Source organism: Sphingomonas faeni (genome assembly GCF_023195535.1).
In the GTDB taxonomy this organism is placed as follows: domain Bacteria; phylum Pseudomonadota; class Alphaproteobacteria; order Sphingomonadales; family Sphingomonadaceae; genus Sphingomonas; species Sphingomonas faeni_B.
The window spans coordinates 398702-512046 of record NZ_JALPNF010000002.1; the positions used below are offsets into that span (position 1 = coordinate 398702).

Genomic DNA, 113345 nt, shown 5'->3' on the forward strand with positions numbered 1-113345 from the left:
TCGACTTGGACAGCTCGACATCGGCACCCTTGGCACCGTGGTTGAGCCGCTTGTAGTGATTGTGCACCGCCACCGACAGCACGCGCTTGGCGCGCTTCTGGCCAATCACGTAATCGTCGAGGACGTCGCAGATTTCCTGCGGAGTCGGCACGCCGCCGTCCTTCTTGGACACCAATGCCGACTTCGTCTCCTCACGGATGATGTCGTTGCAAAGTTCGACGCACTCGTCGCAGATGAACACGGTTGGACCCGCAATCAGCTTGCGCACCTCATGCTGCGACTTGCCGCAGAACGAGCAATAGAGGGTGCTCTTCGAATCGCCACCGCTCAGCTTCGTCATTCAATCACCTCTCGCGCATGTCGGTGCACGTGCCGTTTCCGGGGCCGCTACCGTAACGCGCCCCGGAGTTCCTTCAATCAAATAAACCCGCTTGGCTTACGATTCGCCTTACGCGGGCCCCGGTTAGGCCGGCTTAGTCGTATCGTCGGCGACGGCGGGACGCTTGTCGAACACCTCGTCGACAAGACCGAAGCTCTTCGCCTCTTCGGCCTCGAGGAACGTGTCGCGGTCCATCTTGCGCTCGATCTCCTCGATCGGCTGGCCGGTGTACTTGGCATACAGCTCGTTCATGCGCTTACGAATCCGCAGGATCTCGCGGGCCTGAATCTCGATGTCGCTGGCCATGCCCTGTGCACCACCCGATGGCTGATGGATCATGATACGCGCGTTGGTCATCGCGACGCGCATACCAGGCTCGCCCGATGCAAGCAGGAAGCTGCCCATCGACGCCGCCTGGCCGACGCAGACCGTGCCGACGCGTGGCCGGATATACTGCATCGTGTCGTGGATCGCCATGCCCGCCGTGACGACGCCGCCCGGCGAGTTGATGTACATGAAGATGTCCTTCTTCGGGTTCTCGGACTCGAGGAAGAGCAGCTGCGCGGTGATCAGCGAGGCCATGCCGTCCTCGACGCCACCGGTCACGAAGATGATGCGTTCGCGCAGGAGGCGCGAGAAGATGTCGAACGAGCGCTCGCCGCGGTTCGACTGCTCGATGACGATGGGAACCAGGCCTGCGTGCGTCTGCTGCAGGCCGAGCCCGGCGCTGGCCAACGGGCTCGCGAAATCGCCGGTCTCGAACGGATTGTGCATGGAAATCTCTCTTATGCCCCAGTGAACCGCTAACATCGGCGGTCCGGAAGGGGAGTTCAAGCCCTTCGCACCTCTCCCACCGGGGAGTGAGAGACGCTGAGCGATCCTCCCCCGCCAGGGGGAGGGGGCGTCGAAGGCGACGGAGGGGGAGGACACGAAACCGCGGTCATCGCCGCCTCCCCCTCCGTCTGGCAAGGGCCAGCCACCTCCCCCTTGCGGGAGAGGATTACAAGAACCGGATGGCGCGGGAGTCAGATGCCCGGGGCTGGGTAGGCCAGGTATGCGAGACGTCGCACTTCGCGGCGGCCTCTTACGACCGTGTCGAGGATCAACCCCGTGAAGACGTTCAGCGCGGCGAAGATGCCGAGGCCGGTGATCAGGATCGCGGTCGGGAAACGCGGGACCTGGTGGATCTCGATATAGGTCAGCACCAGCGGGATGCCGAGGATCAGCGCGAGCGTCCCGAACACGCCGCCGATGATCCCGAAGAACCACAGCGGCCGCTCGATCCGGTAGAGAGTCATGATCGTGCGCAGGATGCGCCAGCCGTCGCCATAGGTGCTGAGCTTCGATTCGGAGCCTTCGGGGCGCGCATAATAGGGCGTCTCGACCTCGCCGATCGGCATCTTGAGTTCCAGCGCGTGGACGCTGATCTCGGTCTCGATCTCGAACCCGGCCGACAGCGACGGGAAGCTCTTCACGAACCGGCGCGAGAACACCCTGTAGCCCGAGAGGATGTCGGTAAAACTCCGCCCGAAGAGGCGGGCGAGCATGCCGGTGAGCAGCGCGTTGCCGAACCGATGCCCGCGGCGATAGGCGAGCTCGATCTGGCTAATGCGCGAGCCGACGACCATGTCGAGCTGCTCGTCGAGGACGCGAGCGACCAGGTGCGGGGCGGAGGCGGCGTCGTAGGTCGCGTCGCCGTCCGCCATCACGTAGATGTCGGCGTCGATGTCGGCGAACATGCGGCGCACGACGGCGCCCTTGCCCTGGATGCGCTCGGTCCGGACGACAGCACCGGCGGCGCGCGCGACCTCGATCGTGCGGTCGGCGCTGTTGTTGTCGTAGACGTAGATGATGGCGCCCGGGAGCGCCTCGCGGAATCCGGCGATCGTCTGCGCGATCGCGGCTTCCTCGTTGTAGCACGGGAGCAGGACGGCGATTCTCGGTTCGGTCATGCCCTGCCCTTGCGGAGTTGAAGATGACATCGGAGGTCGAGCAGCAGGCAAAACGTCAGTCACCGAACCATCCCAAAACGCACTTCCCCGGCGGAGGCCGGGCCCAGTTGGGGAAGGTCCATAACGGAGCTTTGCGCGCCGTTACAGCTACCTTTCCAACTGGGCCCCGGCCTCCGCCGGGGAGGTGGTATTATAAGGTACCGGCCCTACCCAATCCGTCACCCCGGACCCGTTCCGGGGTCCACCGTTCCGCACACTCATCGGCTTGAGAGTGTGCGGAACGGTGGATGCCGGAACGAGCCGGCATGACGGGGGGAAGCGTTATGCTTCGGTCTTGGTCGCAGCCTTCTTGGCAGCTGGCTTCTTCGCGGCCGGCTTCTTCACCGGTGCGTCGGCAGCTTCGGTGCCCTCTGCGTTCTCGGCAGCAACCGGCGACGATTCCGTCACGGCCGTCTCGGCTTCGACAGGGGCCGCCTTCTTCTTGGCAGGCGCCTTCTTGGCGGGCTTGGCGTCTGCCGCGGCGTCCGAAGCAGGCGCCTCGTCCGTCACGGCTTCGTCAGAAGCAGCGGGCTTCTTCTTGGCAGCAGCCTTCTTCTTCGGCTTGTGATTGTCGTGATCATGCGTGTGCGTGCCGCTCGCGAAACCGTCCTCGCTCTCGATCGCAGCCTCAAGCTCCTCACGCGTGGCGTCGCGGTCGGTGATCTCGGCCTTCTCGAACAGGAAGTCGACGACCTTGTCCTCGTACAGCGGCGCACGCAGCTGAGCGGCCGCCATCGGCTCCTGCTGGATATACTGCATGAACTGCTGACGCTGCTCGGCAGGATATTGCTGGGCAGCCTGCGCCATCAGACGCTGCATTTCCTGGTTCGAAACCTCGACGCCGTTCGCCTGGCCGATTTCCGACAGGAGCAGGCCCAGGCGTACGCGACGCTCGGCGATCTTGCGGTAATCGTCACGCTCGCCTTCCATCTCGGCCATTGCGGCCTCGGGGTCGGCCTCGTGCGTGGCTTCGTGCTGGAGCTGCGACCAGATCTGGTTGAACTCGGCCTCGACCATCGACGGGGGAACCTCGAAGTCATGACCCTCGGCGAGCTGGTCGAGCAGCTTGCGCTTCATGTGGGTGCGCGTGAGGCCGTTATGCTCCTGCTCGATCTGGCCCTTGAGCAGGCCCGTGAGCTGCTCGAGGCTCTCGAGACCAAGCGACTTGGCCAGATCCTCGTCGATCTTGCTCTCGCCCGCGGTCTTCACCGACTTGACGGTGATGTCGAACGTCGCCGGCTGACCCGCGAGCGACTTCTCCTGATACTCCTCGGGGAAGGTCACGTTCAGGACCTTGTCGTCGCCGGTCTTCACGCCGACGAGCTGGTCCTCGAAACCAGGGATCAGGCGACCCGCGCCCAGCTCGACGCCCATGTCGGTGCCGGTGCCACCCTCGAACGCGACGCCGTCGGCGGTCTTGCCGACGAAATCGACGGTGACGAGATCACCCATCTTGGCGACGTAATCGTCGGCCGCGTCGTCCCACTTCTTCTGCTGGTCGGCGAACTTCTGGAGCTGCTCGGTGACCGCCTCGTCCGCGACGGGCACGGTCAGGCGCTCGAGCTTCAGACCGTCGATCGCGGGCGCGGGGACCTGGGGCAGGACCTCCATCTCGACCTTGACCACGGCGTCCTTGCCGAGGTCATAGCCGTCTTCGAGCTCGACCGAGGGCTGCATCGCCGGGCGAAGCTGCTTCTCGGCGACGAGCGTCTGGACGCCCTCCTGGATCGCCGCGTTCAGCGCGTCCTGCGTCAGCGCCGGGCCGTGCATCTTGCGGATGAGGTTCGCCGGCACCTTGCCCGGACGGAAGCCCGGCATCTTCATCTGCGGCGCGAGGCGCTTCAGCTCGACATCGACCTTGGCATCGATATCCTTCGCGGTGATGGTGAGCGTAAAGGCGCGCTTGAGGCCCTCGTTCAACGTCTCGACAGTCTGCATGTCCGGCCTTTGTTATAAGAGCATTCGGGATAATTTCGTCAGGCGGTCGCCTCGCCTGCGGGCGGGCTGGTGCGGGCGAAGGGACTCGAACCCCCACATCTTGCGATACTTGGACCTAAACCAAGCGCGTCTACCAGTTCCGCCACGCCCGCACAGGACATCGCCGTAGCGGGCGCGTCTATACCAACGATGCATGCGGGGGCAAGCACATAGGCAACTCCGCCCGGCAACTCCGTCCGACTCCGCGCGTTGGGCATCCAGAAGGAGAGACATCATGGCTACCCAACCCCCGGCAGAATTCCCGACCCCGACGCCCCCGGTCGAGCCGACCGCACCGCCGCCCGAGTTCAACCCGCCCGCACCGGATATCGACATCCCCGCCCCCGGCACGCCGTCGAACGATCCCGCGCCCGTGCAGCCTGAGTTCTGAGCATGGCCGATCCGCATCCCGGCACGAATCCGGACACGCTTCCCGAGGATCGTGACGAGGATACCCGCAGCGACATCGAACAGGCGGTGAAGTCGCGCTCCGACGCGGTCGAGCGCGGTGACGGCGGCGACGAGCCCGAGACGTTCACCGATACTGGCTTGCCCGACGGGGTTGGCGGGTCCGGCGGCGATGTGAAGAACCAGGACGGCGACGCGCAGTAAGTCCGCGTCAGCGACCATACAGGTGGGGGTGGCTAGCTGATACGCAGCCATTCCCGCCGATCAGGATCCGATAATTTCCACCATACCTACCTTCGCCGAGCATCAGAGCCTTTATGTCGCGCTCGGGCTGGCCGTATTGCTGCTGATCGTAGCGCAGCGCATCCCCATCATTCGAACGCTCGTCAATCTGGCAATGACGCTCGTGCTCGTCGGACTTTTGTTCGTTGCGGTCGATCAGCGTCGCCAGTTCGATCCGTATGTCGGCAAGATCGCGCGGTTCCTGAAGATCGAGGACCAGCAGGTGGTCGGCGGTGAGGTCCGCATCCGCATGTCGCCGGACGGACATTTCTGGGCGCGCGCGACGATCGACGGGGTGAGTCGACGCCTGCTGATCGACAGCGGCGCGACGATCACAGCGATTTCGGAGACAACGGCGGATGCTGCGGGAATCGACGCGCGGGTCGGCGTGGTGCCGATCGTGTTGCAGACCGCCAACGGTTCGATCGCGGCCAAGACCGGAAAGATCGCCGCGCTGAAGCTGGGCGCGATCGTCGCGCGCGACTTGCAGGTGGTGGTGTCGCCGGCGTTTGGGGATACCAACGTGCTGGGGATGAACTTCCTGTCGCGGCTGGCGTCGTGGCGCGTGGAGGAGAACACGCTTATTTTGGTGCCGCATCATCCGCAGAAGGTGGATGGCACATAAGCCCCCTCCCCTTCTCCGCTACCATTTTCACTCCAACTCCGCCCCAACTACCGCCACCCCGGCGAAGGCCGGGGCCCAGTTGGAAAGGTCGCAGTAACGGTGCGTCGCCCTCAATCAGCGAAGTCCCCCAACTGGGCCCCGGCCTTCGCCGGGGTGGGGCGTGGTGGAAGCGGGCGAACTAAACTTCCGCTATTTCCCTCGCGAACGCGGGGGCCCAGGAATCAAGCAGCGCTGCGCTCCGTTATCCTGGACTCCCGCTTTCGCGGGAGAACGGAAAGGGGCGGGAGGGAGGTAGCGCGCGGGAGAAACGTTCGAGAGCTTACGAAGCCACCGACTCCCCGAGCGCCCCCTTCAGCACCTCGTTCACCACGGCAGGATTAGCCTTCCCCCCCATAGCCTTCATCGTCTGGCCCACGAAGAACCCGAACAGCTTGTCCTTGCCACCGCGATAATCGGCGACCTTGTCCGCATTCGCCGCCATAACCTCGGCGATCACGGCCTCGATCGCGCCGGTATCGCTGGTCTGCTTCAACCCGCGATCCTCGACCACCTTCGCCGCGCCGTCGCCAGTTTCGAGCATCACCTCGAACACCTGCTTGGCCAAGCTCCCCGACAGCGTGCCGTCCGCGATCAGACCCAGCAATTCCGCCGCCTGCGCCGGCGACACCGGCGAGTTCTCGATGTCCCTGCCCGTCCGGTTCAGCGCGCCGAACAACTCCGACGTCGTCCAGTTCGCCGCCGCCGCCGGCTTCACGCCTGCACCCAACAACGCGTCGAACCACCGTGCTGCCTCGACCTCGGCGGTCAGCACCGTCGCCTGATACGGCGCGATTCCCAACGCTTCGTATCGCGCGCGCTTCGCGTCCGGCAACTCCGGCAGCGAAGCCCGGCACTCGGCCAGAAACGCATCGTCGAGCACCAGCGGCAAAAGATCGGGATCAGGGAAGTAGCGGTAATCATGCGCGTCTTCCTTCGACCGCATCGAGCGCGTCTCGTTGCGGTCGGGATCGTAGAGCCGCGTTTCCTGCTGGATCTTGCCGCCGGCCTCCAGCACCTCGACCTGGCGCTTGGCCTCCTGCTCGACCACCGCCATCACGAAGCGCACCGAGTTGACGTTCTTCGTCTCGGTCCGCGTGCCCAGTTCGTCGCCGGGCTTGCGCACGCTGACGTTGACGTCGGCGCGCATCGAGCCTTCTTCCATATTGCCGTCGCACGACCCGACATAGCGCAGGATCGATCGCAGCTTGCGTAGGTAAGCCCCTGTTTCCGCTGGCGAAGCGAGATCCGGCTTCGACACGATCTCCATCAGCGCGACGCCCGACCGATTGAGATCGACGTACGACTGAGTCGGATGCTGGTCGTGCATCAGCTTGCCCGCATCCTGCTCGACATGGATGCGCTCGACGCCGATCCGCTTGCCCGTCGCGTCGGGGTTCTTCTCGTCGAGGCTGATGTCGATCGCGCCTTCACCCACGATCGGATGATAGAGCTGGCTGATCTGATAGCCCTGCGGCAAATCGGCGTAGAAGTAGTTCTTGCGATCGAACCGCGACCATTTGTTGATCTGCGCCTCGATCGCCATGCCGGTGCGGACCGCCTGGCGGATGCATTCGCGGTTCGGTACCGGCAGCATGCCCGGCATCGCCGCGTCGACGAGGCTCACCTGCGTGTTGGGCTCGGCGCCGAACGCGGTCGCCGCGCCCGAGAAGAGCTTGGCGTTCGACGTCACCTGCGCGTGCACTTCGAGGCCGACCACGACCTCCCACTCGCCGGTGTCGCCCTGGATACGATAATCGCTCATGTTACCACCAAGCCTCTGGTCGCGCGGTAAATCCTGCCCGCTGTTCGATCGCGAGCCCTGCGTTCAGCACGCCTTGTTCGTCGAGCGGCTTGCCGATGATCTGCAAGCCCAGCGGCAGGCCCTGCTTGTCGAGACCGCCCGGCACCGACATCGCCGGCAGACCCGCCAGCGACGACGGCACGGTGAAGACGTCGTTCAGGTACATTGCGATCGGATCGGCCGACTTCTCGCCCAGCGCGAACGCCGCCGAGGGTGCGGTCGGCGTCAGCAGCACGTCGCACATCTCCCAAGCCCGCTCGAAATCGCGCGCGATCAGCGTCCGGACCTTCTGCGCCTGCGTGTAATACGCGTCGTAGAACCCCGCCGACAGCACATAGGTGCCGATCATGATGCGGCGCTTCACCTCGGGGCCGAAGCCGTCGGCGCGGGTCGCGGCGTACATGTCCTGCAACCCGGCACCGGTCGGCAGGTCGCGGATGCCGTAGCGGACGCCGTCATAGCGCGCGAGGTTCGACGACGCTTCGGCCGGCGCGATGATGTAATAGGCCGGCAGCGCGTATTTGGTGTGCGGGAGCGAGACCTCGACGATCGTCGCGCCGGCGTCCTTCATCCAGGCGATGCCCTGCTGCCAAAGCGACTCGATCTCCTCGGGCATCCCGTCGACGCGATACTCCTTGGGAATACCGACGCGCAGGCCGTTGAGATTGCCGGACAAACCCGCTTCCCATTTCGGCACGTCGAGCTGCAGCGAGGTGCCGTCCTTCGCGTCGAACCCGGCCATCGCCTCGAGCAGGATCGCGCAGTCGCGAACGTCGCGCGCCATCGGCCCGGCCTGGTCGAGCGACGAGGCGAACGCGATCGTCCCCCAGCGCGAGCAGCGGCCGTAGGTGGGCTTGATGCCGCTGATGCCGGTGAAGGCGGCGGGCTGGCGGATCGACCCGCCGGTGTCGGTGCCGGTCGCACCGGGGCAGAGCCGTGCGGCGACTGCCGACGACGAACCGCCGGACGAGCCGCCTGGTGCCAGCGAAGCATTACCGCCATCGTTGCGCTTCCACGGTGAGATCACGTTGCCGAACGCCGACGTTTCGTTCGACGAGCCCATCGCGAACTGGTCCATGTTCAGCTTGCCGAGCATCCCCGCGCCTGCGTCCCAGAGGTTCTGCGAGACAGTCGATTCATAGGTCGGCGTGAAGCCTTCGAGGATGTGGCTCGCCGCGGTCGTCGTGACGCCCTTCGTGCAGAACAGGTCCTTCATGCCGATCGGCACGCCGGCCAGCGGCTTGAGCGTTTCGCCGGCTTCGCGCGCGGTATCGGCGGCGGTGGCGGCGGCGATCGCATGCTCAGGCGTCTCGACAAGAAACGCGTTCAACGCCTTGGCCTGGCTCACCTTTACGATGAATGCGTCAGCGACTTCGCGTGCCTTGAAGGAGCCATCGCGGACGCCGTCGCGGATGCCGGCGATCCCGATATCTGTGAGGTCGGTCATTATTCGATCACCTTGGGCACGGCAAAGAATCCGTGTTCGGCCGCCGGGGCATTGGCCAGAACCTGCTCGCGGATGCCGCCGCCGGTCAGCGGGTCGGCGTTGACGACGTCGTCGCGCAGCCGCAGCGTGTTGGGGATGACGGCGGTCATCGGCTCGACGCCGGTCGTGTCGACCTCGCCCAGCATCTCGATCCAACCAAGGATGTTTCCGAGTTCCGGCGCCATGCGGGCGGCGTCCTCGTCGGTGATCGCGATGCGCGCAAGGCTCGCGATCCGCTTCACGGTTGCAGTATCTACGGACATGCCGTGCGGCTAGCACCCGGCGCGGCGAGGGCGCAATATGTTTCCCGCCCGAGATGCAATCCTCCCCCGCCAGGGGGAGGTGGCGCGAAGCGACGGAGGGGGAGGTAAGGGTAACCCTGTTCCATGTCCTCCCCCTCCGTCTGGCAAGTGCCAGCCACCTCCCCCTGGCGGGGGAGGATCGTGAAGGCGCCCGTTGCAACCTTCCCCCGCTTCCGGCACGGGAGCGACACCGCCTGCACGGAAGGTCCCGCTTGGCCCGCAAATTTCTCTATTTCGTTGCCGCGATGATCGTCCTCGCGATCGCCGCATTGCTCGCCTATCGCCTCTACGGGACGGAGTTGATCCGGATCGCGATGGTCCCGCGCGAGACGTTCCAGGCGCAACGCGAGGCCCCGCGCAACATCTACGCGCGCAAGATCATGTGGCTCGCGCGGCCCGATACGCCCGGCAATCCGGCGCTCTGGACGCCCCCCGGTTACGCCCCCGGCAAGCCGAACACCGGCGCGGCGATCTTCTTCATCCACCCGACCTCGTACATCAACCGCGACCACTGGAACGCGCCGATCGACGATCCCGAGACCAACGCGCGGGCGGAACTGTTCCTGCGCGGCCAGGCGAGCGCGTTCAACGAGGCCGGTGACATCTGGGCACCGCGCTATCGCCAGGCGACGTTCGGCGCGTTCCTGACCAGCGAGGCCGACAGCGAACGCGCGCTGGCGCTGGCATATGGCGACGTGTCCGCCGCCTTCGACCGTTTTCTCACCGAAGCCGGCCCGACCCGTCCGATCATCCTCGCCGGCCATAGCCAGGGCGCGCTCCACCTCACCCGCCTGCTCCGCGACCGCATCGCCACCGACGCCAAGCTGAAGGCGCGGATCGTCGCGGCGTACGTCGTCGGCTGGCCCGTCTCGCGCACGACCGACTTGCCGCGCATGGGCCTCGCCGAATGCCGCGCCGCCGACCAGACCGGATGCATCCTGTCCTGGGAGAGTTTCGCCGAGCCCGCCGACCCCGCGCTGATCGTCGACGCCTATGACCAGACCACTGGCTTCGACGGCCGGCCGCGGAAAGCCACGCCGATGGTGTGCACCAACCCGCTAACCGGCACCGCCGACGCGACCGCGCCCGCGACCGCGAACCTCGGCACGCTCGTGCCCTCCGCCGATCTGAAGACCGCAACGATCGCGATCGGCAGCGTGCCCGCGCGCTGCGCCGACCGCGGATTCCTGCTGATCGGCGAAGGTCCCAACCTCGGACCCTACGTGCTGCCCGGCAACAACTATCACGTCTACGACTACAGCCTGTTCTGGGCGAACATCCGCGCCGACGCCAACCGTCGCCTGAAGGCTTTCGCGCGATGATCACGCTCTTCGCGGCGCAGTTCCGCGACGCGCTCCCCAATGGCGGCCGGCTGATCGGCCTCGACGTCGGCACCAAGACGATCGGCACCGCGCTCTGCGATGCAGGCTGGTCGTTCGCGAGCCCCGCAATCCTGATCCGCCGCACCAAATTCCAGAAGGACAAGGCCGCACTCGCCGAACTCATCAAGGTGCAGAACGTGGTTGGCCTGGTCATCGGCCTGCCGATCAACCTCGACGGCAGCGAAAGCCCGCGGTCGCAATCGACGCGCGCGTTCGCGCAGAACCTCAAGGATATGGGGCTGCCGATTTTGCTCCAGGACGAACGCTGGTCGACCGTCGCGGTCACCCGCACGCTGATCGAACAGGACGCCAGCCGCGCCAAACGTGCCGAACTCGTCGACAAGATGGCCGCCGCCTACATCCTCCAGGGCGCGATCGATGCGCTGGTGACGGCACGGATCTGACGCCCCCGTCCACATACTCTACGATCCTCCCCCGCAAGGGGGAGGATCGCGAGCCTTTGAAAGCCTTGCCCCCTGCCCCGGCGGCCACTATCCCGCGGCTTTAATGCGAACTTCAGATCACCGCCCCGCCGCCCTCATCGAAGGCGGCGCCGTCTTCCCGCACCGGCATCTCACCGGCATCGACGGGCTCCAGCCGCACGAGATCGCGTTCCTGCTCGACGAGGCGGAGACGTGGGTCGGCGCGAACCGGACGCATGCGACGCCCGACAAGCGGCTCGCGGGGCTCACCCAGATCAATGCGTTCTTCGAAAACTCGACGCGGACTCTGCTGTCGTTCGAGATCGCGGGCAAGCGGCTCGGCGCGGACGTCGTCAACATGCACGCCGCGCAGTCGAGCGTGAAGAAGGGCGAGACGCTGATCGACACCGCCATGACGCTGAACGCGATGCGCGCGGACGTGATCGTGATCCGGCATATGTCGTCGGGCGCGGTGCGGTTGATCGCGGACAAGGTCGACTGCCCGGTGCTCAACGCGGGCGATGGCCGGCATGAGCACCCCACGCAAGCGCTGCTTGATGCGCTGACGATCCGGCGGCGGAAGGGCTCGATCGCGGGGCAGCGCGTCGTGATCTGCGGCGATCTGCTGCATAGCCGGGTCGCGCGCTCGAACATTCTGGCGCTCACCGCGCTCGCCGCGGAGGTGCGGGTGTGTGCGCCATCAACGCTGATGCCGCCGATGATCGAGCGAATGGGCGTGACCGCGTTTACCGATTTCGACAAGGCGCTGGAGGGCGCCGACGTGGTGATGATGCTCCGGCTCCAGAACGAGCGGATGGACGGCGCCTATGTGCCCTCCACGCGCGAATATCGGCTTCGCTACGGGCTGACGCTCGACCGGCTGGCGAAGGCTGCGCCCGACGCGCTGGTGATGCACCCCGGCCCGATGAACCGCGGCGTCGAGATCGACTCGGCGGTCGCGGATCATGCGCGCTCGGCGATCACCGAACAGGTCGAGATGGGGGTCGCCGTCCGCATGGCCTGCCTCGACGTGCTGACACGAAGAGCGCGCGGCGTGGAGGGCTGGGCATGATCCTTGCGCTCACCAACGCCACGCTCGCCTGCCCCGTCGGCGGCGTGACGAAGGGCAATGTGCTGGTCCGCGATGGCGTGATCGTCGCGACCGGGATCGTCGACATTCCCTCGGATGCCGAGATCGTCGATTGTGCGGGCAAGACCGTCGCGCCGGGGATCGTCGATCTCGGCGTGGCCAAGGTCGACCGTGCTGCGTTCCGCGCCGGCGGGATCGTCCGGATCGGTCTCATGCCCGACCAGTCGCCGGTGCTGGACGACCCCGGCATCGTCCAGCGCGCGGCGCTGATCGGCAAGCCCGACCTCTGGATCCACCCGATCGCCGCTGCCACGCGGGGGCTCGAAGGCCATGACCTTGCCGAGATGGCGATCTGCGTGTCGGCGGGGGCGAAGGCGGTCGGCACGGGCAAACACTGGATCGCCGACAGCGGCGTGATGCGGCGCGTGCTCGCCTATGCGCGCGATCTCGACGTGACGGTGATTGCGCATGCCGAGGACGGTGGACTGACCGCCGGCGCGGTCGCGACCGAAGGCGAGACGGCGACGCGGCTCGGCCTGCCCGCCGCGCCTGCGGTGGCCGAAGCGCTGGCGATCGCGCGCGACCTGATGCTCGCCGAGGATACCGGCGCGCGTATCCATATCCGCCAGGTGACGACCGCCGCCGGCTTCGACCTGATCCGCGCGGCCAAGCGTCGCGGCGTCGCGGTCACTTGCGGGATCACGCCTGCACACCTGCATCTGTCGGAGATCGCGGTCAGCGATTTTCGGTCGTTCGCGCTGCTGTCCCCGCCTTTGCGTGCGGAGGGCGATCGACGGGCGGCTCTGGACGCGATCGCGGACGGGACGATCGACGTGCTGTGTTCGGGACACGAGCCGCGCGGGCCGGAGGAAAAGCGGCTGCCCTTCACCGATTCGAGCAGCGGGATGGCCGGTGCGGAGACGTTGCTGCCGCTCGCCCTGATGCTGGTGCGCGACGAGTTGCTGACGCTCGAACGCCTGTTCGCGCTGCTGGCGCGGAACCCGGCGCGGGTTTTGGGGCTTGATACGGGGACGCTGGAGGTGGGCAAGCCGGCCGACCTGATGCTGTTCGACCAACAGGCGCCGTGGCAGATCGTCGGGGAAGAGTTCCTGGCCGAGGCGGGGAATACGCCGTTCGATGGCTTGCCGGTGCAGGGGCGCGTGTTGCGGTTGTGGAAGGGTGGCCGCGAGGTTCGGTGAGGCGCGGGCGACACCCCACCAACACCACCCCGGCGCAGGCCGGGGCCCAATTGGGGAACGTCGCCAACTGAGCGCTGTCCACCGTTACGCCGACCTTTCCAATTGGGCCCCGGCCTTCGCCGGGGTGGTCGTTGCTCTATCGACGCGCCCCCCTTACCGCGACGCCATCTGCATCCCGGGCTTCCGCAACCACTGCGCCATCGCGTCGCCCGCACCCTGGCGGACGAAGCAGGCGCCGCCCTTGGCGCGGTACTGGCGACACATCGTGTCCGCCGCCGACCGGCTGAATCCGCCGACCGAGAGGCGATAAAAGTCCTCGCCGTTCGCCTTGAACGTCATGCCGTTCGGCGAATGCCCGGCGAGCATCGCAAACCGGCGCGAGGCGCGCTCCCAGGCGTCCCTGGCCACGCCCGCGCTCTCGAACGCGCCGAGCTGGACATACCAGCGGCCCGTTGCCGATACCTTCGCCTCAAACGCCGCGGTCGCCGTGCCGCGTCCGGTCGACGCGATGTTGGAAGCAACCTTGATCGGACCATTTTCCGGGCGGAGCATTATCGTCGGCAGCGCCTGGACGACCTCCTGCCGCGGTCCGAACGACACCTTCGAGAACCCAGCAGCCGGCGCCGAGGCGACCTCGACCGGTACGGCGTCGGTCTGCGGAGCGACCGGCTCCACCGCCGCCAAGGCTTGCTCGGGAACACCCGTCGCCACTGATGCCGGAGCGTTCAGCGCCAGCGCGACCGGCTGGCCGGCGTCCGCCACCGCCCGCACGCCGAGCAGACTCGCCACCTGGTCCGACGCGGTCGCCGGCTGTGCGAACAGTGCCCATTGCGCGAGCCGTGCGTCGACATCGGCCGGCGCCATGTCCGCCGCGGCGACCACGCGCGCCTCCTGCCAGCGGCCCGCCAGCGCGAAACTGAGCGCCAGATTCTGCCGGACCTTCGCATTCGTGTCGGGCGACCGCGCGACCTCGGTCAGCAGCGCGATCCCGCCCGCCGTATCCCCCGCCAGCGACAGGGCCAGCCCGCGATCGGGCGCCGGGATGATCGCCGCATGCGCCGCCAGCGTCTGCCGGGCCGCTTGCCAATCGCCTGTCGCGACCTGCGCCAGCGCAAGGTTCAGCGCCGCCTTGCCGTTGGTCGGCGAAAGCTGGATCGTATCGGCGAACGCGCGCGAGGCCGAGGTGAAACGGCCGCCCTGCAGATAGCTCTGGCCGAGCAGCATGCGGTATTCCGCTGACTGCGGCATCAGCGCGACCGCACCCTCCGCATAGCCGATCGCCACCGGTCCCTCGTGCCGGGCGAGCGCGGTCTGCGCCTTGCCGGCGTTGGTCGCCGCGCCCTTGGCCGCCAACGCGCCGCTGCGGTCGCTTGCCGACGCTACGCCGCCGCCGGTGGCCGCACAGCCGACCATCGTACCACCGAGCAGGAGGGCGGAGATGCCGCCGAGGAGAAGTGCGCGCGTGTTCATCGGGAGAATCCCTGTTTCAACGTTTTGACGTAGTCGGCGGCAGCTGCGCGACGAGCGCATCCACCTCCGGTACCGTGTGCAGAAAGGCGTCGAGCGCCTGCGTGACGAGCTGTTGCGACGAACGGCCGGTGACGGCACTCGCCAGCCGCAACCGGAGATGCCGGTCGGTATCGAGACGGAGCGTGAAGGCGGCTTTTGCACCCCCGGTTTTGGACAATGTCTCGCGCCCGATCCGCGCCACGGTCGCCTTCGATACGGGCGCGACCGGCCGTTCGATCTCGACCTTCAGCGCTTCCCGCTCGACCAGCACCTGGGGCTGCGGACCGCCCATGTCGTTCCAGCCGAGATCGTCGAGCGCGTCTGCTGGCGGGGCGTCGAGATCCTGCTGGCGCATCGCCGGGCGGGCCGTGCCTTTGCGGGCCAGCAGCGAGGACGTGAGCGAGGGGAGTGGTCCGGGCCGTGCCATGGCGTCAGCCGATGACCCGGCGGCCGAAGCCGCCAGCGGCGGGACGCTGCCCGACCGCGGTCGGCACGCTGAACACGGTACGGCGGAAATTCTTCTCGAGCCGGTCGCAGACATAGGTCCACAGCGCTTCGATCTCGGCGGCCGATTTGCTTCTGGGGTCGAGTTCCATGACCGTTCGGCCGTCGATCATCGAGACGGCGAAGTCGGTACGCTGGTGGACGATGACCGGGGCGACCGTGCCGTGCTGCGACAGCGCCAGCGTCGCGTCGGCGGTGATCCGCGCTTTCGGCGTTGCCGCGTTGACGACGAAGATCAGCGGCTTGCCGGCGCGCGCGCACATGTCGACGGTGGCGCCTACCGCACGCAGATCGTGCGGGCTGGGCCTCGTCGGGACGACGATCAGCTCGGCGACCTGGATCACGCTCTGGATCGCCATGGTTATCGCGGGCGGGGTATCGATCATCGCCAGCTTGAAGCCCTGCTGGCGGAGGATCTCGAGATCGGCGGCGAGGCGCGACACCGTGGTTTGCGCGAAGGCCGGCTCCTCGGCGGCGCGTTCGTTCCACCAGTCGGACAGCGAGCCCTGCGGGTCGATGTCGATCAACACTACCGGACCATGGCCGGCACGCTCCGCCTGGACGGCGAGATGACCCGTCAAGGTCGTCTTCCCCGATCCTCCCTTCTGCGATGCGAACGCTAAGACGCGCATAATCGGCTGATCCCCAGTAATCGCAGCCGGCATGGCATGCGCGGGTCAAGAAGCGGTTAACGGCGCTTCATAATGAGTTTGAATCGAGCGAAATCGGTTGGAAAGCACTCGCGTGCCCTTTGCCTTGCGCCACGAACGGCGGCATGGTGGCGACGAGACGATATGGGGTAGAGCGATGACGGTTGGGCGTAAGCTTCTGGTGGGTGCGATCGCGCTGAGCGGCCTGCTCGCCGCCATCCCCGCTTATGCCGATGTGAAGGCCGGCGTCGACGCCTGGGCCAAGGGCGATTACGCGCGCGCCGTCGGCGAGTGGCGACCACTCGCGATCGCCGGCGATGCCGATGCGCAGTTCAACCTCGCCCAGGCGTACAAGCTGGGCCGCGGCGTGCCGCTCGATCCCGGCCTTGCCGAAAGCTGGTTCCGCAAGGCGGCGCTCCAGGGGCACCTTCAGGCCGGCGACAATTACGGACTCGCGCTGTTCCAGGCCGGGAAGAAGACCGACGCGCTGCCCTGGCTCGAAAAATCGGTCGCGCGCGGCGAACCGCGGACCCAGCTGGTGCTGGGGACGATGCTGTTCAACGGCGACGGCATCGCGCGTGATTTCCCCCGCGCCTATGCACTGATGACGCGCGCGTCTGCGTCCGGGCTCCAATCTGCCTCGCAGACGCTGGCGCAGATGGACCAGTATATCTCGCCCGCCGACCGCGAGAAGGGCACCGCGCTGGCGCAGCAATATGCATTGCAGGCGACGCCCGCAGTGCCGTCGCGCTCGACCGTCGGACAGGCCGGTGAGCGCGTGGCCGGGCGGCCGGCCCCCCAGACCGGCGGGCGGGTCGACGTGCCGGCGTCGCGTGTGGCCGAGATGCCGCGGCCCACGCGCCTGCCGCCGAGTTCGCTCCCGGCGCGCGTCGACGCGCCGACCCGTGAACCGGCGCCGAGGCCGACGATGCCTAAACCAGCGCCGGCAAAGGCTGTTGCAGCAAAGGCTGCTCCCAAGCCCGTGCCCGTGAAGGCGACCGGGAACTGGCGTGTGCAACTGGGTGCATTCCGCGATCAGGGCAATGCCGAGACGCAGTGGAGCAAGGTTCGCGGCAGGCTGCGCGGTGCGCAGCCCTTTTATACCAAGGCGGGCAGCGTGACGCGGCTCCAGGCCGGCGGCTTCGCGTCGAAGGCCGAGGCGACGCGCGCCTGCTCGGCGGCCGGCGTGCCCTGCGTGATCGTCGCCCCCTGACCAGACAGACTCAAACGCGACGATACGCATGAAGAGGATGTGCGAATGTTTTTCCTGACCCTGATGCTGGTGTCCGCATCGCCGAACTGCACCGAGATCAAGCAGCAATGTCGGGCGTGCCCGACCGGTGGCAGCGCCAAGGGATGCTCGACGGTCGGCATCGCCTGCCAGCCGACGCGCCGAATCTGCGAACCCGCCCCGCCTGCGAAAACGGCAACGCGCCCGGACCGCGGCAGCGACAAGAAGACCCGCTGAAACGGCGCGTCCGGCCTTGTCGCGCCAGCACGATGGCGCGGCAGGGATCGAAACACCCGGACCGGTCGTTTCGTTTCGACATCGACCGGGAGCTAGATGAATGATTTCGAAGACCTTGGCGCTGGCACTTGCCGGCGCAACGCTGTTGGCCGCGTGTTCCGGCAATCAGCCTGCGACGACCAATACCGATATGATGACCGAAAACGGCGTATCGTTGCGCAATCTTGCCGAAACCGACGTGGCCGTGCCCAAACCCGCGCAACTGACCGTCAAGGGGCGGCTGATCCCGACCCCGTCCGACCCGACCTCGCGCCATTTCCTGTTGCGCGAACGGAAAGCCGTCGGCGGCACTATCATCGCGATCCTGCGCCAGGAGCATGCGGGCAAGGTCGCCTATGCGCGGACCGAGACCGATTGCGCCAACCGCCTGTTCCATGTGCTGGGCGTCGGCCCCAACCGCGCGCTGGTAGAGACCAACATCGCGCATGACGGCCCGCTGCGGCCGATCAAGGGTTTGCCGCTGCGCGAGGAACTGGCGACATATGTCTGCGAAGCGAGCGGCACGCCGATGGCGAAGGGCTAACACACCCCTTTTTAATCCTCCCCCGCCAGGGGGAGGTGGCTGGCACTTGCCAGACGGAGGGGGAGGCAAGGGAAACCAGCGATCTGTATCCTCCCCCTCCGTCGCCTACGGCGCCACCTCCCCCTGGCGGGGGAGGATCGTAAGGGGCAGCTAGTCGCGAATCCAATGACGCCGCGCGATACCCTGCGCATAGAGCAGCGCCGTCAGATCCCCATGATCGATCCGCGCTTCCGCGGCGGCCGCGACGATCGGTTTGGCGTGATACGCGACACCCAGCCCCGCCGCTTCGATCATCGCCAGATCGTTCGCACCGTCGCCGACCGCGAGTGAGTCCTCGACCGTAATTCGCCGCTCGGCAATGGCTGCGCGCAACGTCGTCAGCTTGGTGTGCGAGCCCACGATCGGCTTGGTTACCGTCCCCGTCAGCACGCCGCGCTCGATCTCCAGCACATTGGCGATCGCGCGGTCGAAGCCGATCGCTTTCGCCACCGGCTCGGCAAACCGCGTGAACCCGCCCGACACCAGCACCGCCAGCGCCCCCCGCGCGCGCATCGTCCGGACCAGCGCCTTGGCACCCGGCATGATCGTCACCCGCTCGGCGAGGCAGCGTTCAATGTCGCTTTCTGCCAGCCCCTTGAGTAGCGCCACGCGGGCGTCGAGCGCCGCTTCGAAATCCAGTTCGCCGCGCATCGCACGTTCGGTGATCTCTGCGATCTGCGGCTTGATCCCGGCGTAGTCGGCGAGTTCGTCGATGCATTCGACGGTGATCATCGTCGAGTCCATGTCGGCGACGATCAACGTCTTTGTGCGCGACAGGCTCGACTGCACGACCACGTCAGCCCCAGAAAAAGCGCTCTCAAGTGCGCCGCGAGCTGCATCCGGCGCCATCCCGAAGATCAGGTCCGCCGCGTCACCTTCATCGATCCAGCCGCTCGCGCCCGGTGCGCAGCCGGCGTCGCGCAGGCGGTCCATCGCGGTCGAAATATCGCCTGCGGTCAGCGTGCCCGAGGCTATAAGCGTTGCCGTGAACATAGAAACTCTCCCGAAGGTCGCGCTCATCGCAGGGCCGACCGCGAGCGGCAAGTCCGCGCTCGCGCTCGCCATCGCCGCCACGCACGACGGCGTCGTCATCAACGCCGATTCCGCGCAGGTCTATGCCGACCTCCGCATCCTCACCGCGCGGCCTTCGCCCGAAGAGGAGGCCAGCGCCCCGCACCGGCTGTTCGGTCATGTCGACGCCGCCGACGCGACCTATTCCGCCGCACGTTGGGCCGCCGAGGCGACGCAGGCGATCCGCGACACGCTGGCCGAGGGCAAGCTGCCGATCCTGGTCGGCGGCACCGGACTCTACATCCGCACCTTGCTCGACGGTATCGCGCCTGTCCCCGCAATCGACCCGGCCCTTCGCGAGCAAGTCCGTGCCCTCCCTGTCGCCGAAGCGCACGCAGCGCTCGCGCAACTCGACCCGCAAGCCGCGGCCAAGCTCAACGCCGCCGACACCACCCGCGTCGCCCGCGCGCTCGAAGTCGTCCGCGGCACCGGCCGCACGCTCGCCGACTGGCAGACCGAGAAGGTCGGCGGGATCGGCGATACGATCGACGTCCGCGCACTGATCCTGATTCCCGACCGCGACTGGCTCAACGCGCGGATCGACCAGCGTTTCGCCGAGATGGCCGACACCAGCTGCGACGAGATCACCGCGCTCCTCGCCCGAACCGACATCCCTTGGGACGCCCCGATCCGCCGCGCGATCGGCGTTCCCGAGATCGCCGCGCTCGTCCGCGGCGAGACATCAAAACCCGGCGCCATCGCCGCCGGATCGCTCGCCACGCGGCGCTATGCCAAGCGCCAATATACCTGGCTTCGACACCAGCCGCCGCCCAATTGGACCCGCACCGAAGCCCTCGATCTCACAACGCGCCTGCAGCAATTTGAAACTATATTGCTGAAATGATGTTTGACACGCATCTTTTATATCGGTAGCCGGCCCCTCCACTAGACGCTAAAGGCAGCGTTCTCGCAAAGGATGATGTGAAATGACCGAGAAGAGTGGAGCCGATATCCTGATCGAGGCGCTGTGCGATCTCGGCGTGGAGGTCGTCTTCGGCTATCCGGGTGGTGCCGTGCTGCCGATCTACGACGCGTTGTTTCGCTCGGGTCGGATCAAGCACATTCTGGTGCGCCACGAGCAGGCCGCGACGCATGCCGCGGAAGGGTATGCGCGCTCGACCGGCAAGCCCGGCGTGGTGCTCGTCACCTCGGGCCCCGGCGCGACCAATGCCGTGACCGGGATCACCGACGCGCTGATGGATTCGATCCCGATGGTCGTGATCACCGGCCAGGTGCCGACCGCGCTGATCGGCACCGACGCGTTCCAGGAGGCCGATACGGTCGGCATCACGCGCCATTGCTCGAAGCACAACTACCTCGTGAAGGACCCCGCCAAGCTCGGCGACGTGATCCACGAGGCGTTCCACATCGCCACTTCGGGTCGTCCGGGGCCGGTGGTCGTCGACATTCCCAAGGATGTGCAGGTCGCGACCGCCCGGTACAAGAAGCCGGGGCCGATCCAGCACAAGACCTATCGCCCGCAGGTGAAGGCCGACCAGTCGCAGATCGAGCAGCTGGTGGACATGCTCGCCGCGGCCGAACGTCCGATCCTGTACACCGGCGGTGGCATCATCAACTCGGGTCCGGCCGCGAGCCAGTTGCTGTGCGAACTCGTCCGCATCACCGGCGCGCCGGTGACGTCGACGTTGATGGGCCTTGGCGCCTATCCCGCATCTGGGCCGCAGTGGCTCGGCATGCTCGGGATGCACGGCACCTACGAGGCGAACATGGCGATGAACCAGGCCGACCTCGTCGTCGCGCTCGGCTCGCGCTTCGACGACCGCGTGACCGGGCGGCTGGACGCGTTCAGCCCGAATTCGCGTAAAGTGCATATCGATATCGATCGCTCGTCGGTGAACAAGACGGTGCGCGTCGATCTCGGGATCATCGCGGATGTCGGCCATGCGCTCGAGGACATGGTCCGGATCTGGAAGAGCCGCCAGCATCCCAAGCCCGACACGACCGATTGGCAGCGTCGGATCGCCGGCTGGCGCGCAGTGAAGTGTCTCGATTTTCCCGAGAACGACCCGAACGAGATCATGCCGCAGCGTGCGATCCGGGCGCTGTTCGACGCGACGCAGGCACGGTCGCCGATCATCACGACCGAGGTCGGCCAGCACCAGATGTGGGCGGCGCAGCATTTCGGGTTCGAGAAGCCGAACAAGTGGCTGACCAGCGGTGGTCTCGGCACGATGGGCTACGGTCTGCCCGCCGCGATCGGCGCGCAGCTCGGCAACCCGAATGCGCTGGTGATCGACATCGCCGGCGAGGCGTCGATCCAGATGAACATCCAAGAGCTGGCGACCGCAACGCAATACCGGTTGCCGGTGAAGATCTTCATCCTCAACAACCAGTATATGGGCATGGTCCGCCAGTGGCAGGAGCTCACCTATGAGAGCCGCTACGCCGAGAGCTATTCGGATTCGCTGCCCGATTTCGTCAAGCTCGGCGAGGCCTATGGCTGGAAGGGTATCCTGATCGAGACGCGCGACCAGCTCGACAGCGGGATCGCCGAGATGCTTGCGTATGACGGTCCGGTGATCGTCGATTGCCGCGTGTCGCAGCTGACGAATTGCTTCCCGATGATCCCGTCGGGCGCCGCGCATACCGACATGATCCTGCAGGCGAACGAAGTGTCCGGCACGATGGACGACGAAGCGAAGGCGCTGGTCTGATGCATATTTCCCAGGAAAAGGCCGAGCGGCACACGCTCGCCGTCATCGTCGACAACGAACCGGGCATCCTCGCCCGGATCGCCGGCCTGTTCACCGCGCGCGGCTATAATATCGAGAGCCTGACGGTGAGCGAGATCACCGCCGACAAGTCGGTCAGCCGGATCACGATCGTCACCAGCGCGTCGCCGGCGACGATGGAGCAGATCATCGCCCAGCTCGACCGGCTCGTGCCGGTGCACAAGGTCACCGACCTGACGGCCCAGGGCGCGCACGTCGAACGCGAGCTCGCGCTGGTGAAGGTCCGCGGCACCGGCGACCACCGGATCGAGGCTTTGCGCCTCGCCGACGTCTACCGCGCCCGCGTGGTCGATGCGACGACGTCGAGCTTCGTGTTCGAGGTCACCGGCGGCATCGACAAGATCGACAAGTTCGTCGAACTCATGGGCGAAGTCGGTCTGATCGAAGTCGCCCGAACCGGCATAGTCGCGATCGCCCGAGGCAAAGAGCCGGCCTGAGTTTCGCTACCCGAATTCATCAACACTCATTTCGATCTCACCCCGCCCCCCTACCGTCACCCCAGCGAAAGCTGGGGTCTCCCCCGGCTCCTGTCCCGCAAGAGCCGCATGAGATACCAGCTTTCGCTGGCATGACGGGATTTGCCGCTGGCGTGGCGGATCTGCGGGCATCGACGCTTCAAGACCCAATTCTTCCTGAAAGGACCATTCCAATGCGTGTCTATTACGATCGCGACGCCGACCTGAACCTCATCACCGACAAGAAGATCGCGATCGTCGGCTACGGCTCGCAGGGCCACGCGCACGCGCAGAACCTCCGCGATTCGGGCGTCAAGGACGTCGCGATCGCGCTCCGCGAAGGCTCGGCCACCGCCAAGAAGGCGATCGAGGCGGGCTTTGCGGTCAAGTCGAACAAGGACGCCGCCGCCTGGGCCGACATCGTCATGATCCTCGCGCCCGACGAGCATCAGGCGGCGATCTACGCGAGCGACCTGCACGACAACCTCAAGCAGGGCGCGACGATTGCTTTTGCACACGGCCTCAACGTGCATTTCGGCCTGATCGAGCCGCGCGCCGATCTCGACGTCATCATGATCGCGCCCAAGGGCCCCGGCCACACCGTGCGCAGCGAATATGTCCGCGGCGGCGGCGTCCCCTGCCTGATCGCGATCGACCAGGACAAGTCGGGCAACGCGCACGACATCGCGCTCGCCTATGCCAGCGGCGTCGGCGGCGGTCGCTCGGGCATCATCGAGACCAACTTCCGCGAGGAATGCGAGACCGACCTGTTCGGCGAGCAGGCAGTGCTGTGCGGCGGCATCACCCACCTGATCCAGGCCGGGTTCGAGACGCTGGTCGAGGCCGGCTACGCGCCTGAAATGGCGTATTTTGAGTGCCTCCACGAGACCAAGCTGATCGTCGATCTGCTCTATGAGGGCGGCATCGCCAACATGCGCTATTCGATCTCTAACACCGCCGAATATGGCGACATCACGACGGGTCCGCGGATCATCACGTCGGAGACCAAGGCCGAGATGAAGCGCGTGCTTGCGGATATCCAGTCGGGCCGCTTCGTCAAGAACTTCATCCTCGACAACCGCGCGGGTCAGCCCGAGTTGAAGGCCGCGCGCAAGCAGGCGCTGGCGCATCCGATCGAGAAGATCGGGTCGGAACTGCGCGGCATGATGCCTTGGATCGGGAAGAATGCGCTCGTTGATAAGGCGAAAAACTGACGCGAGCGCGCGATAGCGCGTGAGCGCAGCCGGCACGACGGAGCCTGCCCATAGGGCACGGCTTCGCCGGGTCCGACGGGCTGGCGTGGGGAACGCGTTTCGGTTGCCCCCACACCCCCACTCCACCCCGGCGGAGGCCGGGGCCCAATTGGGGGACGTCGCCAACTGAGGACGGCGCCCCGTTACTAAAGCCTTTCCAATTGGGCCCCGGCCTTCGCCGGGGTGGTATTGTGAGGCGGGGGCCGGTTTCCCCTTCCTTGTTCCCCCGCGAAGGCGGGGGGCCAGGGTCTCAGGCGGTGATCGGGGTTTAGCTGGGCCCCCGCGTCCGCGGGGGGAACGAGAGCTCGCCGTGCACTCTACCGCGAGCGCGAGTGCGCGCGACCCCACCGACCCAATTCCGAAACACAGCGTTGGCATAACGCCGTTTGACGCGCACCCTCCCCTCGGCCAGCATCGCGCGATCAACAGGAGACCCCGCATGCGCCTAGTCCTAGCCACCATCCTCGCCCTTACCGCAGCCCCCATCATGGCGCAGACCGCCGCGATCCCCGGCGCCCCCGTCAAGGCGCGTGTCACCGCCGGCACCTACGCGGTCGATCCCAACCACACCCAGGTTACGTGGCAGGTCAACCACATGGGCTTCTCGATGCTCGAAGGGCAGCTCGGCGCGTCGGGCGGCAGCATCACGATCGATCCCGCCAAGCCGAACGCGACCAAGGTCGAAGTGAATTTCGCGATCGACCAGCTCTCGGTCACCGCCGCGCCGTTCGCCGGCCATCTGAAATCGAAGGATTTCTTCGACGCCGCGACCTACTCGACCGCCAAGTTCGTCTCGACCAAGGTCGTCGCGACCGGCGACAAGGCGACGATCACCGGCGACCTCACGCTCAAGGGCGTCACCAAGCCCGTCGTGCTGCAGGCGACGTTCGTCGGCGCGGGCGCGAACCCGATGAACAAGAAGCTCAACTTCGGCTTCCGCGCGACGACCTCGATCAAGCGCAGCGACTTCAACATCGGCGCCTATGCTCCGGTCGTGTCGGACAAGGTCGACCTGACGATCAACGCGGCGTTCTCCGCGCAATAATATACCAAAATTCCTATCGCGCTGGACACGGGACGTGTCCGCGCGATAGGACGCCATCAATGACGTATGGCCGCCTCCTGCTGCTTCGACTTACGCGCCCTTAGGCGCGCCGATCGTTTGCGCGGTGGCCATGCCCCGCGCCTCGCGCCTAAGGGATGACCCGAACGCTCCCGACGATACGAGAGACACGAGCCATGCTGCGCGACCCATCGACCAAATACCGACCCTTCCCGCAAATCGACCTGCCCGACCGCCAATGGCCGTCGAAGACCATCGTCAAGCCGCCCCGCTGGCTGTCGACCGATCTGCGCGACGGCAACCAGGCGCTGATCGACCCGATGGATGCGGAGAAGAAGACGCGCTTCTTCGACCTGCTCTGCAAGGTCGGGCTGAAGGAGATCGAAGTCGGTTTCCCGAGCGCGGGCGCGACCGAGTTCGACTTCATCTCCGGCCTCGTGAAGACCGGCCGCATCCCCGACGACGTATCGATCCAGGTCCTCACCCAGTCCCGTCGCGACCTGATCGAGACGAGCTTCGCCAGCCTGGTCGGCGCGAAGACCGCGATCGTGCATCTCTACAATGCGGTTTCACCCGCCTGGCGCAAGATCGTGTTCGGGATGGACCGTGCGCAGGTGAAGCAGATCGCGATCGACGGCGCCAAGGTGCTGCGCGACGAAGCCGCCAAGCAGCCTGACGTCCGCTGGCAGTTCGAATACAGCCCCGAGACCTTCTCGACCGCCGAACTCGATTTCTCCTTGGAGGTCTGCGAGGCGGTGATGGACGTCCTCATGCCGACGCCCGAGAACCCGATCATCTTCAACCTGCCCGCCACCGTCGAGTGCGCGACGCCGAACATCTATGCCGACCAGATCGAATGGTTCGGGCGGCATATCCGCAACCGCGACGCGGTGGCGATCTCGCTGCACACGCATAACGACCGCGGCACCGGCGTCGCGGCGGCGGAGCTCGGCATGATGGCAGGTGCGGACCGGGTCGAGGGCTGCCTGCTCGGCAATGGCGAGCGCACCGGCAATTGCGATCTCGTGACCGTCGCGCTCAACATGTACACGCAGGGCGTCGATCCGAAGCTCGATTTGTCGGACATCGACGGCGTCGTGAACACGGTCAATTACTGCACCAACATCCCCGTCCACCCCCGCACGCCCTATGCCGGCGACCTCGTCTTCACCGCCTTCTCGGGGAGCCATCAGGACGCGATCAAGAAGGGGTTCGCGGCGCAGGAGGCGAAGAACGACACGCTGTGGGAAGTCCCCTACCTCCCGATCGACCCCGCCGATCTCGGCCGGAGCTACGAGGCAGTGATCCGCGTCAATTCGCAGTCGGGCAAGGGCGGCGTCGCCTGGGTGATCGAGCAGGACAAGGGGCTGAAGCTGCCCAAGCGGTTGCAGGCGGACTTCAGCCGTCACGTCCAGGCCTATGCCGACGAGACCAGCCGAGAGTTGAACGCCGCGGACATCTGGAGCCTGTTCGAGCGGACATACATGCCACAGGCGGACGACCGCGTGGAGTTGCGCGATTACGAGGAGAGCGGTGCGTCGGGGCAACGCGTGTTCATCGGCCGCGTTGCGATCGATGGCGAAGAGCGGTCGATCTCCGGGCGCGGCAACGGGCTGATCTCGGGCGTGATCTCGGCAATTGCGGAGTCGACCGGGCCCACGCTCGACGTGGTGGACTATAACGAACACGCGATCGGCCACGGTGCGGACGCGCAGGCGGCGGCCTATGTCGAATGCCGGACCGCCGAGGGCAAGACGGTGTTCGGCGTCGGCATGGACACCGACATCGCGACGGCTTCGGTCCGCGCGGTCCTGAGCGCCGCCAACCGCGCCTGACCTCGCCAAGGACGGCCACCGGCTGAACCGGTGGCCGCTCCCTCTTACGCCAGCTTCGCCAGCAACGCCTGCGCCGCCTTTGCCGACGACGCCGGGTTCTGGCCGGTGATCAGAAGACCGTCCTCGACGACGTGCACGCCCCAGTCGGCGGTCTTCGAATAGTTGCCGCCCTGCTGCCCGAGCATGTCCTCGACGAGGAACGGCACGATGTCGCTAAGCCCGACCGCGGCCTCCTCGCTGTTGGTGAAGCCGGTGACCGTCTTGCCCTTGACGAGCGGCGTGCCGTCGGCGGCCTTCACGTCGCGCAGCACGCCGGGCGCATGGCAGACCAGCGCGACCGGCTTGCCCGCACCGATCGTGTCCTGGATCAACGCGATCGAGGACGGATCGTTGGCGAGATCCCAGAGCGGCCCGTGCCCGCCCGGATAGAACACCGCGTCGTAATCGGCGATCCGCATATCGGACAGCTTGCGCGTATCGGCGAGTGCGGCGGTCGCCTCGGCATCCGCCTCGAACCGGCGCGTCGCGTCGGTCTGCGCGTCGGGCTTGGCACTGCTCGGATCGAGCGGCGGCTGGCCGCCCGCCGGCGATGCGAGCGTGATGTCCACGCCGGCATCCTTGAACACATAATAGGGCGCGGCGAGTTCCTCGAGCCAGAAGCCGGTCTTGCGGCCGGTATCGCCGAGATCGGCATGCGAGGTGAGGACGACGAGAATTTTCAACTTTGGTCTCCGGATCGGGGATTATGGGGAGAGAACGATCCGGCTCTAGTATCGGTACCTTACGCCTGTGAAACGAATTGCGCCCGATCGTGGGACTATCGCCCCGAGCGGGACCGGCACTCATACGGCGGCATGCCCCGCCATGTTCTACCGCGAAGGCGGGAGCTCAGCCTGGATCCCCGCCTTCGCGGGGAAACAAATCTTCCCAAACGCTGGATCGATCTCCCGCTAGATCGGGCGCTCCCGCACGATCCGGCAACCGATCGCGGCGTCCGGGTAGACGTCGGTCTTCATCGTCTCGATCTCGACCCGCCTCACCCGCTCATCGCTCAGGCACAGCGCAGCGATCGCCTCGCACAGCGTCTCCTGCAACTTGAACGGGCGCTCCGCCACCATCGCCAGGATTCCCGCACGGACGAAGTCGTAATCGAGCACCTCCTCGATCGCATCCTCACCGAGCGGCGCTGGGTACACGACCGTCATCTCGACCGAGACGACTACCCGCTGTGGCGCCACCTCGTGCGGATGGATCCCGAGCCGCATCATGACCTCGAGCCCGTCGAGGATCGTCGTGAATTCAGCCATTGCGTCCCTCAAACATCACGTCGCCATCGCGCGCCAAAAACCGCTGCCCGCAATCGACGAACACATTCTGCCCCGTCACGCCCTTCGCGGTCAGCAGCCACGCGACCGCGTCCGCAACCGCCTCCGCGCCGACCGGTCGCCGGAGCAAATTGTCGCTCGCCACCGCCGCGAACTCCGCTTCGGTCTGATCACCGCTCGGCAAGGTCAGCCCCGGCGACACCCCGTTTACCGCGATCCGCGGCCCGAGCGCCTGCGCTAACATCGTCGTTGCCCCCTCCAGCGCGATCTTGCCGCAGCTGTACGAGAAGAAGTCGGGGTTGAGGTTGGCCACCTTCTGGTCGAGCACGTTGATCACCGCACCGTCCGCGACATCGTCCTGCGACGCGAGCGCCGAGGCCAACAGCACCGGGGCGCCGCAATTGATCGCACCAAGCTCGGCGAACAGCACCGGATCGACGCTGGGCGGCCGGTCGAACTCGAAGCGCGACGCACAGTTCACCAGCCCGTCGATCGACCCGCCGATCGCAGTCCGCGCCGCCGCGAACAGGTCGCCGATCGCGCCGAGATCGCTCAGGTCGCCTGACACCGCCGCGGCATGCCCGCCGCCTGCAACGATCTCCGCCACCAACGCTCCCGCCTCGTCTAGAGAGTGGCCCTGGTGCACGACCACCGCATGGCCGTCTTCTGCCAGCCGCCGCACGATCGCCGCCCCCAGCCGCTTCGCGCCGCCCGTGACCAGCACCGTCCGCATCAGGCGCGCTGTCCCATCAAGGCCAGCACTTCCTTGCGGCTGCGTTCGTCATCGCGGAACACGCCCATCATCCGGCTCGTCACCATCGTCACGCCCGGCGTGCGCACGCCGCGCGCTGTCATGCAGGCATGGCTCGCCTCGATCACCACCGCGACGCCCTGCGGCTTGAGGTTTTCCCAGATGCAGTCGGCCACCTCGGCGGTCAGTCGCTCCTGCACCTGCAAGCGCCGCGCGAACCCGTGGAGCACGCGCGCGAGCTTGGAAATGCCGACGACGTGGTTGCGCGGCAGGTATGCGATGTGCGCCTTGCCGATGATCGGCGCCATGTGATGTTCGCAATGCGACTGGAACGGGATGTCCTTGAGCAACACGATCTCGTCATAGCCGCCAACTTCCTCGAACACGCGATCGAGATGTTTCGCCGGATCGTCGCCATAGCCCGCGCAATATTCCTTCCACGCACGTGCAACACGCCGCGGCGTATCGAGCAGCCCCTCGCGGGTCGGATCGTCGCCTGCCCAGCGGATCAGCGTACGGATCGCCGACACTACGTCTTCGGGCACATTCAGCTTGCCATCGGGACCTACCCCATCCTCTGCAACCGACTGCCCCGCGGGACCATCCAGTTCATCCCGCATCGCAACACCCTTTGTCAGCATACCCAAACATCAGAACATGGGTCCTCTTTTGCAACTGTTTCATTTCGGCCACCTGCCATAAATCCCCGTTTTCCGGGCACGAAAAAGCGTTGACGATTGATTTTTTTAATCGTTACCTCGCCATACCTGAAAAACTAAATCGTGAATCGGCAAAGACCGGCACGATCGGGGAGAGGACTGCCATGGCTAAGTTCGAATTGCTCGCCGCTTCGGCGATGATACTCCTGTCGATTGCGCCGGCAATGGCGCAGACAGCCACCACAACATCGGCTGAAAACACCGCACCTACCAATGGGCCCGACCAGGAGGCCCCATCGACGCAAACCCCGCCGATGCCAACCCCGCCGACGCAGACCGCCCCGGTCGATACGCCGTCCAGCGCCTATGCAACGCAGGATATCGTGATTACCGCGCAACGCCAATCGCAGCGTCTGCAAGATGTTCCGATTGCTGTGAGCGCTTTTACCGCTGACACGATTTCCAAGCAGCAGATCGTCAATCCGAGCGCGCTCCAGCAGACGCTGCCGAACGTTACCTTCACCAAGACCAATTTCACCACGTCGAGCTTCACGATCCGCGGCATCGGCGATCTGTGCGTCGGCGCCACCTGCGACCAGGCGACCGCGATCCACGTCAACGACATGCCGTTGGTCACGACCCGGCTGTTCGAAAGCGAGTTCTTCGATCTCGAACGGATCGAGGTATTGCGCGGACCACAGGGCACGTTGTTCGGCCGCAACGCGACCTCGGGCGTGGTCAACTTCATCACCGCCAAACCCGATTTGTCCGGCATCCACGCCGCCGCCGAGGCCGAATACGGCAATTACGACTCGAAGCGCGTTCGGGCGATGGTCAACCTGCCTTTTACCGATACGCTCGGCATCCGCGTCGCAGGGACCTATCTCAACCGCGACGGGTATACCAAGAATACCTATGACGGCTCGAAGATCGACGGGCGCGATCTGTATTCGGTCCGCGGCACGCTGTCGTGGGAGCCGACCAGCGCCACGCGGGTCGACCTGATCGGCTATTATTTCCGCGAGAAGGACAACCGCAGCCGTATCCAGAAGCAGCTCTGCCACCGCGATCCGACCGGCATCCTCGGTTGCCTGCCAGATCGGCTTGCCAACGAGACGCCGAACGGCAATGCGACGCTGGCGGCGACGGTCGCCTCGACGCAGTATTTCGGGATTGCCGGCACGCAGCTCGGCCACCCCGAGATTGCCGCGATCGGCCTACAGAATCTCTACGCCGCCGACACTTATGCCGGCGTGGTCAATCCGCGCGATGTCCGCACCGTCCGGATCGATTCCAACCCGACCTATTTCGCCGAGGAAGAGCAATATACCGCCAAGATCTTCCATGATTTCGGCCCGGTCTCGTTCAACTTCACCGGCGGGTTCGCGCGCAACACCGTCGACAGCACGACCGACTTCAACCTTGCGGTCGAGAACCCCCTCGCCACAAATGTCGGGCTCAACACGCTCAACGCGATCGGCCGCCCCGGCGTCGTGATCCCGCTACCGGGTGGCGCGCTGGTCAACACAGGCTATCTCAACGGCGTACGCTCGGTGCTGATCCCCAACGGACCTGCCGGCGGCGTCTGCCAGTCGGGCGCCGACACCAACGGCGTCGGCGTGTTCGGCGGCAACGGCATCGGCTGTTACGCGCAGAGCCTCGACGTCGATCGCTCGCGCCAGGTGAACCGGCAATATTCCGCAGAAGCTCATATCGACAGCTCGTTCGACGGCATGTTCAACTTCCTGCTTGGCGGCATCTATGTCGACTCGCGCAGCCAGAACACCGACTATTTCGTCAACGCGTTCGGGCTCGATTACGCCTCGGGCGTGCTCGGCGCGGCAAGCTCGGCGGCGATCCCAGGCGTGAACGGCAACGCGTTCCTCGCGACACCATTTTATCGCAACGACAGCGACGATTTCCGCCTGAAATCCTACGGGATCTTCGGCGAGACGTATTTCGAGTTCAACCAGAAGCTGAAACTGACGCTCGGTCTGCGCTACAATAACGACAAGAAGGAGGTGAAGGCGCGTAACATCACGCTGAACGTGCTCACGCCGATCGGCGCCTCCAACATCACGCAGGGGCTGAACTACGCGACGACCGACTTCGATTCGACGCGCGCCGGCGTGCAGGAATATGCGCTCGATCGGGTCAGCTTCTCGCGGCTGACCGGCCGCGCGGTGATCGACTACCGTATCACGCCGGACAACCTGATCTACGCGTCCTATTCGCGCGGCTATAAGTCGGGCGGGATCAACCCGCCGCTGCCGGCGACCTTCTCGGTGCCGACGACCTTCGCTCCGGAGAAGATCGACTCGTTCGAGATCGGGTCGAAGAACACCTTCGGCAATGGCGCGTTGCGGCTGAACGTCACCGGCTTCTACTACAAGTACAAGCAGTTGCAGCTTAGCCGGATCGTCGCGCGGACCGCGGTCAACGACAATGTCGATGCCAATGTCTACGGCGTCGAGGCGGAGGCGATCCTCAGTCCGATCCCCGCATTCGTGGTGAACATGAACGCGAGCTACCTTCGCAGCGAAGTCTCGGCGGACAAGTTCCTGGTCAATCCGCGCGATCCGTCAGGCGGTCGCTCGGACGCGGTGATCATCAAGGATCTGCAAAGCGCTGCCAATTGCGCGGTCGTGCCGACCACCGCGGGCAACGTCGTCGGGTCGAACACCTATGTCGCAGCGGTCAACTCCGGGCTCGGGCTGCGTGCGCCAGTGGCGATCCCGTCGACCAACACCACCGGCGCGTACAGCCTGTGCTCGGTGCTGGCGTCGACCGCCGCCAATCCGTCCGCGCCGCTCCGCGCGTTGTTCGGCGTGTCGACCGGGGCACTGCCGTTCAGCGTCGTCGACGGCGTCGCCGTCAACATCCGCGGCGGCAAGTTGCCGCAGGCGCCGACCTATAAATTCTCGGCCGGCGCGCAGTACACGATCGATTTCGGCAGCGGCATGTCGTTGGTGCCGCGGGTGGATCTGAACTATACCGGTGGCTTCTCGGCTTCGATCTTCAACCAGTTGGTCGATCGGGTGCAGGGCTATGAAGTGATCAACGCGCAGGTGCAGCTGAACGGCGCCAAAGACCGCTGGTTCCTGCGCGGCTTCGTACAGAACCTGACCAACAACGATTCGATCACCGGTCAGGCGGTCGGCGACCAGTCGTCGGGGCTGTTCACGAACATCTTCACGATCGACCCGCGTCGGTACGGGATCGCAGCGGGGTTCAAGTTCTGAAAGGGCGTGCAGACTATCGCGCGATCCTGCCCTAGGCGGCGCGCGCGGAGATAGCGTGGTTCGCTAGCGGGGTTAGCGTCGTTCGCTGCACGATGAGATCCCAGCTTTCGCTGGGATGACGGGCGGGGTTTGGTGTGCTGGACAGTCACTCTCCCCCGTCAGCCCGTCACCCCATCATTCCGTCACCCCAGCGAAAGCTGGGGTCTCCCGCTTGGGAAGAGCCGTTCGCCACGCGGCAGATAGCAGCCTACCCCAGCCGCTCCGCATGCCACGCGACATGATCGGCCATGAAGGTCGAGATAAAATTGTAGCTGTGGTCGTACCCCGGCTGCATCCGCAGCGTCAGGTCGATCCCCGCCGCCTCGCACGCCGCCGCCAGCAACTCCGGCTTCAACTGCTCGATCAGGAAGCCATCCGCATCGCCCTGATCGACCAGAATCTCCGCCACCCGCGCGCCATCCTCGATCAGCGCACACGCATCGTACGCCCGCCACGCCGTCCGGTCAGATCCGAGATACCCGCCAAGCGCCTTCTCGCCCCACGCACAGCGTAGCGGCGACACGATCGGTGCGAACGCCGACACGCTCCTGAACCGATCGGGATTACGCAACCCGATCGTCAGCGCGCCATGGCCCCCCATCGAGTGTCCGAAGATCCCCTGCCGCGTCATGTCCGCCATCGGAAACTGCGCTGCGATCAGCGCGGGCAGCTCGTCCTCGACATAGGACCGCATCCGGAAGTTCTTCGCCCAGGGCTCCTCGGTCGCATCGACGTAGAACCCCGCGCCCTTGCCGAAGTCGTACGCGTCGTCATCCGGCACGTCATCGCCCCGCGGCGACGTATCCGGCGCAACCAGGATCACGCCGAGCTCAGCACACGCGCGCCGATACTCGCCCTTGTCCATCACGTTGGCGTGCGTGCACGTCAGCCCGGCCAGGAACCACAGCACCGGCAACCGCGCGCCTTCGTCATGCGGCGGCACATAGACCGCGAAGGTCATGTCGGTGCCGGTCGCGGTCGAGGCGTGGCGGTACACGCCCTGAATGCCGCCATACGCCTTGCTGGTGGAAACGGTCTCCATCACGCGACCCGGTGCAGCGCGCAGATCTTGTTCCCCGACGGATCGCGCAGATACGCAAGGTACAGCTTCCGCCCCCCGGTCGCTTCCCGGACGCCCGGGGGATCCTCACAAGCCGTCCCGCCGTGCGCCAGCCCCGCAGCATGCCAAGCATCGGCAGCCTGCGTCGAGGCGGCCGCGAACCCCATCGTGCTGCCGTTGCCGTGGCTCGCCGGCTGCCCGTCGATCGGCTTGGTCAGCAGGAAGCGCCCGCCGTCGTGCGCATAGACCACCCGCCCCCAGTCATCGACGACGCCCTCGGGTACGCCGAGCGCGCCCAGCGCCGCGTCGTAGAACGCCTTGGACGCCGCGATATCGTCGGCGCCGAGCATGATGTGCGTGAACATAAGCGCGCCCCTCAGTAGATCACGACGGAGCGGATGCTCTCGCCCGCGTGCATCAGGTCGAAGCCCTTGTTGATCTCGTCGAGCGTCAGGCGATGCGTGATCATCGGGTCGATCTCGATCATCCCGTTCATGTACCAGTCGACGATCTTCGGCGTATCGGTCCGCCCGCGCGCGCCGCCGAACGCGGTGCCGCGCCAGTTGCGCCCGGTGACGAGCTGGAACGGTCGCGTCGAGATCTCCTTGCCCGCCTCGGCCACGCCGATCACGATCGAGGTGCCCCAGCCGCGATGGCACGCCTCGAGCGCCTGCCGCATCACGGTCGTGTTGCCGGTCGCGTCGAACGTATAGTCCGCGCCGCCGTCGGTCAGCGCGACGATGTGCTGGACGATATCGCCGACATCCTTCGGGTTGGCGAAGTGCGTCATGCCAAAGCGCCGTCCCCATTCCTCACGGTCCGGATTGATATCGACACCGACGATCATCCCCGCGCCCGCAAGCCGCGCGCCCTGGATGACGTTGAGCCCGATCCCGCCAAGCCCGAACACGACGACCGTATCGCCCGGCTGGACCTTCGCCGTGTGCACCACCGCGCCAACCCCGGTCGTCACGCCGCAGCCGACGTAGCACGAGGTATCGAACGGCGCGTCGGTACGGATCTTGGCTACCGCGATCTCCGGCAACACCGTGAAGTTCGAGAAGGTCGAACAGCCCATGTAATGGAAGATCGGCTCGCCCTTGTAGCTGAACCGCGTCGTCCCGTCGGGCATCAGCCCTTTCCCTTGCGTCGCGCGGATCGCGGTGCAGAGGTTGGTCTTGCCGCTGAGGCACGACTTACACTGGCGGCACTCGGGGGTGTAGAGCGGGATGACGTGATCGCCGACCGCGACGCTGGTCACGCCCGCACCGATCTCGCGGACGATGCCGGCGCCCTCATGGCCCAGCACGCTCGGAAACAACCCTTCCGAATCAAGCCCGTCGAGCGTGTATGCGTCGGTATGACAGATGCCCGTCGCCATGATTTCGACGAGGACTTCGCCGAATTTCGGTCCTTCGAGGTCGAGTTCGACGATCTCGAGCGGTTTTTTTGCCTCGAAGGCAACGGCGGCGCGGGTCTTCATCGGTCGGTCTCCTTGATTGCCGCCCTGATGCCCCCCGAGCCCCGCCTCCGCAACCCGCAGCGGATGCAACCAATGCCGCGTTCCCGCGCTTGATCCTTGCTTATCAAGGAGATGCGACGATGAAGGATCCGAAGAAAGGCGACGAGGTCACCTGGAAATCGCACGGCGGCGAGGCGCACGGCACGGTCGAGAAAAAGCAGACCACCGACACGAAGATCAAGGGCCACGCCGTCAAGGCGTCCAAGGAGGAGCCGCAGTTCATCGTAAGGAGTGACAAGGGCGGCAAGGCAGCGCACAAGGCGGACGCGCTCACCAAGGCGTGACCACGCGCGCAGTGCCTAACGCACGCGCGCAACAGGAAGGAATGCTTATGGCTACAGCTCCCAAGACCGGCGGCATCCACGCCCCCGTCCAGCCCTCTCCCGAGCTCGGCGAGATCGTCGGCAACGACAAGCTGCCGCGCAGCGAAGTGATCAGCAAGGTGTGGGTCTACATCAAGGCCAACAACCTCCAGAACCCCGAGAACAAGCGCGAGATTCTGGCTGACGAGAAGCTGAAGAAGGTCTTCGGGCGTGACAAGTGCACGATGTTCGAGATGAACAAGTACATCTCGCAGCACGTCAAGGCCTAACCGCCGGCACTGCACGGCAAGCGGCGACGGGACATCGTGAACGGTACCCGTCGCCCTTGATCGTCTCGGATCGGCCGTTCGATGGTACGTGTTTTTCTCTCTTATCGGCCCGGCGTCATGCTGACCGAGCGGACGCAAACGCCGTTCTTGCAAAGTCTCTCCCGAGCTTGATCGTCCTACCCGACCGGCGTAATGCGCCAGCGGATGCCCCCGTAGCTCAGCCGGATAGAGCGACGGTTTCCTAAACCGTAGGCCGCGTGTTCAAATCTCGCCGGGGGCACCATCTCGCACGCCTGTCCACGACCGGCGCGGCGCCTGACTCTACCGGTTCAGGTTCCCCGGCGTCAGTTCAGCTTCTTTGGCGGCGCGACCGGCAATACCAGGGGTGCGACGGGTATTCCGTCCTCGATCAACGCCTTGGCCTCGGCGAGGCTGGCTTGACCATGGATCGTGGCGTGATCTTCCTCGCCGAAGTGCATGGCACGCGCGCGATCGGCAAATGCCGTACCGACCCATTCGGACGATTTCAACGCCTCCGCCTGTCTGGTCGCAAGTGCTTTCATAATCGACTTGACGGCGGCAGGGGTCGGCGAATCGGGCTTGCGATTGCCCTTGCTTGGGATCGCAGGTGCCATCACCGCTTTGATGACGGCGGCATCGTCGCAGATCGGGCACGTGATCTGACCGGACTTACGTTGTTCCTCGTAAGCGCCGCTCGACGCGAACCACGCCTCGAAGACGTGGCCGCCGCTGCATTTCAGATCGAACACGATCACCGCGCGGTCACCGCCGCATCGTCCGAGCCAGCACCATTATCGCACAATCGTGACCGGCGGGATCGCGCGACGATGCTTCAGCACCGGGATACGCGATCGGACCGCATCGATGCGGGCGGGATCGATCTCCGCGAAGCCAAGCCCCGCTGTCTCGCCCAAGTCCAGGATCACCTCGCCCCAGGGATCGACGACCAGCGAGTGACCATAAGTGGACCGGCCATCGGCATGCACCCCGGTCTGTGCCGCCGCGACGACATAGGCGCCAGCCTCGATCGCACGAGCGCGCAACAGGACCTGCCAGTGCGCGCTGCCGGTCGGTTGCGTGAACGCGGCAGGGACGGATAAGATCGTGGCGCCCGCGTCGCTGAGCGCCCGGTACAAGTCGGCGAAGCGCAGATCGTAGCAGATCGACGGGCCGAGCATGCCCGCGGGCGTGTCCACCACCACCGCCATCTCGCCACCGACATAGGCGGCAGACTCGCGCCAGCTCTCGCCAGTCGGCAGGTCGACGTCGAACAGGTGCAGCTTGTCGTACCGCGCCCGGATCGCACCTGCAGCGTCGATCACGAAGCCGCGATTGGCGTATTTGCCATCGGGCCGGCGCACCGCAAGCGATCCGAGATGAACCCAGATGCCCGCGTCGGCCGCCGCCGTGCGCACCGCAGCAAGCACCGGATCCTCGTCTTCGGCGACGATCGATCTGGCCCCGCGGGCCCGGTCGCGATCGATTAGACCCGACATCTCGGGCGTGAACAGCATCGCGGCGCCCTCGCGCCCCGCTGTCCGGATCGCATCGACCAGCGTGGCGGCATTGACCGCGGGATCGATCCCGCTGGTCATCTGGAGGACGCCGATCCGCGGCATCAGGCGAGCAGCGGGTCGAGGCCACCCTTCGCGTCGAGTGCCGCCAGATCGTCCGACCCGCCGATATGCTTACCGTCGATAAAAACCTGCGGCATGGTCATCCGACCACCCGACCGCTCGACCATCTCGGCCTTTTTCGGACCGCCCATGGTGACGTCGAACGTCTCCGGCTCGACGCCCTTGGACGCCAGGAGCTTCATCGCCCGCGAGCAATACGGGCAGAACTGCTTGATGTAGATTTCAACTTTAGCCATTGCGACGAAGTGTGGTCTTGCTCCCGCATTGTCAATCGGTTGGCGGCGATCCGTGACCTGCCGTCGGTTGCACTCGCTCAGCCGGCATCACGCGTCCTCATGGCCGGAAAGCACGCGCGCCCAGCACAGGATCGTGACGGATCTGGCGCCCGCGCGCAGCAGAACCCGCGTGCACGCGTCGGCGGTCGCGCCGCTCGTATAGATGTCGTCGACCAGTACGACCGCCCGTCCCCGCACGCGATCGGGCGCTTCGATCGCAAATGCGCCCGCGACCGCCTTGGCGCGTTGCCGGCCACCGAGGCCGCGCAGGATCATGGTGCGGCGCGACCGCGTTAACACGTCGCGATCGTGCGGAACCGCACCTAGGCGCACGAGTGCGTCCGCGATCAACCCCGCCTGATTGAAGCCCCGCGACCATAGCCGCCAGCGGTGCAGCGGGACCGCCACCAGCAGTTCGGTTTCGGCCGGCAGCAAGCGACGCATCCGCAACGCCATCGTTTCGGCAAAGGCGATCCGCCCGCCATATTTCAGGCGTAGCGCCAGTGCGCGCGCAACCGGGCCATACGCGACCGCGGCACGCACCCCCGCATGGCGTGGCGGATCGCGCAGGCAGTCTGCACAGCACGCGCCGTCGCCCCGGTCGAACGCGAACGGGACGTTGCAGGCGGCGCACCAGGGCGGCCCGAGAAAGCGCAAACTGCTCCAGCATGGTGCGCAGAACCGGTGATCCTCCGCGACCGGCAGGCCGCAACCCGCGCAGCGCGGTGGCAACGCGAAATCGACGACATGGCGAAGCGCGGCCGGCAGTTTCAAACAGAGCCCCTCGTCACCGCGACGCGTTTTTAGCGTCTGGTGGGTCGCGCCACTTGTCGCGGATGCCGGTGCACGGCACAAGCGCACCGTGTCAGACCAAGCCCCCGAGATTTTCGACCGCGTCGCGCGCCGCTACCGCCGGGATCGCGCCGCACCGGTTTTTGCCGAGCATGATTTCCTGCGCGCGACGATGCTCGACGGCATCGCCGAGCGGCTCGATGCGGTAACGCGGTCGTTCAGCGACGTTCTCGATCTGGGATGTTTCGATGCGGCCTTTCCCGCGCCGCCCGGTGCACGGGTCGCGCGGTGCGATCCGGGCTATGCGTTCGCCGCCGCCGCCGCCGGTGTGCAGGCGGACGAGGACCGCCTGCCGTTCGCGGATGCGTCGTTCGATCTGGTCGTCAGCGCCGGCGTGCTCGACCAGGTCGACGATCTGCCCGGCGCGCTGTCGCTGATCCGCCGGGTGTTGCGTCCGGACGGACTGTTCCTCGGTGCGTTCGTCGGCGCAGGGAGCCTGCCCGCCCTGCGGTCGGCGCTGCGGACCGCCGAAGTCGATCGTCCGGCGGCGCGGCTGCATCCGCAGGTCGACGTGCGCTCGGCCGGCGACCTGCTGATGCGCGCGGGCTTTGCCCTGCCGGTCGCGGATGTCGAGACGCTCGACGTCGGCTACCGCGATCTCGGGCGATTGCTGGGCGATCTGCGAGGGATGGCTGCGAGCAACATGCTCAAGCAGCGCCAGCCCATGTCGCGCGGGATCTTCGGGCGGACGCTGGGCGCCTTCGCATCGGCGGCCGACGATCGCGGCCGGACGCATGAAAAATTCCAGATCGTCTTCCTGACCGGCTGGTCGCCAGATCCTTCGCAGCCCAAGCCGGCGCGACGCGGCAGCGCGACCGCATCGATGACCGACGCGCTTAAAATCAAGCCGTAACTAGCTGATCATTCCTTCGCCCTCGGCATCGCGCGCGAGGATGCGTCCCATCGCGTCGAACAGCGAATCCATCGCCACGGGTTTGAAGATCACGTCGTCCGCGCCTGCGACCATGCAGCGCTGGCGCAGATCGGGCGCGATATCGGCCGTCACGACGATGATCGGCACGCGCCCCTTGGCATCGTTGCGCGCGCGAATGTGCTTGATCGCGGTCACCCCGTCCATGCCGGGCATCCGCAGATCGACCAGGATGATCGCGAAATCCTGTTCTTCGATGATTTCCAGGCCCCGTTCGGCACTTTCCGCCTCGACCATCGTCACACCGGCGACATCCAGCATGTCCTTGACGACGCGCCGATTCATCCGGTCGTCCTCGATGAAGAGGACGTTCACCATCGCCTCGTCGAGAGCAGGACTGGCGAGGGAAATGCGGCGGACATAATCGTGCATCTACGCTCTATGCAGCGTCCGACACAAGGACAGGATGTACGGCTTTTCGGGGCGTCGGTTCGCCGTAGATCGCGCGGATCAACGCGGCTCCGCTGACCGGCTTCGCAATAACCCTGGTGACGCCCGTCGCGAGCAATTCGTCCTCTTCCTGCCGTGCCGAAACCGGCCATAACAGGCTCGTTTCTGCAGGGGGCGCCCCGGAACATGCCAGCCGTGCCGCGTCGGCGAGGCGTCGGAGATCGGCCAGCGGATCACGGCCCAGCCGGACCGTGGCGTCGTCGATCAAAACGTGCGCGACCATGCCATCACCTAGACGCGTAACGGCCTCGTCGATCGATCCGGCAAAGGCGATCATCCCGGTATGCGGCGCGAGCAGGGCCTTGAACATGCTGCGCGTGATCGGATTGCGATCGACGACCAGCGTCACCACGCCGTCATTCTCGACCGGAGCCGCAGCCTGGGCGGCGCGGGCCGCGCGAACGAAGGGCAGCGCCAGGGTGAAGGTCGTGCCCTGCCCCTCGACGCTGGCGACCGATACATCGCCGCCCATCGCCCGAGCGAGGTTGCGGCAGATCGCCAACCCCAGCCCGGTCCCGCCGAATTGACGGGTCGTCCCGGCATCGGCTTGCGCGAAGGACTCGAAAATCTGTTCCAGCTTGTCGGCGGGGATGCCGATCCCGGAATCGGTCACCGCGATCTCCAACCGACCGTTGCCCCCGACATCGACCGCAAGCACGACTCGGCCCCGCTTGGTGAACTTCAGCGCGTTGGACAGCAGGTTGAAGACGATCTGCCGAATACGCGCGGCGTCGCCGACGATCATTGCGGGGCAACCCTTGAGATCGACCTCGAACGACAAACCCTTGCTGCGAGCCTGCTCGTCCCACATCCGCGTCGCATCCATCACCGTCGCGCAGAGATCGAACGGCACGGCCTCGATCGTCAGGTTGCCGGTTTCCATCTTCGCGACATCGAGAATATCGTCGACCAAGGCGCGCATGGTCAGCCCGGCACCATGGACGACATCCAGCCGATCGCGCAGCAGCGGCGACAATCCGCCATCGGCGAGCATCACCTGGGTCATGCCGAGGATGCCGTTCAGCGGCGTGCGAATCTCATGGCTGGTCGTCGCGAGGAATTCGGTCTTGGCGGCCAATGCCTTGCCGAGCGCGCTGTTGGTGATCGCCAGGTCCGCGTTCACGGCCCGTACCTTGTTGCGGCTGCGTCGGATCGTGAACAGACCGATCGCCAGCAACGCGATGACGATCGCGACGGCCACCGCCACCCCGAGAAAGACATAGCGCTGGGTCTGTACCCGCGCTCGCTCGAACGCGATGCCCCGACGCAGTTCGTCAGCCCGTAGCTGGCTGATCTTGAGTTCCTGGTTCGCGAAGTCGAACCGCGCGGCCATCAGCGCCGACTTGGTACTGGTCGCAACCTTCGTCGCGTCGTCGTCGATCCGCTTCAGCGCTTGCAGGTGGACGAGCGCCGACTTGGGATCATTCGCCGCAACAAACACGTCGTAGGCCGTCTCGTGAAGATCCTTGGGCGATATACTCGTTCCCTTGGGCCCCAGGTCCGCCAACGCCTTGGTGATGAGGGTCACGGCCCGCGGAATTTGTCGGCGTTGCAACGCCAGCTGCGCCGAAATCGCAATGATGCCCGCCCTCAACCCGGACGTTTCACGGTCCGCCGTCAGCAAAAGGCCTTCCCGAATTGACTGCTCCGCCTCCGTCATATTTCCCGACGACAATTGCAGCAAGGCAAGGTTTGCATAGATCTGCGCCACCAGAGGAGCACTTTTAAGCTCCTTGGCTAAGGACAAAGCTATTTTGAATTCGGCAAGAGCCTGCGTATACTGCTTGAGCTCACCGAACGCCGTCGCACGATTATTGTATACGGACACGGAAAGGCTTGGGTCCGTCCGATATATTTCGATGGCCTGATCATAGTATTTGAGCGCCGTATTCTGATCCATCGCCTCGGTATACAACCACGCGATGAAGATCAGCGCCATGGCCTGTCCTCGATTATCCCCCATTTTACGATAGCGCGCAAAAGCCGTCTGATAGTCGGTCAACGCCGCGCCGGCACGTCCCTGGGCGCTTTCGGCCCCACCACGCGATAGCAAGATGTCCGCGTACAGCTTGGATTGCGGGGCCTGCGCGGCGGCCTTGGCCAACGCCCCGCCGATCAGTAATCGCGCTTTCTCGGGGTTGCCGATGCGGAGATAGGCTTCTCCTTGCAGCCACTGGGCGGTGGCCGTCGAAATATCGCGGGTGCCGGGATCGCGAATCGATGCAGCGATAGCCTCTGCGGACGCCGCCTTCGACCGGGCCTCCTCCGAATCGATCAACATCGCGGCTTTCGCATCGGCTATAGTCCGATCGAACCGCCCTTCCGCGGACGATTTCGCGGTCTGTGCAACGCTGGGCTGGTTAACGCCAAGGCCGAGAAGCAGGACATTGGCGGCCATTCCGATCCAGAAGGCCACCCGCCGGCTCAACCGCGCTTCCACACGGTCGCAAGCCGATTGAACGGCGCACGCACGTCCGCAGCGATAGCGAGGTGCTTTTCGTCTGTGAGAAAGGGGATCAGCGCGTCGAGATTGATCGGGCGGCTGATCAGGAACCCCTGGATCATGTCGCACCCCATGACCGACAGCAACGCCATGGCCGCCGGCGTCTCGACGCCTTCGGCAACCACTTCCATTTCGAGTGCATGGGCAAGGTCGATCGTCGAGCGCACGATCAACGGGTCGCGGTTCGAACTGGTGAGTTGCGTGACGAACAGCTTGTCGATCTTCAGTTCGCGCGCCGGCAACTGCTTGAGATAGGCCAGCGACGACAAGCCAGCGCCATAATCGTCGATCGCGATCACGATGCCGATGTCGGCAAAGATCTTGAGGTTTGCGATCGCGCTTTCGGGATCGCGGATGACCGAGGTCTCGGTGATCTCGAACCCTAGCCGTGCGCCGCTGGCTTCGATCAGCGCGCAGACCGTTCGGACGAACCGGGCATCGGCCAGCAGAACGCCCGCAATATTGATAAATATCCGCAGGTCGTGGCCATTGGCAGCAAGTGTCTTCTGGTCGCGAATGGAACGGCGAATGGTCCACAGGGTGAGCGCGACGATATCACGTGATTCCTCCGCGATCGGAATGAAATCGCTCGGCAATACCAAGCCTCTTATGGGATGGTTCCAGCGCACGAGCGCCTCGACGCTGGTGATCTCCTGCCGCCTGAGATGCACCTTCGGCTGATACTGAAGAAAAAGCTGATCGGTATTGATCGCGATCGTCAGGTCGCTCGCCAATTGCGCCCGATCGACGGACTCGGCGCCCGCGCTCACGTCGCGTGCTACGGCGACCCGCTCGCTGCGCGCATCTGCCAAGGCGCGCTCGGCTTCCTCGATCAGCTGAACCTCATCGCGCGCGCCGATCGTTGGCCCGGCCGACGCGCCGAACTGAACGTGCACCCTATGCGATTCGCCATCGAGATCGAACGGCAGGTCCAGCGCGGTCTCGAGTGCAGTGATCGCCATGTCCAGCGCCAGCCGCGCCTCGCTCTCGAATGCGATTTCGACCATGTCGCGGCCCGCAATGACAATCCGCGCGTCGGGCAACACCGCACTGATGCGGGCCGCTACGTCGACGATCAGCGTGTCGACACGGGGCCGCCCGAGGTGCCGGCGGAGCACACCGAAATTCTCGATCTCCGCCAGGATCAGGAATTGCCAACCGATCGGTCGTTGAAAATGCCCGGGAACCCCGCCGCCGCCAACCTGTGAAATGGGGCTGAGCGAGCCAAGCGGGACGTCCGCTTGAACGCGGTTAGCGAAGTGCGACTGCGGAAACTCCCTCATACCTCCCGGATATCCGACACGCATAAACATTGTCTTAAGTAGAGCCGGCCGAGTGCTTCAGAAATCATGGTTAACAATTTACAAAAATCATTGTTTAACGTTTCGTTATCCATTATGCCGAATTCGCACCCGGTCGGGTGTCAATAAGGGAGCATAAAACATGCTGAATCTCATCATTTCGCTGATCTACAGCGGCATTCGCCCCTGGTGAATGCCATGTCGGCTCGGTTAACGCTGTTCGTCCGTATGCGGCGAACACGTGGACCGAGCCGACACTTCATGTCGGATGAATAGCGCGGCACACCGAATCGCACGTTGCTTGCGGACCGGAGCCGAGACCCTGATTGGGCAGTAACACTGCTGTAACATTAGCGCGGAGCGTTCGATCATCAGGCTCGCAGCCGATGTCGGACTCGCGATACCGCCCTCGGCATACCGCGTACGAAACGGTATCCGCGTCCAGAAAATGCAGATGTGAGCGCGCGTCAGGCGCAACTCCGCCTTGCTCGGACCGAGCACCGAGCGAAGCGGTGGCGTTTGCAAAGACAGTGTGATTTGACGGGATGCCGGAGACCGGCTCGGTCGTCAGCCTCTACGGGGAGAGAGCGAGCCCCCTCCCCCTGGTCATTTGCGACTTAGTTCATCAGCTCCACCGCCATCGCGGTCGCTTCGCCGCCGCCGATGCAGAGCGAGGCAAGCCCGCGCTTCTGGCCGGTGGTTTCCAGCGCCGACAGCAATGTCGCGAGGATGCGCGCGCCGCTTGCGCCGATCGGATGGCCGAGCGCGCACGCGCCGCCGTGAATGTTCACCTTGTCATGCGGCAGGCCAAGGTCGCGCATCGCGATCATCGCGACTACGGCAAACGCTTCGTTGACCTCGAACAGGTCGATGTCCGACGCGGACCAGCCAGCCTTCTCCATCGCTTTCCGCATCGCGAACACCGGCGCGGTCGTGAATAACGCCGGTGCGTGGGCATGCGCGGCATGCGCCACGACGCGCGCGATCGGCTTGTGCCCAAGCCGTTCCGCGACGCTCATACGCGTCATCACCAGCGCGGCGGCACCGTCGGAGATCGACGAGGCGTTGGCGGCGGTGATCGTACCGTCCTTCGAGAAGGCAGGCTTCAGCGTCGGAATCTTGGCGACATCACCCTTGGCTGGCTGTTCGTCGAGCGAGACGGTCGTGGTGCCCTTGCGGCCTGCAATATCGACGGAGACGATCTCGCGGTCGAACGCGCCGGACTTCTGCGCGCGCTGGGCGCGGTGAAGCGACTCGATCGCGTAGTCGTCCATCTGCGCGCGCGTGAACTGGTATTCGTGCGCAGTGTCCTCGGCGAAATTGCCCATCAGCTTGCCGGGTTCGTACGCATCCTCGAGCCCGTCGAGATACATATGATCGTACATCCGGTCATGGCCGATCCGCGCGCCGCCACGGTGGCTCTTCGAGAGGTACGGCGCATTGGTCATGCTCTCCATGCCGCCCGCGACGAGCAGGTCGACCGACCCGGCCGCCAGCGCATCCGCGGCGAGGATCGCCGCCTGCATGCCCGATCCGCACATCTTGTTGACGGTCGTCGCCTCGACATGATCGCCGAGCCCCGCGTTGATCGCGGCCTGTCGCGCAGGCGCCTGGCCAAGCCCGGCGGGGAGCACGCAGCCCAAGTAGATCCGCTCGATCTCGGCAGCCGATACGCCCGACCGCTCTACCGCACCGCGCACCGCGTCGGCGCCAAGCTGCGTCGCTGTCGCGCCGGAGAGCGCGCCTTGGAACGAACCCATCGGCGTGCGCGCGTAGGACAGGATGACGATGGGATCTCGATCGACGGCCACTTCAGCTCTCCATGTATTTTTCTGCCCCGTATCTGGGGTTGATGTGCGGCAATACAAAGCACGGGCGGACGCGCCTAGACCCGTCTGCATGGAAACCCTCATCACGACGCTCAAATGGTGTGCCGCCGCGTCGGGGGTGATCGCCGCGTTCATGGTATCGCTCGATTTCGGGCGGCGCGTGACGGGGTGGGGGTTCGTGCTGTTCGTCGGCTCGTCGGTCGCGTGGCTGAGCGGTGCGGCCTTGACCGGGGACTGGGCGCTGGGCACGCAGAACATCGTGTTGTTCGGGATCAACCTCCTCGGCGTGTATCGCTACCTGGTGCGGAAAACGGGTGTCTGAGGCGGCATTCTGGGCGGCGTCGCTGGGCGTGCTAGGCGCGATCATCGGCAGCTTCGTTGCGGCGCTGGTGACGCGCTGGCCCGAGGGGCGATCCGTCACACAGGGGCGCTCGGCCTGCGATGCGTGCGGGAGAACGTTACGCGCGATCGACCTGGTGCCGCTGCTCAGTGCACTTGTCCTTCGGGGACGCTGTCGCTCGTGCCGCACACCGATCAGCCCCGTCCACTGGCGGATCGAACTGGCCGGGCTGGCGATCGGCGTCGCGGCGGGGCTCGTCGTGCCGGGACCCATCGGGATCGCAGGCGCGGTCTTCGGCTGGCTGCTGCTGGCGCTCGCCAGTCTCGATCTCGTCGCGTTCTGGCTGCCCGATCGGTTGACCCTGCTGCTTGCCGCGACCGGATTGGCGAGTGCGGCGTTGGGCATCGATCCGCCGCTATCCGAGCGATTGATCGGTGGCATCGCCGGGTTCGGTACGTTGTGGCTGGTCGCGTTCGGCTATCGACGCATACGTGGACGCGACGGCATGGGCGGCGGCGATCCGAAGCTGTTCGGCGCAATCGGGTTGTGGCTCGGATGGCAGATGTTGCCCGCCGTCCTGTTGATCGCGAGCATGATCGGGCTCGGCGTCGTGCTCTCCGCGCATCTCAAGGGACGCAGCATGGCGGCGGACACCGCGCTTCCGTTCGGCGCGTTGCTGGCGATCGCGGGTTATCCCGCGTGGCTGTTCATGATAGGCCTGACGCCATGATATCGCTCGCTCTTATGCTCGCGTTGCAAGCCGCGACGCCTGCGCCAACTGCAAACCCAGGTCCGGGCCCGCTCGGCGCGATCGGCAAGCAGAAGCTTCCCGCCAAGGGGTGCGCCGCGTATCTGTGGAGCATGGACGCCGGCCGCCAACTCGTTGCGATGGCTACCGCCGACCCCGCTCAGATCCGCCTCGCGATCGACGGCAAGACGACCGACTATGCGATGGCGACCCAGTCACCCGCGATCGGCTTCGGCTTCGGCGGCGTCACGCAGTATCGCGGCGGCGACGTGACCGCGACGCTCGACATGGCGGTCGCCGTCCGCGCCGACATTTCCGCGGGCGCGACAGTCACGTCCGCGACGCTACGGATCGACCGCCCCGGACGTGATACCGTCGTCATGCCGGTCGGTGGCCTAATCGGCTGTGTCTGATCTGAATTCTGGTGAAACCAAGCCGTCCTCCGTGCGTTACGGTGACGAAGATGGGGGTGAATCGTACACGATTGCCGTCCGTAAAGGGGATCGTGTGACAGCTTCGAACAGCCGGCATCATTGGCTCGCTCTTGCGTTGGTAGCGTCGACAACGGGGTTTGCGGGTATCGGTTCCGCGCAGCTTGCCAAGCCGGGCACCGCCCCGGCCAAGGGTCCCGACGCGCCCAAGCCGAGCGATCAGCCGCAGTCCACCGACCCGCGCTCCGACGCGCCGATCGTTCCCGATGCCGAATTCGACAGCGCGCTGCCGCCGCTCAGCGGTGACCTGAATGCGCCGTTGGAAGCGATGGCGCCGCTGCCTGCTCCGTCAACCCAGGCACCTGCAACGCCCGCAACCGCGACGTCCCCCGCGACCACGATTGCGGGCGACGTCCTGCCGCCGACCGGTCCCAGCGATCCGCAACTCGCTCAACCGCTGACACCGCTGTCGAGCTTCGACACGACCCCGCTCCAGACTGCCGCGGATATCAAGGACAAGGACGCGCCTGAAATCCGCTACGAGACCGCGACCAAGGGTCTCGACAAGGCCGGCGACGGGCTCGAAGGCGAATACAAGGCGCTGTCCGCGCTCGCCGAAGGCAAGGGCAAGGCGGCGAACGCAACGCAGGTTGCGGCGCGCGCCCGCGAGGACGAGGCGCTCGCGGTGCGGTTGCTGAAGTCGCTCGGCTATTACGACGCCACCGCGATCTCGACGATCGAGACGATCCCCGATGCCGACACGACCAAGCCCGCGCGGCTGAAGGCGACTGTCAGCGCGCAGCCCGGCCGGCTCTATTCGCTGTCGTCGATTACCGTGAAGGCGGATCCGACGACGCCCCCGGATCTGGTCCGCACGCAATTGCCGCTCAAGGTCGGCGACCCGATCGAAGCGGCGCGCATCCAGGGCGCCGAGGCGAACGTCAGCCTGACGCTGCCGCAGCAGGGCTATCCGTTCGTCAAGGTCGGCGAGCGCGACATCCTGCTCGACGACCAGACCCCGACCGGTGCGTACACCTTACCCGTCGACACGGGTCCACGCTCATCGTTCGGACAGTTGCGGACCGAAGGCGATCCGGTCTTCAATCTCGAGCATCTGAGCCTGTTCCCGCGGTTCAAGGCGGGCGAACTCTACGACAACCGCATGACCGACGACCTGCGCGATGCGCTGGTGGCGACGTCGCAGTTCTCGACCGTGTCGGTGGAGCCGGTCCGCACCGGCACGATCAATCCCGACGGGACCGAACAGGTCGACCTGCTGGTCCGTCAGAGCGAGGGCAAGCCGCGCTCGCTCGGCGGCAATGTCGGTTTCTCGACCGGACAGGGCTTCCGCGCCGAAGGCACGTGGCAGCACCGCAACCTGTTCCCGTACGAGGGCGCGCTGATCGGATCGGTCATAGCGGGTACGCAGGAACAGGGCGTGTCGGGCACGTTCCGCCGCGCCAACGCCGGTAAGCGCGACAGGACGTTCAGCCTGACCGCCGGCGCGAACCATTCGAATTACGACGCCTATGACGCGTTCACGACCAGCGTCGGCGTCCGCTGGAGCTACGATTCCACACCGATCTGGCAGAAGCCGCTGACCTATTATTACGGCGGCGAACTCGTCGGCACGAACGAAAGCGTCTACGACTTCGCGCAAGGCAGGGACGTCCGCCGCACCTACGGCATCGTCGCGCTGCCGGGCCAGGTTCGGTTCGATCGCTCGGACAATCTGCTCAACCCGACCAAGGGCTATCGCCTGACGCTCAACCTCAGCCCCGAAACATCGGTGCAGGGGTCGGTGAAGCCGTACATCCGGACGATGATCGAGGGGACGTTCTATTACCCCGTCTCCAGCAGCATCGTGATTGCCGGACGTGCCAAGGCCGGCTCGATACAGGGCGTCGGCCGCGACGACCTGGCGCCATCGCGGCGTTATTATGGTGGCGGCGGCGGATCGGTACGCGGCTATGGCTATCAGCGGCTCGGGCCGTTCGATCCCAACGGCAACCCGGTCGGTGGCCGCTCGCTCAACGAATTCGCGCTCGAAGCCCGCTACCGGTTCGGCGATTTCGGCATCGTGCCGTTCATCGACGCCGGCAACAGCTACGAGAGCAGCACGCCGAACATGTCGTCGCTACGCTACGGCGCCGGCATCGGCGGGCGTTTCTACACCAGCTTCGGCCCGATGCGGTTCGACGTCGCGACCCCGCTGAACCCCCGCGAGGGTGACGGCAAGATCGCCCTCTACATCTCGATCGGGCAGGCATTCTAATGGCCGAAAACGGCACTCCACACGTCGAGACGACGCACGAAACGATCGTCGTCGAACGACGCCCGCTGTGGCAGTGCATCCTGAAGTGGCTCGCGATCCTGGTCGTGAGCCTGCTCGCGCTCGTGCTGATCGTGCTGTTCGGGATCAACACTGATCCGGGCCGGCGGCTCGTCGCGGACCAGATCGGCGGCTACACCACTGCGTCGGGGCTGAACATCAAGGTCGGCCGGATCGACGGTTCGATCTACGGCGCAATGACGCTCAGCGACGTGCGCGTGTCGGACCCCGAGGGCGTGTTCCTGACGAGCCCGAAGCTTGCCGTCGACTGGCGTCCGTTCGCATTCGCCAGCAATCATGTCGACGTGCGCTCGCTGACGACGCCGCTCGTCACTTTGCAGCGCCGCCCGGTGCTGAACGCGACGCCGACCGATCCGAACGCGCCGCTGCTCCCTGATCTCGATATCGACGTGAACCGGCTGGTGATCGATCGCTTCCTGATCGCCAAGCCGGTGACCGGCCAGACGCATATCGTGAAGATCGACGGCGCGGTGCATATCGCCGACAAGCGCGCGCAGTTGACGACCAACGCGACCGCGTTGACCGGCCCCGGCATCGCTGGCGGCGACCGCCTCGTCCTGAAGCTTGATGCCGTGCCAGAGCAGAACAAGCTCGACGTCAATGTAAAGCTGACCGCACCGGTCCGCGGCCTCGTATCGACGATGGGGTCGTTCAAGGCGCCATTGACCGCGACCGTGGATGGCCGCGGTAGCTGGGCTTCGTGGCAGGGTCGCGCGGTTGCGACGCTCGGCGGCGGGCAGTTGGCGAACCTCGGGCTGACCGCCAAGAACGGCCACATCGAAGTGCGCGGTTCGACGCGTCCCGGCCTGTACCTCGAAGGTCCGGTCGAGCGCCTCACCGCGCCGCAGCTCGACGTCGCGATCGACACCACGCTGAACGACCGCAAGGCCGACACGCGGATGACTCTGAAGTCGGACGCGCTCGCGGTCGATGCCGGCGGTCTGATCGATCTCGCCAACAGCCGGTTCGGCAATTTCGCGGTGAACGCGAAGCTGCTGACGCCCGGCGCGATCCTGCCGAACCTGCGCGGTCGCGACGTTACGGCGCGCGTCGTGCTCGACGGTGCGTTCGCGACGCCGACGGTCGACTACAAGGTCCGCGCGGCGACGATCGCGTTCGGCGACATGGGGGTGGAGAACCTCTACGCCGAAGGTCTCGCGCGCGTGAACTCGGACCGCATCTTGGTGCCGGTGAAGGCACGCGCACGTCGCGTGACCGGCCTGAACGCGGCAGTTGGCGGGCTCGCGACCAACGTCGCGATCGACGGCGATTTCGCGATCTCCGGCGTCAACGTCCTCTCCGACAATCTCAAGATCCGCTCTGACAAGATCGACGCGACCGCGGTGGTCGTCGCGAACATGTCCACAGGCCGCTACACGGGTGCGCTGAAGGGGCGGGTCAACAACTACCGCGTCGACGGGATCGGCATCGTCAACCTGACGACCGACGCGAAGCTGGTGCCCGGCCCGAATGGCGGTTTCGGCATCACCGGCCGCGTCGTCGCGCAGACGTCGCAAATCTTCAACGAAGGCGCGCGCAGCTTCCTCGGCGGCAACGCGATCGTCCGTTCGGACATCGGCTACAGCCCCGAAGGGATCGTCACCTTCCGCAATCTCCGGATGAACGCGCCACAATTCCGTGTCACGCGCGGCGAAGGGCGGTTCGACCCCGCCACCGGCACGGTGCTGGTCAACGCGGATGCGTATTCCACCGTCTATGGCCCGTTGTCTGCCCGCGTGACAGGTAGCGCGACGGCGCCGGTTGTGGTCCTTCGGGCGCCACGTCCGGGCGTCGGCGTCGGACTCGTCAACCTCAACGCGCGGATCGTCGGCCGCGGCGGCGCCTATGCCGTCACCGCGAGCGGCGGCACCAACTACGGTCCATTCACCGCCGACGTGCTGGTTACGCCGGGCACGCAGCTCGCGGTCGACGTGCGCCGCGTGGTGTTCGCCGGGATCACCGGTCGCGGCCGGATCGTGCAGACCGCCCCGGGCCCATTCGCGGGCGCGCTCCAGTTCGCCGGGCAGGGTCTGACGGGCAATGTCCGCCTCGCCAACCAGGGCGGATATCAGCGCGCCGACGTCGCCGCGCGCGCCAACGGTGCCAAGATCCCTGGCATGGTCGACTTCACCATCGGTCGCGCGATCGTCAACGCCACCGCGGTCATGACGCCGACACCACAGATCGTCGCCGACGCGCAGATCGCCGACATGCGCTATGGCGCGATCGTCCTCTCGGCGGCGCGCGCAAAGGTCAATTACGTCGGCGGCAACGGCACCGCGCAGGCTTTGCTGACGGGCTCGAACGGCGTGCCCTTCCGCCTCGCGGTCAACGCCAAGCTCAGCCCCAACAACTACCTCGTCGCGGCCCAGGGGCAGGCCAACGGCATCGACTTCCGCACCGTGAACCCGGCACGCATCCAGGCGGTGAAGGGCGAATATCGCCTGTCGCCGACCCGGATCGACTTCGGTGGCGCAGGCGGCGGTTCGGCGCGTCTCGCCGGCAGCTATGGCCGCGGCACGAACGCGCAGGTCCGGCTCGATCGCCTCGACCTGTCGACGCTGTCCGCACTCGTCCCGAACCTCGGCATCGGCGGCAAGGCGACCGGCAGCCTCGACTTCTCGCAGGCGAACTCGGCCGCGTTGCCGACCGCGGACGCTCGCGTGACCGTCAGCAACTTCACGCGGTCCGGCCTTGCCGCCGTCTCCGACCCGGTCGACATCGTATTCGCGGGGACACTCGGCGGCGACGGCGCGACCGGTCGTGCGCTGGTCCGTCGCGGGACGTCGGTGATCGGCCGGATGGTCGCCAACCTGCGGCCGTTGCCGGCCGGTAATGGCTCGTGGAGCACGCGCCTGATGGCCGCGCCGCTGTCGGGGGGCATTCGCTATAATGGCCCGTCCGCGGTGCTGTTCAGCTTTGCCGCGATCCCGAACCAGCAGCTGTCGGGGCCGATCGCGGTCGCCGCCGATTTCTCGGGGCGTCTCCAGGCGCCGCAGCTCAACGGCGTCGTCCGCGCTGACAATCTGACCTACGACAACGAGACCTATGGCACGCGCCTGTCGCAGATGCGGATCGCCGGTCGGTTCTCGAACACCGACCTGCAATTGACCCAGCTCAACGCGAAGGCCGGCGACGGTACCGTGCAGGCGCAGGGCAAGATCGGCTTTGCGGCGGACAGCGGCTTCCCGATCGACATCCGTGCGACGTTGAACAATGCACAGCTCGCCAAGAGCGATGCGATCAGTGCCACTACGACCGGCACGGTCCGCCTCACGCACGATCGCAACGGCGGACTGATCCAGGGCGATCTCCAGATCCCCGAGGCGCGCTATCAGATCATCCGCCAGGGCCAGGCCGAAGTCCCCGAACTGACCGGGGTACGGCGCAAGGGCGATGTGCGTACGCCGGTGTCGACCGATCGGTCGGAGGTGCCGAATGCCGGCTCGTTTAAGCTCGACCTCCGCGTCCGTGCGCCGAACCAGCTGTTCGTGTCGGGCATGGGCCTCGAATCCGAATGGGAGATGGACATGCGGATCGGCGGCACCTCCGCCGCGCCGATCGTGACCGGTGGTCTGGATATCGTCCGCGGAACCTATTCGTTCTCGGGCAAGCGGTTCGAGGTCACCAAGGGCCAGATCCGCTTCCGTGGCGGCGCGCTGACCGATCCGGATATCAACATCCAGGCGTCCACCACCACCAGCGACATCACCGTCATCATCAACGTGACGGGTACCGGCCAGCGTCCGCAGATCGCGTTCACCTCGACGCCGACGCTGCCGCAGGATGAAGTGCTCAGCCGCCTGTTGTTCGGATCCAGCCCGGCCAATCTGTCGGCGACCGAGGCGATCCAGCTGGCGTCGGCGCTGAACTCGCTGCGCGGGTCGGGCGGCGGCGGTCTCAATCCGCTCGGCAAGCTGCGCTCGGCGACCGGGTTCGACCGGTTGCGCGTGCTCGGCGCCGACGAGGCGACCGGCCGCGGCACCAGCCTCGCGGCGGGCAAGTACATCACGAAGAACGTTTATGTGGAGATCGTGACCGACGCGAAGGGCTTCACCTCGACGCAACTCGAGATCGCGCTGACGAGGGCGCTCAGCCTGTTGTCGGCCGCGGGATCGAGCGGCGGGCAGAGCGCCAGCGTCAAATACACGAAGGACTATTGAGTAAAGATCGCAACAGGATAGGTTCGGTTATGAAACCTACGGCGTAACGCCGGGGCACGAGGATGCAGCATGACCGAACATGTCGACGTGATCGTGGTGGGTGCCGGCATTTCCGGGATCGGCACCGGCTACCACCTTCAGACGCGCTGCCCCGACCGGACCTACATGATCCTCGAGGGGCGGCAGTCGATGGGCGGGACGTGGGACCTGTTCCGCTATCCCGGCATCCGCTCCGACTCGGACATGCACACGCTCGGGTTCGTCTTCCACCCCTGGACGGCGGCCAAGTCGATCGCCGACGGCCCCTCGATCCGCGCCTATGTCGAGGAAACGGCGCACGCGTACGGCATCGACCGGAAGATCCGCTACGGTCATCACGTCAAGTCCGCAGCGTGGTCGACCGAGGACGCGCGCTGGACGGTCGAGGCTACGGGACCCGACGGGCCGGTCACGCTGACCTGCAACTTCCTCTCGATGTGCGCGGGCTATTATAATTACGCCAAGGCCTATTCGCCCGATTTCGAGGGCGCGGAGAGCTTTGCCGGGCAGATCGTCCACCCGCAATTCTGGCCCGAGGACCTCGACTATAGCGGCAAGCGGGTCGTCGTGATCGGCAGCGGCGCGACCGCCGTGACGCTGGTGCCGACGATGGCGCAGACCGCCGCGCACGTGACGATGCTCCAGCGCTCGCCGACGTACATCGTCGCGCGACCCGGCGAGGACAGCGTCGCCAACTGGCTACGCGGCAAGCTGCCCGCCAAGGCGGCCTACGGCATCACGCGGTGGAAGAACGTGCTGATGGGGATGTTCTTCTACCGGATGGCGCGGAAGAAGCCGGCGGTCGTCAAGGAGCGGATGATCGGCATGGTCCGCGATCAGCTCGGCCCCGACTATGACGTCGCGACGCATTTCACGCCGCGCTACAATCCGTGGGACCAGCGCGTCTGCCTGGTGCCCGACGGCGACCTGTTCACCGCGATCAACGCCGGCACCGCCTCGATCGTCACCGACACGATCGCCCGCATCACGCCCGACGGTATCCATCTCGATTCGGGGAAGGACCTGCTCGCCGACGTGATCGTCACCGCCACCGGGCTCGAACTGCAATTGATGAGCGGGGTCGCGTTCAGCCTCGACGGCAAGCCTATCGAGCTTGCCGGGCGGCTCCAGTACAAGGGGATGATGTTCGACGGCGTGCCGAACCTGTCCTCGACCTTCGGCTACACCAACGCGTCGTGGACGCTGAAGGCCGACCTGACCGCGGTGTACGTCTGCCGCCTGCTCAATACGATGAAGAAGCGCGGCCTGCGCCAGGCGACCCCGCACAACGACGACCCGACCATGAAGAACGAAGCGTTTCTCGACTTCAGCTCAGGCTATGTCCAGCGTGCCGCCGCGGCGCTGCCGACGCAGGGAGAGCGCAAACCCTGGAAGCTCAACCAGAACTACGCGCTGGACCTGATGGCCCTGAAGCTCGGCTCGGTCGACGACGCGATGCAGTTCTCGAACCCCGCCAAGGCGAGATCCAGGGTGCCCGCGTAATCGAGCGAAACGGCGTCAGGGCAGCGTTTCGCCCGCTTCGACGCCCCACAGGCCGCTGATCGCGACGAACCCCGCCTGCCCTTTCACGTCCATCCGGCACCAGCCATTGGCGCACTGGCTCAAACGCCCCACGACACCCGGTGCCGCGCGCCAAACCAGCCTGCTCGACGCGCTGGGCTTCTCGCGCAACTCGGCGGGGGTGGGTCCGCGTACGATCGCCGTCCGCGTACCGCTCAGCAGGTTTGCCTGCATCCAGCCCTCCGTCCCATCGGGGTCGGCGATCTTGCGCCATTGCTTGAAAATCGCAACGACCTTGATCGGCAGATCCTGACGCTGGTACAGCCAGCTCGCTGGATACGTCCGCGCAGGCCCGGTTCGCATGCGCGCGCGCGTTGCCGAGATCGACGCGTAATAGGGCACGCTCCGCTTCGCATCCGCAGCGATCGCAGGGTCCGGCACCAGCGCCACGATAACGAAAGCGGAAAGCGCGGCGGCGAAAATGCGCATGGTCATGTCCTAACTGGCGAAACGACGTCCTATCGCGACGAACCGCTTTGCTCAACCGAAGTTGACGGCTCCACGTTGACGCGCGAGAGCGCCTTCGCCAAGCCATCCGCATGATCGACACACGCCGCTGTCCGAACCCGAAGGTCGTCGTCACCCGCGAACTGGCGGACACGCTGATGGACCGGATGGAGGCGCTGTTCGATACGCATAACAATCGCGCCGATGCCAAGCTGACACGCGACCAGCTCGCCGCCGCGATGGCGGACTGCGACGTGCTGGTCCCGACCGTGACCGACGACATCGACGCTGCCCTGATTGCCGGCGCTGGCGACCGCCTGAAGCTGATCGCGAACTATGGCGCGGGCGTGAACCATATCGACCTTAAGGCGGCGCGTGCCCGCGGCATCATCGTCACCAACACACCGGGGGTCCTCACCGAGGACACCGCCGACATGACGATGGCGCTGATCCTGTCGGTCCCTCGCCGCCTGGCCGAGGGCGAGAAGCTGGTGCGGTCGGGCCAGTGGAACGGCTGGAGCCCGGGCGGGATGCTCGGCCACCGGATCGGCGGCAAGGCGCTCGGAATCGTCGGGATGGGACGGATCGGCCAGGCGGTCGCGCTGAGGGCACGCGCGTTCGGGTTGACGATCCATTATCACAATCGCACCCGCCTCCCCGCGGTCCGCGAGGCGCAACTGGCGGCGACGTGGCACGAGTCGCTCGACGAGATGCTCGGCGCGGTCGACGTCGTGACGATCCACACGCCGCTCAATCCCGACAGCCGGGACCTGCTCGATGCGCGGCGGATCGCGCTGATGCAGCCGCACGTCTACCTGATCAATGCGGCACGCGGCGGGATCGTCGACGAGGCGGCCTTGGTCGAGGCGCTGGAGAACGGGCGGCTCGCCGGCGCTGGGCTCGATGTCTGGGCGCACGAGCCGGCGATCGATCCCCGCCTGCTCGCGCTGCCCAACGTCGTGATGCTGCCGCACATGGGCTCGGCGACGCTCGAAGGCCGGATGGCGTCGGGCGAACGCGTGATCCAGAATATCCGGATGTGGGCCGACGGCCACCGCCCCCCGGATCAGGTGCTCGACGGCTGGCTGTAACGCCCGAAAACAATCTGGATCAATTGCTAGGAACCGATCCCGCGGTGCGGCATTTGTTGGATACCCCCGGAGAGACAGGAGTATCCCCATGAAGAAGTTCGCCGTTTCCGCCCTGCTGATCGCATCCGCCGTGTCGATGAGCGCCTGCTCGACGCTCAAGGGCGCAGGCATCGGTGCCGCCGGTGGCGCAGGCGTCGCGGCAGCCACTGGCGGTAGCGTCGAAAAGGGTGCTGCCGTCGGTGGTGCGGGTGGCGCAGTGGTCGGCACCGTCGCCGACTGATCCAGCACTTGGTGGGACATGCGGGACTATCGCCCCTGTCCCACCAAACTACGGCATCCGACAGTTTCACGAGCCGCTAATCCTCCCCCGCCAGGGGGAGGTGGCACCGAAGGTGACGGAGGGGGAGGACGCGGAACGGAGATTTCCCGCTCCTCCCCTTCCGTCTGGCAAGAGCCAGCCACCTCCCCCTGCGGGGGACGACAAATCCAACGCTCCTAGACCGCGCGCATCCAGTGCGTCCGCGTTACCGTCCCGGTCATCACCTTCGACCCGAACGCCTTGATGATCTTGGCCGCATCGGCACTGTTCATCAGCACGACCCGCGTTCCACCCGACGGAAGCGTCTCGATCGCACTGATGGTCGCACCGTGCTTCTTGCACATCGCAACAACCTGAGGCTGCTCGACGCTAACGTTCACCGCGCGCGAGATCGGTACGACGGTCTCGGCAACCTGCTTTTCGACGGCCTGCTTATCGAGGGCCGGCTTGTCTGCGCCGGTCGTCACGAAGCCAACGCCTCGATTGCGATGTAAGGATAGATGGTCATGCGGCATTCCCGGCTCGGAGCGGGAGCGCAAAGCATCTCTCAGTCGCAACCTGCCCGTACGAAGCGTCGCGATGGGTCGAGTATGCGCGCAATGCCCGGAAACGGCAATGGCCGCGCTACGTCCGCACCTTCAGCAGGGCCAGTCCGAAGCCGATGAAGATCCCCCCCGTCACCCGGTCGAACGCCCGCCGCAGCGCTGGCCGTGTCAGGTATCTGGCGAGGGTCCGCCCACCCGCCGCATAGATGCCGTACCAGATGCTCTCGACCACCGCGAAGGTCGCGACGAGGATCGCGAACTGCGGTGCCTGCGGCGATGCGCGATCGACGAATTGCGGGAGAAAGGCCGCGGCGAATAACAGCAGCTTGGGGTTGCTGATACCGATGACGAACCCGCCGCGGAACAGCCGGCGGGCGGAAACCGTCACCGGCAACGCGTCCGCGCCGACGTCGATCGGAGACCCTGCACCGCGCCATGCCTTGATGCCGAGAAATATGAGGTACGCGACACCCGCATAGCGCAACGCATCGAACACGCGGGGCCATGCCGCCAGCAACGCCGAAACACCCGCCGCCGACGCCGCCAGCACGAGCACCAGCGCGGTCAGGCACCCCGCCATCGCCGCGATGCTGCGGCGCATACCGAACGTCACGCTGCGCGTCATGACGTGCAGCATGTTCGGCCCTGGCGTCCCGCACAGCAGGACTATCGCAACCACGAACAGCCACCATGCGTGTAGCGTCATATTTGCCCCTTGCCCTTTCGATAGACCGTCTCGGAACGACTAGCGTAACGCTGGTCGTTCCGGCACCCCGCCGAGAGACGGTATCCGGGCATAGCGCGTCATCCCGAACCAGATCGAACGCTCCAGACCAAACCCGTTACCCCAGCGAAAGCTGGGGTCTCGTCATGAGACTCCGTTCGCCTGTCACGAGGGAGACCCCAGCTTTCGCTGGGGTGACGGAATTTTTAATGGATTGGCGACTCATCACAGGCATGATGCAGCCCGACACCTCAAGCAAGTGCACGGGAGATGGCCCCGCGAAGCCGCTGCGCCTCAATCGCCCGTCAAAATCCGATCGACCAACTGCCCGACACTCGGCACGAACCCGTTGGAATAGAACGGGTCCTTCTTGAAATTATACGCCGCATGGCCCGCGAACATCAAATTCTGGTCGATGTCGCCGCCGTGCGCGATGTCCTGCAGCGTCTTCTGGATGCAGAAGCTGCGCGGGTCGGCCAGCCGCCCGGTCGAGTTCGTCTCGGTATCCGCCCAGCTGGAGAACGAGCATTGCGACAGGCAGCCCATGCAGTCCGCCTGGTCCTTGCGGATCATGCCCTTCTCGGTCGGGCTGACGAACACCAGCGTGTTGTCCGGCGTCTTGAGCGCATCGGTATAGCCCTCGCCGAACCACTGGCGCGCGCGTAGCAGGTCGTTGCGCGTGACCCAGAAGTTCTTGCCCTTCACGCCGACGTCGAGCTGGAAGACGTGATCGCCGGCCTCCTGCGTCGAGAACGCGACCTGACGCTCGGACCGCGCCTCGAGCGAGCGCAGGAACGGGTTGCGCACCGCCGACGAATAGAACCCGGTCGGCGAGAACTTGTGCAGCAGCACGTCGCCGGGCTCGATCTGGGTCAGCGCGTCTTTCCACCCCTGCGGGATCGGGCTCTCGCGCGTCAGCAGCGGGCGGGTGCCGAACTGGAACGCGATCGTGCCGAGTTCCGGATTGTCGATCCAGTCGTTCCAATCGCGTAGATACCAGACGCCGCCCGCCATCACGATCGGCACGTCGTCGCTGATGCCGCCCTCACGCATCACGTCGCGGAGTTCCTTCACGCGCGGATACGGGTCCTGCGGCTTCAGCGGATCCTCAGCGTTCGACAGGCCGTTATGCCCGCCTGCGAGCCAGGGATCCTCGTACACGACCGCGGCAAGCCATTCGGCCGCCTTCGAATAGGCGCGCTTCCACAACGCACGAAACGCGCGCCCCGAACTGACGATCGGCAGATAGCTGACGCCGTAGGACGCGGTGATCTCGCTGAGCTTGTACGGCATCCCCGCACCGCAGGTGACGCCCGCGACCTTGCCGCGCGTCCGCTCCAGCACGCCGTGCAGTATCCGCTGCGCGCCGCCCATTTCCCACAGCACGTTGATGTTGATCGCGCCCTTGCCGTCGGCGATCTCGTACGCACGCTCGACCTGCTGGACCGCGCCCTCGATCGCATATTCGACCAGCTCCTCGTGGCGCGCGCGGCGCGTCAGCGCCTGATAGACCTGCGGAATGATCTTGCCATCGGGATCGTAGCTGTCGGCGTTGACCGCCGAGACGGTACCGATGCCACCCGCGGCGGCCCAGGCGCCGGCCGAGGCGTGGTTGGTCGCCGCGACGCCCTTGCCGCCTTCCACCAGAGGCCAGACTTCCCGACCGTTATAGACGATAGGCTTCAGGCCCTTGAACACGACGTCACCTCTCCCGGAAAATACGGCCTACTAGAGCGCACGGACGCATCGTGCGAGCAAAATTGCGACCTACGACAGCGCACCGGGCCGCTGCAACGCGGCTTCGTACAGATCGCGGTAGCGGGCGATCATCACGCCCTCGTCATACTCGGCGCGCGCCTTGGCCTGGTTCGCCGCCCCGACCGAGGCGCGGAGCGCAGGATCGGACACCAGAGCCTGCAACGCATCGCGCAACCGGACTTCGTTGGCGATGTCGGTCACGAACGGCAAATTCTCGGGCGCCACCATCCGCTTCAGGTCGCCGACCGGATAGCTCGCGATCGGCAGCCCTGCCGCCATCGCCTCGACCACCGAGATCGGAAACTGCTCGCTCCGCGACGACAGCGCGAGCATGTCGAAATGGCCGATATACCGGTACGGCCGATCGAGAAATCCGGGCAGCACCAGCTTGTCTGCCATCCCCATCGCCGCGGCGGCCTGCAGGATATTGGCGCGCTCCGGCCCCTCGCCGACGATCACCAGCCGCACCCGGCCCGACACGCCGCCGACCGCCCGCACCAGCGCGGTCAGGTCCTTCACCTCGCGCAGTCCCGCCAGCGCGCCGATCACGACTTCCTTGGCGTTGCGCGTGAAACCGGGGATCGCCTTGGGCTCGGGCTTCTGCGCGTAATAGGCGGTGCCGATGCCGTTGACGATCCGGTGGACGCGCTCGCGTGGCTGTTTCCAGGTGTTCAGCGCGATCCCCTCGAGCACCTCGGACGGCACGGCCAACGCATGCGCCGCGCCCAGCGCGAGCCGCCGATAGATGTTGCGCTCGATCTTGAGCCCGCCGGCCTCGTCGGCGTTGAACCCGTCCTCGTGATGGACGAGCGGCGGGGCGCCCTTCGCGAACGCACGGCGCGCCATCGCCCCGTCGATCGCACCCCAATTATACGTCAGCACCAAGTCGAACCGCCGCATATACTGCGCGATCGCCTCATAGCGCTTGACCGAGGGCTTGCCGGTCAGCGGCGGCGGAGTCTGCGCGATCTCGTAGCGGATACCCTTCGCGATCGAATCCCGCGCGCTGGTCTGCTCGGGCATCCCCGATACGATGGTATGCTTCGCGCGATCCCCGAACGCGTTCATCAACCGAACCGCCCGCGCCTCCTTGCCGCCGAGGTCGAACGAGGAATGGAGATGCAGGATGTTCACGGGTGCGGCCATGCTGAGGCGATGCCCCATCTGGACCCTGGGTTTCAAGCACCAGATAGGGACGGCGTGCTGATCAGATGGCACGACCGATCATCCGGTACGGAGCAGGTTGCAGGCATTCCGCCCTCCCGGCCCTGATAGCTTCCCGGCCATCCCCCGCAACACGGACGCGCCGCAACCGGAGGGAGACGTCAATTCAGCAACCGGGGGAACCATGAAACACGCCAGAATTGCAGCAAGCCTCATCGCTTGCGCTGCCGCACCCGCTATCGCACAGTCTGCGCCAGCAACCGTTGCCAGCGGCCCGTCCCCGACGACAACCTTATCGGGAACGCCTGCTGCGGTCGCACCGACTGGGCCGACCGAGTTTCTGGTAGGTCCTGTCGAACTTATCCAAGACGTCAACGGCACGCCTGTTCGGTTGATGATCAGCGACTATTTTCAGGTTGTCAGCCAGGGCGACGGCCTACATCTGTTATCCAGACTCGATATCGATCTGTCTGATCTGCAACAGAAGTTTCCGTCGATCATCGGCGCCTTACCGCTGCCTAACGACAATTGCGGGAGCTACAAGCCGGACAATTTGATCGTCTCGTTGCCGAACCGTGAGCTACGTGCCGAAGGGGATCACGCCACGATGGCGATTGCCGGCAAGGTCGACATCTGGAGTTGCTTTGAAAATCCGGTGCCCAATACCGCGATAGTTTGGAAGACCAGGCGTGTGATGGGTATCAACGTCCCGTATCCGACGTTGAAAACCTGGCCTGGAAACCCGTTTAAGAACAAGACCGCGTCCCAGCCATTTGAGGCGACATTACCAATCTACTTCCGGAAAATAAGCGATACGTCACTCGGAATCGTTACCGGAACGCCGAGCGTCAAGCTCAAGGGCCAGTATGTTTTCATTACGAACGGTATCCTCAGCCTCGCGAAAATCGACATTAACGAGGAGGCAAGAAAGGCGCTGAGCAAAGCTATCGCGCCTAACGATCTAATAAAGTCCATTCCGGAGGAGTTTCTGGCGATGAACCCGACGATCGTGGATGCTACATTTTACGCCAAGGATGGCCTGCTGTTCGCGAGGGTCAATGCGAGCGCGGTAATTCCGCCGGCAAAGATCACCGAATGGATAACGCTTATGATGACAAAACCAACGCCCGCTCCGCTGCCCTGACCAGTGCGGGAGCCGTATCATACGGCTCCCGCCGCTGCTTCAGTAGCTCAGGCAAACACGCTCTTCGCGATATGCGTGATCCGGCATGCCAGATCCGCCTCGCCGCTCGCCACGACGTAGAAGTCGCCCGCATCCGCGATGCCGGTCGTGAAGACGACGTTGTCGAGGTACATCCGGTCCTTCAACGGCTCGGTCAGTTCGGGGTTCGGTTCGAGCAGCGCGGTATGCTGCGTCGCGACCGTGATCGACGGATCGTCCTTGTCGAGGATCGACCAATAGGTGCGGTAGATGCCGACGATTCCCGACGGCTCGACGCCATGCCACAACGTCAGCCAGCCGCGATCGGTCAGGATCGGCGGTGCACCGCCGCCCATCCGCGCGGTCGCGACGGTGGCGGCATGCGGGCGGATGCCGGGCTTGTCGTGCGGTTTCCAGTGGAGCGCGTCGGGCGAGCGCGACAGGTTGATCGAGGGTCCGCTGCGCCATTCGCTGCCGGGCGGGTACGCGAAATACAGGTCGCCGAGCGGCCGCGTCTGCGCCCAATACTGCCCGTCGATCAGCCCCTCGAAGATCAGCATGTCCTTGTTCTGGTGATCCAACACGATCCCTTCGAGCTGCCAGTCGAGCGCGTCGGCGGACGAATACAGCGTCGTCGAATGCCGCTCCGGGCTGACCGAACAGGTGGTCATCAGATAGCGGTCGCCAACCTTCGAGATCCGCGCATCCTCGACGCCGTAGCATTGATACGAGGTGCGCGGCGCGATCGCCTTGTCGTAATGCACCGCCACCACCGAACGGCCCTCGGCATCCAGTTCGACCGGCAACAGCCACGACAACGACGTCAGCGCCATCACCTTCCACCCGCCGCCGGGGATCAGGAATTTCCGCGGGTCCTTGGTATCCACTTGCTGCAAAGGCCACGCGTCGAGCACATACGCGTCGTCCTCCCAGCGGATCGCGTGGACGTTGCCGTCCCTGATCGGCTTTTTCAGCGCCTCCGCCACCCGCACCATCAACAGCAGATTGCCGTTCGCCAACCGCGTCATCCCCGGATTGAACGCGCCGAGCACATAGGTCTCGGCGTCCACCTTGCCTGCCAGCGGCGAGCGCGACAGGTCGATGTCGGCGGGGGTGAAGACGAGCTGGTCGAACACGCTATTCTCCTTTGATTTACGTCCGGCGACGTCGCCCTACCTACTCCGTCATCCCGACGAAAGTCAGGACCCAGAGCCATGAAGGACGGCGCCCCGTTACTCTGGGTCCTGACTTTCGTCAGGATGACGGGCCGGCGTATCGTGATCAGGAGCGCTTACTCCCCCTCAAGCGCCCGCGGGACGATCACGATCTGCTGGATCACGGTGCGCGTCGGCTGCGTCAACACGAACTCCACCCCGACCGCGATGTCTTCCGCCCGCAGCATCTGCTCCGCCTCGATCATCTGGCGCTGCTTGTCGTCGGGCACGTCGGGATATTGCATGTTCGAGCCGACCTTGCCCGGCTCGACCAGCGACACCTTGACCCCCTTCGGCCCCACTTCGCGCCGCAACGCCTCCGAAAACCCGGCGATGCCCGACTTGATCCCGGCATATACCGTCGAGCTAGGCCCGAGGATATGCGCGCTCAGCGACCCGATGATGACGATGTCGCTGATCGGCGTCATCCGGTGCGCAGCATGGTGCGCGCTGAGCAGGTACGCGGTGAAGTCGACCGCGATCGCATAGCGGAGCTCGTCCTCGCTCATCTGCATCAGGCCGCCCGCCGCGACCGCCGCGTTGATGACGGTGATGTCGAAGCCGCCGAGATATGCTTCGCCTGCATCGAAGAACGCGCGGACCTTGTCGGGATCGGCGAGCTCGGTGATCATCCCGTCGCCCTCGCCGACCTCGCGGATGCGGGCGAGCGCGTCCGCCAGATAACGTGCGTCGCGCCCGCAGATGAAGACCTTCGCCCCCTCCGCCGCCAGCAGCACCGCGATCGCCCGCCCGATCCCGGTGGTCCCCCCGGTGATGATCGCGCGGCGGCCCTTCAGCGGGCGAACGGTCGTGTGTGCGTCGGAGAGATCGGTCATCAAGTATCCCGGTTTATCAGCAGATTATCGGCCAGCGGTACGCGGCCCCGCCCTCCCCTAAGCGCGGATCGCCGCCCCCTCAAGCGCACGCGCGAGCAACCGGTCGATCGGCGCCTGCACGATCGTCTCGGTCAGCGTCGGCGCGTGGCCGACCCCCGGCACCGTCACCAGTTCGACCCGGTCGAGCGACGCCGCCATCCGTTCCGCGGTGGCCGCCGACAACAGGTCGGACCGCCCCCCGCGCACGATCAGCGTCGGCACGTCGCGAAGCGATCCCAGCGCCTGCCACATGTCCGGCCCCGCCTCGTTGCCGGGCACGCGGAACGGCTCCGCAATCTTCACGTCGTAATCGAGCACGATCCGCCCCGAACTGTTGAGCCGGTACAGCCGCTTGGCCATCGCCAGCCAGTCCTCGATCGCGAAGTCGGGATAGACGTCGTCGTTATTCTCGGCGACGCACCGCGCGGCGTGCATCCAGGTCGGGAACACGCTGGCCTTGCCGACATAGCCGCGGATCCGCGACAGGCCCTGCGCGTCGATCTCCGGCCCGACATCGTTCAGCAACGCGCCGAGCATCCGTCCCTGCGACGGCCCCGCCATCAACCCCGCCATCAACATCGTGACGATGCCCCCGAGCGACGTGCCGAATGCGATGTACCGATCGATCGCCTGCTCGGTCAGCAGCGCCTCGACGTCTTCGACATAGGTCGTCGGGACATAGGAGGTCGGATCCTTGGCGTAGGCGCTCTCGCCCCGCCCGCGAAAGTCGATCGCGATCACCCGCCAGCGCCCCGCGAGCCGCGCCGCCAGCGCATCGAAATCGCGCGCGTTGCGGGTCAGTCCGGGCATGCAGAGGATCGGCGGCTGCCCTTCCGCCCCGCCCGGATAGTCGCGCGCATGCAATTTGAGGCCGTCGCCGGACGACCAATAGAGGTTTTCGTAAGCGGCCATGGTTGCGTCCTTCGGGTAGCGGCCACCATATCGCCGCATGCCTATCGACCCGCAAGCCTATCGCCCCGAAGCTGCACTCTTGACGCTCGGGGACGCGTTCTTCGATCCGGTCGCGCCGGCCGACTTCCCCGAGACGCGGCTGAGATTCCGCAACGATCGCGCCGCCGCGCAGGTCGGGCTCGATACGCTTGCCAACGAGGAATGGCTCCGGCATTTCGGGCGGTTCGCGCCGTTGCCGGACACGCTCCCCCAGCCCTTCGCGCTGCGCTATCACGGCCACCAGTTCCGCACCTACAATCCCGATCTCGGCGACGGCCGCGGCTTTACCTTCGCGCAGATGCGCGACGACCGGAACCGCCTGATGGACCTCGGCACCAAGGGCTCGGGCCAGACGCCGTGGAGCCGCGCCGGCGATGGTCGCCTGACGCTCAAAGGCGGTGTCCGCGAAATCCTCGCGACCGAGATGCTGGAGGCGCTCAACGTCCCCACCTCGCGCACGCTGTCGCTGATCGAGACCGGCGAGCAATTGCAGCGCGGCGACGAACCCAGCCCGACCCGCTCCGCCGTCCTCGTCCGCCTCAACCACAGCCATGTCCGCATCGGCAGCTTCCAGCGCCTCGCCTACGACCGCGACGAAGCCGGCCTTCGCAAACTCGTCGGCTACACGCTGCGCAACCTGTACGACGAGGACAGCGACGACCCGGCCCGCCTGCTCGACCTCGTCGTCGGCCGCACCGCGCGTCTCGCGGCACGCTACATGGCGGCGGGCTTCGTCCACGGCGTGCTCAATTCGGACAACATCAACGTCACCGGCGAGAGCTTCGACTACGGCCCCTGGCGCTTTGCCCCGACCTGGGACCCTACCCTCACCGCCGCCTATTTCGACCACCAGGGGCTCTACGCGTTCGGCCGCCAGCCCGAGGCGATCCACTGGGACGTGATGCAGCTCGCGGTCGCACTCCGTCAGATCGCCGAGAGCGAGCCGCTTGTCGCCGCGCTCGACCAGTTCGGCCCGCGCTATCAACCCGAAGTCACGCAGGCGATTCTCTGGCGCCTCGGCGTCCGCCCATGCGATCCCGACAGCGACCGCGACCTCGTCCAGGCCACCGAACGCGCACTCCGCACCTCGGGCGTCGGCATCGACCGCTTCTTCTTCGACGCGTTCGGCGGGAACCTGCCCGAAACCTACGCCGAACCCTGGACCGAAGTCCGCGCCGCCCTAGCGTCCTACGGACCCCGAAAAGACCGCTCGCACGCCTATTGGTCGGGCGAACCGTGCAGCATGCTGATCGACGAAGTGGAGGCAATCTGGGCGCCGATCGCCGAACACGACGACTGGACGCTGTTGAACGACAAGGTCGCCGCGATCCGCAACATGGGAGACGCGCTTGCCGAATAATTGGAATCATTCCTGATTTGAGGCAAGAGCAGCGCCATGTCCGACGAGATCATCTCCCACGAACCCGCCACCGGCGCGGTCCTCTGGCGCCATCCGGTCGGCGACGTCGATGCGGAAGTCGCCTGCGCCCGCGCCGGCTGGTCGAGTTGGGCATCGAAACCACTCGCCTTCCGGATCGAGACGATGCGACGCTTCGCCAACATCGTCCGCCAGCGCAATGACGCGTTCACCGACCTGATCGCACGCGAGACCGGCAAGCCGATCTGGGAAGCGCGCGGCGAGGTCGAGACGGTCATCGCCAAGGTCGACATCTCGGTCAGCGCCTATGCGGATCGCACCGCGCAGCGCCGCCTCGAAGCGACGATGGGCTCGCGCATCGCCGTCCGCCACAAGCCGCACGGCGTGCTTGCGGTGCTCGGGCCCTACAACTTCCCCGCACACCTTCCCAACGGGCACATCGTCCCCGCCTTGATCGCCGGCAACGCGGTCGTCTTCAAGCCATCGGAAAAGACTCCCGCGGTCGGCGCGTTCCTGGTCGAATGCTTTCGCGCCGCGGGTGTGCCGGCCGAGTGCATTCGGCTCGTCATCGGCGGCCCGAACGAAGGCAAGGCCCTTGCCGCGCATCCCGATATCGACGGCCTGTTGTTCACCGGCTCCGCCAGCACCGGCCTGGCCCTCAACCGCGCGTTCGCCGACAAGCCCGAAAAGATCCTCGCGCTCGAGATGGGCGGCAACAACCCGATCGTCGTCTGGGACACGCCCGACCTGCACACCGCGGCGGTGCTTATCATCCAGTCCGCCTTCACCACCGCGGGCCAGCGCTGTACCGCCGCGCGACGCCTGATCGTCGACACCAGGCTCTACGATCCGCTGATCGCCACGCTCGACAAGATGGTCGGCCGGATCATCGTCGGCGAACCGCACGCGAACCCCGCGCCGTTCATGGGACCGGTAATCGACAACGAAGCCGCGGAACACCTGACCGAGAGCTTCCTCGAACTACTGACCCTCGGCGGTCGTCCGATCCGCCATCTCGAGCGCCCGGTCGCGGACCTGCCGTTCCTCAAGCCCGCGTTGATCGACGTCACCGATATTGCCAATCGCCCCGATGTCGAGCTGTTCGGCCCGCTGCTGCAGATCGTCAGCGTCGACGATTTCGACGCCGCGATCGCCGAGGCGAATGCCACCCGCTACGGCCTGTCCGCCTCGCTGATCAGCCAGACGCCCGCGCTGTACGACCGCTTCTGGGCGAACATCCGGGCGGGCATCGTCAACTGGAACAAGCCGACCAACGGCGCCTCGTCGGGGGCGCCGTTCGGCGGCATCGGCTGGTCGGGCAACCACCGGCCGAGCGCCTATTACGCCGCGGATTACTGTGCCTACCCGGTCGTCAGCAGCGAATCCGAAAGCGCGCGTGCGAGCATCGGCATCGGTCTAAGCGACGGCTGAGCGCCTCCAATCTGATCCTCCCCCGCCAGGGGGAGGTGGCTGGCACTTGCCAGACGGAGGGGGAGGTAAGCGACGACCTATGCTCCGTGTCCTCCCCCTCCGTCGCTGCGCGCCACCTCCCCCTGGCAGGGAAGGATCGCTCGGTTTGGACGGCTGCGCGCCGCAGCCTGCCCCCCGCAAAAGCAATCCTACCCCCCGCCAAAGCATCATTCGGTTGCGGCGCAGCGCGTTGCCGCCCATCTTTCATTCCATGGCAAGCCTCCTAGACCCTACCGCCCGCGGGCGCGTCATCCTCGTCGGGGCTGGCCCGGGCGATCCCGGTCTCCTCACCGTCCGCGCGTTGGAGGCGCTGAAGACCGCCGACATCGTCGTGCATGACGGACTGATCGACCCGCGCGTGCTCGACATCGCGCCGCCGTCGGCGCAGCGCATCTCGGTCGCTAAACAGCGTGCCCGCCACACGCTGCCGCAGGAGGCGATCAACGCGCTGATCATCGCACATGTGAAGACCGGCGCGATCGTGATCCGTCTGAAGGGCGGCGACCCGTTCGTATTCGGTCGCGGCGGCGAGGAAGTCGAGGCAGTCCGCGCCGCCGGGCTCCCTGTAGAAGTAATCCCCGGCGTCTCGGCCGCGCTCGGTTGTGCCGCGGAGGCGATGCTCCCGCTCACCCATCGCGATCATTCGAGCGCAGTCAGCTTCGTCGCGGGCCAGTGCAAGGGGCTCAGCGAGCAGAACTGGGCCGGGCTCGCCGGACAGGGCCGTACGCTGGTGATCTACATGGGCATCGCCTCCGCGACCGACATTGCCGACAAGTTGATGGCGGACGGCGTCGCGCCCGACATGCCGGTGGCGGTGCTGGAACGTGGCACGCTGGAAGGCAGCCGCGCGATCCGCACCTTGCTCGCCGATCTCGGATCGATGGTGACACGCGAGGCGGTAGAGAGCCCCGCGATCATCGTCGTCGGCGAAGTCGTCGAACTGTCGGACGCCGAAGACAAACTGGCCCGCTGGGCCCGCGTAGCAGAGGACGCCGCCGCATGAAGCTGTTGACCGGAAACGACCTTCCCACCGGCGACGTCGTCTGGTGGACCGGCAACGGCTGGTCGCGCCACGTCGAGGATGCGGTCGACGTCGGCGTGTCGGGTGAATCCATCCTTCAGGCCGAAGAAGGCGCCCGCCGCGTCAACGTCCCCTACCTGATCGAGGCGACCCAGACCGACGAAGGCCCCCGCCCCGCCCACATCAAGGACCGCATCCGCGCGCTCGGCCCGACGATGCGACCCGACCTGACCCTCAAACCCGCCGACCCGAACGCCGGCAGTTGGGTAATCTGATATGTATAAATACGACGAATACGACCAGGCGATCGTCGACCAGCGTGTCGACGAATTCCGCGATCAGGTCCGCCGCCGCCTGTCGGGCGAACTCACCGAGGACCAGTTCAAGCCGCTGCGGCTGATGAACGGGCTGTACCTCCAGCTGCACGCATACATGCTGCGCGTCGCGGTGCCGTACGGGACGCTCGACGGGCGCCAGATGCGGAAGCTCGGCCACATCGCGCGCAAATACGATCGTGGTTACGGCCACTTTACCACGCGCCAGAACATCCAGTTCAACTGGATCCAGCTCGACCAGACCCCGGACATCCTCCAGGAGCTGGCGACGGTCGAGATGCACGCCATCCAGACCAGCGGCAACTGCATCCGCAACATCAGCTCCGACCAGTTCGCCGGCGCCGCCGCGGACGAGGTCGCCGACCCGCGCCCCTGGGCCGAGCTGATCCGCCAATGGTCGACGTTCCACCCGGAATTCACCTACCTCCCGCGCAAATTCAAGATCTGCGTGATCGCAGCGGACGAGGATCGTGCGGCGATGCGGCTGCACGATATCGGTATCGGTCTTCACGTCCGCGACGGCGAACTCGGCGCGAAGATCTTCGTCGGCGGCGGCATGGGCCGCACGCCGATGATCAGCCATGAGATTCGCGATTTCGTCCCCGCCGACGATCTGATGAGCTATCTCGAGGCGTGCCTGCGCGTCTACAATCGCTACGGTCGCCGCGACAATATCTACAAGGCGCGGATCAAGATCCTGCTGCACGAGATCGGCCCCGACGAATATCGCCGCCAGGTCGAGGAGGAATTCGCCGCGGTGAAGGGCCTTGGCCTCGATCCTCCGCGCGCCGAGTTGGAGCGTATCACCAGCCACTTCGGCGCGCCGGAGTTCGACGCGAACGCTTCGACCGATATCGACCGCAGCGATCCCGACTTCGCGGTCTGGCTCGACCAGAACGTGAAGGCGCACAAGCAGCCGGGCTATGCGATCGTCAACATCAGCCTCAAGCCGATCGGCGGCATCCCCGGCGACGCGTCGGCGGACCAGATCGATGTGATGGCCGATCTCGGCACGCGCTACAGCTTCGACGAACTGCGCGTCACGCATGCACAGAACATCGTCCTGCCACACGTCCGGATCGCCGATCTGCACGCGGTGTGGTCGGCGCTGAACGAGGCGGGTCTGGCCGAGGCCAATCTCGACCTGATCAGCGACATCATCGCCTGCCCCGGTCTCGATTATTGCAGCCTCGCCAATGCGCGCTCGATCCCGCTCGCACAGAAGATCGCGACCCGCTTCGGCAGCCTCGATCGCCAGCGCGACCTGGGCGAGTTGAAGCTCAAGATCAGCGGCTGCATCAACGCGTGCGGGCACCACCATGCCGGCCACATCGGCATCCTCGGCGTCGACAAGAAGGGCACCGAGAATTACCAGCTCTCGCTCGGCGGCTCCGGCGCGGAGGACGTCAGCCTCGCCAAGATCACCGGGCCCGGCTTCTCGGAGGACGGCGTGGTCGACGCGATCGAGCGCGTCACCGATCGCTATCTGCAGGTCCGCGACCCCGGCGAGCGCTTCCTCGACACCTACCGCCGCGTCGGCTTCGAGACGTTCAAGGAGGCGATCTATGGATAACCCGATCGTCACCCCAGCGCCTTTGTCAGTCACCCCAGCCCCCCCATCCGTCACCCCAGCGAAAGCTGGGGTATCCCGGTGGAGCACGCCCGGCCCGAACCACGAGATCCCAGCTTTCGCTGGGATGACGAGGATGCTCGCTGGCATGACGGGCGCATTGCGTGGATCGGGAGAGAAAGCATGAGCGACACCCTACTCCGCTTCCGCGACGACGAGCCGCATGACGAGCCCGCGGTGACGCTCGATTCGTTCATCGGTCAGAGCAACGCGGCGGCCGTTCGCCTCGAGGCGGGCGACGATGCGCGCGCGCTGTTGCCGCAGATCGACCAGCTCGCGCTGATCGAGGTTAGCTTTCCCGGCTACCGCGACGGCCGTGGCTATTCCTCCGCGCGAATCCTCCGCGAGGCGGGCTACACCGGCGAACTGCGCGCGCAGGGCGACGTGCTCGTCGACCAGATTCCGCTGATGCGGCGCTGTGGGTTCGACAGCTTTGCGCCCCAGGCGCCGATCGACATCGACGTGCTGCGTGCAAGCCTGGAGCGCTACGACACGCCCTACCAGAAGGCGGCGGACGGCGCTGTGCCGGTGTGGAAGCTGCGCCATGGGTGAGCCCGCGCGCAAGCTCGACATGATCGACGTCACGCCGGCGTTCACGCGCGTCGACGCGCAAGCCATGCAGGATCGCTTCGAGAGTGTGTCGGCGCAGGACATGCTCCGCGAGTTGCTGGTCGGCGAGTTGCGCGGGCGGATCGCTTCGGTGTCGTCGTTTGGCGCAGAGTCGGCCGTGTTGCTGCATATGGTGGCGCAGGTCGATGTCGACGTGCCGGTGATCTTCACCAACACGCAGAAGATGTTCGGCGAGACTCTGGCGTACCGCGACGAGCTTTCGGAGAAGCTGGGGCTGACCGACCTGCGCGTGTTCCGTCCCGATCCGCGCCTGCTTGCGCTCAAGGACAAGACGGGCCTGCGATGGTCCTACGATCCTGATGGCTGCTGCGATCTTCGCAAGGTCGAGCCGCTACGTCGCGCGCTTGCGCCGTTCGATGCGTGGATTTCGGGGCGTAAGGGGTTCCAGTCGGGTACCCGCACGGCACTTCCGCGCTTCGAGGAGGACGAGGGCCGGTTGAAGATCAATCCGCTGGCAGACTGGAACAAGGCTAAGCTCGACGCCTATTTCGCGGAGCATGAACTGCCGCGGCATCCGTTGGAAGCGCAGGGGTATCTGTCGATCGGTTGCGCGCCGTGCACGACCAAGGTCGCACCGGGCGAAGACCCGCGCGCGGGGCGCTGGCGGAGTTTCGACAAGGTGGAATGCGGCATCCACGCGCCGACCGACTACGACCCGATGATTTGACGTCCCGGTCCCTCGCCCCTTCGGGGAGAGGGAGGGAGGAGCCACTTGGCGACGGAAGGGAGAGGGGCGTTGGGATGCAACGTTCCGAGCCTCACGCCCCTCTCCCTTCCCACGGCCGAGTAGCCGCGGGCCCCTTCCCTCTCCCCGCAGGGGAGAGGGACCTGGTAAGGTCAATACTCAGCGAGATCCGAGAACTTCGTGATCGTTGGGTCGAACTTCATCCGGACCTTGCCGGTCGCGCCGTGGCGCTGCTTGGCGATGATCAGCTCGGCCAGGCCGTACACCCGCTCCATCTCCGCCGCCCACGACGCATGGTCCTCGAAGATCTTCGAGCTGTCGCCTTCCGCCGGCCGCTTGGGCTCCTTCGACGCGACGTAATAATCCTCGCGGTACACGAACCAGACCATGTCCGCGTCCTGCTCGATCGACCCCGACTCACGAAGATCCGACAGCATCGGCGTCTTGTCCTCGCGTGATTCCACGGCACGCGACAGCTGCGACAGCGCCAGCACCGGCACGTTGAGATCCTTCGCCAACGTCTTCAACCCGCGCGAAATCTCGGAGATTTCCTGGACGCGGTTGCCGTCCTTGCTCTTGCCGGAGCCCGACAGCAGCTGGAGGTAGTCGACGACGACGAGCCCGATCTCGTTATTGTGCCGACGCTGCAACCGGCGCACGCGCGTGTGCAGCGCGCCGATCGAGAGGCCGCCGGTGTCGTCTATGAACAGGGGCAAATTCTCCAGCTCGGCGGCGGCGGCGGCGAGCTGCGCGAACTCGGTGCGGCTGATCTTACCCATGCGGAGCGATTCCGACGAGATCTGCGACTGCTCGGCGAGAATACGCGTCGCCAGCTGATCCGCGGACATTTCCAGCGAGAAGAACGCGACCTTCGCGCCGACCGAGTCTTTCGGTGCGATGCCGTCGGCCATGTCGCGCATCCAGCGCCGCGCTGCGTTGAACGCGATGTTGGTGGCGAGCGAGGTCTTGCCCATGCCCGGACGGCCGGCGAGGATCATGAGATCGCTGTGATGCATGCCGCCGATCTTCGCGTTGATCGAATCGATGCCGGTGGTGACGCCCGACAGATTGCCACCCGAGTTCAGCGCGCGCTCGGCCATCTTGACCGCTGCGGTCGTCGCCTGCGCAAACGACTTCACCGTGTTCTCGGAGCCGCCATCCGCCGCGACCTTGAACAGCTCTTCCTCGGCGAGCTCGATCTGAGCGCGCGGATTGACTTCTTCCGAGGTGTCCATCGCACGATCGACCAGCGTCCGTCCGACCGACACGAGCGCGCGGAGCATCGCGAGGTCATAGATCTGCTGGGCAAACTGGCGCGCACCGATCAGCCCCGCGCCGCTACCCGTCAGCCCCGCCAGATACGCCGGCCCGCCCAGCTCGCGCATGCCCTCGTCCGCATCGAACATCGGCCGCAGCGTCACCGGCGTCACCAGCATGTCGTTGCCACGCAGAGTCTTGATCGCCGCGAAGATCCGCCCGTGGACGGGTTCGAAGAAATGCCCCGGCTCCAGCTTGTCGACGAGATCGTCCGCGAGCCGGTTGTCGATCATCATCGCGCCGAGCATCGCGGCCTCGGCCTCGACGTTGCGGGGAAGCTGCTGCGGCTCGGCCACGGCGGTAACGGGGAATGCGAGAGTTGCCATCCCCCGCACCTACGCGATGGACGGGTCCTCGTCCAAGCTATCGCGCCGGAATGCTGGGGATAAGTGACAGGTCGAACCTGCCCCGCTATCGAACCGGGATGGCCGACCCGCGGATCATCGATGTGCAACTCGACGAAACCAGTCTCGGCTGGCGTTCGCCCGATGTCGAGCAGGAGCGCCGGATCGCGATCTTCGACCTGATCGAGGGCAATCACTTCGCCCCGCAACGCGCCTACCCGGACGGCTATGCCGGCCCGTACAAGATCAAGCTCCAGTCGGAGGAAGGGCGCCTCGGCATCCATATCCACCGCGAGGACGACACGCATCTCGAGACGCTGGTGCTCGCGCTGGGCCGCTTTCGCCGGCCGATCCGCGATTACTTCGCGATCTGCGACAGCTATTACCAGGCGATCCGGCAATCTTCGCCCGCGCAGATCGAGACGGTCGACATGGCGCGGCGCGGCGTCCACAACGAAGCGGCCGAGCTGCTCAAGGAGCGGCTCGACGGCAAGATCGAGGTCGATTTCGACACCGCGCGTCGGCTGTTCACGCTGATCTGCGTTCTCCACATCCGCAACTAGAAGACACATGGCTTACGGACTTTTGAAATTCGCTGGCGCGCTGGCGGCGGCCGGATTCGTCGGTATCTGCGGCTGGACCGCGGCGACCGGCTGGCATCCCGACGTGAAGCAGTATCCGTTGCAAGGCATCGACCTTGCCGAAAACCCCGGCCCGGTCGAATGGGGCACGGTGCGCGCGAGCGGCGCCGACTTCGCCTATATCGTCGCGACGTCGGGCACCGACCGGCGCGATCCGAGCTTCGAAGCGAACTGGGCGGCGCTGCCCGATGCGGGGCTCCGGCGCGGGGCGGTCCATGTCTATTCGCTGTGCCAGCGCGCCGACGAGCAGGCCAACGCGTTCAACACCTTCGTACCCCGCGTCGCCGATTCGTTGCCGACCGCGCTGGATATCGCCTTTCACGACGACTGCACCGCGCGACCGGATCGCGCGACTCTGATTGCCGACGTGTCGCAGTTCGTGACGATGGTCGAGACGCACACCGCGCAACCGGTGATGCTGCGGATCAGCAAGGACGTGGATTCGAAATACGCCCTCTCCGGTGCGGTGCCGCGACCGTTATGGGCGGTGTCGAACGTGATCAAACCCGACTATACCGCGCGGCCGTGGCGGATGTGGCGGGTCAGCGATTTTAGGCGCATCGACGGGATCGAAGGACCCGTGAACTGGGACGTGGTAGCATCATGACTGAACACGCCATCACACTCGTAGCGGCAGCGCGCGACGCAGCCCGCAACGCGCATGCCCCCTATTCGCGATTCGCGGTGGGCGCCGCGGTGCTGCTCGACGACGGCAGCGTCATCACCGGCGCGAATTTCGAGAATGCGAGCTACGGCCTCTCGCTGTGCGCCGAGACGGTAGCCATCGCCACCGCGAGCGCGGCGGGGCGCTTGCGCGATATCGTCGCGATCGGCGTGATCGGCGGCGCGATGGACGCCGAGGGACGTGCGACCGGTACATCGCCGGTCAGCCCGTGCGGCCGCTGTCGGCAGGTCATCAACGAAGCCGCGCAAATGGGAGGCCGCGACCTGCTTGTCCACTGTGGCGCGGCGGAGGGCGATGCGATCCGAACCTATGCGGTATCGGAACTGCTGCCCGACGCGTTCGGCCCGGCCGATCTGGGTATCCGCTGATCCCGCATCAGTAATTCCACTGGAGCTGCGTGCGGATCAGGTTGCCCTCCGCCCTGCCCTCGCGCCGTTCGTCCGCCTCGCGCCGCTCCATCCGCGCATAGGCGATCGTCAGCTCGAGCGGCGGAGTCGGCTGGAACTCGATCCCGAGCTCGAACTCGTCGGTCTCCAGCCGCGGCGCGTTGGGCAGCGCCTTCCACCCACCACGGTAATATTGCCAGCGCGCATAGGGCATGAACGGGCCGAGCGGTGACGTCCGCACGCGGCCCATCGTCTGGAAATATCCGCCATTCAGGCGCTTGGTTGCGATCGACTGCGTTACAGGATCATATTCGGGGCCGCGTCCCCAATTCCATTCTGCCTGGAAACCGATCGGCTGCGGGTACAGGATCGCGTGAACGCCGAACCGTTCGTCGGCAAAGGACGCGGCGCTGACGCCACCGCTGCGAAGTTCCGGCTGTATCCGATTGCGGATTGCCGCCGCGCCTGTCTCGATCACCTGCCCGGCAAAAGCGTCGCCGAGCCCGTCCAGCGCGAACGGCCACGTCGCCATCGCCACGGTCATCACACCGTCATTGGTCTCGGCGCGGCTGATCCCCTGCCCGTTATAGACGCCAAGCCCGAACGCACCGTAATTGCCGAACAGCTTCTGACCGTCCTCTTCGAGGCGGTCCCAAATCCGCTGCACCTGCGGCGGCGTATAATAGGCCACCACACCGAGATCGCGTTCGCCCGGCACGGCGCTGTTGATCCCGTCGCTGCGATCGAGCGTCAGCCGGTTCGACGAGGATTGCATGTTCTCCCAGCCGAACGGCACCTTCGACTGGCCAAAGCGCAGGCGGAACCGTCGGTCGGTATCGAGAAACGCGTCGACATAGGCATCGCGAAGCTGCGCAAAGGACTCGCGCCGCTCGCCGACCGACTGATTATTGACGTTGACCGCAAAATCCGGCTGGAAATAGAATGATACGCGGTCGTTCAGGTCGCCCTGCAGAACCAGCCGGACACGACGGAGCGAGAAGTTGTTATTGTCGCCGATGGCGCCGTCGTGAACCGAGCGTAACCGCGATCGGCCATCCGGCGCGGTGCGATCGCCAGACAGGATCTCGTTGAAGCGCATCTGCGTATAGCCGCGCAGGGCTATGCGGTCGTACCACGCTCGCTCGGGCTTCGGTTGCGCTTCGGCCAGTTGGGTCGTCGGAACCGGCTGCGGTGCCGGGGGGATGCTGGGCGGCGTCGGGGCAGCGACCTGCGTTTGCGCCGGGGCGATCGGCGCAGGCGGCGATGGGCTGGCACTCGATGCGCTGGCACGCGATGCGACCGGTGCGTTCGCGGCCTTGAGTTCGGCGATCGTCGCCTTGAGTTCATCGATCTGCCGTTGCAGATCCTGCACGGTCTGTGCCGACGCCGCCGCGGGCAGACCGAGCGATCCGGCCAGTGCAACCAGCAGATAGGGGCGGAGTCGTGAGCCTGCCCGCCGGCCCGCGATCCGCCCGCCGCCGGCGCCGCTGGCACGGAACACAGCAGGCCGCATATCGTGCAATGTCCGTGTGATAGGCTTCATGACGCCCCCATGACGGCTCGCTCGGGTCACGGCAACGCGAAATTCCTCCGCCTTGCCGTGCCGCTACCTATTGCCCGGACACGCCATCCGCGCGAAAGCCCCTGCCGAAGAGGGAGTTGCTATGTCCGTGATGTCCGACCGCTGGATCCGCGAGCGCGCGCTGGGCGATGCGATGATCGAACCGTTCCACGAAGCGCAGCGCCGCGATGGCTGCATCTCGTACGGGCTATCGTCCTATGGCTACGACGCCCGCGTTGCCGACGAGTTCAAGATCTTCACCAATGTCGACAGCGCGATCGTCGATCCGAAGGACTTTGCCGCCAACAGCTTCGTCGATCGCAAGACCGACGTCTGCATTATCCCGCCCAACAGCTTCGCCCTCGCCCGCACCGTCGAGTATTTCCGGGTCCCGCGCGACGTGCTGGTCATCTGCCTCGGCAAGTCGACCTATGCGCGCTGCGGAATCATCGTCAACGTGACCCCGCTGGAGCCGGAATGGGAGGGGCATGTGACGCTGGAATTCTCGAACACCACACCGCTCCCGGCCAAGATCTATGCGAACGAAGGCGCCTGTCAGTTCCTGTTCCTCAAGGGGAACGAACCGTGCGAAGTGAGCTACGCGGACCGCGCGGGCAAATATATGGGGCAGCGCGGGGTCACGTTGCCGCGGCTGTAAGGTCGGGACCGACCGGAAGAGGCGATGCCATCCGGCTCCGGACGCGGTGGCTAGATCGTCCTGACATTGAGTTGGCCGGCCTTCCCGCGGTTTGGCGCGCACAATAAAGACGCCTTATGCCTATTATCCCGATGCGTGACCGGGCCTGACGCTTAGATCGCGGCGATCCGGCGGCCGTCGCGAATGACATGCGACCAGCCCGCTGCCAACAAACCATGTCGGTCCCGAGAGTCCGCAAGGCCGCTGACTTCTCGCACCTCGCGGACCCGGGCCCTGGACTGACGGGAGAGCGGCTGGCCGCTATCCCGTCGGATCTGGTTAGCGAGTCGCGATCTGCTGGGTCTGGCGGGCGAGCGCACGGCTCGCGAGATCGTGTGACGACACCACTGCGCCCGACGGCAGGTCCATCGCGACCGCCGGCCGTTCCAGAACCGCGGAATACAAGGCGCGAGCGTCCGAGTCGCGACCGGTGCGATGATAGACCGAAGCCAAGTTGAGCATCAGTTCTGGACGCTGTGGAAAGATCTTCCGTTCGGCGACGATGCGCTGTTCCGCCGTGGACAGATCGCCTGCCGCGATCGCCTTATAGCCGGTGCGATCCAAGGTTGCGGACGGTGCAGCAAACGCAGGCGTTGCCACGCCCAGGGTTGCGAGAACGAACAGGACGGTCTTGCGCATCGCTCATCTCCACTGACCTTCGCCGATCGGAAGGTTTCATTTTTGTGACAACGGTGTGTCACTTCGATGACTGTCATACAAGTACATTGATCAAGTTCGCTTCGACGCGCCGACGCGTTTTCCGACAGCCCCGCGCAACAAAAAAAGGGCGGCCCCGGAGGACCGCCCTTTGGACGTTCGATACTGTATGCAGTCGACTTAGAAGTCGTTGCGATACTGCTCGTTGCCGATGAAACCAAGCTTGGTGACCGCGGACCGCTTGATCACGGCCAACGTGCGATCGACCACTTCGTAGCGAGCCTGCGGATCAGGCTGGAAGTGGAGTTCCGGCTCGGGCGTCATGCCTGCCGACTGATCCAGATACTGGCGCAGCGTGACTTCGTCGACCGGCGAACCATTCCACGCGATGACACCTGCAGGATCGATCGAGATCTTGTTCTTCTCAGGATCGACCGGGTTCTGCGGCTGGTTCGGGCTGTTGACCGGAAGGTCGACCTTTACCGCGTGCGTCTGGATCGGGATCGTGATGATGAACATGATGAGGAGAACGAGCAGGACGTCGATCAACGGCGTCATGTTCATTTCCATCATCGGCGAGCCATCTTCTTTGCCGCCGCTCATTGCCATTCTATACTACTCCTAAATTCGTCCGAGCGATCATCAACGTTCGGTGCTGACGCCGGGTGGCGGCTCGGAGATGAACCCGACACGGGCGAACCCGGCGCGCTGCATCGTATAGATCGTGCCGCCGATGCACTTGTACGGCGTGTTCACGTCGCCCCGGATATGCGCCTCGGGCAATTCAAGACCAGCGGCATTTACGCCACCCTGACGATCGATCTCGGCCTTCAGCTTGACCACGGCGCGATCCAAAAGCTCGGTCGAGGTGACGGGCGACAGACCCCAATACACAGCACAGCTGCCATCGGCGTTGGTCGTTACCGACAGCGAGACATTCTCGGGCTTCGTCTGCGTGGGATCGAAGCGAACCTCAGGCAGCTTCAGCTGCACCGCCTGGACCGCAACGGTCGTCGTCACCAGGAAGATGATCAGGAGCACGAGCATGACGTCGACCAGCGGCGTCGTATTGATGTCCGATATCGAACTCTCGGTGGAATCGCCACCAACACTCATCGCCATGTGCGAACTATCCTATCCATTTAATCGCCGCCGGAACGGCCGGCGGCAATGAAGCGGGGCCGCTGCGAACAGCAGCCCCACCTTTTCGCGTCTTAGTTGGCGCGCGGCACGCCACCGGTCTGGCCGGCGGTCGTGGTCGTCGTAACCGGCTTGGCCGAAACTGGCTTGGCGGCCGTTGCGATCGACGGACGCACGGCGCCGTTCGAAGCGAGGAAGCCCAGCACGTCGTTCGAGAAGGCCGACAGGTCCTCTGCGATCGACTTGTTGCGACGCTGCAGCCAGTTGTACGACAGCACGGCGGGAACCGCGACGACCAGACCCAGTGCGGTCATAATCAGTGCTTCGCCGACCGGCCCTGCGACCTTGTCGATCGATGCCTGGCCCGATGCGCCGATCTTCACGAGCGCGCGGTAGATGCCGATAACCGTACCGAACAGACCGATGAACGGCGAAACCGAACCGACCGTCGCGAGGAAGGCGAGACCGCCACCCAGCTTCGAGTTGATCGCGGCTTCCGAACGCGCCAGCGAACCGTGCAGCCAGTCATGTGCCTCGACCGGATCGGTCAGCTTCGAATGCTGCTCCTGAGCGGCCAGGCCGTCGTCGACGATCTGCTTGTAGGCCGAGTTCTTCTCGAGCTTGGCCGACCCTTCGCGCAGGGAGTTCGACGACCAGAAGGCCTCACGAACGCGCTTGCCCTGACCGATGATCTTCTGCTGCTCGAACAGCTTCGAGAACAGGATGTAGAACGACACGACCGACATCAGCACGAGGATGCCGAACACGGTCTGCGAGATCAGGCCGCCTTCGCGGAGTGCGGCTTGCAGGCCGTACGGGTTGGCGTCGGCAGCGGCGGTCCCGGCCGCGGCAAGGATGGTGGTGATCATGATCGGTTTAGTCCTCTGACTGAATTTTATCTGGTGCGGTTAGGGTAGGTGGGATCAATCCTCTGGAAGGACCCACCGAACGTTCAGCTGGTAAGACGACGCCATCGGGTTGCCGTTCTCGTCCTTGGCCGGGGTGAAACGCACCCTCGCCTTGGAAATACGGCACGTCGCGTCATCGAGCGTCGTGTTGCCGCTGCCCGTCGTCACCGTACAGCCGGTCACCCGACCGTCCGTACCGATCGTGAGCTTCGCCGAAACGCGACCCTGTGCACCCTCGCGCTGTGCCGACGGCGGATAATTGTCCGCGCCGAAATACTGGCCGGGGTTGCCCTTCAGACCAGCGGCCTGTGACACCCTCGGCGCTGGTGCCGGTGCTGGCGGTGCCGGCGGCGCGGGAGGCGCTGGCGGAGCCGTCGGCTGGCTGAGCGGGATGATGTTCGACGTCTGCAAGGCAGGCGCCGGCTGCGGTGTGACGATCACTGGCGGCGGCGTGACGACCGTGGTCGGCGGCGGCGGCAGGTTCGGCTGCTCGGGTGGCGGCGGCGGGGGCTCGTCGGGCGGAGGCGGCGGCGGGGGCGGCTCCACGTCGAACGTATTAAGCTTTTCTTGGGCCTTTTTCACGTACTGGTACGCGAGGCCGGTGACGAAAGCATAGCCCAAGGCCGCATGAATCAGCGCGACGATAACGATCGCGACGATTTTGCCTCCGGACATCTTCTGGTCAACATAGGCCATTCAGCAACGACACTCCCTTAATCTGCCTGCTCCGTACGCACATGCCCGCACTGGGTACGTGACACATGCGTCTGCCGTTGGCCGGAATAACCACGGGGCAGTCGCTAAGTCCTATCGCCACGTCATGCGACACGCAAACGCTTTGTCGGACGCAATAAACGTACAACCGCGGCATGGCAGAATTATTTCTGTATCGTTCAGCTCGGGTGGCGTAGCCTGAAGGCATGAATCTTTCCTTTCCCGTTACGGCTTCGGCCCTGTCCATCGCGCTGGTCGCTATGCCCGTGAGCGCCGTTCAAGCGCCCGCAAATCCGCCGGTTTCCCTCGGCATTGCAGCGGATTCGCGTGATGCGGCGCAACAGGGGGGCGGCGGGATCGGCTATGCCGACATCGCCGATCTGGTGCTGTCCGCGCCGGTGATCGCCGATGCGACGGTGCGGTCGACCACGAAGATCAAGCCCGCCGAAGCCCCGAACCTCGCACCCGGTTTTGTCCGACTATATGTCGAGGTCGACGTCACGGCGCTGATCCGGGGAGCGGACGGACTTCCGCCGCGAATCGGCTATCTGCTCGACGTCGCCCCCGATTCGGCGGGCCGCGTGCCGAAATTCAAGAAGGCGCGGGTGCTGATCTTCGCGCGGCCGGTGCCGGGCGCCGTCAACCAGGTCCAGCTCATAGCGCCCGACGCGCAGCTCGGCTGGACGCCGATAGCCGACGCGCGCGCGCGGAAGATCGCCAAGGATGCTCTGGCTGGCGATGCACCGCCGGTGATCACCGGGATCGGCAACGCATTCCACGTCGCGGGCGCGCTGCCCGGCGAAGGCGAGACGCAGATTTTCCTGACCACCGCGGACCAGCGGCCGGTGTCGCTGTCGGTTCTGCGGCGACCGGGCGAGCAGCCACGCTGGGCCGTCGCGCTGAGCGAGATCGTCGACGAGTCGGCCGCGCCGCCTGCGCCCGACACGTTGCTCTGGTACCGGATGGCCTGCGCACTGCCGCCGACGCTGCCCGAGCGGAGTACCGGGTCGCTGGAAGCCGCCGACGCGACTATCGCGCGCGAGGATTATGCCTATGTGCTGGCCGCGCTCGGGCCGTGCGGGCGGACGCGAAAGACCTGACGCATGCCCGTACGCGTCTTACGGGGAAGGCGCGCGCTGGTGAATTTCGATCAGTTGCCCCGTGGTCGATCGCGCGCTTTCTAGAAACGCGACCGCCGCATCGACGTCGACCGGATCGGCCCCATCCGCCGACACGACTGCATTCACCCGAGTCGCAGGCGCCGATTCCACCGCGAGCGGGCCGATCGCGGCCCGCGCCTGCGCCATCGCCAGGCCGTCCAGCATCGCTGGGATCACCGCCACCAGCGAATCGCCAACCGCGCCTCGCACCAACGCGGCGATATCCGCGCCCGGTTCGAGCATCAGTCGCACGGCGTCAGCGGCGGTGGCGGACGAGGGTCACGCCGATCGCTTCGTCCGCCTCGGCGATCGCCAGCTTCACGATCTTCACTTTCACGCGCAGCACCCTCGCATCCTGCAGGAACAGCGTCTCGCAGATATGATCCGCCACGCCCTCGATCAGCGTGAAATGCACGCCCGGCGGCAGCGCGGTGGTCGCCGCGTTCTTCAGGTCGAGGTAATTCTTCGACGCCGACAACGGCGTATCGGGGTCGAACCGCTTGGGGCACACCATGTCGACGGTCAGCGAGATCCGCAGCGGCTGCGGCAGGTGCGTCTCCTCCGAATAGATGCCGGTCAGGACCTGCACTTCGAGATCGTGGACTTCGAGTTGAAGACTGTCTTCCATCGTCGCGCCTCTAGCAGACGCGCGGCGAGATGAAAGTCGGGTCTTCGAAGTGATACGCGCTGGCCAGCAACTCACGCGATCCTCCCCCGCCAGGGGGAGGTGTCGCCGAAGGTGACGGAGGGGGCGGACACGGAACAGGCGTGATCGCTTACCTCCCCCTCCGTCTGGCAAGTGCCAGCCACCTCCCCCTGGCGGGGGAGGATCGTGGTGGTCCGCCCTCGATCACTCGGAGTAGCGCCTCGACAACACCCCCCCACCCCCGCCGGTTATCCTTGCGTTCAGCCGCACCGAAGTTAAAGCGCGCTGCCCCCACCGCCCGCGCGCCGTCGCTCGGCACGTCCGGGGGCAGGAGATGCCGTGATAACTCTCGTCCCCCTCGACAGCATCGATCCGGCCATGGTCGAGTCGCTGCTCGATCGCGCGTTCGGGCCGGACCGGTTTCGCCGCACCGCCTACACGATCCGCGGCGCGGGCGAGGCGATCGCCGCCCTCAGCTTCGCGGCGCTCGAGGACGGTGCCCTGGTCGGCTCGATCCAATGCTGGCCGATCGCGCTGATCCAGGACGGGGGCGAAACGCCGCTCGTCATGCTCGGCCCGGTCGCGGTCGAGCCGACCCATCAGGGCGACGGGATCGGCCGCCGCTTGATGACGCACGCGCTCGACGCAGCAGCCGCACACAGCCTCGACGGCGCGCTGATGCTGATCGGCGATCCCGATTATTACGGCCGCTTCTTCGGCTTCGCCGCCGATCGCACCGCGCAGTGGAGCGCACCGGGTCCAGTCGAGCGTCACCGCCTGCTCGCACGCGGCGACGCGGTCCCGAACACACCCGGCATGCTCGGTGCGCGCGTACCGGTTACGATACCGGTCACCGCATCCGCATAAGCCGCCGCTTTACCTGGCCCCCCTGCCCGCCTAGTCCGCCGCCATGCCCATGGATCCCATCCCCGATATCGCCTCCTTAAGTCTCGCCGAGATCGCCAAGCTCGTCGAGGAAGCCAAGCTCCCGCCGGTCGAGAAATGGAACCCGACGCATTGCGGTGACAGCGAGATGCGGATCGCGCGCGACGGCACTTGGTATCACCAGGGTTCGCCGATCGGACGCCCGGCGATGGTCCGGCTGTTCTCGACGATCCTGCGTCGCGAGGCCGATGGCAGCCACGTCCTCGTCACCCCCGTCGAAAAGCTCGATATCGAGGTCGAGGACGCGCCCTTCATCGCGGTCGAGATGAAGGCGGAGGGCTCCGGTCGCGACTCGAAACTCGCGTTCCGACTCAACACCGGCGATCTCGTCACCGCGGGTCCCGAGCATCCATTGCGCTTCGTCGAGGATACCGACGGCCCGCGTCCGTATCTCGTCGTGCGCGGCGGGATGGAGGCGCTGGTCGCGCGCTCGGTCTATTACGACCTCGCCGAGCGGGCGATCGCCGATGATGCGGAGACACCGGGCATCTGGAGCGACGGGGCGTTCTTCCCGCTGGAGCCCGCCGCGCTGGAACCCAACGCATGAGTTTGACGGAACGGCTGACCGCGGCGCTGGCGAAGGGCGCCGGCTCGCACATGATCCTGCTCACCGGCGACCAGCATGACGGCGACCTCACCGCCGCCGACACGCTGCTCCCCGCGGCGGTGCTGATCGCGGTCACCGACCGCGCCGATCCCGGCGTGATCCTGACCCAGCGTACCGACACGATGAGCCGCCACCCCGGCCAGATCGCGTTCCCCGGCGGTCGGATCGATCCCGGCGAGGACGTCGTCACCGCCGCGCTCCGTGAAGCCGAGGAGGAGATCGCCCTCCCCCGCGACCGGGTGCAGGTGATCGGCGAGGCCGACAGCTACCGCACCGTCACCGGCTTCCAGGTGACGCCCGTCATCGGCATCATACCGCCCGACCTGGTGTTCACGCCGAGCGAAGCCGAAGTCGCCAGCGTCTTCGAGGTACCGCTCGCGTTCCTGCTGGACGAGGCGAACCACGTCGAGGCGACGCTCGAATGGCAGGGCCATGACCGGCATTATTACGAGATAATGTGGAACGAGCGCCGCATCTGGGGCGCGACCGCAGCGATGATCGTCAACCTCGCCCGCCGCCTGAGGTGGTCTTGATACTCCCGGCCGCGCCGTGGCGCGATCGTGACGGTCTCGAAGCACTGACCAAGGTTCTCGGGACAACCGAGGGCGAGTCCCGCTTCGTCGGCGGCGCGGTCCGCGACACGCTGCTCGGGATCGACGTCGCCGATGTCGATATCGCCACGCGCCTGCCCCCGCAGGAGGTGATCGAGCGTCTCCAGGACGCGCGGATCAAGGCGGTCCCGACCGGCCTCGCGCACGGCACGATCACCGCGGTCACGCCCGCGGGTCCGGTCGAAGTAACGACGCTGCGTCGCGACGTCTCGACCGACGGCCGCCACGCGATCATCGCCTATACCGACGACTGGCGCGAGGATGCCGCGCGGCGCGACTTCACGATGAACGCGCTCTACGCCGATCCGGCGACAGGCGAGATCTTCGATTATTTCGGGGGCCTCGACGACCTGGCGGCGCGGCGCGTGCGCTTCATCGGCGACCCGTTGCAGCGGATCGCCGAGGATCACCTGCGCATCCTCCGCTTCTTCCGCTTCCACGCACGCTTCGGCACGGCGATCGACGAGGCCGGGCTGGAAGCCTGTACCACCCGCGCGAACGATCTGATGGCGCTCTCCCGCGAACGTGTCGCGAGCGAAGTGCTGAAACTGCTGCTCGCCGCCAACGCGGTACCGGTGGTGGCCTTGATGGTCGAGCGCGGCATTTTCCGCGCGGTCCTGCCCGAGATCGACGCGGCGGGTGCGGAGCGTCTCGCTCTCCTCGCCGGGCGCGAGACGGCAGCGGGTATCGCACCCGACCCGATCCGCCGCCTCGCCATGACGATCGCCCCCGCTGCGGCCGAAGCGGTCGGCGCGCGCCTGAAGCTGTCGAACACCGACCGCAAACGCCTGATCGCCGCCACCGCCGGGCCCGGCACCGAAGGCCCGCAGGCGCTTGCCTACCGCGTCGGCATGACCGTCGCGATCGACCGGTTGCTGATCGCCGGCGAAGACGTTTCCCCGATCAAGGACTGGACGCCCCCCACCTTCCCGTTCTCCGGCGGCGCCTTGGTGGAACGCGGTCTGCGCAAGGGCCCGGACGTCGCGGCGATGCTGCGACAGGTCGAAACGCAGTGGATCGCGGAAGGCTTTCCGGATGCGGAACGCGTCGGAGTGATCGCAGACGAAATGGTGGCCGACGCGCTGAATCGCTGAGCTTCGAAGTGCCGAACTGCCAGAGGTTGAGATTACTAAACTACCACTACCGAACTGCTGGCGCGGTTAAAATCGGCGAGCCATGCTTCCCCGAGCAGTGCTTCCCCGAGCGGTGATTCCCAATGTCGACGCCACCCGCCCCCAGTCCGTCACCCCAGCGGAAGCTGGGGTATCCCCGTTGGTGAACGCCGAGCCCCACCCGATGAGATCCCAGCTTTCGCTGGGATGACGCTAGTTGTTGGGATGACGGCAGCTGTTGCGGCGACGGCGGCAGCTGTTGCGGCGACGGTGGCCGGTAGCTGTTAGGGCGACGGTGGGCGATGCGGCGACGGTGGCTGACGGGACAACGCTGACTGCTGGGACGACGGTAGCTGCTGCCGCGACAGCGGTTACCCCGATGAAGTCGGCTGTTGCATTACAGCGCTCAACCCGGAGCGAACGGCGACACGTCCCCACCCGCGCCGATCATCGCATACGCCGCCCCCGCCTCCAGCGGCTTGGCATAGAAATACCCCTGCCCGAAGGTGCATCCGAGCGCCGCCAGCGTCTGCGCCAGTTCGTTGGTCTCGATCCCCTCGGCGGTCGTCTTCATCCCCAACGCCTGCGCCAGGCTCAAAATCGCGCGGACGATCGACACCTTGTCGCGATCCGCCAACATTCCCGTCACAAAACTACGGTCGATCTTCAGCACGTCGATCGGCAATCTCTGGAGATACGCCAGGTTCGAATAGCCGGTCCCGAAATCATCCATCGCCAGCGTCGTGCCGAGCGCCTTGAGCGCATGCATCGTCCCTGCGATCCGGTCCGGGTCGGATACGATCGCGCTTTCGGTCAGCTCCAGCGTGAACCGGTCGCCGGTGAGCCCGGTCGAGTCGAGCGCAGCGCTCAGGACCGGCGCGATGTCGTCCCGCTGCAATTGGATGGCCGATAGATTTACCGCGACCTTGACGCCGCAGTGCGCGCCATGACGCGCGTCCCACCCGGCCAATGTCTGCGCCGCCTCTTCGATCGCCCAACGTCCCAGCGGGACGATCAATCCCGATTCTTCGGCGACCGGGATGAAATTGGTCGGACAGTGCACCTGACCCTGCAGATCGGTCCAGCGTGCCAACGCTTCGAACGAGACGATCCGGCCGGTCGCAAGGTCGCAGATCGGCTGATATGCAAGCCGCAGTTCGCGGTTTTCGATGGCCCGTCGCAGCGCGGTTTCCATGCTGAACTGCGCCCGCGCGATCGCGAAATCCTGCGGCAGGTAACTCTCGGCACGGCCGCTGACTTTCGCGCGCTTCACGGCGAACTGCGCGTGACGGATCAGCTCGGCGACATCGCTCGCTTCGTCCGCGCCGTACGCGATCCCGACCGAGCATTCGACGCTGATCTCGTAGTCGGTCAGCCGAAACGGCGTGGTCAGCGTACGTTGGATCCGCTGTGCCAGCGCATACGCCTCCTCCCGATCGCTATCGATTCCCATCAGGATACCGAACTGGTCGCCACCGATCCGCGCCAGCGTATCGCGCGCGCGCAGTGCGCCCTTGATCCGCCGCGCCACCGTGATCAGCAGCTCGTCCCCCGCCAGCGAACCCAGGCACGAGTTCAGCCTACCGAACCGATCGATATCGATCGCGAGGACGGCGTTGGCGTTGCGATCCTCCCCCTCGATCAGGTCTTCGAACCCTTCGCGGTTGGGCAGACCGGTCAGGCTGTCGGTGGTCATCTCGCGACGCAGGCTGCGCTCGGTCTGGATCTGCGACGTCTGGTCGACGAAACTGATCGTGCAGCGATCACGAAGCGCGACGAACGAGCGGGCGATCGTCACACGGTAATAACGACAATCGATCGTATCCCCGAGCACCCATTCGAAGTCCGATCGGATCAACTGGGATTCGAGAAAGGCAATGATCCGCGGGCCGAGATCGGCGATCATCGGCGATCGTTCCGCTACGACACCCAGTCCGGCCAGCCGGTACGCACGGTTCATCGCGAACAGATCGAACTGGCCACCGGTCAGCACCAGATGCGCCGCGGGAATCGGGATGAGTTCCAACGCACGTGCGACCAGATCGGTCGCAACAATGTTCTGCGCTATCGCTTCCGGGGCCATCGATGCCATGGGCACCGTCTAGCCGAGCTTCGTTAAGACGTCCTGAAGGAACCGAAAAGGCCGGTTATTTGTCAGTTCTAGCCAATTTTTCGGTTTTACAGCAGCATAGTCGGATCGGCTAGGCAAACCGATTGTCGCGAGGGAAGCCCGTCGGCGGCATTCTTCCCGCGGCACCCCGCGCCGCGCGCCAAGGTCCCAGGTCCGATTCGGTTCGCGTGCGTCCCGTACCGCCGCCCATCGCCCAGCTCAGCCCGTCGGCGAAGACGAACGTGATCGCGTCCGCCAGTCCGCCATCGCGGTAGCGCTGGAGTTGCAGCCCCTGCCCGCGCGTCATCTCGACCAGTTCGGCGAGCGGGAACACCAGCATCTTGCGATTATCGCCGATCGCCGCGACGTAATCGTCGTTCGGGCCGATCGGCCGGACGATCTTCAACTGCGCGCCCGGTCGCGGCGTCATCACCGTCTTGCCCTTGCGAGTCTCCGCAATCACGTCCGCGCTGCTCACCGAGAAGCCACGCCCATCGGTCGCGACGATCAGCAGTTTCGGATGCCTGCTCGCGGGTAGCAACGCGACGATCCCGACGCTGCCGTCGAGGTCGATCATCGCCCGCACCGGCTCGCCAAAGCCACGCCCGCCCGGCAGCTTGTCCGCCGCCAGCGTGTAGAACCGCCCGTTCTCCGCCGCGAGCAACAGCTTGTCCGTCGTCTGCGCGTGGAACGCGAACGCCGGGCCGTCGCCTTCCTTGAACTTCAGCGCCTCGGGGCTCGCCAGGTCGTTATGGCCGCGCATCGCCCGGATCCAGCCGCGCTGCGACAGGATCACGGTGATCGGCTCGCGCTCGATCATCGCCTCAAGCGGGATGTCGCGCGTCGGCGCAGCTTCCTCGATCGTCGTCCGCCGCCTGCCGAGCACCGTCTCCAGGCCGTAGCGATCGCGGATCTTCGCCATGTCGCGCTTCATCCGCGCGCGCTGCTTCTTCGGATCGGCCAGCAACGCAGCGAGCGACGCCTGCTCCTTGTCGAGCTTGTCGCGCTCGGTCTTGATCTCGAACTCTTCCAGCCGCCGCAAGCTGCGCAGCCGCATGTTGAGGATCGCCTCGGCCTGACGATCGGTCAGCGCGAACTCATCGATCATGACCTTCTTGGGCTCGTCCTCGGTCCGGATGATCTCGATCACGCGGTCAAGATTGAGGTACGCGATCAGATACCCATCGAGCAGTTCGACCCGGTCGGCGATCTTCGCCATCCGGTGCTCGGTCCGCCGGCGCAACACGACGAACTGGTGATCGACCCACGCCGCCAGCGCCTCGCGCAAGCTCATCACGCGCGGCGTGCGATCCTTGTCGAGGACGTTGAGATTGAGGCTGATCCGCGTCTCGAGGTCGGTCAGCCGGAACAGCCCGTCCATCAGGATCTGCGGATCGACCGTGCGGCTGCGCGGCTCGAGCACGATGCGGATTTCGGTATCCGATTCGTCGCGCACGTCGGCGAGGATCGGCAGGCGCTTGGCGTTGATCAGATCGGCGATCTGCTCGATCAGCTTGCCCTTCTGCACGCCGTACGGGATCTCCGTGACGATCAACTGCCAGCCGCCGCCCTTCTCGCGCTCGGTCTCCCAGCGCGCCCGGACACGGAACCCGCCGCGTCCGGTCGCATAGGATTCGCGGATCACAGCCGGCGGATCGACCACCAGCCCGCCGGTCGGGAAATCCGGCCCCTTCACATGCTCAAGGATCGCCGCATCGTCTGCGTCGGGCGTGTCGATCAGCACGATCGCCGCCTCAAGCAGTTCGGCGGCATTGTGCGGCGGGATGCTCGTTGCCATCCCGACCGCGATTCCGCTCGCGCCATTCGCCAGCAGGTTCGGGAACAGCCCCGGGAACAGCTCGGGCTCGTGATCTTCGCCATTGTACGTCGGGCGATACGCGACCGCGTCCTCGTCGAGCCCGTCCATCAGGTCGATCGCGACCTGAGTCAGCCGCGCCTCGGTATACCGGTAGGCAGCCGCGTTATCGCCGTCGATATTGCCGAAATTACCCTGCCCGTCGACTAGCGGATACCGCATCGCGAACGACTGCGCCAAGCGGACCATTGCGTCGTACACCGACTGATCGCCATGCGGATGGTATTTGCCGATCACGTCGCCGACGACCCGCGCGCACTTCTTGTAGCCCTGCGCCGGGTCCAGCTTCAGCAGGCGCATCGCCCAGAGAAGGCGCCGATGCACCGGCTTCATCCCGTCACGCACATCGGGCAGCGACCGCGCGGTGATCGTCGACAGCGCGTAAACGAGATACCGCTCGGACAACGCGCTATCGAAGGGGGCGTCGACGATGGAGTCGAAGGGATCTTTGAAGTCGCTGCTGGCCATTGCCGACAGCGGTAGCAGGTGGAAACGCAACGATCAAAGCATGAACGTACCGCGCGCCTGGTCCGCATGCGGAAGGCCAGATGCCCGCATGACGCGGCGGACCGAGCCCGCTACACCAACCCCATGATCCGCTTCGCAATTCTCGCGCTCGTCGCCGTTACCGTTCCGGCGACCGGGCAAAATCCTGCTCCAGCCACCCCCAAGCTGCTGACCTGGCCCGACCTGACACAGCGCCCGAAGCCGACTCCTGACGCGACCGTCGACTATGGTGCCGACGCCATGCAGAAAATCGACGTCTGGATTCCGCAGGGCAAGGGTCCGTTCCCGGTCGTGCTGATGGTGCATGGCGGTTGCTGGACGACCAGCATCGCCGACCGCAGCCTGATGAACTGGATCGCCGACGATCTGCGCAAGGACGGCGTCGCGGTCTGGAACATCGATTATCGCGGCGTCGATCTGGCCGGCGGCGGCTATCCCGGGACGTTCGCGGATGCGGGGAGCGCCGCCGACCGCCTCGCGGTGGACGCCCGCAGGTTCAACCTCGACACCCGGCACCTCGTCGCCGTCGGCCATTCCGCAGGCGGCCATCTCGCGCTCTGGCTCGCCGCTCGCCGGAAGCTGCCCGCGACGAGTGCGCTTCACACCAAGCATCCGCTCCGTATCCGCCACGTCATCAGCCTCGGCGGGCTCCCCGATCTCGACGCCACCGCCGCCGACGCGACCAACGGGTGCGGCACGGAGGTCGTCGCCAAACTCGTCGGCGCCGCCACGCCGCAGCATCCCGACATCTATGCCGACACCTCGGTCCCGCGCCTCCTCCCGCTCGGCGCGAAGCAGGATCTCGTCAACGGTCGCGAGGACCGCATCATTCCGTTCCACATGGCGACCGACTATGTTGCAAAGGCCGAGGCGGCGGGCGACCGCGCCATGCTCCATATCGTGCCCGCCACCGGTCATGTCGAACTCATCGCCCCGGACACCGCTGCCTGGGCGGAAACCAAGCGCCTCATCACGACAGCCCTGAAGTGAACCCGATGACCCTAGACCAAGCCCGCGCGCTCGACGCCACCGACCCGCTCGCCGCCTATCGCGACAAATTCGCGCTCCCCGAAGGCGTGATCTACCTCGACGGAAACTCGCTCGGCGCGCTCCCCAGAGCGACGCCCGCAGCACTCGCCGACGTCGCCACCCGCCAATGGGGCGATCGCCTGATCCGCAGCTGGAACGAAGGCTGGATCGAAGCCCCCCAGCGGATCGGCGCCAAGATCGCGCCGCTGATCGGTGCCGCCGCCGACGAAGTGATCATCGGCGACACCACCTCGACGCATCTTTTCAAGGCACTCGTCGCCGCGCTTCGCAGCAACCCCCAACGCCACACGGTGCTCAGCGAAGCGGGCAATTTCCCGACTGACTTGCACATAGCGGAGGGCGCCGTCGCCTGCGTCCCCGGTGCACGCCTGAAAGTGGTCGCCCGCGCAGACCTGGCCGCCGCACTCGACGAAGACACCGCGGTGCTCCTGCTTACCCATGTCCACTACAAGACCAGCGACCGCTTCGACATGGCCGCCTGGACCGCCCGCGCGCACGCCGCCGGCGCGCTCATGCTCTGGGACCTCAGCCACAGCGTCGGCGCGGTCCCGATCGACCTCGGCGGCGCCGACGCCGACCTCGCCGTCGGCTGCACGTACAAATACCTGAACGGCGGCCCCGGCGCGCCCGCCTTCCTCTACGTCGCCAAGCGATGGCAGGATGCGCTCGCCAGCCCCCTGTCCGGCTGGATGGGCCACGCCGCGCCGTTCGCGTTCGAGGACGCCTATCGCCCCGCCCCCGGCATGAAGCGCTGGCTCGCCGGCACCCCGGCGATGCTCTCGACCGCCGCGCTCGAAACCGCGCTCGACCTCTGGGTCGACCTCGACCAGCACGCCGTCGCCACCAAGAGCGCAGCACTCTTCGACATCCTCGCCGCCGCCGGCGACGCACTGGGCCTCGACTGTGTCAGCCCGCGCGACCCGGCGCAGCGCGGCAGCCACATCAGCTTCCGCCACCCCCAGGCCCATGCGATCACCCAGGCCCTGATAGCCCGCGGGGTCATCGGCGACTTCCGCGATCCCGACATCCTCCGCCTGGGCCTGACGCCGCTGTACCTCAGTCACGTCGACGTCTGGCGCGCCGGCGAGATCCTCCGCGAGACCCTGGAGACCCAGGCATGGCAAAATCCGCAATTCGCACAGCGCCTTGCGGTGACGTGACGGCACGAAGGGACATGTCCGCTAACGCCCACTTGTGGACATCCGCATGGTCAAATACGCTATCAGAAGCTTAACAAGGGAGCGTCGACCAATGAGCCGCAGATTGCTGGGATTGGGCAACGCCGCGTTGACTGTGTTCGGAATTTTTACCGCACTTAACTGGGGTAGCAGCATCGCCTATGTCGCCGGGACGTGGTTCGGCTCTCATTAACGTTTCAGCTGCCAGCGTCCGCTTTCCTCCCCAACCCGGACATTCCCAAAATCCGATCGTTTGGGAAACCCGGCTGCGATGAAACCGTTACCGTGCGAGCCTTTTCCACCCGAGCCAGATCCCGCTTATCGACGTGGCGATGCCTGCGATCGAGAACAGCCAGATCAGCATGTCCCAAGCTGGACGATGCAGGGCGAGAGCGCGATCCGGCGATGAACGCGGTAGAGCCAGCGCCGGGCGATCTTGCCGAGCGCCGGCGGTCCGAGGGTGTTAGAAGCTGACACGAAGCGAGACGTCGATCGAGCGGGGACGGCCAAGCACCCATTGCTGGTTGGTATACGTACTGAGCGCGTAGTCCCGGTCGAACAGGTTGTAGCCGTGGACAGCGACCGCGACGCGCGGCGTCACCGCATAGGAGAGCGTGGCATCGACCGTGGTATAGCTGGGGATGCGGAAGCTGTTGGCGTTGTCCGAATAGCGACGCCCGACGTAGCGCAGCCCGGCGCGCGCCTGAAGCGCGCGCGTCGCGTTCCAGCGCAGCCAGAGATTGGCGAGCGTCTCGGGCACGTCCGGCGGGGTATTGCCGTTGAAGCTCGTGCCGCCTGAGACGAAGTCGTCGAAGGTCGCGTCGAGGATGCTGCCGTTCGCATCGATCCCAACGCCGTGAGGTAGATCGAGCGACACCGCGGCCTCGACACCCTTGGCCGATCGCTGTCCCACCTGCTCGACCGGGCTCGTCGGGGTCAGCTGCGCCAGCAAGCGCTTCTTGACGATGCGGTAGGCGGCCAGCGTCGCGGTACCGTGCCCGTCGAGGAACACCGCCTTGGCACCGACTTCGACCTGGTCGCCCACCGCGTTGCTGAACTGCACCTGCCCCGTCGAATAGGTGGTCAGCGTCCCGAGCGGGTCCACGCCGGTGGCATATTGCGCATAGAGCGAAACCGTCGGAACCGGCTGATAGACGCTCCCGATCCGCCAGGTCATATTGTGCAGCCGCTTGTCGAGCGCGAAGGTTTCCGTGCTGGCGCCGCCCGGATAGACGATCGACCAACGGCGTATCCTGTCGCGTTCGTAGCGCACGCCGCCGACGATCGAGACGTGCGCGCCGAGCTTCAGCCGGTCCTCGGCAAAGACCGCATATTCGTCGGTGCGCGTGCGATAGCGCGGTGCGATCCCCTGCGTGTCGCTGATTAAACCGGGATCGAACGCGAAAGGATCGACCTCCGAAACCTGCGGGTCCGAACCGAAGTTGTGAGAGTAGGTGAGTTTGATGAGGTTGACGTCGAAGCCCATAACAAGGTCGTTGCTGACGCCATCGGCGATGCGCGTCCGGAGCGTCACGCTGCCCTGATCGCCCCATTGCGTCTGGTCGTGGACGATCCCGGTCATGTCGGTGCGCAGGACGCGGCCGGGCGTCCCGGCGTTGGTGCTGCCGTTGGGGCAGACCCCGCCCGCGGCGATCCAGCAATAGCTTTCGAGATTGAGCCAGTAGCGTTTGGACGTGAGGCGATAGGCCTGGTTGCTGACGGTCAGTGCATCGCTCGGCGTCCAGTCGACCTGCAGGCTGGTGCGGTTGTCGCGGTAGCGGATAAAGCCGTCGCGCGTGTTGTAGTTGCGTTCCCGGATGCGGTCGTCGAGCCGAGCGTCGATCAGCGGCGTGCCGAAATAGCGCATCGGCTTCTGGTCGCCATAATCGTCCCGCGCGGTGACGACGAGCGTGTCGGTCGGTGCCCATCGAAGCGTGCCCGACACGGCATGGCTGCGCGACTGGCCGCGATCGACATAGCCGTCCGATCGGCGATAGCTGCCATCGATGCGGTACGAGAGGCGCTCCGTGATCGGCCCCCCTGCGCCGGCTGCCACATGGAAGCTGTCCTGCGAGCCATAGCCGATCTCGCCTTCAATCTGGGTCCGTTGCGTATCGGGTTTGCGCATCAGGACATTCACCGCGCCGCCCAGCGCGCCCTGGCCGTAGAGCACGGAGGCCGGGCCGCTCAGGATGTCGATACGCTCGACCATCCACGGATCGGTGGGAAAGGTGATCGTCCCGGCAGCCGGGAACAGCCTTATGCCGTCGATGAGCTGGAGCACGGATCCCTGACCGCTGAAGCCCCGCGCGGCGAGCGCGGTGCCGCCGTTGCCGGGGTTGCCGGCGTTGCTGATGCCGGGTGCGCGGCTCGTCGCGTCGATCACCGACAGGTCGCCGCGCGCGCGGATCGTGGCGCCGTCGATGACCGAGATGGTCGCGGGAGTCTCAAGCGGCGTGAGACCCAGGCGGCTGCCGGTCGCGTTCGGCGTGGTGAGCGTGTCCTGGGCATGCTGGCCGACAACCAGAATGTCCTCGTTGTCGGAAGTAGGCGCGGACTGAGCGTTGAGCGGTACTGCGAACACAGGCGACAGCAAAGCCCCCGCAAACGCGAGGCGAGACGATAGGAACGGCATTACGGTAATCCCCGGGGCGTCGAGCGAACCCGGCAGGGACCTTCCGCGAACGGCCGACATCCGCGCCAGCCGGACGCCATCGCGACCGGCACGCATGCCCGTGCGGCCCCCACCGCACACGTCGTCGCTCGACGGAGTACCGTGCCTCGGCCACCCCCTGGGCCAGGCAAGAGCGACCAGACGCCGGCAGGTCTCCTGGCTCACGGGTCATCACATGATGCACGGCCTTCCCAGGCCCTCGTGACGTAACGTCTGGCCCAGTGGCTGCCCCTTCCTATGAAGGAAGAAGCGATATGCATCGCGCTCGCCGCTTACAGTTGCAGGGACAGCCTCGGATTCAGGCGGCGAACCACCCTCACCGCGTTCCCTATTAAGCCCCTCTCGGGACACCGACGCGATCATGCCGACCTGCTTCAAAAGCAGATCAGCGGCGCCGATGTATCCCGATCAATGCCTCTGGGCAATCGCCATGCCCCAAAGCCACGACCTGACAATTTCGCCGCGGTTTTAAAGGGACGGCGAGATTGTAGCCACCAGACAAGCTCATCGAACCAATGCTCGCTCGTCGTACCTTTCGCGTGCGGGTCGAACCCGTGGCCACCGCGCTCGTACCGGTGCAGTTCGGCCGCAGCTCCTGCCTGTCGCCGTGCAGTGCAGATCAGCACGGCCAGATGGCGTTTCGTCAGACGATGCCGGACGGCGTGCACACGGGACGGCTATCGCTGGCGGCGCGGCGTGTCGCTTGGACATTCCGCCTTGGTATCTGGCCGGTATTTGCCGGCAGAGCGAACAGCCCTGCCCCGGCGCAACCAGTGAAGAAGGCCGGTCGCGAACAGCAGCGTCGGCACGAAGCCCAACAGGACCGCGAGGATTCGCGTCGCCATTCCGCCGACTGTCCCGTCGTGCAGCGTGCGTATCCAGCTCACCAGGAAGGTCCCGGTGCCGGCGCGCCGAACATCGTGCACCGCCAGCACCCGGCCCAAAGGCTGATCGACGAAGACGTAACTGCCGGGGAAGCGTGGGTGAGGATCGCCGTCCACCTGAAGTCGCACCCTGATCGGCGCATCCCGCGCGCTGGGCACATCCACGAAGACGATCCGGCCGTCAGGCAATGCCCGGTGCGCTATCCCGAACGCGCGAACGATCGTGATCCGGCCCGCTCCATCATCGACCGACTTCGGCGCGGGTATCGCCGCAGGTCGGAACAGGGCTTGCGTAGCGGCAGGCAGGGCCAGCAACACGCCGGTCGCGACGAGCACGAACAGCAGCACCATGCTCCACAGGCCGGACAGCTTGTGGAGGTCCCGCAGGCGACGGATCGGTGCGGCGTCGCGCTTGAAGGCGAGCGCCTTGCGCCAGCGTCCGCGCGGCCACCAGGCCACCACGCCACTGATCAACAGCAGCAGCATCGGCACCCCGGACCAGCCCACCACCTGACCGCCGATATCCCCGGCAAGGAGGGCCATATGAAGTTGGTAGAGCCAGCTCATGAGATAGCCGCCCCACGGTTCGGCACGAACGATGCGCGTGCCATCGGCCGAGAACCAGACCATCATCCGGTCGCCGTGGTGGCCGGGCGCCGGATAATAGCGCGCCGGGATCGCACCGCCCTCGCCCGTTACTTCAAGCGTCCACTTGCCGCCTGTGTCGTGCCAGCGTGCCCGCCCGGTCGTCAGCGCGCGATCCCAGACGCGTGCGTTCAGATCGGGCGCAGGATCGTCGCGACCGGCCTGGATCGCAGGATGAAGCGCCGTGTCGATGCCGGTGTAGAAGACGAGTGCCGAGCCTGTGAGGCCCAGCACCACGAACAACATTCCGACGCTCAACCCCAGCCAGAGATGGACGCGCCGCATGAGAATGCGCGCGCGCGATGCCGCTGATCGCCGATGCCCGGTCATCGTCAGAACCGCGTCGCAAGCGCGACCTCGAACGATCGCGGCGCGCCGATATAGACGTTGGTGGTCGGATAGCCGGAATATTCGCCGTAGAAAGCATCGGTCAGGTTGCGGCCCCGCAGCGTCACGGTTGCCTGTGGTGCGACCGGGAACGATAGGCTTGCATCGAGCACGGTATGCCCTGCGACCCCGATGGTGTTGGCGGTGTCGGTGTAGAAGGCGCTCGCGTGGCGGAGGAAGCCGCCCAGCGTCACCGTGCCGGCGATCGTATAGAGCGCCGAGCCGTTGACCGTGGTCGAGGGGATGTTGATCGGACGGTTGCCGCGCCGGTCGACGCGCACGCCGCTCACCAGCTCCGAGAGTTGGTCATATTGCGCGTCGGTATAGGAGACGCCACCCGACAGGCGCAGCGCCTTCACCGGCGCGACGACCGCCGACAGTTCGACACCCTGCGACGACTGGCGGCCGCCCTGTACGGCCAACGCCGAGTTGTTCGGGTCGCGGGTCAGGATGTCATTCTGCGCGATGCGATAGGCAGCGGCGGTCACGCTTGCCCGTCCGCCCCAGCCGCTTGCCTTGAACCCGGCCTCGTAGGCGCGGCCCTTGGTCAGCCGGAACCGGCTGTTCGCGATCGAGGCAAGCAGGGTCGACGACACCGGCGATACCGCGGTCGTATATTGCGCGTAGAGGGTCAGACCGCCGCCTGCGTCCCAGGTCGTGCCCGCTCGCCACGATATGGGGTCGAAGGTCGGACTGTTGCGATCGACCGCGCCGCCCACATTCTGGATCGTCGTCCGGTCCAGCTCCATGTGATCCCAGCGTACCCCGCCGACCAGCAGCCATTTCGGCGTCAGGTTCAGCGCGTCTTCGGCGAACACCGAGGTCTGCTTCAGTTTGGAATCGAAGGTGACGTTGCCGGCGGTGAAGATCGCCGTCCCCGTGGGCAGGGGTAGGATCGCCGGGTTGCGCACGTCCACCGCCGGCAGGGCCGATACGGGCGCCGTCTGACGCAAGCTGACGAAATCGGTGTCGTTATGCTCGACGCCCAGGCTGAAGCGGTTGCGCCGGCCCGCGATGACGCTGTCGTTGCCGACGACCCCGCGCGCGTTCCAGAACTGGTGATCGTGGCGGAAATCCTGATAGGTCTGGCGGAAGCTGCCGTTCGGAAACGCCGGTGTGGGCGCAACGAAGGCCTGGCTGTCCGCCAGCAGGAACGCGCGTTTCGCGGTATAGCCGGTCAGATCGAGCGCGAACGTCCAACCGCTGCCGATCGACCAATCCAGCCGCGAGCGCACCGTCGTCTCGTCGGCGCCGGAATAGGCCCCCTGCGGATTGTAATTGTGACGTCGCAGCGCGCGATCGGCGACCAGGCCGTTCGCGCTCGTCACCGCGTCGGTCGGGCGCAGCGCATATTGGCCGGGGATCAGCGGCAGTCCCTGATAGGTCGCGTCGTAGCGATCCTCGAAATGATCGACCGCGACCAGCAGCGACAGGCGGTCGCTCGGCTTCCATAGCGCGCTCGCGGTCAGTCCGGCCGAGAAGGTGTCGTTGTTGTCGACATCGTAGAGGCTGTCCGAGCGCTGGTAGCTGGCGTCGGCGCGTACCGCGATCGTCGACGACACCGGCAGGTTGACCCCGCCGGCCGCGAACACCGTGTCGAAACTGCCGACCGACAGGAGCGTGTCGAGATGCCGTTCGCCCAGGACCGGCTTGCGCGTCACCTTGTTGATGACGCCGGCCAATGCCCCCTCGCCGTAGAGGACGGACGCCGGTCCCTTCAGGACTTCGATCCGGTCATAGTGCCAGTTGTTGCTGTCACGCTGGACGACGGTCGAAGCGGACACCCGCACCCCGTCCTGAAGGATCGACACGGTATTGCCGGCGAAGCCGCGCATCGAGACGACCGCCGGGTTGCCGGGAACGTTGCCGGCAACGGCGCCCACCACGTCGTTGAACGTCTCGCGCGCGGTGCGCAGCCCGCGGACCTGGAGATCGTCCTGCGTCAGCACCTCGATGCTCGCCGGCGTCTCGCGGATCGTCAGGCCGAGACGACTGCCGGCTTGTACCTGATCGTTCAGCTTGAGCGGGTCGCGCTGGCCGGTGACGATGATCGTCGCGTCGATGCGTTCGTCAGAATTGGTGTCGCGCGTCTGTGCGCCAGCCGGAACGGCCAGCAGCAGGCACGGCACCGCGGCGCCAGCCAGCAAATATGTTCGGATCATGAGATTACCTTCGACCGGCCCTGCGCGCGATGCGTGCAGGGTCGCACTTCATGGACGCGCTGCCTGATGCAGCGCGAAATGACAGGTCAGAGGTAGGTCGGGGGCGCCCGCAAGGGTGGTCGCAGGAACGCCGGTTGAGAGTGCCCCGGCGGAACGGCTATCGTCAGGCCGATGGCCATGACGAACGCGATCAGCGCGGCAAGCTGGATCGGGTCTATCGGGCCCAGGACGGCGGCTGACAATCCGGTGAAGGCGCAGGGCATCTCCGCCTTGCCGTGGTCGTTCGACTTGCCGTGGCCGGCCGTGTCGTCGTGCATCCCCGGCATGTCCATCGTCCCCGGCATGTCTATCGTCCCCGGCATGTCCATCGCCATCGCCCCGGAGGTGGTGCCCGAGCAGAGAGTGATGGCAAATCGGCCGTGATCCGTCGCGATCATGTAGCCGGTCGGTACCAGCAGCTTCATCAGCAGAGTCGCAGCGCAAAGCAACACAGCGAGATGGCGTTGCGCGAAAAGATGCCGGACGGTGTGCACAGGGAGCCGACTACCCCCGCTGGCGGGGAGTGTCACTCGGACATTCCGTCTCGCCTGTTTCCCGTTTCAGCATCGTCTTCGAGACAGGCCGCAGCGTCGTGCCATGCCAGCTATCGCGATCCGCCTTCGCGGCAATGGCCGAAACGCCGCCAGTCCGCTAACCTCTCCCATACCGCAGCATGGGCGGCGTCTTCGGCAATGTGCAAGCTGGTGGCGTGACGGGCGGTTGGGGTTTATCGGTGCGGCATGACGCATCCCTTCTACGCCATCCACACGCACGGCTTGGTCCGGGTCGCCGCCGCTACGCCGCGAGCGTCGGTGGGCGATACCGGCGCGAATGCCGAGGCCACGATCGCGTTGGCGCGCGAGGCGGACGCGAAGGGCGCCGACCTCGTCGTGTTCCCCGAACTGAACCTCACCTCCTACGCGATCGACGACCTGCATCTCCAGACCGCGCAGCAGCGCGCGACGCTGGCGGCGATCGCGACGGTAGTAGAGGCGAGCGCGACCTTGCGGCCGGTGCTGCTGGTCGGCGCCGCGTTGGTGCGCAACGGGCGGCTGTATAACTGCGCGCTGGCGATCGCGCGCGGGCGCGTGCTGGGCGTGGTGCCCAAGACATTCCTGCCCAACTACCGCGAATTCTACGAGAAGCGCTGGTTCGCGAGCGGCGCCGGCCTGACCGGGCTGACGATCGACCTCGACGGTGCCGAGGTACCGTTCGGGACCGACCTGATCTTCGGTGCGCGCGACCTGCCCGGCTTCGTGTTCCATGCCGAGATCTGCGAGGATTACTGGGCCCCTACCCCGCCCTCGACCGCGGGCGCGCTCGCGGGTGCGCTGATCTGCTGCAACCTGTCGGCGTCGAACATCGTCATCGGCAAGGCACGCGAGCGGGCGATGCTGGCGGCGTCGCAATCGGCGCGCGCGGCGTGTGCCTATATCTATTCCGCCGCGGGGCCGGGCGAAAGCACGACCGAAGTCGCCTGGGACGGCCAGGGCCTGATCCACGAACTCGGCGAGCAGATCGCGGAGTCGGAGCGGTTCTCGACCGAGCCGGAACTGGTGATCGCCGACATAGATTGCGAACGCATCACGCAGGAACGCCTGCGCAACGGCACGTTCAACGACGCCGCTGTATTCGCCGGCAACCCCGAAACGCGCTTCCGACGGATCGGATTCGATCATGCGGTGGTGCTTGAAGCTGAGATCAACCTCGAAGCCAACGATCCTCCCCCGCCAGGGGGAGGTGGCAGGCGCAGCCTGACGGAGGGGGAGGAGAGCGCAACCGCTGTTCCGTGTCCTCCCCCTCCGTCGCCTTCGGCGCCACCTCCCCCTGGCGGGGGAGGATCGGACAGTCTGCAACGTGCCATTCGCCGTTTCCCGTTCGTGCCAAACGATCCCGCACGCCGCGACGACGATTGCTACGAGGCGTTCAACATCCAGGTGGAGGCGCTATCGAAGCGGCTGGTCTCCGCACATGCCGAGACGATCGTCATCGGCGTCTCCGGCGGGCTCGACTCGACCCACGCGCTAATCGTCGCGGCCAAGGCGATGGACCGGCTCGGCCGCCCGCGGACAAACATTCTCGGCTTCACGATGCCCGGCTTCGCCACCGGCGACGGCACCAAGGCAAACGCCTGGGCGCTCATGCGCGCGCTCGGCATCACCGCCGAAGAGATCGACATCAAGCCCGCCGCCCGCCGCATGCTGGAGGATATCGGCCACCCGTTCAGCGAAGGCGAACCGGTCTACGACATCACCTTCGAGAACGTGCAGGCAGGGCTGCGCACCGATTACCTGTTCCGCCTCGCCAACCAGCGGCGCGGGATCGTGCTCGGCACCGGGGATCTCAGCGAGATGGCGCTCGGCTGGTGCACGTACGGCGTCGGCGACCAGATGAGCCATTACGCCGTCAACAGCGGCGTGCCCAAGACGCTGATCCAGTTCCTGATCCGCTGGTGCATCCGCACCGACCAATATGACGCGGCGACCGATGCGATCCTGTCGACGATCCTCGCGCAGGAAATTTCGCCCGAGCTCGTGCCGGCAGGCGCGGATGGCGCGTTGCAGAGCACCGAGTCGATGATCGGGCCGTATGCGCTCAACGACTTCTTCGCGCATTACGTGATCCGCCACGGCCTTGCCCCCTCGAAGATCGCGTTTCTAGCGTGGCACGCATGGCGCGATGCGAGCGTCGGCGCGTGGCCGGAGGACCTGCCGGAGGATGCACGCGTCGCCTACGACCTGCCGACGATCCGGAAATGGCTGGAAAAATTCCTGTTCCGGTTCTTCACGACCAGCCAGTTCAAGCGGTCGGCGATGCCCAATGGGCCGAAGGTCTCGGCGGGCGGCGCGCTGTCGCCGCGCGGCGATTGGCGGGCGCCCTCGGACGGGATCGCGACGGCGTGGATCGAAGAATTGCGCTCAAGCGTTCCATAGGGTTAGCTACGCTACCTTGCATAAACCGCCTGCGCGGCGCATTATGAAAATCCTATGACAGTGGCTCCACCGGATGGATCGCGCGATCGCCGGATCGAGATCCCATCTAACCTTTGGCTGATACACCCGGCAGGCCGTGCGCTTTTGCCGTTCGCGTTGGCGCGTGGAATTTCTGCGAATGCGGTGTCGGTCATGGGGCTCTGTCTCGGTGGGGCTGCTGCGCTTGCCTATACCCAGTGGGGCAATTGGGCGCTGGCGCTGGTCGGCTTGGTGCTGTCGATCGGCTGGCTGATCGCCGACGGACTCGACGGCATGGTCGCGCGCGCGACCAAGACCGCCAGCCCGCTCGGCCGGATGCTCGACGGGCTGTGCGATCACGGCGTGTTCGCGCTGATCTACGTCTCGCTCGCGCTGACGATCGATACGCCCGAAGCCTGGATCCTCGCCTTGGCCGCCGGTGGCGCGCACGCGGTGCAGTCGAACATGTACGAGGGCGAGCGCTCGCGCTTCCATCGCCGGATCAAGGGCGTCGCGCTCGATGCGCCCCCCGTACCCACCGGCAACGCACTCGTCCGCTTCTACGACGGGGTCGCGAGCAGCATCGATCGGATCGCCATGCCGTTCGAACGGACGCTAGGCCAGGCCAGCGATCCGGTCGCACTCGGTGCGCTGTACGGGGCTCGCGCCGTCGCGCCTTTGCGCTTCATGGCCTTGCTTACCGCGAATGTCCGGGTATGGGCGATCTTCGTCGCCTGCTTCGCGGGCAACCCACGCATCTTCTGGTGGTTCGAGATCGTCCCTCTGACGCTCGTGGCCATCGTCGGGCTCGTCTGGCACCGTCGTGTCGAGCGGGCTTTCGTTCGTAATACTTCTGCAACGCGACCAAAGACCGCGTCGCGCATGCATCTTTCGTAAGGAACAGGGTCAGTAATGAATAGCATTCGGATCGCCGTGGTCGGCATCGGCAACTGCGCGAGCTCGCTCGTGCAAGGCCTCGAGCATTACCGTGAGGGCGCCAACGACCAGGTCGGCCTGATGCATTTCGACATGGGTGGCTATAAGCCGAGCGACATCAAGGTCGTCGCGGCCTGGGACGTCGATCGTCGCAAGGTCGGCAAGGACGTCGCCGAGGCGATCTTCGCCAAGCCGAACTGCACCGCAGTGTTCGCACCGAACGTAAGCAACACCGGCACGATCGTGAAGATGGGCAAGAAGCTGGACGGCGTCGCCGACCACATGGCCGACTTCAAGGACGACCGTACGTTCCTGGTCTCCGACGCCGCCGAGCCGACCCGTGAAGAGGTCATCGCCGAGCTGAAGGCATCGGGCGCCGACGTGCTGATGAACTACCTGCCGGTTGGTTCGCAGGAAGCCACCGAATTCTACGCCGAGTGCGCGATCGAAGCGGGCGTGGCGTTCGTCAACAACATCCCCGTGTTCATCGCGTCGAACCCGGTCTGGGCGAAGAAGTTCGAAGACGCCGGCGTCGCGATCATCGGCGACGACATCAAGGCACAGCTCGGCGCGACGATCGTCCACCGCGTGCTGACCGACCTGTTCGCCAAGCGCGGCGTGAAGCTGGATCGCACCTACCAGCTCAACACCGGCGGCAACACCGACTTCCTCAACATGTCGAACCATCGCCGTCTCGAGTCGAAGAAGATCTCGAAGACCGAAGCCGTCCAGTCTGTCGCGGCCGAGCGGATGGACGACGACAACGTCCATATCGGACCGTCGGACTATGTCCCCTGGCAGAACGACAACAAGGTCTGCTTCCTGCGGATGGAAGGCCAGCTGTTCGGCGGCGTGCCGATGAACATCGAGCTGCGTCTCTCGGTCGAGGACAGCCCCAACTCGGCAGGCGTCGCGATCGACATGATCCGTTGCGCCAAGATCGCCAAGGATCGCGGCATCGCCGGCGTGATCGACCCCGCCTCGGCCTATTTCTGCAAGCACCCGCGCACGCAGATGACCGACGATCTCGCGCAGATCGAAGTCGAGCGGTTCATCAAGGCCGCCTGAGATGATCGAGACGCCCCGGATTCAAACGGCGATCATCCTCGCCGCCGGGGAAGGCAGCCGCCTTCGCACCTCCGCCCCGTACAAGCCGCTATGCGCGGTGGCGGGGCGGCCGTTGATCGCCCACGCGCTCGAAGGTCTGGCGGAAGCCGGTTTCGCGCGGGCGATCGTGACGGTCAGCTATGGGCGTGAGGCGATCGAAGCGTATTTAGCGAGCCGGCGCTGGCCCCTTAAGGTCGAGACAGTGCTCGCCGACCACCGCGAGCCCAACGGCGTCTCGGTACTGGCTGCGCGTGATGCGCTGGCCGGCAGCGAAGCGGTGCTGGCGATGTGCGACCACCTCGTCAGCCCAGACCTCTACGCCCGCATGGCGAAAGCCGGCGCTGGCGGTGGTCTCCGCCTCGGCATCGACCGGCGCCTCGGCCATGACTGGGTCGACCCCGAGGACGTCACCTGCGTCGCGACCGAAGGCGACCGCATCGTCGCGATCGGCAAGGGCCTCGAACCCCACGACTGCTACGACACCGGCGTCTTCGCGATCGGCCCCGCGCTGTCGGACGCGCTGGCAACCCTAGCAAGCCCGTCTTTGACCGAAGGCGTCCGCCTGCTGGCCGCGCAAGGCCTCGCCCGGACCGTCGATTGCAGCGACATCGACTGGATCGACGTCGACGACGCCCCCGCGCTCGCCAAGGCCGAAGCGTGGATGGCGACCAAAGCGGACGCAGTCGCCGCCTGACCCAGTCGAGTTCGCGTTCGAGAACTCCCTGTTACCAACTACACTTCTGTTCCTTGTTCCCTCGCGAACGCGGGGGCCCAGGAGCCACAGGCACCGCCCTATATTTAGCTGGGCCCCCGCGTCCGCGGGGGAACGGCTAGGCGGCGCTCTGTGTCTCGGTCCAACCGACCCCTCCCCAACACCACCCCGGCGAAGGCCGGGGCCCAATTGGGGGACGGCTATAACGCAGCGCAGTCCAACATCACTGCGACCTTGCCAATTGGGCCCCGGCCTTCGCCGGGGTGGAAAAGACGGGTAGGCTACTTCGCCCGACGAACCGTCAGAATCTTAACCGGCGCGGCAATCATCTGCCCCTTCATCACCCGGACCCCAGCAGTAGCCGAAATCGGCGCAGCAAGGATGCGTTTCACCACGTCCATCCCCTCGACGACATGCCCGAACGCCGCATACCCAGCGGTATCCCCACTTCCCGTCGGGTTCGCATCCAACGACAGCACCGGCCCGACGGTAATGAAGAAATCCGCCGTCGCCGTCCCCGGCGCCAACCGCGCCAGCGAGATCGTCCCATCGACATGCGACAGCCCGGTCTTGCTGGTCGGCTCATGCGCGACGGGCTTCAAGATACGCTTCGGATCGTTCTGCGGCCCGCCCTGGATCAGCCCGGTCCCCTGCCCCAGGTTCATCGCGCGGTAGAACGTCACGCCATCAAGCCGCTTCTGGTCGACATAACGCAGGAAGTTTGCGGTCGTCAGCGGCGCGCGATCCTTCTCCAGCGCCAGCGTGATCGGCCCCTCGTTGGTCGTCATCACGATCGAGATGGTCGCCGCCGGCACCGCCTCGGCCGGAACAGGCGTGGCTGGTGCGGCCGGAGCGACGGTTTGCGCCGAGCCGGAAACAGCACAGAGAAGGACGAGCGAAGCGCCAAGCGTTTTCAAGATCATGACCAAGGCTACCGCGGCAAACGCGCCCTGTCAGCCGAGAACGTGAGCCGAGAACGTCAGCCGGTAACGATGCGATATTGCCGCCGACAAACTATTGCTTGGGTTTGCACGCCCGCGCGCAATGCGTATCCGGAGAGCGATGACCGATCTCGCCATTCTCTACGAGCACCCGCTCTGGTTCGAACCGCTGTTCGCCGCGCTCGACCGCCGCGGCGTTGCCTTCACCCGCGTCACGCCCGACGGCTTCTGGAACCCCGCCGACCAGAGCGCCCCCGCCCCCGTCGTCTTCAACCGGATCGCGATGTCGAGCTTCCTGCGCAACGACGAACATCCGATCTTCGACACGATGGCGATGCTCGATCACTGGCGCCGCACGGGCGCGCGCGTGATCAACGGCACCGACGTCCTCGCGATCGACGCGTCCAAGGCACGGCAATTGTCGCTGATCGCCTCGCTCGGCCTCGCCATCCCCGAGACCCGCGTGGTCCACCGCGCCGCCGACGTCGTCCCCGCCGCGCAGACGCTCCGCTTCCCATTGGTCGTGAAGGCGAACATCGGCGGATCGGGCGCAGGCATCATCCGCTTCGACAGCCTCGACGAACTGCGCGCCGCCGTCGCCGACGCCGGCCTCCCAAGCAGCGTCGACGGCGTGCTGCTGGTGCAGGAATACGTCCCCGTCCGCGACGGCGCGATCACCCGGATCGAGACGCTCGACCGCAAGTTCCTCTACGCGATCGAGGTCGCCGGCGGCGGCGCGTTCGATCTCTGCCCGGCGGATGCATGCGTCGTCCCCGGTTCCGGCATCAAGATGGCCGCGGTCGAGCCGTCGCAGACCTTGAAGGACGCCGCCGAAGCGATCGCCCGCGCGGTCGATCTCGACGTCGGCGGAGTCGAGGTGATGATCGACGACCGCGATGGCGTCGCGCGCTTCTACGACATCAACGCGCTGTCGAACTTCGTCGCCAAGCCCCTCGACGTGCTCGGCTGGGATCCCCACGACCGCCTCGTCGATTACCTGGTCGAACAGATCGAGAAGGCCCGCTGATGCGCTATGGTTACTGGACTCCCGTCTTCGGCGGCTGGCTTCGCAACGTCCCCGACGAGGGGATGGAGGCGAGTTGGGCGTACACCAAGGCGCTCACGCAGAACGCCGAGCGCTGGGGCTACGACCTGACGCTGATCGCCGAGCTGAACCTCAACGATATCAAGGGCATCGAACAGCCTGCGCTGGATGCATGGTCGACCGCGGCGGCGCTCGCGGCAGTGACCGACAGCATCGAGCTGATGGTCGCGGTCCGCCCGAACTTCCACCACCCCGCGCTGTTCGCCAAGGCGGCGGCGAATATCGACCGGATCTCGGGCGGACGCCTCGCGCTCAACGTCGTGTCGTCCTGGTGGGCGGACGAGGCGAAGCAATACGGCCTCCAGTTCGACCAGCACGACGATCGCTACGCCCGCACCGCCGAGTGGCTGACCGTCGTCGACGGGCTCTGGACCGAAGAACGGTTCGACTTCGCGGGCCAGTTCTACACCACCGAACAGGCGATCTGCTCGCCCAAGCCCGCCAAGCGCCCGACCGTCTACGCCGGTGGCGAGAGCGAGAAGGCCAAGGCGATGATCGCCGCGCAGTGCGACGCCTACGTCATGCACGGCGACCCCGCCGACGCGATCGCGCCGAAGATCGCCGACATGGCCGCGCGACGTGAAGCAGCCAATGAGAAGAGGGGCGGCGGCGCACCGATGCAATACGGCATGGCTGCCTACGCGATCGTCCGCGACAGCGAGGCGGAGGCGAAACGCGAACTCGAGCGCATCACCAGCGTCACCGAACTCCCCGCCGGATACGCCAATTTCGACCAGTGGTTGTCGGGCACGCAGCTCGAACGCGAGTTGAAGATCCAGGAATACTCCGTCTCCAACCGCGGCCTGCGCCCCAATCTGGTCGGCACGCCCGAGCAGTTGAAGGAGCGTGTCGCGGAGTACGAAGCCGCCGGTCTCGACCTGCTGCTGCTCCAGATGAGCCCGCAGGCCGAGGAAATGGAGCGGTTCGCCGCGCAGGTCATGGGCACCGCATGATCCGCCTAACTGACGTCGTTAAAACCTACCCGGCAACCGACGCGGCTGCCCTCGACGGCGTGTCGATGGAAATCCCGGCGCGTGGCGTATTTGGCGTCATCGGCCAGTCCGGCGCGGGCAAGTCGACGCTGATCCGCCTGATCAACGCGCTAGAACGTCCGACGTCGGGTCGAGTCGAGGTCGACGGCGTCGACGTGGCGGCATTGTCGGCGGCAGACCTGCGCGCGCTACGCCGCCGGATCGGCATGATCTTCCAGAATTTCGGCCTGCTGTCGTCGCGCACGGTCGCGGCAAACGTCGCGTTCCCGCTGGCGCTCGCGGGCGTATCCAAAGCCGAGCGCGAGACGAAAGTCGCTGCGCTACTCGACCGCGTAGGTCTCGCCGATCACACCACCAAATATCCAGCCCAGCTATCCGGCGGCCAGAAACAGCGCGTCGGCATCGCTCGCGCGCTCGCCACCGACCCCGACATCTTGCTCTGCGACGAAGCCACTAGCGCACTCGATCCCGAAACCACCCGCTCGGTCCTGACCCTCCTCCGCGAACTCAACCGAGACCTCGGTCTGACGATCGTCCTGATCACGCACGAAATGGACGTCGTCCGCTACGTCTGCGACCGCGTCGCCGTCCTCGAACGCGGCCGTATCGTCGAAACCGGAGACGTTACCGACATCTTCGCCAACGCCACGCACCCGGCGACGCGGCGCATGCTGGCGGCGCTGGCGGCATGAGCTTCTTCGCCAACATCGACTGGTCGGACATCGGCCAGGCGTGCCTCGACACGCTGATCATGCTCGGCGGGTCGCTCGTGCTCACGATCGCGTTCGGGCTTCCGCTTGGCGTCCTGCTCTACCTCACCGGCCAGGGCCGCCTGTCGCAGAACCGCGTCGCCAACGTCGTGCTCGGCGTCATCGTCAACATCCTCCGCTCCGTCCCGTTCATCATCCTGCTGATCGTGATGATCCCGCTCACCGTGATGCTCGTCGGCACCTCGCTAGGCGTCGCCGGCGCGATCCCCCCGCTCGTCGTCGGCGCGGCACCCTTCTATGCGCGGCTCGTCGAGGGATCGCTCAAGGAAGTCGACCGCACCACGATCGAGGCGGTGCAGGCGATGGGCGCCACCACCCGCCAGATCGTCACCGGCGCGCTGATCCCCGAGGCGCTCCCCGGGCTGATCGCCGGCGCCACCGTCACCGCGGTTGCGCTCGTCTCGTTCACCGCGATGGCGGGCGTGGTCGGCGCGGGCGGGCTCGGCGATCTCGCGATCCGGTTCGGCTATCAGCGCTTCCAGACCGACGTCATGGCCGTCACCGTTGTGCTGCTGGTCGTGCTCGTCCAGATCATCCAATATGCCGGCGACGCGCTCGCCCGCCACTTCACCCGCCGCTAGGAATCGCCATGAACCGTCGCACCCTGCTCGCCTCGTTCTCGCTCCTGGCGCTCGCCGCCTGCGGAGGCGCCAAGACCAACGACGGCAAGACGCTGACGATCGCCGCAACCGCGGTGCCGCATGCCGAGATCCTGGAATCGATCAAGCCGACGCTGGCGAAGGAGGGCGTCGACCTCCAGATCCGCGTCTTCAACGATTACGTCCAGCCCAACCTCCAGGTCGAACAGAAGCAGATCGACGTCAGCTATTTCGAAACCAAGCCGTATCTCGACCAGTTCAACGCCTCGCGCGGTACGCATCTGGTGACGTACGCCGGCGTCCATGTCGAGCCGCTCGGCGCCTATTCGCGCAAGTGGAAGTCGATCGCGCAGATCCCGAACGGCGCCACCGTCGCGATCCCCAACGAGCCGAGCAACGGCGGCCGCGCGCTGCTGTTGCTCCAGAAGGCCGGGCTGATCACGCTCCGGAACCCGACCAACCCGCTGTCGAGCCTCAACGACATCGCCACCAACCCGAGGAACCTCAACTTCAAGGAACTGGAGGGCGCAACCCTGCCCCGCACGCTCGGCGAGGTCGATCTCGCGCTGATCAACACCAACTACGCGCTCGACGCCAAGCTCAACCCGGTCCGCGACGCACTAGCGATCGAGGACAAGAACAGCCCCTACGTCAATTTCGTCGTCGGCCTGCCCGGTGGCGAGAAGGACCCGCGCGTGGTGAAACTGATCGCCGCGCTCCGCAGCCCGGCGACCAAGACCTTCATCGAGCAGCATTATCGAGGTGCGGTGCTGCCGGCGTTCTGATACCGGCGCGAGCCCAGTCAGCGTAATCCTAGAGGCTCCATGACGGTCGTCGCCGCGTATCTCTATCGTCATGGCAAACGCGTCCGCGCAGTCTCGATCGACGAAAAGGTCGACTGCCCGGCGGATCGCTCCGAGTTCGTCTGGATCGGGATATGCGACCCGACCGACGACGAAATGCGGACGCTCAAGGAGCAGTACAACCTCCATCCGCTGGCGGTGGAGGACGCGATCAAGGCGGACCAGCTGCCCAAGGTCGACGTCTATGGCGACCAGCTGTTCGTGGTCGCGCGCACGGCGCAGCTCGAGGCGGACAAGATCGCGTATGGCGAGACCGCGATCTTCGTCGGCCACAGCCACATCATCAGCGTCCGCCACGGCTCGGCGCGGTCTCATAAAGCGCTACGCGAACAGCTCGAAGCCGCGCCGACCTTGCTGATCAACGGCGTCGACTACGTCCTCCACGCAATCCTCGACTACGTCGTCGACGGCTATCTGCCGATCATGGAGAGCATCGAGGACGAGGTGCTGGCAATGGAACAACGCACCATCGACGCGTTCCTAGGCCGCGACGAGATCGTCCGAATCTTCGGCTTGCGTCGAGAAATGATCCGGTTCCAGCGGATCCTGGGACCGATGGGCGAGGTCGCGGGCAAGATCGTCCGCCTCGACCTGCCCTGCATCGATACCGAGGCCAAACCGTATTTCAGCGACGTGCTCGACCACGTCCGTCGCGTGCAGACGATGGTCGAGGGGTTACGCGAAGTGCTGACGTCGGTGTTCGAATTCAGCAACCTGCTCGAACAGCAACGCACCGGCGCGATCACCCGCCAGCTCGCCGCCTGGGCCGCGATCCTTGCCGTTCCGACCGCGATCGCCGGGATCTACGGCATGAACTTCGAGAATATGCCCGAGTTGAAGACTGAATACGGATATTTCCTCGTGCTGGGTGTGATCGGCGTTGTGTGTTCGGCGCTGTATGTGAAGTTCAAGCAGGCGAAGTGGCTATAGCGCGACGACCACTGACTCCGTCATGCCGGGCTCGTTCCGGCATCCACCGTTCCGCATAGTCGCCAGCCGTCGCTTCGCGGCACGGTGGACCCCGGAACAAGCCCGGGGTGACGAGGGTGAAACCAGCCCCTTACTTCGTCCTCCCCCGCCAGGGGGAGGTGGCTGGCACTCGCCAGACGGAGGGGGAGGTAAGGGACAACCGCTGTTGCGTGTCCGCCCCCTCCGTCGCCTTCGGCGCCACCTCCCCCTTGCGGGGGAGGATCGAACGCCGAGCGACTGTCGTTCAAACCTTGACGAGCATCTTCCCCATATTCCCACCCGAGAACAGCCCCAAGAACGCATCCGGCATCGTCTCGAGCCCTTCGTGCACCGTCTCCTGCCGCTTCAGCGTCCCCGCGGCCAGCATCCCGCCCATGTCCTTGTAGAATTCGTCGGCGCGATTCATGAAATCGCTGACGATGAACCCGCGGATCTGGATGCGGTTACCGATCAGCCGCGCGAGATACTTCAACTGCGTCGCCGCGCCGCTGTTATACACGTCGATCATCCCGCACACTGCGAACCGCGCATGCATGTTCGCATGTGCCAGCGCCGCGTCGAGATGCTCGCCGCCGACATTGTCGAAATACACGTCGATGCCCTTCGGTGCGGCCTGACCCAGCGCCTTCACCACCGGTACGTCGCCCTTGTAGTCGATCACCGCATCGGCCCCGAGCGACTTCACCCACGCGCATTTCTCCGCGCCGCCAGCCGAGCCGATCACCGTCATGCCCTTGGCCTTGGCGACCTGCACCACGGTCGATCCGACCGCGCCCGCCGCCGCCGACACGAACACCGTGTCGCCCGCCTTCGCCTCGGCAACCTGGAGCAGACCAAAATACCCCGTCATCCCCGGCATGCCGAGCTGGCCGAGAAACGCCTGCGCCGGCACGTCGAGCGCGGGCAGCTTCTGCACCTGCGCCGCCGGCACCACCGCCTCGTCGCGCCAGCCCGCCATGTGCAACACCATGTCGCCGACCTTGATGCCGTCGCCGTTGCTCTCGACCACTTCGCCGACCGCGCCGCCCTGCATCGCCTCGCCTAGCGCGAACGGCGGGACATAGCTCTTCACGTCGTTCATCCGCCCGCGCATGTACGGATCGACCGACAGCCAGCGGTTGGCAATCCGGACCTCGCCAGCGCCGAGC

General features: G+C 65.9%; 108 protein-coding genes, 2 tRNA genes and 1 riboswitch (2 of these 111 running past the window's edge). Of the genes, 58 read left to right on the forward strand and 52 right to left on the reverse strand.

From position 1 onward, the window contains the following. From clpX to SPHN_RS06295, 5 genes are all read right to left on the reverse strand, one after another. A protein-coding gene (gene clpX / locus SPHN_RS06275; protein ID WP_056048170.1) for an ATP-dependent Clp protease ATP-binding subunit ClpX crosses the window boundary here: on the reverse strand, positions 1-340 show its 5' end (the start). The gene continues 926 nt to the left of window position 1, outside the view; 340 of the gene's 1266 nt are visible here — the first part of the coding sequence; it begins with the start codon at positions 338-340; its stop codon lies off the left edge, out of view. A 123-nt stretch (positions 341-463) separates the two neighbouring features. Next, positions 464-1153: an ATP-dependent Clp protease proteolytic subunit gene (locus tag SPHN_RS06280; RefSeq protein ID WP_248522007.1), complete on the reverse strand. Its 690-nt coding sequence runs from the start codon at positions 1151-1153 to the stop codon at positions 464-466. A 251-nt stretch (positions 1154-1404) separates the two neighbouring features. Continuing rightward, positions 1405-2331, reverse strand: coding sequence for a glycosyltransferase family 2 protein (locus SPHN_RS06285; protein WP_248522009.1), 927 nt, complete (start codon positions 2329-2331; stop codon positions 1405-1407). 321 nt (positions 2332-2652) lie between these two features. Continuing rightward, positions 2653-4308 carry a trigger factor gene (tig, locus tag SPHN_RS06290; protein ID WP_248522011.1) on the reverse strand — a complete coding sequence of 552 codons (1656 nt, stop codon included), beginning with the start codon at positions 4306-4308 and terminating at the stop codon, positions 2653-2655. 67 nt (positions 4309-4375) lie between these two features. Continuing rightward, a tRNA-Leu gene (locus tag SPHN_RS06295) sits at positions 4376-4460 on the reverse strand. A gap of 122 nt (positions 4461-4582) precedes the next feature. Here SPHN_RS06295 and SPHN_RS06300 point away from each other — a divergent pair. The 3 genes from SPHN_RS06300 (at position 4583) to SPHN_RS06310 (ending at position 5662) form a co-directional block, all read left to right on the forward strand. Continuing rightward, entirely contained in the window at positions 4583-4738 is a 156-nt protein-coding gene (locus SPHN_RS06300; protein ID WP_248522013.1) for a hypothetical protein, read from the forward strand. Between the two features lie 2 nt (positions 4739-4740). Continuing rightward, complete coding sequence (locus SPHN_RS06305) at positions 4741-4959, forward strand: hypothetical protein (RefSeq protein WP_248522014.1); 219 nt, start codon at positions 4741-4743, stop codon at positions 4957-4959. Positions 4960-5095: 136 nt separating this feature from the next. Then, positions 5096-5662 (forward strand): retropepsin-like aspartic protease family protein, encoded by a 567-nt coding sequence (locus tag SPHN_RS06310; RefSeq protein WP_248522016.1) that lies wholly within the window; start codon positions 5096-5098, stop codon positions 5660-5662. A gap of 319 nt (positions 5663-5981) precedes the next feature. Here SPHN_RS06310 and gatB read toward each other — a convergent pair whose 3' ends face one another. The 3 genes from gatB to gatC are packed head-to-tail and all read right to left on the reverse strand — an operon-like array spanning position 5982 to position 9251. Continuing rightward, positions 5982-7463 carry an Asp-tRNA(Asn)/Glu-tRNA(Gln) amidotransferase subunit GatB gene (gene gatB, locus SPHN_RS06315; protein ID WP_248522018.1) on the reverse strand — a complete coding sequence of 494 codons (1482 nt, stop codon included), beginning with the start codon at positions 7461-7463 and terminating at the stop codon, positions 5982-5984. Position 7464: 1 nt separating this feature from the next. Further along, positions 7465-8949, reverse strand: coding sequence for an Asp-tRNA(Asn)/Glu-tRNA(Gln) amidotransferase subunit GatA (gatA, locus tag SPHN_RS06320; RefSeq protein WP_248522020.1), 1485 nt, complete (start codon positions 8947-8949; stop codon positions 7465-7467). Further along, positions 8949-9251: an Asp-tRNA(Asn)/Glu-tRNA(Gln) amidotransferase subunit GatC gene (gene gatC, locus SPHN_RS06325; RefSeq protein ID WP_248522022.1), complete on the reverse strand. Its 303-nt coding sequence runs from the start codon at positions 9249-9251 to the stop codon at positions 8949-8951. Before gatC ends, gatA begins: the two co-directional genes overlap by 1 nt. A gap of 251 nt (positions 9252-9502) precedes the next feature. On the opposite strand from gatC, the gene SPHN_RS06330 reads away from it, so the two are divergent. The 4 genes from SPHN_RS06330 to SPHN_RS06345 all read left to right on the forward strand — a co-directional run bounded on the left by SPHN_RS06330 (position 9503) and on the right by SPHN_RS06345 (position 13383). Further along, on the forward strand, positions 9503-10612 hold the full coding sequence (locus SPHN_RS06330; RefSeq protein WP_248522024.1) for a DUF3089 domain-containing protein: 1110 nt from the start codon (positions 9503-9505) through the stop codon (positions 10610-10612). After that, positions 10609-11076, forward strand: a complete 468-nt coding sequence (gene ruvX, locus SPHN_RS06335) for a Holliday junction resolvase RuvX (RefSeq protein ID WP_248522026.1) — start codon at positions 10609-10611, stop codon at positions 11074-11076. The genes SPHN_RS06330 and ruvX overlap by 4 nt, the downstream gene beginning before the upstream one ends. A 103-nt stretch (positions 11077-11179) precedes the next feature. After that, the gene (locus SPHN_RS06340) at positions 11180-12166 is read left to right on the forward strand and encodes an aspartate carbamoyltransferase catalytic subunit (RefSeq protein ID WP_056048137.1); all 987 of its coding nucleotides are present in this window, start codon (positions 11180-11182) and stop codon (positions 12164-12166) included. Further along, positions 12163-13383, forward strand: coding sequence for a dihydroorotase (locus SPHN_RS06345; protein ID WP_248522027.1), 1221 nt, complete (start codon positions 12163-12165; stop codon positions 13381-13383). Before SPHN_RS06340 ends, SPHN_RS06345 begins: the two co-directional genes overlap by 4 nt. Before the next feature lie 153 nt (positions 13384-13536). Here the strand turns inward: SPHN_RS06345 and SPHN_RS06350 are convergent, their stop codons facing one another. The 3 genes from SPHN_RS06350 to SPHN_RS06360 are packed head-to-tail and all read right to left on the reverse strand — an operon-like array spanning position 13537 to position 16028. Further along, positions 13537-14853: an SPOR domain-containing protein gene (locus SPHN_RS06350; RefSeq protein ID WP_248522028.1), complete on the reverse strand. Its 1317-nt coding sequence runs from the start codon at positions 14851-14853 to the stop codon at positions 13537-13539. Between the two features lie 16 nt (positions 14854-14869). Beyond that, entirely contained in the window at positions 14870-15319 is a 450-nt protein-coding gene (locus tag SPHN_RS06355; protein ID WP_248522029.1) for a hypothetical protein, read from the reverse strand. Between the two features lie 4 nt (positions 15320-15323). Beyond that, the gene (locus tag SPHN_RS06360) at positions 15324-16028 is read right to left on the reverse strand and encodes a ParA family protein (RefSeq protein ID WP_248522031.1); all 705 of its coding nucleotides are present in this window, start codon (positions 16026-16028) and stop codon (positions 15324-15326) included. Between the two features lie 175 nt (positions 16029-16203). Between SPHN_RS06360 and SPHN_RS06365 the strand changes: the two genes are divergently transcribed. The 3 genes from SPHN_RS06365 (at position 16204) to SPHN_RS06375 (ending at position 18097) form a co-directional block, all read left to right on the forward strand. Further along, positions 16204-17259: an SPOR domain-containing protein gene (locus SPHN_RS06365; RefSeq protein ID WP_248522032.1), complete on the forward strand. Its 1056-nt coding sequence runs from the start codon at positions 16204-16206 to the stop codon at positions 17257-17259. A gap of 45 nt (positions 17260-17304) precedes the next feature. Next, positions 17305-17514: a hypothetical protein gene (locus SPHN_RS06370; RefSeq protein WP_248522034.1), complete on the forward strand. Its 210-nt coding sequence runs from the start codon at positions 17305-17307 to the stop codon at positions 17512-17514. 100 nt (positions 17515-17614) lie between these two features. Beyond that, positions 17615-18097: a hypothetical protein gene (locus SPHN_RS06375; RefSeq protein WP_248522035.1), complete on the forward strand. Its 483-nt coding sequence runs from the start codon at positions 17615-17617 to the stop codon at positions 18095-18097. Between the two features lie 150 nt (positions 18098-18247). On the opposite strand, the gene serB is transcribed toward SPHN_RS06375, so the two are convergent. Continuing rightward, positions 18248-19129: a phosphoserine phosphatase SerB gene (gene serB, locus SPHN_RS06380; RefSeq protein ID WP_248522037.1), complete on the reverse strand. Its 882-nt coding sequence runs from the start codon at positions 19127-19129 to the stop codon at positions 18248-18250. On the opposite strand from serB, the gene miaA reads away from it, so the two are divergent. The 6 genes from miaA to leuA all read left to right on the forward strand — a co-directional run bounded on the left by miaA (position 19122) and on the right by leuA (position 26566). After that, a complete protein-coding gene (miaA, locus tag SPHN_RS06385; protein WP_248522039.1) occupies positions 19122-20051 on the forward strand; it encodes a tRNA (adenosine(37)-N6)-dimethylallyltransferase MiaA in 930 nt (309 codons plus the stop codon). The two genes, serB and miaA, sit on opposite strands and share 8 nt — an antisense overlap. An 82-nt stretch (positions 20052-20133) precedes the next feature. Next, on the forward strand, positions 20134-21882 hold the full coding sequence (locus tag SPHN_RS06390; protein ID WP_248522041.1) for an acetolactate synthase 3 large subunit: 1749 nt from the start codon (positions 20134-20136) through the stop codon (positions 21880-21882). Beyond that, positions 21882-22397 carry an acetolactate synthase small subunit gene (ilvN, locus tag SPHN_RS06395; protein ID WP_056048113.1) on the forward strand — a complete coding sequence of 172 codons (516 nt, stop codon included), beginning with the start codon at positions 21882-21884 and terminating at the stop codon, positions 22395-22397. The genes SPHN_RS06390 and ilvN overlap by 1 nt, the downstream gene beginning before the upstream one ends. Positions 22398-22609: 212 nt before the next feature. Then, positions 22610-23629, forward strand: coding sequence for a ketol-acid reductoisomerase (gene ilvC, locus SPHN_RS06400; protein ID WP_248522043.1), 1020 nt, complete (start codon positions 22610-22612; stop codon positions 23627-23629). Positions 23630-24107: 478 nt separating this feature from the next. Then, positions 24108-24713, forward strand: coding sequence for a YceI family protein (locus tag SPHN_RS06405; protein ID WP_248522045.1), 606 nt, complete (start codon positions 24108-24110; stop codon positions 24711-24713). Between the two features lie 194 nt (positions 24714-24907). Continuing rightward, a complete protein-coding gene (gene leuA / locus SPHN_RS06410) occupies positions 24908-26566 on the forward strand; it encodes a 2-isopropylmalate synthase (protein ID WP_248522047.1) in 1659 nt (552 codons plus the stop codon). Between the two features lie 44 nt (positions 26567-26610). Here leuA and SPHN_RS06415 read toward each other — a convergent pair whose 3' ends face one another. The 4 genes from SPHN_RS06415 to folE form a co-directional block, all read right to left on the reverse strand. After that, positions 26611-27288, reverse strand: coding sequence for a type 1 glutamine amidotransferase domain-containing protein (locus SPHN_RS06415; protein WP_248522049.1), 678 nt, complete (start codon positions 27286-27288; stop codon positions 26611-26613). Positions 27289-27516: 228 nt separating this feature from the next. Then, positions 27517-27873, reverse strand: coding sequence for a dihydroneopterin aldolase (locus SPHN_RS06420; RefSeq protein WP_248522050.1), 357 nt, complete (start codon positions 27871-27873; stop codon positions 27517-27519). Then, a complete protein-coding gene (locus SPHN_RS06425) occupies positions 27866-28624 on the reverse strand; it encodes an SDR family NAD(P)-dependent oxidoreductase (protein WP_248522052.1) in 759 nt (252 codons plus the stop codon). Before SPHN_RS06425 ends, SPHN_RS06420 begins: the two co-directional genes overlap by 8 nt. After that, positions 28624-29262 carry a GTP cyclohydrolase I FolE gene (folE, locus tag SPHN_RS06430; protein ID WP_248522054.1) on the reverse strand — a complete coding sequence of 213 codons (639 nt, stop codon included), beginning with the start codon at positions 29260-29262 and terminating at the stop codon, positions 28624-28626. Before folE ends, SPHN_RS06425 begins: the two co-directional genes overlap by 1 nt. Positions 29263-29465: 203 nt before the next feature. Here folE and SPHN_RS06435 point away from each other — a divergent pair, with 203 nt between their 5' ends. Beyond that, positions 29466-32543 carry a TonB-dependent receptor gene (locus tag SPHN_RS06435; RefSeq protein WP_248522055.1) on the forward strand — a complete coding sequence of 1026 codons (3078 nt, stop codon included), beginning with the start codon at positions 29466-29468 and terminating at the stop codon, positions 32541-32543. Between the two features lie 247 nt (positions 32544-32790). Here the strand turns inward: SPHN_RS06435 and fghA are convergent, their stop codons facing one another. From fghA to SPHN_RS06450, 3 genes are read right to left on the reverse strand one after another with little or no spacing between them, the layout of a single operon-like run. Beyond that, positions 32791-33624, reverse strand: a complete 834-nt coding sequence (fghA, locus tag SPHN_RS06440) for an S-formylglutathione hydrolase (protein WP_248522058.1) — start codon at positions 33622-33624, stop codon at positions 32791-32793. Beyond that, complete coding sequence (locus SPHN_RS06445; RefSeq protein WP_248522060.1) at positions 33624-34007, reverse strand: VOC family protein; 384 nt, start codon at positions 34005-34007, stop codon at positions 33624-33626. The genes fghA and SPHN_RS06445 overlap by 1 nt, the downstream gene beginning before the upstream one ends. 11 nt (positions 34008-34018) lie before the next feature. Beyond that, on the reverse strand, positions 34019-35125 hold the full coding sequence (locus SPHN_RS06450) for an S-(hydroxymethyl)glutathione dehydrogenase/class III alcohol dehydrogenase (RefSeq protein WP_248522063.1): 1107 nt from the start codon (positions 35123-35125) through the stop codon (positions 34019-34021). A gap of 119 nt (positions 35126-35244) precedes the next feature. Here SPHN_RS06450 and SPHN_RS06455 point away from each other — a divergent pair, with 119 nt between their 5' ends. The 3 genes from SPHN_RS06455 to SPHN_RS06465 all read left to right on the forward strand — a co-directional run bounded on the left by SPHN_RS06455 (position 35245) and on the right by SPHN_RS06465 (position 36039). Then, positions 35245-35448 carry a DUF2945 domain-containing protein gene (locus tag SPHN_RS06455; RefSeq protein WP_248522066.1) on the forward strand — a complete coding sequence of 68 codons (204 nt, stop codon included), beginning with the start codon at positions 35245-35247 and terminating at the stop codon, positions 35446-35448. A gap of 47 nt (positions 35449-35495) precedes the next feature. After that, the gene (locus tag SPHN_RS06460; RefSeq protein ID WP_056411383.1) at positions 35496-35756 is read left to right on the forward strand and encodes an SWIB/MDM2 domain-containing protein; all 261 of its coding nucleotides are present in this window, start codon (positions 35496-35498) and stop codon (positions 35754-35756) included. Positions 35757-35962: 206 nt separating this feature from the next. Further along, positions 35963-36039 (forward strand) — tRNA-Arg (locus SPHN_RS06465). A 61-nt stretch (positions 36040-36100) separates the two neighbouring features. On the opposite strand, the gene SPHN_RS06470 is transcribed toward SPHN_RS06465, so the two are convergent. From SPHN_RS06470 to SPHN_RS06485, 4 genes are all read right to left on the reverse strand, one after another. After that, on the reverse strand, positions 36101-36532 hold the full coding sequence (locus SPHN_RS06470) for a DUF1178 family protein (RefSeq protein WP_248522068.1): 432 nt from the start codon (positions 36530-36532) through the stop codon (positions 36101-36103). A gap of 36 nt (positions 36533-36568) precedes the next feature. Further along, positions 36569-37396 (reverse strand): carbon-nitrogen hydrolase family protein, encoded by an 828-nt coding sequence (locus SPHN_RS06475; protein WP_248522071.1) that lies wholly within the window; start codon positions 37394-37396, stop codon positions 36569-36571. Continuing rightward, positions 37396-37650: a glutaredoxin 3 gene (gene grxC / locus SPHN_RS06480; RefSeq protein WP_132735451.1), complete on the reverse strand. Its 255-nt coding sequence runs from the start codon at positions 37648-37650 to the stop codon at positions 37396-37398. Before grxC ends, SPHN_RS06475 begins: the two co-directional genes overlap by 1 nt. Before the next feature lie 87 nt (positions 37651-37737). Beyond that, complete coding sequence (locus tag SPHN_RS06485) at positions 37738-38463, reverse strand: ComF family protein (protein WP_248522074.1); 726 nt, start codon at positions 38461-38463, stop codon at positions 37738-37740. Between the two features lie 88 nt (positions 38464-38551). Between SPHN_RS06485 and SPHN_RS06490 the strand changes: the two genes are divergently transcribed. Beyond that, complete coding sequence (locus SPHN_RS06490) at positions 38552-39394, forward strand: class I SAM-dependent methyltransferase (RefSeq protein WP_248522077.1); 843 nt, start codon at positions 38552-38554, stop codon at positions 39392-39394. Here SPHN_RS06490 and SPHN_RS06495 read toward each other — a convergent pair whose 3' ends face one another. The 4 genes from SPHN_RS06495 to SPHN_RS06510 form a co-directional block, all read right to left on the reverse strand. Further along, complete coding sequence (locus SPHN_RS06495) at positions 39395-39787, reverse strand: response regulator (protein ID WP_248522406.1); 393 nt, start codon at positions 39785-39787, stop codon at positions 39395-39397. Between the two features lie 64 nt (positions 39788-39851). Beyond that, positions 39852-42320 carry a sensor histidine kinase gene (locus SPHN_RS06500; RefSeq protein ID WP_248522080.1) on the reverse strand — a complete coding sequence of 823 codons (2469 nt, stop codon included), beginning with the start codon at positions 42318-42320 and terminating at the stop codon, positions 39852-39854. A 26-nt stretch (positions 42321-42346) separates the two neighbouring features. Continuing rightward, positions 42347-43708, reverse strand: coding sequence for a GGDEF domain-containing phosphodiesterase (locus SPHN_RS06505; protein WP_248522083.1), 1362 nt, complete (start codon positions 43706-43708; stop codon positions 42347-42349). A 635-nt stretch (positions 43709-44343) separates the two neighbouring features. Then, positions 44344-45537: an acetyl-CoA C-acyltransferase gene (locus tag SPHN_RS06510; RefSeq protein WP_349238469.1), complete on the reverse strand. Its 1194-nt coding sequence runs from the start codon at positions 45535-45537 to the stop codon at positions 44344-44346. 88 nt (positions 45538-45625) lie between these two features. Between SPHN_RS06510 and SPHN_RS06515 the strand changes: the two genes are divergently transcribed. From SPHN_RS06515 to SPHN_RS06540, 6 genes are all read left to right on the forward strand, one after another. Continuing rightward, positions 45626-45877 (forward strand): hypothetical protein, encoded by a 252-nt coding sequence (locus SPHN_RS06515; RefSeq protein ID WP_248522086.1) that lies wholly within the window; start codon positions 45626-45628, stop codon positions 45875-45877. Next, a complete protein-coding gene (locus SPHN_RS06520) occupies positions 45870-46625 on the forward strand; it encodes a prepilin peptidase (RefSeq protein WP_248522088.1) in 756 nt (251 codons plus the stop codon). Before SPHN_RS06515 ends, SPHN_RS06520 begins: the two co-directional genes overlap by 8 nt. After that, the gene (locus SPHN_RS06525) at positions 46622-47056 is read left to right on the forward strand and encodes a hypothetical protein (RefSeq protein ID WP_248522091.1); all 435 of its coding nucleotides are present in this window, start codon (positions 46622-46624) and stop codon (positions 47054-47056) included. The genes SPHN_RS06520 and SPHN_RS06525 overlap by 4 nt, the downstream gene beginning before the upstream one ends. Before the next feature lie 94 nt (positions 47057-47150). After that, a complete protein-coding gene (locus tag SPHN_RS06530) occupies positions 47151-49349 on the forward strand; it encodes an autotransporter assembly complex protein TamA (protein ID WP_248522094.1) in 2199 nt (732 codons plus the stop codon). Further along, positions 49349-53590 (forward strand): translocation/assembly module TamB domain-containing protein, encoded by a 4242-nt coding sequence (locus SPHN_RS06535; RefSeq protein WP_248522096.1) that lies wholly within the window; start codon positions 49349-49351, stop codon positions 53588-53590. Before SPHN_RS06530 ends, SPHN_RS06535 begins: the two co-directional genes overlap by 1 nt. Before the next feature lie 69 nt (positions 53591-53659). Beyond that, entirely contained in the window at positions 53660-55132 is a 1473-nt protein-coding gene (locus SPHN_RS06540) for a flavin-containing monooxygenase (RefSeq protein ID WP_248522098.1), read from the forward strand. 15 nt (positions 55133-55147) lie between these two features. On the opposite strand, the gene SPHN_RS06545 is transcribed toward SPHN_RS06540, so the two are convergent. Continuing rightward, positions 55148-55645: an SH3 domain-containing protein gene (locus SPHN_RS06545; protein ID WP_432715059.1), complete on the reverse strand. Its 498-nt coding sequence runs from the start codon at positions 55643-55645 to the stop codon at positions 55148-55150. A 104-nt stretch (positions 55646-55749) separates the two neighbouring features. Between SPHN_RS06545 and SPHN_RS06550 the strand changes: the two genes are divergently transcribed. Beyond that, complete coding sequence (locus tag SPHN_RS06550; RefSeq protein ID WP_248522102.1) at positions 55750-56748, forward strand: 2-hydroxyacid dehydrogenase; 999 nt, start codon at positions 55750-55752, stop codon at positions 56746-56748. 88 nt (positions 56749-56836) lie between these two features. Next, entirely contained in the window at positions 56837-57028 is a 192-nt protein-coding gene (locus SPHN_RS06555; RefSeq protein WP_248522104.1) for a hypothetical protein, read from the forward strand. Between the two features lie 215 nt (positions 57029-57243). Here SPHN_RS06555 and SPHN_RS06560 read toward each other — a convergent pair whose 3' ends face one another. From SPHN_RS06560 to SPHN_RS06575, 4 genes are all read right to left on the reverse strand, one after another. Continuing rightward, positions 57244-57534 carry a hypothetical protein gene (locus tag SPHN_RS06560; protein ID WP_248522106.1) on the reverse strand — a complete coding sequence of 97 codons (291 nt, stop codon included), beginning with the start codon at positions 57532-57534 and terminating at the stop codon, positions 57244-57246. Between the two features lie 157 nt (positions 57535-57691). Beyond that, entirely contained in the window at positions 57692-58318 is a 627-nt protein-coding gene (locus tag SPHN_RS06565) for a LysE family translocator (protein WP_248522108.1), read from the reverse strand. Between the two features lie 312 nt (positions 58319-58630). Continuing rightward, a complete protein-coding gene (locus SPHN_RS06570) occupies positions 58631-60034 on the reverse strand; it encodes an NAD(P)H-dependent flavin oxidoreductase (protein WP_248522122.1) in 1404 nt (467 codons plus the stop codon). A gap of 69 nt (positions 60035-60103) precedes the next feature. Continuing rightward, complete coding sequence (locus tag SPHN_RS06575) at positions 60104-61240, reverse strand: glycosyltransferase (RefSeq protein ID WP_248522124.1); 1137 nt, start codon at positions 61238-61240, stop codon at positions 60104-60106. Positions 61241-61337: 97 nt separating this feature from the next. Here SPHN_RS06575 and SPHN_RS06580 point away from each other — a divergent pair, with 97 nt between their 5' ends. Then, positions 61338-62402 carry a hypothetical protein gene (locus SPHN_RS06580; RefSeq protein WP_248522126.1) on the forward strand — a complete coding sequence of 355 codons (1065 nt, stop codon included), beginning with the start codon at positions 61338-61340 and terminating at the stop codon, positions 62400-62402. A gap of 47 nt (positions 62403-62449) precedes the next feature. Here the strand turns inward: SPHN_RS06580 and SPHN_RS06585 are convergent, their stop codons facing one another. The 3 genes from SPHN_RS06585 to SPHN_RS06595 form a co-directional block, all read right to left on the reverse strand. Continuing rightward, positions 62450-63556 carry a glycosidase gene (locus SPHN_RS06585; protein WP_248522128.1) on the reverse strand — a complete coding sequence of 369 codons (1107 nt, stop codon included), beginning with the start codon at positions 63554-63556 and terminating at the stop codon, positions 62450-62452. Between the two features lie 155 nt (positions 63557-63711). Next, a complete protein-coding gene (locus SPHN_RS06590; RefSeq protein WP_248522129.1) occupies positions 63712-64470 on the reverse strand; it encodes an SDR family oxidoreductase in 759 nt (252 codons plus the stop codon). Between the two features lie 57 nt (positions 64471-64527). Further along, the gene (locus SPHN_RS06595) at positions 64528-65421 is read right to left on the reverse strand and encodes an alpha/beta fold hydrolase (protein ID WP_248522130.1); all 894 of its coding nucleotides are present in this window, start codon (positions 65419-65421) and stop codon (positions 64528-64530) included. A 37-nt stretch (positions 65422-65458) separates the two neighbouring features. Between SPHN_RS06595 and SPHN_RS06600 the strand changes: the two genes are divergently transcribed. The 7 genes from SPHN_RS06600 to SPHN_RS06630 all read left to right on the forward strand — a co-directional run bounded on the left by SPHN_RS06600 (position 65459) and on the right by SPHN_RS06630 (position 72591). Then, a complete protein-coding gene (locus SPHN_RS06600) occupies positions 65459-66820 on the forward strand; it encodes a protein adenylyltransferase SelO (RefSeq protein WP_248522131.1) in 1362 nt (453 codons plus the stop codon). Positions 66821-66856: 36 nt separating this feature from the next. Beyond that, the gene (astD, locus tag SPHN_RS06605) at positions 66857-68269 is read left to right on the forward strand and encodes a succinylglutamate-semialdehyde dehydrogenase (protein WP_248522132.1); all 1413 of its coding nucleotides are present in this window, start codon (positions 66857-66859) and stop codon (positions 68267-68269) included. Between the two features lie 250 nt (positions 68270-68519). Beyond that, positions 68520-69311, forward strand: a complete 792-nt coding sequence (cobA, locus tag SPHN_RS06610; protein WP_248522133.1) for a uroporphyrinogen-III C-methyltransferase — start codon at positions 68520-68522, stop codon at positions 69309-69311. Next, a complete protein-coding gene (locus SPHN_RS06615; RefSeq protein WP_248522134.1) occupies positions 69308-69604 on the forward strand; it encodes a DUF2849 domain-containing protein in 297 nt (98 codons plus the stop codon). The genes cobA and SPHN_RS06615 overlap by 4 nt, the downstream gene beginning before the upstream one ends. A gap of 1 nt (position 69605) precedes the next feature. After that, positions 69606-71237, forward strand: coding sequence for a nitrite/sulfite reductase (locus SPHN_RS06620; RefSeq protein ID WP_248522135.1), 1632 nt, complete (start codon positions 69606-69608; stop codon positions 71235-71237). A gap of 180 nt (positions 71238-71417) precedes the next feature. Next, the gene (locus SPHN_RS06625) at positions 71418-71846 is read left to right on the forward strand and encodes a DUF934 domain-containing protein (protein ID WP_056063055.1); all 429 of its coding nucleotides are present in this window, start codon (positions 71418-71420) and stop codon (positions 71844-71846) included. Next, positions 71839-72591 carry a phosphoadenylyl-sulfate reductase gene (locus SPHN_RS06630; protein ID WP_248522136.1) on the forward strand — a complete coding sequence of 251 codons (753 nt, stop codon included), beginning with the start codon at positions 71839-71841 and terminating at the stop codon, positions 72589-72591. The genes SPHN_RS06625 and SPHN_RS06630 overlap by 8 nt, the downstream gene beginning before the upstream one ends. A 170-nt stretch (positions 72592-72761) precedes the next feature. Here the strand turns inward: SPHN_RS06630 and SPHN_RS06635 are convergent, their stop codons facing one another. Next, complete coding sequence (locus tag SPHN_RS06635) at positions 72762-74252, reverse strand: replicative DNA helicase (RefSeq protein ID WP_248522137.1); 1491 nt, start codon at positions 74250-74252, stop codon at positions 72762-72764. A gap of 98 nt (positions 74253-74350) precedes the next feature. On the opposite strand from SPHN_RS06635, the gene SPHN_RS06640 reads away from it, so the two are divergent. Genes SPHN_RS06640 through SPHN_RS06650 form a run of 3 tightly spaced genes read left to right on the forward strand, consistent with a single transcriptional unit; the run spans position 74351 to position 75964 of the window. Beyond that, on the forward strand, positions 74351-74833 hold the full coding sequence (locus SPHN_RS06640) for a UPF0262 family protein (RefSeq protein WP_132735525.1): 483 nt from the start codon (positions 74351-74353) through the stop codon (positions 74831-74833). A 7-nt stretch (positions 74834-74840) separates the two neighbouring features. Continuing rightward, entirely contained in the window at positions 74841-75518 is a 678-nt protein-coding gene (locus SPHN_RS06645) for a glycoside hydrolase family 25 protein (protein WP_248522138.1), read from the forward strand. Further along, positions 75515-75964, forward strand: a complete 450-nt coding sequence (locus SPHN_RS06650) for a cytidine deaminase (protein WP_248522140.1) — start codon at positions 75515-75517, stop codon at positions 75962-75964. The genes SPHN_RS06645 and SPHN_RS06650 overlap by 4 nt, the downstream gene beginning before the upstream one ends. Positions 75965-75971: 7 nt before the next feature. Here the strand turns inward: SPHN_RS06650 and SPHN_RS06655 are convergent, their stop codons facing one another. Beyond that, positions 75972-77525, reverse strand: coding sequence for a porin (locus tag SPHN_RS06655; protein ID WP_248522142.1), 1554 nt, complete (start codon positions 77523-77525; stop codon positions 75972-75974). A 121-nt stretch (positions 77526-77646) separates the two neighbouring features. On the opposite strand from SPHN_RS06655, the gene dcd reads away from it, so the two are divergent. Further along, on the forward strand, positions 77647-78201 hold the full coding sequence (gene dcd / locus SPHN_RS06660) for a dCTP deaminase (RefSeq protein ID WP_055878967.1): 555 nt from the start codon (positions 77647-77649) through the stop codon (positions 78199-78201). Between the two features lie 318 nt (positions 78202-78519). Here the strand turns inward: dcd and SPHN_RS06665 are convergent, their stop codons facing one another. The 5 genes from SPHN_RS06665 to SPHN_RS06685 form a co-directional block, all read right to left on the reverse strand. Then, positions 78520-78879: a tetratricopeptide repeat protein gene (locus SPHN_RS06665; RefSeq protein WP_248522144.1), complete on the reverse strand. Its 360-nt coding sequence runs from the start codon at positions 78877-78879 to the stop codon at positions 78520-78522. Between the two features lie 198 nt (positions 78880-79077). Then, on the reverse strand, positions 79078-79506 hold the full coding sequence (locus SPHN_RS06670) for an ExbD/TolR family protein (RefSeq protein ID WP_248522145.1): 429 nt from the start codon (positions 79504-79506) through the stop codon (positions 79078-79080). Positions 79507-79539: 33 nt separating this feature from the next. After that, positions 79540-80019 (reverse strand): ExbD/TolR family protein, encoded by a 480-nt coding sequence (locus SPHN_RS06675; protein ID WP_248522147.1) that lies wholly within the window; start codon positions 80017-80019, stop codon positions 79540-79542. A 92-nt stretch (positions 80020-80111) separates the two neighbouring features. Then, on the reverse strand, positions 80112-80906 hold the full coding sequence (locus SPHN_RS06680) for a MotA/TolQ/ExbB proton channel family protein (protein ID WP_248522149.1): 795 nt from the start codon (positions 80904-80906) through the stop codon (positions 80112-80114). A 54-nt stretch (positions 80907-80960) separates the two neighbouring features. Next, positions 80961-81641: an energy transducer TonB gene (locus SPHN_RS06685; protein ID WP_248522152.1), complete on the reverse strand. Its 681-nt coding sequence runs from the start codon at positions 81639-81641 to the stop codon at positions 80961-80963. Positions 81642-81919: 278 nt separating this feature from the next. On the opposite strand from SPHN_RS06685, the gene SPHN_RS06690 reads away from it, so the two are divergent. After that, positions 81920-82759, forward strand: coding sequence for a hypothetical protein (locus tag SPHN_RS06690; RefSeq protein ID WP_248522410.1), 840 nt, complete (start codon positions 81920-81922; stop codon positions 82757-82759). 18 nt (positions 82760-82777) lie between these two features. On the opposite strand, the gene SPHN_RS06695 is transcribed toward SPHN_RS06690, so the two are convergent. Together SPHN_RS06695 and SPHN_RS06700 are read right to left on the reverse strand one after the other, a co-directional pair. Next, a complete protein-coding gene (locus SPHN_RS06695; protein ID WP_248522154.1) occupies positions 82778-83062 on the reverse strand; it encodes a Rossmann fold domain-containing protein in 285 nt (94 codons plus the stop codon). Positions 83063-83075: 13 nt separating this feature from the next. Beyond that, a complete protein-coding gene (locus tag SPHN_RS06700) occupies positions 83076-83447 on the reverse strand; it encodes a dihydroneopterin aldolase (protein ID WP_187502383.1) in 372 nt (123 codons plus the stop codon). 357 nt (positions 83448-83804) lie between these two features. On the opposite strand from SPHN_RS06700, the gene SPHN_RS06705 reads away from it, so the two are divergent. From SPHN_RS06705 to SPHN_RS06720, 4 genes are read left to right on the forward strand one after another with little or no spacing between them, the layout of a single operon-like run. Next, positions 83805-84332 carry a GNAT family N-acetyltransferase gene (locus SPHN_RS06705; RefSeq protein WP_248522156.1) on the forward strand — a complete coding sequence of 176 codons (528 nt, stop codon included), beginning with the start codon at positions 83805-83807 and terminating at the stop codon, positions 84330-84332. Between the two features lie 43 nt (positions 84333-84375). Next, on the forward strand, positions 84376-84957 hold the full coding sequence (locus SPHN_RS06710; protein ID WP_248522158.1) for a DUF1285 domain-containing protein: 582 nt from the start codon (positions 84376-84378) through the stop codon (positions 84955-84957). Continuing rightward, positions 84954-85550 (forward strand): CoA pyrophosphatase, encoded by a 597-nt coding sequence (locus SPHN_RS06715; protein WP_248522160.1) that lies wholly within the window; start codon positions 84954-84956, stop codon positions 85548-85550. Before SPHN_RS06710 ends, SPHN_RS06715 begins: the two co-directional genes overlap by 4 nt. Next, positions 85541-86722 (forward strand): CCA tRNA nucleotidyltransferase, encoded by a 1182-nt coding sequence (locus tag SPHN_RS06720; RefSeq protein WP_248522162.1) that lies wholly within the window; start codon positions 85541-85543, stop codon positions 86720-86722. Before SPHN_RS06715 ends, SPHN_RS06720 begins: the two co-directional genes overlap by 10 nt. A gap of 424 nt (positions 86723-87146) precedes the next feature. Here the strand turns inward: SPHN_RS06720 and SPHN_RS06725 are convergent, their stop codons facing one another. Then, positions 87147-88832 carry a putative bifunctional diguanylate cyclase/phosphodiesterase gene (locus tag SPHN_RS06725; protein ID WP_248522163.1) on the reverse strand — a complete coding sequence of 562 codons (1686 nt, stop codon included), beginning with the start codon at positions 88830-88832 and terminating at the stop codon, positions 87147-87149. 109 nt (positions 88833-88941) lie between these two features. Beyond that, on the reverse strand, positions 88942-91194 hold the full coding sequence (parC, locus tag SPHN_RS06730) for a DNA topoisomerase IV subunit A (protein WP_248522412.1): 2253 nt from the start codon (positions 91192-91194) through the stop codon (positions 88942-88944). A gap of 123 nt (positions 91195-91317) precedes the next feature. Between parC and SPHN_RS06735 the strand changes: the two genes are divergently transcribed. Next, positions 91318-92223 carry an alpha/beta hydrolase family protein gene (locus tag SPHN_RS06735; RefSeq protein WP_248522166.1) on the forward strand — a complete coding sequence of 302 codons (906 nt, stop codon included), beginning with the start codon at positions 91318-91320 and terminating at the stop codon, positions 92221-92223. Between the two features lie 5 nt (positions 92224-92228). Continuing rightward, positions 92229-93443 (forward strand): kynureninase, encoded by a 1215-nt coding sequence (gene kynU / locus SPHN_RS06740; RefSeq protein ID WP_248522167.1) that lies wholly within the window; start codon positions 92229-92231, stop codon positions 93441-93443. A 481-nt stretch (positions 93444-93924) separates the two neighbouring features. Here kynU and SPHN_RS06745 read toward each other — a convergent pair whose 3' ends face one another. The 4 genes from SPHN_RS06745 to SPHN_RS06760 form a co-directional block, all read right to left on the reverse strand. Beyond that, positions 93925-96096, reverse strand: coding sequence for a TonB-dependent receptor (locus tag SPHN_RS06745; RefSeq protein WP_248522169.1), 2172 nt, complete (start codon positions 96094-96096; stop codon positions 93925-93927). 168 nt (positions 96097-96264) lie between these two features. Continuing rightward, positions 96265-96505, reverse strand: a riboswitch (cobalamin riboswitch). 307 nt (positions 96506-96812) lie between these two features. Next, positions 96813-97994, reverse strand: a complete 1182-nt coding sequence (locus tag SPHN_RS06750) for a PepSY-associated TM helix domain-containing protein (protein WP_248522171.1) — start codon at positions 97992-97994, stop codon at positions 96813-96815. A gap of 2 nt (positions 97995-97996) precedes the next feature. After that, on the reverse strand, positions 97997-100213 hold the full coding sequence (locus SPHN_RS06755; RefSeq protein WP_248522173.1) for a TonB-dependent receptor: 2217 nt from the start codon (positions 100211-100213) through the stop codon (positions 97997-97999). 86 nt (positions 100214-100299) lie between these two features. Continuing rightward, on the reverse strand, positions 100300-100782 hold the full coding sequence (locus tag SPHN_RS06760; protein WP_349238470.1) for a DUF2946 family protein: 483 nt from the start codon (positions 100780-100782) through the stop codon (positions 100300-100302). Positions 100783-100992: 210 nt separating this feature from the next. On the opposite strand from SPHN_RS06760, the gene SPHN_RS06765 reads away from it, so the two are divergent. Genes SPHN_RS06765 through SPHN_RS06780 form a run of 4 tightly spaced genes read left to right on the forward strand, consistent with a single transcriptional unit; the run spans position 100993 to position 105940 of the window. After that, entirely contained in the window at positions 100993-103185 is a 2193-nt protein-coding gene (locus SPHN_RS06765; protein WP_248522177.1) for an NAD(+) synthase, read from the forward strand. Between the two features lie 54 nt (positions 103186-103239). Beyond that, positions 103240-104100 (forward strand): CDP-alcohol phosphatidyltransferase family protein, encoded by an 861-nt coding sequence (locus SPHN_RS06770; protein WP_282580461.1) that lies wholly within the window; start codon positions 103240-103242, stop codon positions 104098-104100. 15 nt (positions 104101-104115) lie between these two features. After that, positions 104116-105207, forward strand: coding sequence for an inositol-3-phosphate synthase (locus SPHN_RS06775; protein ID WP_132735585.1), 1092 nt, complete (start codon positions 104116-104118; stop codon positions 105205-105207). A 1-nt stretch (position 105208) separates the two neighbouring features. Continuing rightward, positions 105209-105940, forward strand: a complete 732-nt coding sequence (locus SPHN_RS06780; RefSeq protein ID WP_248522181.1) for an NTP transferase domain-containing protein — start codon at positions 105209-105211, stop codon at positions 105938-105940. Positions 105941-106239: 299 nt separating this feature from the next. Here the strand turns inward: SPHN_RS06780 and SPHN_RS06785 are convergent, their stop codons facing one another. Then, a complete protein-coding gene (locus SPHN_RS06785) occupies positions 106240-106881 on the reverse strand; it encodes a peptidylprolyl isomerase (protein WP_248522182.1) in 642 nt (213 codons plus the stop codon). Positions 106882-107020: 139 nt separating this feature from the next. Between SPHN_RS06785 and SPHN_RS06790 the strand changes: the two genes are divergently transcribed. The 6 genes from SPHN_RS06790 to SPHN_RS06815 are packed head-to-tail and all read left to right on the forward strand — an operon-like array spanning position 107021 to position 112158. Beyond that, complete coding sequence (locus SPHN_RS06790) at positions 107021-107926, forward strand: ATP-grasp domain-containing protein (RefSeq protein ID WP_248522184.1); 906 nt, start codon at positions 107021-107023, stop codon at positions 107924-107926. Next, the gene (locus tag SPHN_RS06795; RefSeq protein WP_248522186.1) at positions 107926-108957 is read left to right on the forward strand and encodes an LLM class flavin-dependent oxidoreductase; all 1032 of its coding nucleotides are present in this window, start codon (positions 107926-107928) and stop codon (positions 108955-108957) included. The genes SPHN_RS06790 and SPHN_RS06795 overlap by 1 nt, the downstream gene beginning before the upstream one ends. Further along, positions 108954-109688 (forward strand): methionine ABC transporter ATP-binding protein, encoded by a 735-nt coding sequence (locus SPHN_RS06800; RefSeq protein WP_248522188.1) that lies wholly within the window; start codon positions 108954-108956, stop codon positions 109686-109688. Before SPHN_RS06795 ends, SPHN_RS06800 begins: the two co-directional genes overlap by 4 nt. After that, positions 109685-110347 (forward strand): methionine ABC transporter permease, encoded by a 663-nt coding sequence (locus tag SPHN_RS06805; RefSeq protein ID WP_248522190.1) that lies wholly within the window; start codon positions 109685-109687, stop codon positions 110345-110347. Before SPHN_RS06800 ends, SPHN_RS06805 begins: the two co-directional genes overlap by 4 nt. A gap of 8 nt (positions 110348-110355) precedes the next feature. Continuing rightward, positions 110356-111150: a MetQ/NlpA family ABC transporter substrate-binding protein gene (locus SPHN_RS06810; protein ID WP_248522192.1), complete on the forward strand. Its 795-nt coding sequence runs from the start codon at positions 110356-110358 to the stop codon at positions 111148-111150. Positions 111151-111189: 39 nt separating this feature from the next. Next, on the forward strand, positions 111190-112158 hold the full coding sequence (locus SPHN_RS06815; protein WP_248522194.1) for a magnesium and cobalt transport protein CorA: 969 nt from the start codon (positions 111190-111192) through the stop codon (positions 112156-112158). Between the two features lie 283 nt (positions 112159-112441). Here the strand turns inward: SPHN_RS06815 and SPHN_RS06820 are convergent, their stop codons facing one another. Further along, a protein-coding gene (locus SPHN_RS06820) for an NADP-dependent oxidoreductase (RefSeq protein ID WP_248522196.1) crosses the window boundary here: on the reverse strand, positions 112442-113345 show its 3' portion. The gene runs 86 nt beyond the window's last position; only the last 904 of its 990 coding nucleotides appear in the window; its start codon lies beyond the right edge, outside the window; it ends in the stop codon at positions 112442-112444.

What these genes read in the sequence shown, in the direction of transcription:
- parC (WP_248522412.1), bottom strand. Translation starts at nt 91,194, where the DNA reads ATGGCCAGCAGCGACTTCAAAGATCCCTTCGACTCCATCGTCGACGCC.
- SPHN_RS06545 (WP_432715059.1), bottom strand. Translation starts at nt 55,645, where the DNA reads ATGACCATGCGCATTTTCGCCGCCGCGCTTTCCGCTTTCGTTATCGTG.
- SPHN_RS06450 (WP_248522063.1), bottom strand. Translation starts at nt 35,125, where the DNA reads ATGAAGACCCGCGCCGCCGTTGCCTTCGAGGCAAAAAAACCGCTCGAG.
- SPHN_RS06795 (WP_248522186.1), top strand. Translation starts at nt 107,926, where the DNA reads ATGCGCTATGGTTACTGGACTCCCGTCTTCGGCGGCTGGCTTCGCAAC.
- SPHN_RS06655 (WP_248522142.1), bottom strand. Translation starts at nt 77,525, where the DNA reads ATGAAGCCTATCACACGGACATTGCACGATATGCGGCCTGCTGTGTTC.
- SPHN_RS06725 (WP_248522163.1), bottom strand. Translation starts at nt 88,832, where the DNA reads ATGGCATCGATGGCCCCGGAAGCGATAGCGCAGAACATTGTTGCGACC.
- SPHN_RS06500 (WP_248522080.1), bottom strand. Translation starts at nt 42,320, where the DNA reads ATGGCCGCCAATGTCCTGCTTCTCGGCCTTGGCGTTAACCAGCCCAGC.
- SPHN_RS06565 (WP_248522108.1), bottom strand. Translation starts at nt 58,318, where the DNA reads ATGACGCTACACGCATGGTGGCTGTTCGTGGTTGCGATAGTCCTGCTG.
- SPHN_RS06625 (WP_056063055.1), top strand. Translation starts at nt 71,418, where the DNA reads ATGAGCGACACCCTACTCCGCTTCCGCGACGACGAGCCGCATGACGAG.
- SPHN_RS06340 (WP_056048137.1), top strand. Translation starts at nt 11,180, where the DNA reads ATGCGAACTTCAGATCACCGCCCCGCCGCCCTCATCGAAGGCGGCGCC.
- SPHN_RS06285 (WP_248522009.1), bottom strand. Translation starts at nt 2,331, where the DNA reads ATGACCGAACCGAGAATCGCCGTCCTGCTCCCGTGCTACAACGAGGAA.
- SPHN_RS06765 (WP_248522177.1), top strand. Translation starts at nt 100,993, where the DNA reads ATGACGCATCCCTTCTACGCCATCCACACGCACGGCTTGGTCCGGGTC.
- leuA (WP_248522047.1), top strand. Translation starts at nt 24,908, where the DNA reads ATGCTGCGCGACCCATCGACCAAATACCGACCCTTCCCGCAAATCGAC.
- SPHN_RS06555 (WP_248522104.1), top strand. Translation starts at nt 56,837, where the DNA reads ATGAAGAAGTTCGCCGTTTCCGCCCTGCTGATCGCATCCGCCGTGTCG.
- SPHN_RS06345 (WP_248522027.1), top strand. Translation starts at nt 12,163, where the DNA reads ATGATCCTTGCGCTCACCAACGCCACGCTCGCCTGCCCCGTCGGCGGC.
- gatB (WP_248522018.1), bottom strand. Translation starts at nt 7,463, where the DNA reads ATGAGCGATTATCGTATCCAGGGCGACACCGGCGAGTGGGAGGTCGTG.
- SPHN_RS06735 (WP_248522166.1), top strand. Translation starts at nt 91,318, where the DNA reads ATGATCCGCTTCGCAATTCTCGCGCTCGTCGCCGTTACCGTTCCGGCG.
- SPHN_RS06505 (WP_248522083.1), bottom strand. Translation starts at nt 43,708, where the DNA reads ATGAGGGAGTTTCCGCAGTCGCACTTCGCTAACCGCGTTCAAGCGGAC.
- serB (WP_248522037.1), bottom strand. Translation starts at nt 19,129, where the DNA reads ATGTTCACGGCAACGCTTATAGCCTCGGGCACGCTGACCGCAGGCGAT.
- SPHN_RS06685 (WP_248522152.1), bottom strand. Translation starts at nt 81,641, where the DNA reads ATGGCCTATGTTGACCAGAAGATGTCCGGAGGCAAAATCGTCGCGATC.
- SPHN_RS06355 (WP_248522029.1), bottom strand. Translation starts at nt 15,319, where the DNA reads ATGGCACGGCCCGGACCACTCCCCTCGCTCACGTCCTCGCTGCTGGCC.
- SPHN_RS06575 (WP_248522124.1), bottom strand. Translation starts at nt 61,240, where the DNA reads ATGGCCGCACCCGTGAACATCCTGCATCTCCATTCCTCGTTCGACCTC.
- SPHN_RS06665 (WP_248522144.1), bottom strand. Translation starts at nt 78,879, where the DNA reads ATGCGCAAGACCGTCCTGTTCGTTCTCGCAACCCTGGGCGTGGCAACG.
- SPHN_RS06615 (WP_248522134.1), top strand. Translation starts at nt 69,308, where the DNA reads ATGAAGCTGTTGACCGGAAACGACCTTCCCACCGGCGACGTCGTCTGG.
- SPHN_RS06700 (WP_187502383.1), bottom strand. Translation starts at nt 83,447, where the DNA reads ATGGAAGACAGTCTTCAACTCGAAGTCCACGATCTCGAAGTGCAGGTC.
- SPHN_RS06405 (WP_248522045.1), top strand. Translation starts at nt 24,108, where the DNA reads ATGCGCCTAGTCCTAGCCACCATCCTCGCCCTTACCGCAGCCCCCATC.
- SPHN_RS06435 (WP_248522055.1), top strand. Translation starts at nt 29,466, where the DNA reads ATGGCTAAGTTCGAATTGCTCGCCGCTTCGGCGATGATACTCCTGTCG.
- gatC (WP_248522022.1), bottom strand. Translation starts at nt 9,251, where the DNA reads ATGTCCGTAGATACTGCAACCGTGAAGCGGATCGCGAGCCTTGCGCGC.
- SPHN_RS06460 (WP_056411383.1), top strand. Translation starts at nt 35,496, where the DNA reads ATGGCTACAGCTCCCAAGACCGGCGGCATCCACGCCCCCGTCCAGCCC.
- folE (WP_248522054.1), bottom strand. Translation starts at nt 29,262, where the DNA reads ATGCGGGATGAACTGGATGGTCCCGCGGGGCAGTCGGTTGCAGAGGAT.
- SPHN_RS06810 (WP_248522192.1), top strand. Translation starts at nt 110,356, where the DNA reads ATGAACCGTCGCACCCTGCTCGCCTCGTTCTCGCTCCTGGCGCTCGCC.
- SPHN_RS06785 (WP_248522182.1), bottom strand. Translation starts at nt 106,881, where the DNA reads ATGATCTTGAAAACGCTTGGCGCTTCGCTCGTCCTTCTCTGTGCTGTT.
- SPHN_RS06805 (WP_248522190.1), top strand. Translation starts at nt 109,685, where the DNA reads ATGAGCTTCTTCGCCAACATCGACTGGTCGGACATCGGCCAGGCGTGC.
- SPHN_RS06365 (WP_248522032.1), top strand. Translation starts at nt 16,204, where the DNA reads ATGACGGTTGGGCGTAAGCTTCTGGTGGGTGCGATCGCGCTGAGCGGC.
- SPHN_RS06455 (WP_248522066.1), top strand. Translation starts at nt 35,245, where the DNA reads ATGAAGGATCCGAAGAAAGGCGACGAGGTCACCTGGAAATCGCACGGC.
- SPHN_RS06620 (WP_248522135.1), top strand. Translation starts at nt 69,606, where the DNA reads ATGTATAAATACGACGAATACGACCAGGCGATCGTCGACCAGCGTGTC.
- SPHN_RS06370 (WP_248522034.1), top strand. Translation starts at nt 17,305, where the DNA reads ATGTTTTTCCTGACCCTGATGCTGGTGTCCGCATCGCCGAACTGCACC.
- SPHN_RS06595 (WP_248522130.1), bottom strand. Translation starts at nt 65,421, where the DNA reads ATGGCCGCTTACGAAAACCTCTATTGGTCGTCCGGCGACGGCCTCAAA.
- SPHN_RS06745 (WP_248522169.1), bottom strand. Translation starts at nt 96,096, where the DNA reads ATGCCGTTCCTATCGTCTCGCCTCGCGTTTGCGGGGGCTTTGCTGTCG.
- SPHN_RS06715 (WP_248522160.1), top strand. Translation starts at nt 84,954, where the DNA reads ATGAGTTTGACGGAACGGCTGACCGCGGCGCTGGCGAAGGGCGCCGGC.
- SPHN_RS06280 (WP_248522007.1), bottom strand. Translation starts at nt 1,153, where the DNA reads ATGCACAATCCGTTCGAGACCGGCGATTTCGCGAGCCCGTTGGCCAGC.
- SPHN_RS06540 (WP_248522098.1), top strand. Translation starts at nt 53,660, where the DNA reads ATGACCGAACATGTCGACGTGATCGTGGTGGGTGCCGGCATTTCCGGG.
- fghA (WP_248522058.1), bottom strand. Translation starts at nt 33,624, where the DNA reads ATGGAGACCGTTTCCACCAGCAAGGCGTATGGCGGCATTCAGGGCGTG.
- SPHN_RS06360 (WP_248522031.1), bottom strand. Translation starts at nt 16,028, where the DNA reads ATGCGCGTCTTAGCGTTCGCATCGCAGAAGGGAGGATCGGGGAAGACG.
- SPHN_RS06630 (WP_248522136.1), top strand. Translation starts at nt 71,839, where the DNA reads ATGGGTGAGCCCGCGCGCAAGCTCGACATGATCGACGTCACGCCGGCG.
- SPHN_RS06640 (WP_132735525.1), top strand. Translation starts at nt 74,351, where the DNA reads ATGGCCGACCCGCGGATCATCGATGTGCAACTCGACGAAACCAGTCTC.
- SPHN_RS06755 (WP_248522173.1), bottom strand. Translation starts at nt 100,213, where the DNA reads ATGATCCGAACATATTTGCTGGCTGGCGCCGCGGTGCCGTGCCTGCTG.
- SPHN_RS06525 (WP_248522091.1), top strand. Translation starts at nt 46,622, where the DNA reads ATGATATCGCTCGCTCTTATGCTCGCGTTGCAAGCCGCGACGCCTGCG.
- ilvC (WP_248522043.1), top strand. Translation starts at nt 22,610, where the DNA reads ATGCGTGTCTATTACGATCGCGACGCCGACCTGAACCTCATCACCGAC.
- kynU (WP_248522167.1), top strand. Translation starts at nt 92,229, where the DNA reads ATGACCCTAGACCAAGCCCGCGCGCTCGACGCCACCGACCCGCTCGCC.
- SPHN_RS06445 (WP_248522060.1), bottom strand. Translation starts at nt 34,007, where the DNA reads ATGTTCACGCACATCATGCTCGGCGCCGACGATATCGCGGCGTCCAAG.
- SPHN_RS06635 (WP_248522137.1), bottom strand. Translation starts at nt 74,252, where the DNA reads ATGGCAACTCTCGCATTCCCCGTTACCGCCGTGGCCGAGCCGCAGCAG.
- ruvX (WP_248522026.1), top strand. Translation starts at nt 10,609, where the DNA reads ATGATCACGCTCTTCGCGGCGCAGTTCCGCGACGCGCTCCCCAATGGC.
- SPHN_RS06425 (WP_248522052.1), bottom strand. Translation starts at nt 28,624, where the DNA reads ATGCGGACGGTGCTGGTCACGGGCGGCGCGAAGCGGCTGGGGGCGGCG.
- SPHN_RS06550 (WP_248522102.1), top strand. Translation starts at nt 55,750, where the DNA reads ATGATCGACACACGCCGCTGTCCGAACCCGAAGGTCGTCGTCACCCGC.
- SPHN_RS06350 (WP_248522028.1), bottom strand. Translation starts at nt 14,853, where the DNA reads ATGAACACGCGCGCACTTCTCCTCGGCGGCATCTCCGCCCTCCTGCTC.
- cobA (WP_248522133.1), top strand. Translation starts at nt 68,520, where the DNA reads ATGGCAAGCCTCCTAGACCCTACCGCCCGCGGGCGCGTCATCCTCGTC.
- SPHN_RS06600 (WP_248522131.1), top strand. Translation starts at nt 65,459, where the DNA reads ATGCCTATCGACCCGCAAGCCTATCGCCCCGAAGCTGCACTCTTGACG.
- SPHN_RS06780 (WP_248522181.1), top strand. Translation starts at nt 105,209, where the DNA reads ATGATCGAGACGCCCCGGATTCAAACGGCGATCATCCTCGCCGCCGGG.
- ilvN (WP_056048113.1), top strand. Translation starts at nt 21,882, where the DNA reads ATGCATATTTCCCAGGAAAAGGCCGAGCGGCACACGCTCGCCGTCATC.
- SPHN_RS06535 (WP_248522096.1), top strand. Translation starts at nt 49,349, where the DNA reads ATGGCCGAAAACGGCACTCCACACGTCGAGACGACGCACGAAACGATC.
- SPHN_RS06375 (WP_248522035.1), top strand. Translation starts at nt 17,615, where the DNA reads ATGATTTCGAAGACCTTGGCGCTGGCACTTGCCGGCGCAACGCTGTTG.
- SPHN_RS06680 (WP_248522149.1), bottom strand. Translation starts at nt 80,906, where the DNA reads ATGATCACCACCATCCTTGCCGCGGCCGGGACCGCCGCTGCCGACGCC.
- SPHN_RS06390 (WP_248522041.1), top strand. Translation starts at nt 20,134, where the DNA reads ATGACCGAGAAGAGTGGAGCCGATATCCTGATCGAGGCGCTGTGCGAT.
- SPHN_RS06815 (WP_248522194.1), top strand. Translation starts at nt 111,190, where the DNA reads ATGACGGTCGTCGCCGCGTATCTCTATCGTCATGGCAAACGCGTCCGC.
- SPHN_RS06750 (WP_248522171.1), bottom strand. Translation starts at nt 97,994, where the DNA reads ATGACCGGGCATCGGCGATCAGCGGCATCGCGCGCGCGCATTCTCATG.
- SPHN_RS06675 (WP_248522147.1), bottom strand. Translation starts at nt 80,019, where the DNA reads ATGGCGATGAGTGTTGGTGGCGATTCCACCGAGAGTTCGATATCGGAC.
- SPHN_RS06690 (WP_248522410.1), top strand. Translation starts at nt 81,920, where the DNA reads ATGCCCGTGAGCGCCGTTCAAGCGCCCGCAAATCCGCCGGTTTCCCTC.
- SPHN_RS06300 (WP_248522013.1), top strand. Translation starts at nt 4,583, where the DNA reads ATGGCTACCCAACCCCCGGCAGAATTCCCGACCCCGACGCCCCCGGTC.
- astD (WP_248522132.1), top strand. Translation starts at nt 66,857, where the DNA reads ATGTCCGACGAGATCATCTCCCACGAACCCGCCACCGGCGCGGTCCTC.
- gatA (WP_248522020.1), bottom strand. Translation starts at nt 8,949, where the DNA reads ATGACCGACCTCACAGATATCGGGATCGCCGGCATCCGCGACGGCGTC.
- SPHN_RS06770 (WP_282580461.1), top strand. Translation starts at nt 103,240, where the DNA reads ATGACAGTGGCTCCACCGGATGGATCGCGCGATCGCCGGATCGAGATC.
- grxC (WP_132735451.1), bottom strand. Translation starts at nt 37,650, where the DNA reads ATGGCTAAAGTTGAAATCTACATCAAGCAGTTCTGCCCGTATTGCTCG.
- SPHN_RS06305 (WP_248522014.1), top strand. Translation starts at nt 4,741, where the DNA reads ATGGCCGATCCGCATCCCGGCACGAATCCGGACACGCTTCCCGAGGAT.
- SPHN_RS06775 (WP_132735585.1), top strand. Translation starts at nt 104,116, where the DNA reads ATGAATAGCATTCGGATCGCCGTGGTCGGCATCGGCAACTGCGCGAGC.
- SPHN_RS06790 (WP_248522184.1), top strand. Translation starts at nt 107,021, where the DNA reads ATGACCGATCTCGCCATTCTCTACGAGCACCCGCTCTGGTTCGAACCG.
- SPHN_RS06420 (WP_248522050.1), bottom strand. Translation starts at nt 27,873, where the DNA reads ATGGCTGAATTCACGACGATCCTCGACGGGCTCGAGGTCATGATGCGG.
- SPHN_RS06670 (WP_248522145.1), bottom strand. Translation starts at nt 79,506, where the DNA reads ATGGCAATGAGCGGCGGCAAAGAAGATGGCTCGCCGATGATGGAAATG.
- SPHN_RS06695 (WP_248522154.1), bottom strand. Translation starts at nt 83,062, where the DNA reads ATGCTCGAACCGGGCGCGGATATCGCCGCGTTGGTGCGAGGCGCGGTT.
- SPHN_RS06710 (WP_248522158.1), top strand. Translation starts at nt 84,376, where the DNA reads ATGCCCATGGATCCCATCCCCGATATCGCCTCCTTAAGTCTCGCCGAG.
- SPHN_RS06590 (WP_248522129.1), bottom strand. Translation starts at nt 64,470, where the DNA reads ATGACCGATCTCTCCGACGCACACACGACCGTTCGCCCGCTGAAGGGC.
- SPHN_RS06650 (WP_248522140.1), top strand. Translation starts at nt 75,515, where the DNA reads ATGACTGAACACGCCATCACACTCGTAGCGGCAGCGCGCGACGCAGCC.
- SPHN_RS06515 (WP_248522086.1), top strand. Translation starts at nt 45,626, where the DNA reads ATGGAAACCCTCATCACGACGCTCAAATGGTGTGCCGCCGCGTCGGGG.
- SPHN_RS06645 (WP_248522138.1), top strand. Translation starts at nt 74,841, where the DNA reads ATGGCTTACGGACTTTTGAAATTCGCTGGCGCGCTGGCGGCGGCCGGA.
- SPHN_RS06800 (WP_248522188.1), top strand. Translation starts at nt 108,954, where the DNA reads ATGATCCGCCTAACTGACGTCGTTAAAACCTACCCGGCAACCGACGCG.
- dcd (WP_055878967.1), top strand. Translation starts at nt 77,647, where the DNA reads ATGTCCGTGATGTCCGACCGCTGGATCCGCGAGCGCGCGCTGGGCGAT.
- tig (WP_248522011.1), bottom strand. Translation starts at nt 4,308, where the DNA reads ATGCAGACTGTCGAGACGTTGAACGAGGGCCTCAAGCGCGCCTTTACG.
- SPHN_RS06475 (WP_248522071.1), bottom strand. Translation starts at nt 37,396, where the DNA reads ATGCCGCGGATCGGCGTCCTCCAGATGACCAGCGGGATCGATCCCGCG.